Here is a 115,343-nt window from a genome sequence, read left to right on the forward strand (position 1 = left end):
AAAATCTAAAGAACGTCAGATGCTATCAACGATAATTTCATTTATGAAGCGAAAAAACATTGAATTTATTGATAAACAAAATATTGCTGAAATGGTAAAAGATAGAAGTATTAGTTTGACCAAAGAACTTTATGAATTACGAGATAAATAGGTATTATGTTGCAATTTTAAAAAGTGAATGGGTTTTCCTTAATGTGAACGTTGGGGAGTGAACAGATGTCATTGGCAAATAATATTGTTAAATACAGAAAAATAAATGAATTATCTCAGTCACAATTGGCTGAAGCGTTGAGTATTTCACGACAATCGATTTCAAAATGGGAGACGGGAGAGAATTTACCTAGTATCGATAATTTGATTTCGTTGAGTGGCTTGCTGGATATTTCATTGGATGAATTGATTACTGGTGAACCGTATCTACACTTCCCATTCAATTATGGAAAGCCAAAAAATCGATGGCTAATATTTCTTCTGTTGATTCCATTTATATTGGGGATATTGTTTTACACATCTTTTAATAATTTCTATATGCCTGTTTTGGGGTTTGCAGCAGCTTATTTCATGCTTGTGTTCTTGACTCCTTTTGATTTCAAACGTTATTACACGTACTGGTCTTTGGGAAAAAAAGGCATTACATATACGGATAACCAAAAGAACACATATGATAGTTTAGATGAAATAAAGATTCCCATTAAAGCGTTATTGTATATGAGAAAGACTCAATATGTTCCATATAACCAGATTAAAAATATAGAAGTAAAATTAGATTTATGGGACGTCAATCCCGAATCTACAATCTTAATATTTGGATTCTATACGCCTAATTTCGGTCAATATATACGGGAAAATTTTTATTTTGTTCTAACAACAAAAGATGATCAGAAGATTCATCTAGATTTACGTCAGTATTATTGGCCTAAATCTAAAGAACGTCAGATGCTATCAACGATAATTTCATTTATGAAGCGAAAAAACATTGAATTTATTGATAAACAAAATATTGCTGAAATGGTAAAAGATAGAAGTATCAGTTTGACCAAAAAACTTTATGAATTACGAGATAAATAAGCAGGGGCATCATGAGAAAGTTGAAATTTGGACGCAAAATTAGTTATGTGCCTTTGTTAATTAGTGTAAGTGTCGGGTTGGTAGTAGGAGGATTTTTTTTTAGTTTGTCAAAACAAACTGGAATCAGTATTATGTTCGGACTACTCTGTCTGATAGTAGCACTAGCCTTGTATGTGATTAACCTGTCAGATGCGTATGGATATTGGCAAATTGATCAAGCACAGATTGAATACTACGATTACAGCACTGCTATTAAAAGATTCAAGGCGATTTTGATTCCTTTCGGAAGAAATCAAATAACAATAAATTTGAACGAGATTACAAGTGCAAGTTTAGTTGTCGGAAAAAAGATTCAGGTTCCCTCAAATATTAAGGCAGCCGCAGCTAGTGCATATTTAGTGTATTTATATCCGAGTTCTTATTATCTAGGTTTAAAATTAAAGGATGATCGAGAAGTTGATTTGGATTTATCTTTTGATGAGGTTGATAAATCGAAGATTGAACAAATGTTACAATTGCTTGATTCAAAAACAGAGTCAGCGGTTAATTTAATTGAGAAATAATCATGGATTGAGGTTCTTTCTCAAGCTTGATTATAGAAGTATTTCAATAATTAAAGTTTTAAGGTTTAGTTAAGTATGCCGTTTCCAGAGCTGAGAGTATTCATTTGCTGCGCGGAACGGCCCGAGCCTGGGAAGCGGTCTCGAACCTCGGTTGAAGACTCGCAAAACCCGCGAGTCTTCAACCCGCCCGGTGGTGTAAGAGCTAAAGCTCTAACGCCACTTTCGCTGCAAATGAATACTCTCAGCTCTTCCAACTAATTTATTCTTTTAATGGCATGAACAACAAAATTAAGACTTCAGAGTATTTAAATCGGGCTTTAAATAAATTAGTTCTAGGTCGGTAACTACAACGGTTATATTAATTTTCACATTTCAACGATTAGTTAATAATTATTTTTAAAGCATTTGTGTCAGTCATTAAATATAAAAACTAACAAAATGAGTTGTACCACACTTAATTATTTGATTCCTTAAGTGTAATACAACTCATTTTTATGTAATGTATCTATAATTATTTATCAGAATTATTCTCAGTCCTGGAGACGACTAACTTTTAACCATCCTTAGGAAAGGACCGGATTTCCGACCTCTTGAGTTTTAAATATTTTTATTCAGATTATCCATATCTTTAATCAAATCATTAACTTCATCCATGCTGCCAACGTAAACACCACTGGCTAAGGGATGACCACCACCGCCAAATTTTTCGGCAATCCCATTAATAGCAACATTTTTGGAACGTAAGTTGACGCGGAAATGGTGGGGTTCTTTTTCACTAACGACAATCCAGTTGTTAACGGTATTGATGCGTCCAATTAAAGGCACAGCGTGATCCAATTCACCGTCAGCCAAATTGAATTTATCGAAGGCTGCTTTTCTAATGATGATGTAGCCAAATCCAGAAGTGGTAACTTGAAAATTATTGAGAATATAAGCTTCTAAACGAGCTACTTGTAATGACATCTCATCTTCATGCAAAGCAACCTGAGAAATATCGATTCCAGTTTTAGCTAATTTAGCTGAAATTTTTAGAGTTCGATAATCAGTTTCGCCATACAAGAAGCGGTTAGTGTCACCGACGATTCCAGAATAGAGGCTAAAGGCAGTTTCTTGTGAAACATGTAGTGGCTCTAGTTTATCGGCCAAAGTATAAATCATTTCAGCACAGCTAGAAAAAGACTCATCGACCCAATTAATTTCTCCAAACGAATCAACATTGGGGTGATGATCGATTTTGATAATCTTACTAGCTTTGAGGTAGTCACCATTATTATCAATTCTAGGAGCATTAGCAGTATCCACGGCAATTACGAGGGAATCTTGATAGGTATCCGCTGAAATTTGGTCCATTTGACCAATCCAATCAAGGACAGCTAGATCTATTCCCGTCGCATAAATCTGTTTAGTTGGGTAGGCTTCTTGAAGCATTGTTTTCAATCCAATCTGCGACCCAACAGCATCAGGATCAGGATTTTGATGTCTGAGAATAATAATTTTTTGGTACTGTTCAATGTCTTTTTGAATTTCATCAATCATATGAAGACCCCTCAGCTTTTATTTATTAAAGAACAACTAGTCGGGATAGCTAAAGAATATTTCTCGCGCTGAAGCCGGCATAATTAACCATTACTACGTGTTATATTCTTATATTTTACCATCAAATTATCTTATCGCGGATTATTATGGTTGATTCCCGGCTTATTCGTAGTTAATAGATAAAGACTGTTTGATCTATTTGGATTTCTCCTTAAGTTTGATTATAGAGGTATTTCAATAAATATTTAATTCCACAACGTAAGAGTAACTTACAGAAATGTAAGAAAATGTAAGGAGAATCGCACGACCCCAAACACCCCACCAGTTATGATAGATATATCAAATGGAGGGAAGTACAAATGCAAAAAATCGTCGATGTACAAAATATTGAAAAAATTTATGGTAAGGCCGGTGAGAAACAATTTAAGGCTTTATCAGACGTTAATTTTGAAGTTAAACCTGGCGAATTCGTTGGAATTATGGGTGCTTCAGGTTCAGGTAAGACAACGTTGCTAAATATCCTTTCAACATTAGATACACCAACTAGTGGTCGTGTTGAAATTGCTGGTCAAGATATTACTAAACTAAAGAATAATGAAATGGCCGATTTTCGTTCTAATAAGATTGGATTCATTTTTCAAGATTTCAACTTATTAGAAAACCTCACTGCCTATGAAAATATTGCTTTGCCATTAGCTCTACAAAACAAACCTGCTAAAGCAATCAAACCAGCCGTTATGAATATCTCCGAAAAACTAGGATTAACCGAGATTCTGAATCACTATCCAACTGAGTTATCTGGCGGTCAAAAACAACGTGTTGCCGCTGCTCGTGCTTTGGTACACGAACCATCAATCGTTTTTGGAGATGAACCAACTGGTGCACTTGATTCTAAGAGCGCTCGTGCTTTGATGGATACACTAACAAAAATTAATCGTGAAGATAACGTTTCGATTTTACTTGTGACCCATGATCCATTCTCAGCTAGTTTCTGTGATCGCATCCTCTTCATTAAAGATGGTGAAATCGGTCAAGAATTGAAGAAAGAAGATCATAGTCGGGCTGAATATTATCAAGAAATCTTAGACTCATTGGGAACATTCGCAGAATAGGGGGGAGACAAATATGCTAAACAAATTAGCCTTGAGTGGCATTAAACATCGAATACGAGATTATAGTGTGTTATTTTCCGGCTTGATGATTGCATCAGCTATTTTCTACATGTTCATGTCACTGGCAACTAATAAATCGTTTTTGAACTCTAACTCCCCAGCGTCCGCAACTAGCTTCATCTTTGGCTTTGGAATCGTGCTATTAGCTATTATCACGATTGTTTATATCAATTATGCCAACACATTTCTGTTGAGTATGCGCCAAAAGGAATATGGAATGTTCATGATGCTTGGTGCCAAGAGTAGTAAAATTTCTCGAATGATTTTTATCGAAACGTTTGCTATCGGTGCTATTTCAACATTAATTGGAACGGCCTTAGGAATTTTGGCAACAGGCTTTGTCAGCAAGTGGATTATCAGTGCTTTGGATATGCAAGTTAAGCATTTCAATAGTTTTTATTTACCAGCTTTATTATCGACATTTGTATTTTTCGTTGTTATCTTCATGTTTTCCGCTATCAAAAATTCAATGTCATTACGTCGCAGCAAGGTTTTAACATTGCTTAATCGTGACAGTCAACCAGTTAAAATTAAACGTAACGGCGTTTTAAAGGCTGTTCAAGCAGTGCTTGGTTTAGTACTTTTAGCTCTAGGCTACCTATCAATGTGGTATATCGGTCAAAATCCTGGCTTTATCATGATTGGCATTCCGATTGCTCTAGTAACGATCGTTGGTGGAACGTATTTTACTATCAATTCCTTTGTTACCGCATTTATCGTGATGTTAAAGCACAACACTAAGTATTCTCAAAAAGGATTGAACAATTTTACACTTTCTCAATTGAGTTTTAGAATCAATGACTACACTAAAATTCTCTCCATGGTTTCCATCATGTTTGCTTTAGCATTAGGTGCAATCACAGTGGGACTAGGTTTCAATAACCAAATTGACAATGTCGTCAACGGTCAAAATTACTATGATGTGCAATTGACTAATCCTGATGCAGCACAACAAAAGAGACTCAAGGGTTTGAATATCGAAAAGAAGAATATTTATAACTTCAAAGTTGATAAGACAAATGTCTATTATAAAACCAGTGAGTTCAAAAAGCAGCCGTTAGGATATGCTCAAATTGATACGAAGACAATGATTTCTAAGCAACAAATTACCGCTGATCCTAGTAAAAATGACAATGCTAAATTCGAGCTGATGAATACACGGATGCCAGATCAACGAGGAAAAGTAGTTAAATTCGTTAATACGCAAGAATTTAATGCCATCAATGCACCTACAACTACAACAGTGCTAGTTAAGACTAATTCCTTCAAGAATAATTTGGCCGAAATTAAGTCCATTTCAAAGGCTGAAGTTAAACGATATCCAGTTTTGAAAAATGCGGGAGCCGATAAATACAGTGCCTACACAATGATCAATGGTTTCTTCTCTGGACTAGAATTCATGGGCTTCTTCCTAGGAATTGCTTTCTTAGCAATGTTAGCAAGTTGTCTGATGTTCAAAATTCTATCAGGTGCGAATGGTGATGTTAAGCGTTATAACATGCTTTATAAAATTGGTACACAACAAAAAGTATTGCGTGCCACGATCAATAAAGAAATCGGTGTACTCTTCTCAGTTCCAGCTATTTTAGGAATTGTACATGTGTTGTTAGGTTTACAAATGTTTAATAAGATTCTATATAAACCATATGCAAACATTGAAATACCTTTTGCAATCTTCATCGTATTGTATCTCGGTTATTATTTCGTAACGAGATATCTTTACAAAAAAATTGTACTCAAATAAGATACAGCAGTTCCGTTCCAAGGAACTGCGCACACCGGGTATGGACCTGTTGTGCGCAGCTTCTTGGAAACAAGAAGCTCCCCCCTTAATAATTAATCTATTTTTAGATTTCGAAATCCTCAACAACTTTCGAAAATACTTTAAAAGAGTCAAGATTATCAAAAGTCTTGGTTCTTTTTTTGGGATTTAAGTATTCTCAACTAAAGGTTGAAGGTTTAGTTAAGTATGTCGTTTCCAGAACTGAGAGTATTCAATTGCTGCGCGGAACGGCCCGAGCCAAAATGTGGTCTCGTACCTCGGTTGAAGCCTCACCACAAAGCGGTAAGTCTCCAACACGCCCTGTGGTGTAAGAGCTAAAGCTCTAACGCCACTTTCGCTGCAAATGAATACTCTCAGCTCTTCCAACTGGTTTATTTTTTAACAGCGGGAATAAAATGAAAATTTCTGATTATTTAAATAAATTGACTATGAAATAACCTTGTAATTTGAATGTCCAGCTCTGTAGACGGCATATTTAACTAGCACCACAGGTATGAGAAATGTTTGTGGGTAGTGGAAGCGCTTGAAGTGTCCAATCAATGAATATTTTTCGAATCTGGAGATAGCATATTTTACATTCACAGACAGTATTAAAAAAATCCACGTTATTCTAATAACATGGATTTTTTGGTTTGTTCGTAAAAATATTTTTAATCTAATAAGTGCAAGGATTATAATCGCCTTAACATTGGTGTTATAGTTTTTTTGTGACCATGTTCAATTGGCAAAAATACGAACAATTTTTTCACAAAACGTTTTTTTGTTGCCAAATCTTAAATTAAACATTAGAATTTTCTTAATATAATTGTTTTAAGATTATTATGTATGAGGTATGAAGGGAGTATTTAACTATGTCATCAATGATTGAATTCCGCAATGTGCAAAAGTATTACGGCGATTTCCACGCTTTAAAGGATATTAATTTGGAAATCGATAAGGGTGAAACGGTTGTTTTGATTGGACCATCTGGATCAGGTAAGAGTACCTTGTCTAGAACTGTCAATGGATTGGAAACAATTCAAGAGGGGCAACTTATCGTTAATGGACGTGATATTGCTGAACGTTCAACTGATATTAACCGAATTAGACGTGATGTTGGTATGGTTTTCCAACATTTTAACTTGTATGCCAACAAAGATGTCCTAGAAAATATCATGTTAGCACCCCGTATCGTTTTAAAAATGAATGAAGATGAAAATAAAAAACAAGCTATGGCTCTGCTAGATCAAGTCGGCTTGGCTGATAAAGCTCATAATATGCCTTCACAAATTTCTGGTGGTCAAAAACAACGTGTCGCCATTGCCAGATCTTTAGCTATGAAGCCTCGTTGTATGTTATTTGACGAACCTACAAGTGCGCTGGATCCAGAAATGATCGACGATGTTTTGAAGGTTATCAAATATGTTACTAGCCAAAGTGATATGACTTCTTTGATCGTAACGCATGAAATGGGTTTTGCTCAAGAAGTTGCTAACCGAGTTATCTTCATGGCTGATGGCGAAATTTTGGAGGATGATAACAAGGATACTTTCTTCAATCATCCAACTAATGAACGTGCTACACAGTTCTTGAGTAAGATCATTAAACACTAGAGGGGGTAAGAATATGAAACGCTGGAAATATTTTGCAGTAATTATCACTTCTTTACTTCTAGTCTTTACATTGGCCGGCTGTGGTTCACAATCACTGTCGTCACAAAATCTTTATGAAAATGACAAGAAAACTAAAACAGTAACTTGGGGTGTTAAAGCCGATACTAAGTTGCTTGGTTTGGTGGATGTTAAAGACGGACAAGAAAAGGGATTTGAAATTGATTTAGCTAAGGCAATTACTAAAAAAATGTATGGTAAAGACGCTAAAGCTAAGTTTGTTACCGTTACATCACAGTCACGGATTCCCTTATTGAAGAATGGTAATATTGATGCCATCATCGCTACAATGACCATAACGCCTGAACGTCAAAAGACAATTGACTTCTCTAACTCATATTTTGATGCTGGACAATCAATTTTAGTTAAAGATGGTTCTCCAATTAAGAAAGTTCAGGATCTTAATAACAAGACGATTATCGGTGTTGTTGGTTCAAACTCAGTTCAAAATGTTAAAAAATTTGCGCCAAAGGCTCGAGTTTTACAATTGCCAGATTATGCGCAAGCCTTAACAGCTTTGAAGTCAGGTCAGGGTGATGCTTTGACAACTGATAATGTTATTTTAGCTGGTATGGCCGTTAACAATCCGGGCTACAAGCTACAAGGTAAGGCCTTTACAACTGAACCTTACGGTATTGGTATCAACAAAGGTCAAACTGACCTCAAATCAGCTATTAACAAGGCTTTGAGTGAAGTAGAAGCCGATGGTACATACAATAAATTGATTATGAAATGGTTTGGTAATGTACCTGGATTTAACTACAAGGAGGTGCTACGCAAATGATTCATCTACTAACAAGTAACTGGAGTGAATTTATCAGTGGTTTTGGTTGGACGTTGCTATCAAGTGTTTTGGCACTGTTCTTTAGTTTAATTATCGGATCACTGTTCGCAATTCTCGAAGTAGTTCCAAATAAGTTTTTACGTATTATCGGTAATATTTACGTTGAAATTTTCCGTAATATTCCACTATTAGTTATTACCATGTTCTTTTATTTGGTAATCCCACTATATATCGTTAAAATCAATGGATTTACAGCCGGAACAATCGGCTTGACGATTTATACATCAGCTTTTATTGCTGAAACAGTTCGTGCCGGTATCAATTCAGTTGACCCCGGACAAATGGAAGCTGCGCGTGGACAAGGGATGACATTCTGGCAAGCGATGCGTTATATCGTTTTGCCACAGGCTTTCAAGTATGTAATTCCACCATTGGGTAATCAATTCGTTAACTTGGTCAAAAATTCATCAGTTCTAGCCTTTGTAGCTGGATTTGATTTGATGTATCAAGGTAACGCGATTGCTTCACAAACGTTTGATACTGTTAATACTTACGTTATCGTCGGTATTTTCTACTTGATCATAACGTTGCCAATCAGTTATTACATGCAACATCTAGAAAAGAAATTGGCTTAGGAGGGGTAGATTATGCAAAATTGGATTGACGCTTATTCATGGATCAATATCAGATTTCTTCTCCAAGGCTTATGGATCACGATTTTGATCTCAGTTATCTCAGTAATTTTAAGTTTCATCATAGGATCAGTTTTAGGAATTATCCGTTATGCTAAAATTCCTTATTTATCAAGAATAGTTGGGTTCATCATCGATGTTATTCGTAATTTACCATTGCTGTTGATTATCTTCTTCGTTTATTTTGGATTGCCAGCGTTTGGGTTCAAACCAGATACGATTCCAGCAGCCATTTTAGCGATGACGGTTTTCGAATCAATGATGATTGCCGAAATTATCCGTTCAGGTATTCTCGCGGTTGATCCCGGACAAATGGAAGCCTCACGTGCGATGGGAATGAAAATGTCGCAAGCAATGTGGCACATTGTTTTACCACAAGCTTATAAGAAAATGATTCCGGCTTTAGTAAGTCAGTTTATTTCGTTGATCAAGGATACATCTTTGGCCACAATTATCGTTGTGCCAGAGTTGATGCAACATGGTCAAGTTGTTTATGGACAAGACCCTAATTACATTATTCCTGTTTTCGTTGCCATGGCCGTAATGTACTTCGTTGTCTGTTATGCCTTATCATTGTTGTCAAAATTCATCGACCGCCGAATGGCATAAAAAAATATTTAAAGTTGACAGATAGTATTTTGCCTGTTATTGTTTAAGGCAATCAAATAAACACATATAAGTGTCTGAATTAATTAGTAATGTATCTGGGCGTAAGAAAGCCGGTGGTTGATGCGAACCGGTCAGGGTGCAGTTATGAAATACCAGACATGACTTGGTTTTCCAAGCGGAATAAGAGAACCGTTATTCTCAAGAGTGGAGCAATAGTTTTTTTGAACTATTCTCAAGCTGGGTGGTACCACGGTAAATCGTCCCTGTTGCATATATTTGCAGCGGGGACTTTTTTTATACAAAGGGGTACGAAAGATGATCAATACATGTGGTGGTAATCCTCGATATTAGTTTTTTCTAGCATTAGATAAAAAAAACAATTTGGAGGATTCAAAATGGATAAGAGTAAGAAAAATGTTAGTTTTAGAGAAGCAATCGCAATTTTAGTAGTGATGCTGATTGTTTTAGGATTTGGAGTTATCAAGTTTGGCTTGTCGCCTCAGACACCAGTTTTAGTCGTTATCGGATTATTGATTTTATGGGCTAAAGTTCGAGGTTCTGATTGGGATGAAATTTTTGAAGGTATCACCGATGGCGTTAAAAATGGTATTATTCCAATCTTCATTTTTATTTTAATCGGAGCTTTGATTGGTACATGGATCGCGGCCGGAATTATTCCATCAATGATGGTGGCTGGTTTCCATTTGATCTCAGCACAGTGGTTCGTACCATCAGTTTTCTTAGTTTGTGCCTTGATTGGTACATCGATCGGTAGTGCATTTACTATTATTTCAACTATCGGAATCGCACTATTCGGAATGGGCCAGACTTTAGGGATGAATCCAGCCTTAGTTGCTGGTGCGATTATCTCAGGTGCCATTTTCGGTGACAAGACTTCACCACTTTCAGATTCAACTAACTTAGCTTCAGCAATTGCCGAAGATGACTTGTTCGACCACATTAAAAATTTGATGTGGACGACGATTCCAGCATTTATCATTTCCCTAATTCTTTACGCTATTCTAGGAAATGCTGGATCAGGCGCAAGTTTAACTAAAATCGATACAACTTTAAATGTTTTGAATAGTAACTTCATCATTACATGGTGGTCAATTTTACCAATTGCTTTATTATTCGCCTGTTCAATTATGAAAGTTCCAGCAATTGCTACCTTGATTTTGAACATCACCGTAACTGTTGGAATGATCTTCATTGAAAAACCAGGAACACCGATTAAAGATATTGCCGGATTTATCGAAAATGGCTTTGTTTCCAAAACTGGAAATGCCAGTGTTGACGCCTTGCTTACTCGTGGAGGGATTTCTTCTATGATGGGTACTGTCTCATTGATTTTTCTAACACTCTCATTAGGTGGCTTGTTAATGAAGTTTGACGTCATTCAAACAGCTATGACACCACTAGCTAAGAAGCTCAAGACACCAGGAGCTGTCGTTACCGCAACAATTCTTTCAGGTATCGGAGTTAATATCTTTGTTGGTGAACAATACTTGTCAGTTATCTTGCCAGGTAAAGCATTCAAACAAACATTCAATGAACATGGTTTGGATAATTTAGCTTTAAGTCGTGTACTTGAAGATGGTGGTACAGTTATCAACTACTTGATTCCTTGGGGAGTTGCCGGAGCTTTCGCTGCTAATACCTTAGGAGTACCAACATTAGCCTTCTTACCATTCTGTTTCTTCAGTCTCTTGTCACCACTTCTTTCTATTATTAGTGGGTTCACAGGAATTGGATTGAAACGTCAGGATAAGACTTCAAAAATTGTTACTGCATAGTTAATTGTTCAGATTCGCCGGTGGGTGTCAATAATGTAGTTCCGCTATGGGGACCGGTGTGAGCCAAAGTACGGTCTCGCACCTCGGGTTGAAGCCTTACCACAGTTCGGTAAGTCTCCAACTCGTCCCGTGGTGTAACGGCTAAAGCCGTAACGCCACCTGCATTGCGGACTACATTATTGACACCCACCGGCTTTTGGATTCGGTGCTTCATGGATATATGATATTTTTGTATAAATGTATACTGAATAATTTTTAAATAAGAGAACTAAAGGTTGAAAGGCGAAAAATTAATATCACCGCTGTTGTTACAGTCCTAGAGTTAATTTATTTAAATAATCAGAAATATTCGTTTTATTGTTCCTGTTATCAAAGAAAAAAATTAGTTGGAAGAGCTGAGAGTATTCATTTGCAGCGAAAGTGGCGTTATTGCTTCAACCGAGGCTCGAGACCGCTCTTTGGCTCGGGCCGTCCCGCGAGCAATTGAATACTCTCAGCTCTGGAAACGGCATACTTAACTAAACTTTAAGCCTTTAGATAAGAGAATTAATTAAAGTAAAAAAAGTGAAATTTTGTAAACGCCAACAATATTGATACTATTAAATTCTATTAAAAAATAGGGCAGAAATGCTCTATTTTTTTGTTTTCAAACATTGACAGTACGCCAATTTTTGTCTAGTTTAAGACTGTTATGCTATTTAAGATAAGCAAATTAGGGAGAGTATTTATGAAGAAAATTAAGATAGCTATTTGGGGTATTAATGTTGTCCTGATTGCCGTTATTCTTTTTTTAGTTTTAGGAAACGGCTTTAAGAATGATACTAATAAAATAGATTACAAAACTTATACTGTGCAGCGTGACAATACTAATTATTTCAACGGTATTGTTCAAGAGACAGATAAGCAGGCGATTAGTGACCAACCAAAGAGTGAGGATGAAACTTTAACTTCAACTCGTGTCATCAATGGTCAAAAAGTTACAAAGGGACAAGTATTATTCAGCTTTTATCGTGATATGAGCAGTGATTTGGCAAGTGCCAATGCCGAAATTCAACAGGCTCAACTTGCTATTCAAGCATATAATTCAACCGATAAGACGACTGCTGACAAAATTGAATTGAGTAAAAATCAGGAAATGTTAGCCGAAACTCAAGCTAAGATCAATAAAATCAACAAGGTTCAAAATAGAACTGTTTTAGCACCGATCAGCGGTACATATTACAAGGATGATGCTGGTAGAAGTTATATTTATGGGGCTCCAGTTATCCAAGGGAATGTTAATGAGTACAGTCTTGATAAAATCAAGCTTGGTGCGGACGTCACAATCATCAAGAATGATGGTACCAAAATTTCTGGTAATTACGAGCAAAAAGATGCCATTCCTTACAGCACTAACAATGTTTCTTACTATCACTTCCGTGTTGCGACTGAGGACAATCTTCCATACGGTATGCACGTTCAAATTAAGACTGAATCAGATGGTTATAAGATTCCTGCCAAAGCAGTTTGGAATAAGAATACAGTCTATCTTCTAAAGAATGACAAGAAGCATAAGAAACACGTAACAATGAATAAAAAAGATCAAGATTATTACGTAATCGATGGGCTTAAGGCTGGCGACAAGCTAGTTTTAAAATAAGGCGGTGAAATGATGCTTAAAGTTACTGATATAGGTAAAACTTATGGCAAATTCACTGTGTTACAGAATATTGATTTAGAGGTCGCTGATGGGGAATTTTTGGCAATTATGGGACCTTCTGGATCAGGTAAATCGACTTTGATCAACATCTTAGGATTGTTGGACCAAAGTTATACTGGTGAATACTTGCTTGAAAGTAAAAGCTACAAAGATGTTAACGATAATGAATTATCACAAATTCGTGGGGATCAACTAGGATTTGTTTTCCAAAACTTTAAATTATTGACGACATATAACGTTTATGAAAATATTGAAATTCCTCTTATTTATAGTAAGAAAAAGCAAAGTAAGAAACACGAAATGGTTGAAGATGTCATTGAAAAGGTTGGTTTGACTGGAAAAGAAAAGAATCGTCCAGCTGAATTATCTGGAGGTCAACAACAACGGGTTGCGATTGCTCGGGCCATTGTTAACCGCCCCAAGTTGATCATCGCTGACGAACCAACTGGTGCCTTGGATTCCAAGACTAGTAAAGAAATCATGGAAATTTTTACGAAGTTGAATCAAGCCGGAACAACTATTATTATGGTTACTCATGATAGCGAAGTAGCTAATTATGCAATGCGCACAGTCTATATTCGTGATGGCCGTCTGTATAATGATGAAAAGAGTGTGAAAAATCATGACTGATAAAATTATGATTGCTCTCAAATCAATTGGTAAGAATAAAAATCGTAACTTTTTAACGATGCTGGGAATTATTATTGGTATCGCCAGTGTTATTTGTATCTTAGCAATCGGGGATGGCTTTACACATACTGTTACTAAAGGCATGGGTAGTCACGATACGCGTAATAAAGTTACTTTACAGTGGGAATCAACATCTGATTACAATACTGACGGTGGTTTCACGGCAAATGACGCCTCAGTTTTGAGCAAGGTTCCAGGTGTTGATCGTGTAAAATTAGCTAGTAGCATAGTTGAGGCTGGTGCTAAAGTTCAATATAAAACTAAGAACATTTCGATTGGATTAAATAAGCAGCCCAAACATTTGAAATTGGTCAAGGGAACTTATTTCAATATGACTGGCTCTTCGAATGGAGTTTATATTTCTGAAGATTTGGCACACAAATTATTCAAAGAAAATGCCATCAATCGTTTGATTTCAATTGATGGAACAGTTTTCGTTGTGCAAGGAATTTATCATATCGGTGATATGAATTATCGTCCCGATGCATACGTTTCTAAACAAGTATTCAAAGATTTATTTGCTAATCAGATTTCTAAAGATCAGGCCAAATTGTATGTTCAACCAAATGCGAATAAGAAACAAATTGGCCGAACAGCTGTTAAACGGATGAAGAAGATGGGCGAGCAGAAAAATATTGGTAAATACTCGGTTTCTAATCCGGATGCTATCAGTAAACAATTCACTCGTGTCTTAAATGATATTACGTACTTTATTGCCTTTATCGCGGGAATTTCATTATTAATTGCTGGTATCGGCGTTATGAACGTTATGTACATCACAGTTTCTGAACGTCGCAAGGAAATTGGAATCCGTCGTGCCTTTGGTGCTACTTCGGGAGATATTAGAAATCAATTTCTGATTGAAAGTGTTGTTCTTTGTGTCATCGGTGGAATCATTGGAATTATATTAGGCTACATTCTAGTCGCAATTATCAATGCATTCCTACCATTCAAGGCCGTTATAACGGCGTATGCATTAATCCTATCGCTATCCGTTTCAACTGCGGTTGGTTTGATATTCGGATTTATTCCATCAAATAAAGCGGCTAAATCAGAATTAGTTGGATTGTTGAAAGAAGAGTAGGGGAAAATATGAAAAATTTATATAAATTAGATAGACTTTCTGTTTTGGGGGCAGTCTTGATCAGTATTTTGGTACAAGTTATCCAAGTGATTTTAGCTGATCCTAATGTTTCAGATATGCCACAAATGGGTAAGTGGTTGAAGCTGTTGATCTATATAATTGGTGCGGCAATTACCTTTGCAATTGGTTATTGGTTATTTACCTTATTGCTAAAAAATAACGATAATTACCAAGTTAAGCTAGCTATTAATATGGCAATTGGTTTAACAATTGAATCTGCTTTGTTGATTATTGCCTTCCTGATTGCTGGTAAAACTAATATTTGGATCAAAGGAGTTTCAGGTGTGATTGGTTTTGGAACTTTGGCCGGATTAAACTGGAAATTTTTGGAAGTACCACAGTCAGATAAGATTAAAATCAGCGTGTTAACTGCAATTTGGTTTGTTTTGACATTGTTCTAAGGTGGCCCGCTTCCAGCTAGTTCTCTACTCATATTTCATTTTTGATAAAATCACTAAATGATGGGCATTTCTCTGATAGAATGAAGCTAAAAGGTTCAGGGGGGAAATGTTATGAGTCCATTCGAGCAGGTTAAGGCTGAATTATCTAAATTGAATATTTCTTATGATATTGTTGAACATCCGGCGGTTTTCACTACTGAAACTGCGGATGAATATATTAAAGGAAAAGTTGGCATTAGAACTAAGTCGTTATTCCTAACTAATAAGAAGAAAAAAGCTTTTTATTTAGTTTTTATGGATGATGATAAGCGTCTGGATATGAATCGTTTTGCGGAAATCGTTGGTGAAAAACACATCAAGTTTGCTTCTGAAGCTAGTTTGATGGAAAAATTGGGTTTGAAACCTGGTGTCGTTTCTATTTTTGGTTTGTTAAACAATCAAGAAAAGGATGTTCAAGTATACTTTGAAAAAGACATTGTTGGTGATATCCCACTGACTTTCCACCCTAATGACAATACGAAAACTATTTTCGTTAAAATGGATGATTTAGTTAAATTTTTAAATGATTTAGGATTTGAATATAATGTGATTGAATTATAGGTAAATTGGACAAAAAAATTAGTTGTATCACACTTAAGCCGCAAACAATTAGGTGTGATACAGCTCTTTTTGTTTTGTCAGTTTTAATATTTAATGCCTGACAAAAATGCTTTAAAATACCTCTATAACCAAACTTAGAGAATCCGAGAAGCCCAGGAAAGGGTTCCCCCTAGTTCTGTTACTTAACTAAATTACAATTTTCACGGTTAGATTTAATTCTTGTCCAAATTTAGATATCAAGCTTGGTGCTTGTTGGCAATTGAATATTTCCCAACTCTGTAGATGGGATATTTAACTAGCACCACGCATAGTGTAGTGATTCTAAAACTATTATTGGCCAGCATCCATTTATAGCAACTGAAAGCGGCAAAATGTTATGATGTGATAAAGAAAAAAAGGGGGATTAAAGCGAATGGCTAATAAGAAGATTGTAATTGTTGGTGGTGTTGGCGGAGGAGCTTCAGCAGCTGCTAGAGCTCGACGTTTAGATGAATCGGCTGATATTACGATGTATGAAAAAGGTCCTAACGTTTCGTTTTCTAATTGTTCTTTGCCATATCATTTGAGCGGTCTGATTCCTGATGCTGACAGTATTGTTATGAAGACTCCAGAACAATTTCAAAAACAATATAATATCAAAGCTGAAGTTAACTCGGAAGTGATTGATATTGATTCTCATACGAAGACGGTTCAAGTAAAAAATATCAATACTGGTGAAATTAGAACTGCAGTTTATGACGAATTGGTATTATCGCCTGGAGCTAATCCTATCATGCCAAAGTCTATAAAAGGTATTGATAAATCAAATGTTTTCTCGGTCCGAAATGTTGTCGATATAAAAAAATTACAATCATATTTAACTGATAATCGTGTTACTGATGTTGCAGTTATTGGTGGTGGTTTTATCGGTTTGGAGGTTGTTGAAAATATTGCCCAAACTGGCAAGAAAATTACATTGGTTGAAGCGTCTGATCATGTTTTAGGAACAATCGATGATGATTTTGCTCAGTTAGTTCACAAAAATTTATATGATAATGGTGTTCAAGTTGTATTGAATGACGGTTTGGCTGAAATAAGTGATCAACATATTACTTTGGCCTCCGGCAAAAAGTTTAATGCTCAAGCAGTAATTGTAGCGATTGGTGTCAGTCCTGATGTAGCTTTGGCAAAGAAGACTGGCTGCAAGATTGGCGTAACTGGAGGGATTGAGGTTAATCAACAGTTTGAAACTTCGGTACCAAATATCTACGCGGTTGGTGATGCAATTGAAGTTACCAATATGATTACTCGTCAGAAAACTCGTTTAGCACTAGCTTTTCCCGCACAAATGGAAGCGCGCGATGCAGTCGATCATATGTATGGACGTCCAGTTCAGAATCAAGGGGTAATTGGTTCACAAGTGATTCATTTATTCGATTTGAATGTTGCATCGACTGGTTTAACTGAAGCGGCCTGCAAACAAAATAAATTTGATTACCGTGCTGTCACCGTTATACCTCAGAACCGTGTCGGCGTTATGCCTGATACATCACCTATCTTTTTGAAGTTGGTCTTTAGCTATCCAGGTGGTGAAATCCTTGGTGCTCAAGCAGTTGGAAAATCTGGGATCGACAAGCAAATTGATATTATCGCAACAATGATTTCGATGCATGGGAATATTTCGAATCTAACTCATTTGGAATTGAGCTACTCGCCTTGGTTCAGTACGGCAAAAAATGCGGTCAATATAGCAGCTTTAGTGGCAGAAAATATTCTCAATGGTGAATACCGTCAAATTTCAATTAGTAAGGTTCGTACATTGGTTGAGAGTGGTGCATTCATTATTGACGCGCGCGAGCCTAATGAGTACGCAGCTGGACACATTACAACATCAGTTAATATTCCTTTAAGTCAGTTCCGTCAGCGCCTAGATGAAATTCCAACGGATAAACCAGTTTATATTCACTGTCAATCAAGTCAACGGAGCTACAATATGGTACGTGCATTGAATAATCTGGGGTATACGAATATTACAAATATTTCAGGATCATATTTAGAATTAATGCAGTATGAGTATTTTAAGGACCACACGACCGATAGAAAGTCGATTTTGACCAATTATTAATTGATAAAAATAAGACAAAAATTTTAGTGTTTTATATAAAATAATCGCGGTACAACAGTATTCCACTACGTGCGATAATGACGGTGGGGAGAATTGCGATGAAAAAAACACTAATGATTATTGTGGCCTTATTATTATTTGTTTTACCATTGTCAGCGTATAGTGTTAATGCGTTGAATAATTCGAATGCTCGACAAGTTAAACATGAACAATCCTCTAAATTGATCATTCGAAATCAAAAAATTTGGCAGAAGCATACAGCTAAGGCCGATGTGATTCACAGTGACGAATTTAACAATAGAACAGCAGTTGTTAGTACATCATTCGAACAGTTGCAGAATCATAGTCAGACAGTGATCGAGGGGACAGTTTATAATCTACAAAAGATGAGTAGTCCTGAAGAGATGTCGTATACTAAGGCAACTATTTTTGTCAATCGAGTTATCAGTGGTGATAAGTCATTGAAAAATAAACAAATTTATTTAGCCTTTGATGGTGGGTTAGTATCGTTTGATCGTTGGTACTCGCATAGTACCAGACCAAAGGATTCAGACCGTGAGATGCTAGTCAAAAATGATGAGTTTCCATTACCGAAAATTGGCTCGAAGATTATTGTCGGTCTGATTCCAAACCATTTGGATGAACCGACTGAGTATAACGCCGCTCTGAAACAGAGTGGATTTACTATCAATAACTCTTATGCAATCGAAAATCCGCGCTATAACGTTTGGGTCAAAGCTCCAAATGCAGCAAAATATCAGCTGAATAATCCGAAGATGCGAAAAAAAACAAATATTCAACAAACACAAGATTTACAAAAATTAACTCAATTAATTAATCGGCAATACAACAAAAAATAAGCCCCCAACTAAAAAATGGGAGGCTTATTTTTTTGAAGTTTAGTTATTCATCTGAAGGTTGAAAGGTGATATAAACATTGCTGTTACAGTCCTAAATTCAATTTATTTACCAATTTAGTTAAATGGCAAGAGCTCACAGATGAACATTCTTATTATAAAAAAACTAGTTGGAAGAGCTGAAAGTATTCATTTGTCGCGAAAGTGGCGTTAGAGCTTTACTCTTACACCACCGGGCGTGTTGAAGACTTACCGGTTTTTGGTAAGGCTTCAACCGAGATCCGAGACCGCTTTTTGGCTCGGATCGTACCGCGCAGCATATGAATACTTTCAGCTCTGGAAACGGCATAATGCATCAAACTTTAGTTATTCATCAATTCTGATAATAATTCTTTAGCTGATTCTTGAAGACTATCTTTTGATTTGTCATAACCCAAGTGAGTATAGATTTCACCAACGTAGATTTTATCTTGGTAGAGTTTATTGAAGACTTTATCGATAATAGGACGAGTCTTTTCTTCCTCTTGCACGGGGCCAAATGGGTTGGCAAAGAAGGTTGTACTCATACCAACTTCATCAGTTGTACCAAGAGCTTTACGTTTACCAGAAATGAATGTTGCCTTAGCATGATCTTCGTCAGGGAATTGATGTAAACCAATTTCTGAATCGTAGTTATTTGCATAGACCCACATGTCGATTGAATGATGTTCGATCACATGCTTATAAGTGTTGGCAGGTAAGATAACTCGAGCATTTTTGAGCTCAGGATTCAAGTAAATACCACGATCCATATTATTAAAGGCGACTGAACTACTCAAGTCATCCAAACGAACGAATGCACCTGTTTCAGTACCTTGGGCGTAAACATTACCTTCATCGTCGAAAGCAAAACTGCCCATGTCGTCAAAAATAGTTTCAATATTGATAATTTTATCATCAGCGACTTCTTGTAATGCTTCAATTGATTCAGACTTTCCGGCACCAGAATCACCGAAGAAAACAACTGACTTAGTTTTACCATTTGAAAAACTGATGTTAACCATTGAACCATGGATTGGCAAGCGGTCTTCGTAAATCATGTGCAAGTTATGGACGGTGAGACACATTTTCTTCATGTAACCGAAGTAAGTTGTCTTGTCGTTATAAGGAACTTCACCGACCCAAATATCATTTTCTTCATCATGATAATAGTGGCTGACATCACCTTCAGTCTTTTTGAGACCGAAGAGAATAATTTCGTCAGGCTTTTGGCCAGCAATACTGTCAGCGTCTGCGACTTCGAATAAATTGGCCAAAGCAATGCCACTGACAAAATAATCGCGATGGAAATAAATGAAGGCTAAGCTTTCACCTATTTTAGCAGGGAAACAATACCAGTCTTTTTGATTACCATCGAATTTATCAATCGGATTGTCTTTGACGGCACTGAAAACACCTTCACGTTTATTACTCTTAGTGTGCATCATCATTGGTGGACGTAACATGATCGTGTCCAAGAAACGAATGCTTTCGAGAGCTTGGTATTTTGTTGGAGTTGCCCATTTGATGGATTGTGTTAGGACGCAGGCATTAGTACCAGCGTTGATTTGACGGTAAGTACGGTTAGGAAATCCTTGAATTTTTTCTTCAATAGCACGATAAAGGTGAATAACGACTTCATTGAAACGGTTGTCAATATTCATAAAGTTACCTTTAACAATGGCACTGCTGTGCTTATTGATAAGAGAAACTCTAAAGTATGAACGGTAGTATGAGTAGAAATCTTCAATACTCTTCAAAATCTGTTCATTACCGTATTTTTCATATGAAGGCTTGTCATCAATTAAGATAGCTTTCAGGATACTGATGTAAGTATCGGTTTGTAAACCTTCTACCCTATTGGTTACAGCCAGTTGACTCTCTTCTAGATATAGGTCAACTAAATTGTGAAAACCTTTGCTGTTGATTAACTGAAAAATATCTTGAACATATTCTTCGTTGTAATTAATTACAGCAACTGACCGATTAGGATTGATATAAAAGGCATTTGATTCGATAGCTTGTAATGAATTAGACATATGTTAAAGTTCCCCTTTCAAATATGAGATTAATGATAGTTTATAGCATTTCCCGGTAAATTGGTAGCGAAAATTAGAATAAATCTAATCTTACAAAAATTTGAAACACCTGTAATACTGAAAATGCCGACTTATTGAATTCATATTTGAAAAACTTTAAATAAAAAAATTATTTTATTAAATTTATTGTAATTTTAAAATATCTTATCCAGTTGTATGTTCTGTGTTTGAGGTAGTCTGGCTTTTATAATAAGAATAACTTTAGTTAAGTATGCCGTTTCCAGAGTTGAGAGTATTCAATTGCTGCGCGGAACGGCCCGAGCCAAAGTACGGTCTCGAACCTCGGTTGAAGACTCGCAAAACCCGCGAGTCTTCAACACGCCCGGTGGTGTAATTGCTGAAGCAATAACGCCACTTTCGCTACAAATGAATACTCTCAGCTCTTCCAACTAGTTGTTTTTTTAATGGCAGGAATAATAAGACGAAAGCTTCTGAGTAATTAAATAAATTAGCTCTAGACCTGTAATAGCAATCGTTAGATTAATTTTCCACCTTTCCACCTTCAGAAAAATAAACTAAATAAACAATTTATCCTAATAATAGGAGATAATAAAACTATAATTATTACCGATTTATATGATTTGTGAATGTAATTTTATAAAATCCATTGAATATAGAATGGCTGGTCAGCGATACTGATAAATATAGCCTTTGGGCAGCCCATTTTAGAGCCGAATCAGGCTGGCTTTATATTCAAGAATCACAATGTTTTATTAAGATAATATGATAAAAATAAAAAAATTAATACAGAAAGCGTTTACAAAACAGAAATAGGTGCTTATAATAAATTTTGTAAGTTAAATAAAACGTTGGATTGTTACTATTAAATTAGGCATGACCATAGACTTTGCTAACAGGCAGAGTGTATGGTCATTTTTTTTTGAGAAAGGGGGGAATGCTTTGTTAGTAGTTAATCGTGTTTACAACAATAACACTGTCCTTGTTGATATCGGTAATAGAGATCAAGCAATTATTCAAGGTAAGGGTGTTGGTTTTCAGAAGCGACATGGGGATGATGTATCACCCAAACAAGTGGAAAGAATTTTTTACTTAAACACTGATGAAGCAAAAGAAAGATTTAGCACGTTATTGAAAGATGTCCCAATTGATATCACAATGACGAGTTTCGCTATTATTGAAATGGCAAAAAAAACTTTCAATTATCCAGTTCTCGATTATATATACGTAACTTTAACAGACCACATATCACAAACTTACAAACACATAATGACAGGCAAGTATCAAAAAAGCTCAGCACCTGACATTCGAGATAAGTACCCTGTTGAATATGAAATTGCTGACAAAGCGGTTGAAATGCTGAATCAGGATTTAAATATTCGTTTTCCTAAAGATGCTGCTCAACCAATTGCTTTGCACTTTATCAATGCTCACGGTAGCGAGGCATCCGTAGATACAAATAAGATGGATCAGGCTGATTTTGGAAACAATGTAAATAAAATTGTTCAATCGGTTTTCGGAGAATATGGCATAACCAGAAATATAACGAATCAGAATTACTTTGATCGTTTAATGATTCATTTACAATATCTAGTTGCTCGAATACAAACTGATGAGCAGGATAAACGAATATTAAATCAAAATATCGAATCAGATTTTCAGAAGCTTTACCCTAAATCATACAAAATATCTAACGAAATATGTCGTAAGATTGAGAATGATTTGAACATTACATTAAATGATAATGAATTGGTTTACTTTGTGATTCATGTTCAACGCTTAATACAAGAAAAATAAAAACGTAACGATTTTCAGGAGGTTTTATTTATGGCAACAAAAGAAGAAATTTCAATGACAGGATTTTCCATCGTAGCATACTCTGGTGATGCTAAAGCAAGTTTGATTGAAGCACTACGACATGCACAAAAAGGTGAGTTTGATAAAGCAGATAGTTGTGTTGAGGAGGCAAATCAGTCAATCGTTGATGCACATAATGAACAAACGAAGCTTTTGAGTAAAGAAGCCGGTGGTGAAGATATGGATGTGACTTTCATCATGGTCCATGGTCAAGATACGTTGATGACTACGATGATGTTGATGGATGAGGTCAAGTTCTTTATTGATGAGTACAAACGAATTGATAAAATCGAAAAACATTTAGGTATTGAATAAGAGGAGGTAATGCCGTGAATATTGAATTGAATCGAGTTAAAAAGTTACCTAAGGATTTCGTTTGGGGTGGTGCTACAGCCGCCTATCAAGTCGAGGGTGCTACTAAGGTTGATGGTAAAGGTAAAACGATGTGGGATGACTATTTGAAAGCTCAAGGTCGTTTTTCGCCAGATCCGGCTAGTGATTTTTATCATCTATATCCAAAAGACGTTGCTTTATCGAAGAAATATGGTTTGAACGCTATTAGATTATCGATTTCTTGGACAAGAATTTTTCCTAAGGGTTACGGTGAACCAGTTCAAGCAGGAGTCGATTATTATCACCGCTTATTCAAAGAATGTTTAGACAATGGAATTGAACCTTACGTATCGTTGCATCATTTTGATTCTCCAAAGACGTTATTCGATGATGGGGACTGGTTGAACCGTAAAAATATTGATTACTTTGTTGATTATGCAAGATTCTGTTTCGATGAATTTACGGAAATTAAGCACTGGTTCACAATCAATGAATTGATTTCCTTAGCATATTCTCAATATATACAAGGTAATTTCCCACCTAGTCATAAATTTGATGTAACGAGTGCTATTCAAGCTGAACATAATGAATTATTAGCTCATGCACGTGTTGTTAACTTATTTAAAGATAATCATTATGATGGCAAGATTGGTTTGATTCACGTTTTACAACCAGTTTATCCATATCCTGAAACACCGGAGAATCAACATGCGGCTGATTTAAGTGATGCATTTATGAATGCTTTCTTGTTAGATGGGACTTTCAAAGGTGAATATACTGACAAGACGATGAATCTTATCAATGAAATTCTCGATGCCAATGACGCCAAGCTAGATATTGAACCAGGCGATATGGAAATTTTGAAGAAGGCTTCAACTAGAAATGATTATTTTGGTTTGAATTATTATCAACCTTCATACTTTGCCGCTTATGATGGCGATAGTACAAATCATTTCAACGGAACCGGCGAGAAAGGTACATCGTCATTTAAATTTAAGGGGGTCGGTCAAGCGGTTAAAAATCCTAATATTCCTACAACGGATTGGGATTGGAACATTTATCCTGAAGGTCTTTATGATATTTTGAAACGTGTTAGTTCTGAATATCCTAATAGTAAAGAAATGTTTGTTACTGAAAATGGTTTAGGATTGAAAGAAGAACTACCAGAAGGTGCAACACAAGATACGATTATTAATGATGACAAACGAATTGATTTCGTGGATCAACATATGGAGGCCATTTTAAAGGCACGCAGTGAAGGTGTTAATGTAAACGGTTACTTTATCTGGTCGCTGCAGGATCAATTCTCCTGGGCCAATGGATACAATAAGCGTTATGGTTTATTCTTCATAGATTTTGCGACACAAAAGCGTTACATCAAGAAGAGTGCTCTGTGGTATAAAGCACTTGCTAATACAATGAAATAGATTTTAGTTGTGGATTGTTACTATTAAATTAGGCATGACCGCAGTTAAAACATGGTGATTAATTTGCTGTGTTTTATACTGCGGTCATTTTTTTATGAAATTTTTCAACATAACAAATAAAAAGGGGTGTAAAGCATGCAAGTTATTATTGATAAACTGGAAAAACATCAAAAGTTCTTTGATAAAATTTCCAAAAATATTTATCTAATGGCTATCAAAGACGGATTCTTAGCAGCAATGCCAATTATCTTGTTCTCAAGTATTTTTATTCTATTAACATCTGTTTTGCCACTAATCGGAATTAACTTACCGGGTGGATTGAACGATTGGTTTAATAAAATTTATAACTACACTATGGGGTTTGTTGGTTTATATGTTTCGGGGACAACTGCTAAAGCCTTAACTGGTTCAATGAATCAACGGATCAAGGGTGGCCGCTTTATTAACGGAACATCAACAATGATGGCTGCGATGTGTGGATTCATGTTGCTAGCTATCGGAACTACAAAAGGTGGAGCCTATATCGGTGACTACTTTGGTACAAAAGGTATTTTGTCATCATTCGTATCTGCTTTTATCACTGTTCACATGTACAAGTTCTGTGTTGAAAGAGATATTACTATTAAGATGCCTAAGGAAGTTCCAGGTGCCATTTCACAAAACTTCCGTGATATCTTCCCATTCTCATTTTCAGTTCTTGTTATGGGCGTTATTGATGTAGCTGTTCGTTCATGGCTACACGTTCCATTCAGTGCAATGCTTGCTACTTTGATTGCTCCTATCTTTAAAGGTGCTGAAACATATTGGGGTATGGCATTTATCTGGTTCCTTATTCCATTGTTCTGGTTCATGGGTATCCACGGACCTTCAGTTGTAAAACCTGCTATTACCGCTGCTCTATACGGAAATACAACTGCTAACTTGGCCTTGTTCAAGGCTGGTAATTTCCCATACCACTCACTAACAGAAAATTTTGGTAACTTCATTGGTGAACTTGGTGGTACTGGTGCTACATTCGTTGTTCCATTTATCTTTATGTTCTTAATGAAATCCAAACAATTGAAGGCCATTGGTAAGGCTTCGTTTATTCCAGTAATGTTTGCCGTCAACGAACCACTATTGTTCGGTGCTCCAATTATTTTGAATCCTTACTTCTTCATTCCATTCGTCTTATCACCAGTTGTTAACGTTGTAATTGGTAAGATGTTCATTGATTTACTTCATATGAGAGGGTTTATGTATATCTTGTCATGGGCATTGCCAGGGCCTATTGGTGCCTTCTTAGATACACAAATGCAACCTATTTCATTACTATTAGTCGCAGTTTTATTAGCTCTTGATACATTGATCTACTTACCATTCTGTAGAGCATACGATGCTTCACTTGTTAAACAAGAGGCAGAAGTTGATGCCGCTGAAGGTGCTACTGATGATGCTGTTGAAACAGTTGGTGCCGACGTTGCTATGCCTGTTACTGCTTCAGAAGAAACACCAGCTACAGCTACAACTGAAGAAATAAATGATTCTGATCCATCACTTGCTAAAAAATTAACCCATCAAGTTAAAGTTCTTGTTCTTTGTGCCGGAGGTGGAACAAGTGAACAACTTGCTAATGCCTTGATGGAAGGTGCTGAAAAGTATGATGTTCCGATTGTTGCTAGTGCTGGAGCATATGGATCACATCACGATATTCTTCCAAATTATGATTTAGTTGTATTAGCCCCTCAAGTTAGAACATATTATGATGATTTGAAAGCTGATACTGATCGTTTAGGTATTCAGTTAGTAGCTACAAAAGGTCAACAATATATTGCATTAACACGTGACTCTAAAAAAGCGTTGGATTTTGTAATGGAAAATTTGAATAAAAAAACGGATGATTAGCCATGCTAAAGACAATCTTTACAGCCCAACATATTTTTTCAATTATCTTTATTATTGCCGCATATTTTCAATTTCGTTTTTCTAGAAACTATAAGAAAACGATGATGAAACGTGGGACCTCAGGTCCAGCAACGTTTGGTGCCTCAATGATGGTTGGTAATTATGCGGTAGTTGTAACGCTATTGATTGTAGCAATCTCCTTATTGATTGGACCGCTAAGTCATTAAAAAATTCCGATAGAAATTTTCTATCGGAATTTTTTTATATCTTATCGAAAGCTTGTTTCAAATCATCAAGCAAATCTTCTTCGTCTTCAATACCAACAGATAATCGTATTAATTCGTCCGTGATACCGTTCTTTAACCGAATTTCTCTAGGTATGGCAGCATGCGTCATAACGGCAGGGACTTCAATTAAACTTTCAATACCACCTAAACTTTCGGCCAAATCAATCAGTTGAAGACTCTCAACGAATTTCTTGGCATCAAGTCCCGGTTGTAACTCGAAGGAAATCATGGCACCAAAACCACGCATTTGTTTTTTGGCAATGTTATAGTCATCTGATTCTGGATTTCCGGGGTAATAAATATTGGCTACTTTGTCGTTACTAGTTAAATAATCGTAAACCAAATTAGCATTTTCGTGATGTACGCGCATTCTGACACCTAGAGTTTTGATTCCACGCATCAATAGCCAACTATCATCAGGTCCTAAGACACTACCGATTGAATTTTGGAGAAATGCCAGGTCTTCAGCAATTTGCTTGCTGTTAGTGACTGCAAGTCCTGCTACGACATCACTGTGGCCACCGAGGTATTTAGTTGCACTGTGAACGACGATATCAACGCCAAGTGTCAGAGGGTTTTGATTGTATGGTGTCGCAAAAGTATTGTCGACGATCGTCTTGAGATCATGCTTTTTGGCAATATCTGCTACAGCTTGAATATCAGTTATTTTTAGTAACGGATTAGTTGGGGTCTCAAAATAAATTGCCTTAGTATTTACTTGAACAGCAGCTTCAATTGCTGCTAAATCTCGAGTATCGACCACACTGAATTCCAGTCCAAAGCGTTTTAAAACTTTGTTAACTAAGCGGAAAGTCCCACCATAAACGTCATTGCCGATAATGATGTGATCACCAGCTGAGAAGAGTGAAAAGACAGCGTGAATAGCTGCTGATCCTGAGGCAAAAGCAAATCCATCGGTTCCATTTTCAATTTCAGCGATGAGTTTTTCTAGTGCTTGACGTGTAGGATTACCAGTTCTGGCGTATTCCCATTTTGGTTCGGCTCCGAGTTGGTGTTGATGGAAAGTTGATGAACGGTATACAGGGATGGAAACGGCCCCAGTTGCTGGATCTTCACTGATACCACCGTGGATAAGTTTAGTATTGAATTTCATAATAAAATATTCTCCTTTGATTTTTGAGCGTAAAAAAAGGGCGCAAATCGAATTGATTTGCACCCTACGCGTGAATTGCCAGTGATCTAGTCTGATTTTAAATACTCAAACTGACGGCACGCATAGAATGCGTTCCGCAACAACAAAATGATGTTTGAGTATTGATTAAAATCATTGTCCTGACCTCCAAGTAATTGATGAATTGAGAATATATTAATTTATTTATTTTGTCAAATAATTTTTTCTAATCGAGTAGTTGATTGTAACTAGTAACTTTATTTTCACCGTTATCACGTGTCATCATTGTTAAACTAGAGTTTCTAGGACTTACCGTTACATCAAAATTTCCATCGTTATAACGGTCAGTGATTGAGCGAATCGTTGTTCCGTGTGAAACTAAGAGAATTTTATCACCATCGTTTGCAATTTCATCGATTTTGTCGAATCCTGTGTTGACACGACTCCAATATTCCTCAGCGTTTTCGGCATCGTGGAAGGGATCAGCCTCTTTCATGAAATCTTTGGTGGCATCCATACCATATTTAGCAATAATTTCAGCAAAAGTCTTAGCACCGTGAGGTTCACCAACCATAAACCATGCTTCTGGAGAATTCATACCCTCATAATAACCGTAGAATTCTTCACGAAATTCCATCAATTTTTGAGGCGTGATTTTAGCGTGGTTGATATTTTTATCTACAATTAATTTGCAAGTATCGATTGCTCGTCTAGCATCAGAAGAAAAGGCTGCTGCAAAGTCGACATCTTTCAAGGAATTTGCAGCTTTCTTAGCAACTTCGACTCCTTCAGGGGCAAGGGGAGTATCGGACCAACCTTGCATCTTATTGTATTTGTTAAACCAAGTACGTCCATGACGAACTAAGTAAATTTGGTATTTTGCCATTATTAAAAACTCCTCATCAATATGTGTAATTCAAGTGTAACTCACTCATCCGCAAGTCGAAATGTTGTTTTGACGATTCCTCAAATTAATCATTAATCAAAGATTGATTATATTTAGTTACCTTATTAATGCCATTGTCGCGCTCCATGATGGTCAAACTGGCATTGGCAGGAATATCATCAACTTTTAAATTAGCGGTCTTATAACGAATGGCAAAGCCCAAAATAGTGATACTGTGGGTTACCAAGAGAATTTTGTCGCCATCATGAGCGATTCGGTCAATTTTTTTGAATCCTCTTTCGATTCGACTCCAATACTCTTCGGCACTTTCGGCATCATGCAATGGGTCAGCCTCTTTAGCGAAATCCATTGTGGCATCGAAACCATATTTCTTAACGATATCAGTAAATGTTCGAGCTTGATGAGGTTTGCCGATTGCGAACCATGATTCATCAATACTGCGACCTTCAAAATAGCCATAGAATTGTTCTCTAAATTCCGATAATTCTTGGGGAACCAAATCGTTTTTATTTCTTCTAGTAATGATACGAGTTGTATCGACTGCACGCTTCATATCTGAAGTCATAGCGGCCGCAAAATCAACGCTTTTTAACGATTCCGCGGCTTTTTGAGCAACAGCGACACCATCAGTGGTCAAGGGAGTATCGGACCAACCTTGCATTTTTTCATATTCGTTGTACCAAGTTTTACCGTGTCTTACTAAATAAATTTGATATGCCATAATTAGCGCCTCCCAGCACGATAAGTTTACTATATTAGGAGCTTATCTTTGGTTATTTTGCTTATGATTATGTAAAGTGAAGATGTCGATATAATTTGGAGGTATTAATTTATGAAAGTAGCAGTTATTGGAGCAAATGGTAAAGAAGGTTCTTTGATCGTCAAAGAAGCTTTAGGTAGAAATTTGGATGTGACCTCAATCGTTCGTGATGCTAAGAAATCACCAACTGATAAGTATCTAGTGAGAGATATTTACAGTTTACAAACCGAGGATATCAAGGATTTTGACATCTTAGTTGACGCATTAGGATTCTTTGGACCTGCTGTTAAAGAATACGTTCCTGCAACAGAACACTTGATTAAAATTATCGGTGATTCGAAAGTTAGATTATTGGTTGTTGGTGGTGCAGGCTCACTATATGTTGATAAGGCCCATACAGCAAAACTTTACCAACAGGCTGATTTTCCTGACGCTGTTAAACCCTTGAGTGAAGAAATGGGCAAGTCGTTGGATATTTTGCGTGAAAGTAAGATTGATTGGACGTTTATCAGTCCCGCGGCCGATTTCCAAGCCTCAGGAGATCGAACTGGTAAATATGTTTTAGCTGGTGAAGAGTTAACTTTTGACGATAATGGAAAAAGTGAAATTAGTTACGCTGATTTTGCGATTGCTATGGTTGATGAAATTGTTGCTGACAAGCACTCCAAAGAGCGTATTAGTGTAAGGTGGTAATTAAATGAAAATTCTTTTAACGTATACAAGTATGACTGGCCGCAATGAAAAAATTGCTAAATATTTGGCCGATTATTTGAAAGAAAAGGGTGCCGATGTCGATTTGCAAGAAATTATCGATACCGATGCCTTTGGATTGTCCGATTATGACGCCGTGATTGTAGAAACTTATACATATCACGACGGCGAAGTTCCCGATGAAGCACAGGATTTCTATGAAGATTTAGCCGATGTCGATTTGGAAAGAACTAAGTTTGCGGTACTAGGTTCTAGTTCCAAGAAACACATTCATTTTGGACGTGCAGTTGATTATTTCACGATGCAACTGAATTCCAGCAATGGTGAGCAGGTTAGCGATTCTGTGAAGATTGATCAAGATACAGATGAAGATGATTTCAAACGGGTTAAAGATTTAGGTGATCGGGTTTTGAAGAGTTTGGAATAAAAATAAGCTATCGCATGAACATCCGTTGATGGATTGTTCTGTGATAGCTTATTTTTTGATTATAAGTAACTGAGATGACATACTACTAAAACTACTCCTTCACCGTACACTGATCTAATTTGCATAGATCAAAATACTTGTGTTAAAGATATATTTACCATGATAACATGGAAAACCATTGATGTATTGGAAAGAGGGATAACCTTAATTCTAAAAGATATAAAATATTTATTCAGTTTCATTAGTTAGCGTGTGGGTAACTAGGATGGCTTACTTCTAAAACTTAATATAAGCCAGCAACTTGAGCAGTAGGTTCTTAAGTAACTGAGATGACATACTTCTAAAACGCCTCATCAACTTATTTCTACGAGAAGGTGGGTTCTTAAGTAACTGAGATGACATACTTCTAAAACTAGATGGTTTAGATAAATATATTACTGATAGGTTCTTAAGTAACTGAGATGACATACTTCTAAAACTCAAGACTTGAAGCAATCAGATTGTAATCAGGTTCTTAAGTAACTGAGATGACATACTTCTAAAACGTACTTATAGCGGTGTCGTGCAGAATTGTGGGTTCTTAAGTAACTGAGATGACATACTTCTAAAACTTGACTTCGGGCACATCTACTGTAACGGTAGGTTCTTAAGTAACTGAGATGACATACTTCTAAAACTGTAAGTCAAAGCTTTAACACACAAAAATCGGTTCTTAAGTAACTGAGATGACATACTTCTAAAACATCTATCTAATGGATCAGACTCATTAGCCAGGTTCTTAAGTAACTGAGATGACATACTTCTAAAACAAACGAAAGGATCAAAAGTGTTGTATCTTTGGTTCTTAAGTAACTGAGATGACATACTTCTAAAACTTCTCAATAAAATATCGAACATAGTCTTTAGGTTCTTAAGTAACTGAGATGACATACTTCTAAAACCCAGCATGTTTACGTGTGATACGAATATTTGGTTCTTAAGTAACTGAGATGACATACTTCTAAAACTGAAACTCACCGTTGATACATGCCAAAATAGGTTCTTAAGTAACTGAGATGACATACTTCTAAAACATGTAAACATCTCTACCATTTATATCAAAAGGTTCTTAAGTAACTGAGATGACATACTTCTAAAACATTAGTGGAGGGGGGTCGCTACATTTTTACGGTTCTTAAGTAACTGAGATGACATACTTCTAAAACCGTTGTTTTTTAATCATCCTCTAATAATCAAATCTAACGTGGTCGTTATCAATGGAATAAACCTTGATATTAAGGCCATCTTCTTTTAACAACATTGGATACGATTCTAAAGAAACCATTGTTAAGTCAACAGATTTTAGATAACTATCAATCTCATTTAATTGATTTAAGTTAAGCAGACGTTCCAAATCATAAAAAACTAGTAACTTTTTGTTAGAAAATTCTGAATAGAAGCCGGTTACGTCCATAAGCTTATCACAGTAATTCTGCCATTTGCTAGTATCTACAAAAACTCCTTTAGCCTTTAAAATCTTTTCGAAATTGGCATAGAAATCCAAACTCAAAGGGATCGAATACTGAGTAATTGCTTCGAAAACTAGATTATTTAATTCAGAATTTGCTCCTTCAATTTCATCTTTAATAATAGTTGAATTGGCTACCACCTTCTTTAAAATAATTTTTAATTGTGTAGCTGAATTAATGTCAAAACTATTAAGATCACCAATCAATTCCACATCCTTGATATTTTCATCGAATGGATTTTTCGAATCGGTATAAAAATGTAAGATGCGATTAGTGTCATCAGTTAATGTTGCGTGTTTTTTAAGGTCATGAAGTCTGAAAATAAGTTGGGAGAATTCATTTTTGTTTTGAAAATTGAATAATGTTAAGCCTGATTCTATATCGAATGGTTGGTAAGGGAAAATGGTAATTGAATTTGTCATATCACTGTTAACCTCTCAAAGGTATTCTCTTCTGAAGTATCCTTTTCTCCAGTTAAAAAATTCATTGAGGCAAATTGTTTTTCAGTGACAATGAGCGACTGCACTAATCCCTTTTTAGGAGCATATAAAGATATTTTATTGTTCAATAAATTAGCAGCTTGCCGGTCAATCAAAATGCATGTATAAATGGACTCCTGCATCATAACAAATCCATCTTGGAGTAATTTTTTTCGAAACTGTCGATAATTTCTTCTATCCATTGCAGTTAAAGTAGGTAAATCAAACATTATCATTAATCTCAAAGCCCTACACCTCATTTTTAAACTCTACCTTACCGATTGCGTCTCGTTGAGAATTCAAAAATGAGAAACAGTCATGAATATATTGAGATAGAGCATTTTTTAAAATAAAAGTCTTATTATTGTAAGTTACTTCATGGTTGAGGACGTCGACTAATTCTAGTTTGACGTATTCATCAAAATCATAGTCAATTCGTTCCAAGACTTTAGAATCAACAAATTGTCGAAATGGTTCCATCAAATCGCTAGATAGATTGAAACAGTTTCTTACGCTGTGATGATGAACGCCTAATTGCGTTAAATATCCTTTTGCCGCAACTTCTTGATTGGTCGCTGATAAAAGGATCGTATACCCGTAATTCAACATAGCATTTACTTTGGAATCAGAACCCTGGTGAAATCCTCATTAAATAGAGCAGGAAAGTATTTTTTGGCAATCACAGCTTCGCGATTAGTCGAATCATTTGGTTGCATGGATGAATATTCTGTAACAATATCGGAAGTATCCAGGTTTCCTCTTTCCATGAGTGCAATTTGATTCTCAATTTTATTTTTAACAATGTATGTCCATAATTCTTGTTTTGAGGTGATACTCCAAGAAATTTGATCTTCAATATTTTGATTACGTTGAATATTATTGTAATAACCATTTAATTCAGCACAGGGATTACGATTCTGAGAACAGAAAATAACTTTAATATTATTTTCGATTAGCTGAGAAATCAAATAGCCAGTAATTACTGATTGCGTGGTGGCAATAACGATACAATTTATTTGGTGAAATGGTATCTGTTTCAAGTCCATATCTGTTTGAATTAATAAATGATTGGTCTTGTACGAAAGCTTGGCCTTTTGCGTTATATAAATAGTTCTCCAACCCATAATCAATCTCCTAATTGTTGAAATTAATATAGAAGTACGATAGTATGTAAGTGGTTCATAAGTAAATGAGATGACTTACTGAATTAAAATAACATTAATGTTAAATAGCCTCAGGGCCACTCCCGCGTGGGAGTATTTTTTTTGCCCTTTTTTATTCGATATGGAATTTAGTTTGATATAACCCGGTTACTGATTGATATATTAGGTCGGTATTGTTCATCTGAAGTCCAGAACTTTTTCGCCCTAATCTTATTTTTTTGACTTTACCAAATTTAAGACTAGCATTGCTAGAATTAGCATGGAGCATGATTAATAGTTGTTTAATAATATTTACCTTTTCAATTGTAGTAGCAGAAGTGAAGTCATCCGTAATAGAAACTAAATATTTTCTTTCAGTTTTGTAATATGGATAAAAATGATCCATTTTATCGATAATTGTATTGAACATTTGTAATAGAATATTGTCATTGTAGAAGGATAATATTTGATCATACTCCGTCTCTGGTGAATGTAACAATGTCAGTAGAGCAACATCTTTGTATGGTAAAACTAACTGTTGTGCATTGGCAATTTCGCTATCAGATTGCAGCGTTAAATAACCAGTTTGAGAACTGTGAGTTAACTGACCAATAGGAATTCGTGTCTTGAGAATTTCTATTGTTTTTTTGTGTTTAATATTCTCTTCTAAAAAGTTGTTTAATGATAATTTTCCTTCATCAATCATTTCAGCTAGTCTAATTGGAATAGAAACCATCTTTGTTTTTTTATCATCAATCCTAATGGCAACTAGATAGGATGGTTTCTCGCCGCTATATCCCCCGTAGATATTAGGATCTAGGTTATTCTTTTGAGGAATCAGTTTTTTTACTTTGGTGTCATGTGGAGAATAGAGTGTTTGGTTATAGAACTCCCCGGTTTTTATTTCAGTTTTCTTGGTAATGTTGTATTGCTTGTAATTAAAAATCTTAATTATTTGTTTTTTGAAATCCAAATTCCAAATTATTTCTTTGGTTTTATTGTTAATTAATGTTTCCCCATTGACCATTGGCGCCAGAATAAAGCCGTTTTTTTGACTATCAGGAGTTTTACCATGTTTCTTTAATCCCTTTTGAGCTTGAGCAAAGAACTTTCGATATTCCTTATTTATCAATAGTGCTTCGTCACTTGGAAATCTTTGGAGACGATATAACCCTAGAAGACAAGCAAGATAGGCATCTTGAGCATGGTGAAAATCGTTAATGTCACGATTTTTTACAAATTCTGGATGTTTAAAATGATAATTATCATCCTGTTCACTAAATGCAGCTCTGAAACTAGTTGATAGGTTGGCTCTGGTTTGAACACAAGTTGTTCCTTGATCTTTATACATATTATCAAGTATGCTGGCGACATTTTTAATGATTTGAGATGTCTGAACTAATTGACGATTGATAAAGTTAAGCCTGTCATCATCAGTAATCGTTTGTCTGGTTAAGTTTTTGAATTTCTTGGGTCCCATTAGGCCATTGTCTTTCATGTATCTCCATCGTTCGATATTATTCTTAATAATTTCAGGCTGGAGTAATAAATCGTCAGATTTTCTTTGATTTTCTTTGGCTAATACCAAGGCCTTGTTCTCCATAGAATCGTCCTTAATATAAGTTCTAGGTAGAATATGATCCACTTGATACTCGGACAATTTATCAATTTCTAGACTTTGACCTGAATATAGAGATTTACCATTTTGAAGGAAGTAGAGCATCAATCGCTCACTTGAAAGGTCCTTATTATGGTTCTTCAATTCTTCCTTTATGTTTTTATCAGGAATTAAGTATGAACGTAATCCGGATTGGAAACTTTGAGTTTTATTGGCTAGAGTTTTGTACAATTTGTTTAATCGTTTTTTCCTAGAATCCGTTAACTCTGATGATCTATCCTCACGAGTGAATTCCAAAAAAATATGCTTTGGAGCATGGCCCATAAACTTAACTAACTCATTTACCACATTGACAGATTGGATGATTCCTCGTTTTAAGGCAGGAGAAGTATGAATATCGTCAACAAGATCAGTAATATCTGTTTTTTCGTTTTTGTCAAAATTATAATTATCAATTATTGTTTCAAAATTGTATTTGTCATCATGTAAAATGCTGTTAAAGTTACGTTTAGTTTCCCACAATAAATCAATAATGGAATATTGGGATAATTCATGTGATTGATAGGTTGTTGTTTCAACCTTTAGATTGCAAAGCAATTTTTTAGATAATTGTCCCCAACCACGATAGCGCATATTTGATAATTGCTTAATCTGTTTGTCGGTGTATGTATAATTTGAATGTTTTAGCTTCTCAGATAAGATTTGTTTATCCTCAAAAACAGTCAACCATTCTACTAATTCTTCCAATTGTGGGAGATTTTTTTCATCATCAACGAATTGCTGATTAAAGATACGAGTCATGTCAATAAAGGTTGATAGGTTTGAATTAAATTCAGTAGGGTTAGCAAGTCCAATGACTGTTGGATTTATAAAATAGCTGTTTCTGATAAGCCACTTCTTTAGTTGATCACGTTTGACAGTTTTATATTTTTTGAAGAGATCATTAAAGATTTGTTGTTTAGCAACTAAAGGTAGTTTAGAACCATTTGGGTCGGATACTATATTTTCACTGATTCTTATATTATTCAGTTCGTTGAGAACCTCGGATTTTTGATAAATCAGACTATTTTTTGATAAAACTGGCTCGCCAATTAAATAAGTATCAGTCGATGTCATACGTTTGATAAAATTATTAGAAGATTTTTCGCGGTCAATAACCTCATCAAAATTCCATGGCCTAGCTTTCGCTTGTATTTTCTTTACCATCCAAGAAAAGTTTTTATCAGAAGGTTTTTGAATTGGTCCTACATAGTAAGGAATTCTGAAACTTAAAATTGAAATGATTTTTTCACGGTTATTTTTTAAGAATGGATAATACTTACTCTGATTATCAATTATTTTTTCTAATTCGATGAGATTTAATTGAAAGGGAATTACACCATTATCACTAGTACGTTGTTTTGGTAGGTATGTATTGCCGCCAATCTTTTTTAAAGCCTTTTTAGCATATTCTTCAGGTATAGCAATTTTTAAGAATGGAGAAATCGCTTTGTAAAAGTCTTCAGAATTGTATGATCCATGAATATATTCCTTATAGGCTTGTCGAGCCTGCTTTATTAAAGACGGATTCGTAGTTTGATACCACATCTCTTTCAATTCTTTAAGATCTGAACAATGATCATCATATTGTTTGATTTTAGCTAAACTCAAATATGTTTTATTGTTCAAAATATCATTCAAAGTAATAGAACTGTAAAGTTCATTTGCAGAAGAAATGAAATGAATTTGTTGATCAGACAAAAGACTATCAAGATTGTTAAGCTTTAATTCGATATCTTTAGCAGAAAATGAAAGCTTTTCGTCGTCTTTGTCTAAGGATGTATGAAAAATTATGTTAAGATTTGCTGAATTACCTAAAATTAATCTCAACACTTCTTTCAGATATTTTTTGGTATCTTTATCTAATTCTAATTTGGAGATAATTTCATCAATTTTAGTTGATACGTTATTTGATGTTAGTAATAATTTGGAAATTGTTGAATAATCAGTATTTTCAGGAAATGCATCCTCAAAATCCAGAAGCTCTTGATTGAAATTTTCCAGTGCTTTTGTAAGATTGCTATTCATTTCTGAAATGTTGAACTTGCGATGTTCATAGGTGAAATTGCCACGGTATTTTATGATATTATGAAGAGCTAAATAAACTAATCTGATATCGAATTGTTTGTCATCAAACATTAAATCACGTCTTAAATGATAGATAGTATGATATTCATCATGATAATTCTTATCAGTATAGTCATCATCCATGAATAAATTGTATTTATCACGTGTTCGTGAAGAATCTTTTTTTGAGATCCATGATGAATTTAATCTGGTTAAAAATGAAGGATCAACTTTTGATAGTTCGTCAGCAAAAATTTCGTTTAACCAGTTGATTCGATTACGTCTACGGCGATAACGACGTCTCGTTGAACGACTAATGCGACGATCAGCAGCCGATTCGGCAGATTCAAAAAGACGAACGCCCCACAAATTTTTCTTTTTAATGTTTAACAAGTTATATTTACTATCGGTTACGGCCCAGCCCACTGAGTTGGTACCAATGTCTAAACCGATGTAATATTCTGACTCTTTTTTATTCATACCCTACTCCTTCTAAAGTACACTAACTATAATTTGATTATCTTCACTTACTATATTAGCATTAATTAAGTATTTCACAATGACTATTTTCTAGTTGTAGGATTTATTTTTTGATTTAAAATATATAGTAGGAAAGTTAAAAGGGGGAACATGGGGATGACGAAACTAGTAGGTGTAGTAGCATTTGGATTTATCATCTATTTTACTGTAAAAATGTTCAAGTTTCGCAAGTTAAAACTGGACGATCGAGCCAGCAAAGCTTTAAAAAAGCGTTATCGCAGTGGTTTATTACTTAGTATTTTAATCATGATAATCACCTTAGGATTTGGCGGTGGCGGCAATACCGAGCAAACCACGTCCAAACAAACGGGGAGTGCCGATACTACTAAGGTTGTTAAGAAACAGAAGTATATCGGTAAGGACAAGTATCAAATTGCCAAAAAAGAGAATGTAGCGTTACTTGCTAAGCAGAAAAAACTTCAAGATCAAGCCGACAGTATACAATCTCAAAAGGATCAGATTGCTAGCGATGAGGCTGCTGCTAAACAAAAGGAACAAGATCAGAAGGCAGCCGCCCAAAAACAGCAAGAAGAGCAAGCTAAAGAGGCACAAAAACAACAGGAGCAAGCTGCGGCAACTCAGAAGCAACAACAAGCTTCCTCACAAACGCAAACTAGGGGAGACATGAATACTTCGAGCGCCGGATCGATTGTTGGAAATACTAATTCCCACATTTATCACGTGCCTGGTCAAGCCGGTTACAATATGAATTCTTCCAATGCTGTATATTTTAATAGTGAACAGGAAGCTATTGCGGCGGGATATAGGAGGTCGAAGCGCTAATGAAAAAGTTAGTTAGATTCTTAGTTTTATTGTCCTTAATACCAGCTACAGCAACCGTCACAACACAAAGTCAGGCTGCATCTAAGAGCAATGTTAAAACTGAATACGTTAAGAATTACTCTTATCAAAAGAAGACCAAAAAGTTAGTTTCCAAGAATAAACAACTCAAGAAATCCATAACCAAGTTACAACAAGAAATCGCTGACAATCAAAAATACCTTGATGATCACAACAACAAACCCACACAAACGGCTGCCAACACTGATTTAGCTAATATGGATTACAACGGCACCCAAGAAATTGTCGTCAATAATAATAATCCTAGTTTTAACCAAGATGATTTGAGTACGGCTAAAGGCGCTTGGCAACAATATGGAGATCTCGATAATTTAAATCGAGTAACGGCTGCTAATGCAATGTTGAATATTTCACTGATGCCATCGGCTAAACGTGAACCTTTACACTGGAATCCAACTGGTTGGCACAATAAGAAAATCAGTGGTGGCTGGCTTTATAACCGTAGTCATTTGATTGGTTACCAATTGACCGGTCAAAATAATAATCCGAAGAATTTGATGACCGGAACACGTTCATTGAATAGTCCAGAAATGTTAGCTCATGAAATGGATATTGCTTATTACTTGAAGCAGAGCAGTTCACATTACATTAGATATCGTGTTACACCAGTTTTTCGTGGCGATGAGTTATTACCTCGTGGCGTCCAAATGGAAGCACAATCGATTGGTGATAATTCAGTACACTTTAATGTTTATATCTTCAACGTTCAGTCAGGTGTCACATTAAATTACGTAGACGGAACGAGTCAAATTGGATAAAAATAAAAAGACGGTCATAATGATCGTCTTTTTTTACTGGCTAAATCTTCGAGCAGCACTAAGACTGTCTTTCTTAGTACCTTTGATGATGGCATCTTCCAATTTGATTTTCTCATCCAAACAATTTAAGCGTTCAGTTGCCGAATTCAAGTCAGATTGAGCTTTTTCACGTTGATTCAATAACAATGCATGCCGTTTTTTCAAAGCCGCAGAACCCGTTTTCTGGCTTAATTGGAGATACTTTTGAATTTCAGAAAGGGATGAACCCAAATCACGTTGAAACTTAATGCCATTCAACCAAGTAACAGATTCATCATCGAAAATTCTTTCGCCATCAAAATCACGCTGAACAGAAGGGACTAAACCAAGATCACAGTAATAGCGAATTGTCGGAATGGATAAATCAACAATTTTGCTTATTTCAGAAATTTTCAAGAATAATCATATCCTTTGAATGAAATTTTCAAGGATTAGAATAGCATCTTTACAGGTGAGTGCTGAGTACATTGTGTCAATGAAGGGGTCGGTTTATGGCTTTTGTACTTTATAAAGATTCGGTTGAAAAATACATCTGAAAATAAAGTGAAATAATAATCAGAAAAAATAGCCGGAGGGTTCGAGGAGGGGAGGTAACCAGCAGTAGTAGTGGTGTTAGGGCGTTTCGCCCTTACAGCACAGGACGTGTTTTGAGATTCGCGCACTTAGCGAAGCTCAAAACCGAGGTGAGAGACCTTGGCTCGAACCGGTCCTACAGCAGGTTACCTCTCCTCCTCGAACCCGGAAGCGGAAAAAATCCCCATAATCCATAACGGACTAAGGGGATCCTCATTATTTTTGCTTAGACTTGTTAGTAGCTTTTTTAAAAATAGAGCTAATAATAAATATAACAACAACCGCCATAAAGACAAAAGTGACAATCGTATTGATATAGTCAAGATTAGCAGGCAATTTAACAAAGTTCATCAATGTGATATAAACGCAGTAAATAGCGATGAATGTCAAAAGAATCGTATCGCCAGTCCAAACCTTTTCTTTATCACGATGTGAGTATTTTGAAATCATGTAGATAATGTAAATGACGATCAATAGGACAGCAACCATTGATGTAATAGCGTTTCTAGCAAGTTCAAAGTTAGCAGGTACCATAATTTTACCCCCAGATAAAATTTCTAAATAATATGTTGTGTTAATTACCAATGTTTTTAAGCATTGATTTTAATTATATCTGTATATTCGAATGATTAATATATTTATCTGAAAATTGAAAGTTTGATGCATTATGCCGCTTTCAGCTCTTCCAACTATTTTTTTAATAATAAGAATGTCCAATTGTAATCTTTTGCCATTTGAATAAATTGGTAAATAAATTGAATTTAGACCTATAATAACAATGATTATATTAAGCTTTCGCTTTTCAATCTTCAGATATTTATACTAAGTTAAAGCAGATCAACTAGTCGGAAGGGAAGAGAATATTCACCAGCTGTGGGTGTGGCGTTATGGCTTTAGCCATTACACAACCGGGCGAGTTTGGAGACTTACCGTTTTGTGGTAAGGCTTCAAACCGAGGTGTGAGACCTTGGCTCACGCCGGTCCGCATAGCAGGTGAATATTTCTCCTCCTTGGAGACGGCCTAAAAGAAAAAACTGAACTTTCCCGAACAAAAAGATTGTCCAAGAAAACCCAGTTTATTCAAAGTACATAAATTTTAAAGTTTTAAATTAGTCTTTTGAAACTTTGTCTTTCCATGAAGTTGCAGTTTCAGCAAGAACTTCGTTCAATTCTTCAATGTTCTTCTTACCTTCAGTGTTCATCCACTTCTTACCAGCTTCTTCACCATCTTTGGCGAATGGTTCGATAGCGCCTCTCCATGTGGCACGTCCACATAGAACACCATTGAACTTAGCATCAGCATCTTTAGCTAGGTGTAGTTCATCTCTGAAGGCCTTAGCTGAAACGCCGGCACTCAAGAAGATATATGGCAAGTTTGTAGCATCACTTTGTTCCTTGAAGTACTTGATAGCTTCATCCTTTGTGTAAACAACAGGGTTGTCGCCATTAAATCCTTCAACGTAGTCAAGGTTAATAGGAACTTCAACCTTCAAAACATCGATGTTGTACTTAGCTTTTGAGAATTCTTTCATAGCTTCGATAACTTTGTGAGGCTTTACCTTAGCATATTCGGCACTCTTAACGTCACCGATTGAGTCATCGTATGTAACTAATTCAACGAAGAAAGGAATATCTTCAGCAACACATTCGTCACCAATTCTTTCTACAAAGGCTTCCTTTTGGTCGATGATTGATTTATCTTCATCTGGATCGATGTAAAGCAAGAACTTGATTGAGTCTGCTCCGGCTTCCTTCAAACGACGTACTGACCATACTGAAATCAAATCAGGTAATCTACCTGCTTCAGTTGCATCGTAACCAGTTTTTTCGTATGAAACTAATAAGCCTGAACCTGCTGCTCTAACTTTTGATGCTGGAAGACCATATTCTGGATCCAAAAGAATAGCTGAAGCATAAGGTGTCAATTCAGAAGCAATAGCTTTCTTGAATTCAACGATATCTTCTTCGTTAGCTGGCTTGTTTGCGGCTGCGGCTAACATTTTCTTTAGTGAACCACGTTGGTCAATAGCAAGAGCTGCAATAACTCCGTTCTTGTCAGACATTTTTTCTAGTGCTGCGTACTTTTTTGGTGTTGTCATATACATTCATTCCTCCGAATAATAAATTAAACATTAGTACTTAACTATGTCTACCTGTTCAAAATAATCCTCATACTGACTAATGTCAATATTTCCAGTCTTTTCCTGTAAAGTATTTAGGATACCGACTGTCATAGCTCTTTTCATAATATCTTCTGGTTTTTCATCTTTAACCAAACCTGCAGCTAAACCAGCTACAGTGGAATCGCCTGATCCAACAGGGTTAACGGCGTGAATTTTTGGAATATTTACTTTGAAGAAGTCATTTTGGTATTTAACGAATGCACCCTGTGAACCTAGTGAAACCACAACCCAAGGAATTCCTTTAAAAATTTCTTCGGTTGCTAATTTGTCTTTCAAATCGTTCAAATCACTGATTTCTTTACCAATTAATTGAGCAATTTCATCTTGATTTGGTTTGATCATGAACGGTTTAACGTCGCTTTCTAGAGCTAAACGCAATGCCTCGTTAGAACTATCTAGTACAACGGGAACGTCATGTTTAGCAGCTACGTTGACCATCTTAGAATAAAGGGCCGTAGATAATCCTTGTGGTAAGCTACCAGAGATTGTTACTAATTTGAAACTACTTACTTGATCGTCGAAATGTTCTAGAAAACTATTTTCGTCGTCTTTTGAAAGGATAGGACCTGCTTCAAGAATTTCGGTTTGATCACCATTGTCGTGTAAAATGGCAATACAATTACGAGATTCTTGGCTGATCTTCATGAAAGCGTGATCGATGTCATTTTCATCAAGTTGCTTAGTAATGTATTGGCCGATTGTTCCACCAATAATACCTGATGCCGTGACATCAACGCCGAGTTGCTTAAGGACCCTTGTAACGTTTAATCCCTTACCACCAGCTGTCTTGGAAACATCCTTAACACGATTGACGGTGTCAATATTCAGATGTTCTAGTGGATAGGAGATGTCAACTGAAGGATTCATTGTGATTGTTAAAACTGAATTACTCATTGTGCGGACCCCTTTATAATATTTAAAATAGTCTGTTTCAGGCCATTAAAAATGGGTTCTATGAAAAAACCTCTCAGAGTTAGTCCGGCTTCATGCATTGGACATTAGTTCAGTGCATGAAGCTGGGCTAACTCTATTTATTTCATATAGCCCTTGATGAGTTACACAATGGCAGCTCACGTTTTTGATTTTTAATTGGATATGGGTTGGAGATAGATAGAGGGTGTTTATATTTGAGGTTTTAAGCCCTTTATATAGGCAGTGGCTCTAAAACGAGTTCCGATAGGGCAACTCCTTCCGCTTTTCATAGATATGTCAATCACACGCAAAACCGGCGTGTAATTAACATATCTACGAAAATGCTCGGGAGCTGGGCGCCCTGTCTCCACTCTCTCTAATCTTTAATCGTGATAAAATCCTTCGTCCCATAGCTTCATTTCGTGATCGTAGAAGTGTGGATTGTCGTGTTGGTCTGGATTGTCTTTTGCTTCAACGGCATCAATCTTCTTAACTAGATCATCATCTTCACCTAAATAGTCAGCAGCAAGGAATGTCTTTACGATTTCTTCACATAGATGTTCACCGACAACGGCACCACCGAAACTGATAACATTGGCATTTAAGTGTTCTTTGGCATATTTTGCTGTTGTTGTGTCAGCAACTAATGCGGCACGAACGCCTTGGTTCTTGTCAGCGGCTGTTGAAATACCAACACCGGTACCACAAAGTACAACACCATAATCAGCTTTGCCATCACGAACAAGGTTGGCTACACGTAATCCATAGATAGGGTAGTGTGTTCTTGAATGGTCATATGTACCAACATCAATAACCTTGTGGCCCATAGCTTTTAACATTTCTGAAATCTTAATTTTAGTATCTGTAACAATATGGTCGTTTCCTAATGCAATAATCATAAATTGATTTCCTCCTATTAATATAGTTTTTCTAGCATGTCCAAACGGATTTGGTGACGTCCACCAGCATATTCAACGCCTAAGTATTCATCAACGATTGATTCAGCACGTTTCTTACCAACGATTCCTGCACCAATAGCGATTGCTTTAGCACCGTTATGTTGTGTTGTCATGTGAGCTGTGTTTTCTTCAGTAACGTTAGCTGTTACCATACCGTGAATCTTGTTACTTGCCATGGCTGAACCTGTACCGTATTCATCAAACATAATTCCACGGTCTGTTTTACCATCAAGTACGGCGTGTGAAACGGCAACTGATGAATCAACGAAGTCAGCAGCTGGTTCTTCTGAAAGGTCTACAATTTCGTAGCCTTTACCTTCATTTTCAAGATAACTCTTGATGTAATTTTTTAATTCGAATCCTGCTTTATCTGAAGCTAATGCGATTTTCATAAAATGAATCCCTCCAATTATTTGGTAATTAATCTTACATATTGTTGATAATAATCGATAGTCTCTTTTGAAGTGCTCTTGTTAGTAACCAAGTAATCTACATCGTCCAAACTATAGAAGGTATAGAAATCATTACGATTTAACTTATATCTATCAGCAACGATGTATTTCACTTGTGAGTTATTTAAAGCGACGCTCTGAATTCGACCCTCTTCGGTATTGGCAGTCATAATTTGCGAATTTTGAATACCATTGACACCGACGAATGCTTTGTCGAATTTCAATCCACTCACAGCGTTGCTTGCCAAAGCACCAATTAATGTTCCTGAACGGCTACGATAAATGCCACCTGCTAAAATTAATTCACAATTAAGATCTGAATTTTTAAAGCTTTCAAAGACAGGAATACTAATTGTTACGACTCTCAAAGAATTAATATCTTTAGTAATGTTTTGAGCAATCAATTCAAGTGTTGTTCCTGGACCGATAAAGACAGTATCGAAATTTTCGATTTGATCAGCTGCAAGTTTAGCTAGTTCTTGTTTTTCTTTGATATGAACTTGGCGTTTTTCAACATGAGAAGCTTCTTCTAATGGAGAAACACTAATTTTTTGTGCGCCACCGTGGATCCGAATCAACTTGCCAGACTCTGACAACTCTTCAAGATCACGGCGGATAGTCATATCGGAGCAACTCAATAATGTAGTTAAATCATTGACAGTTACAATATCATTTTTTTCTAATTCCGATAGTATCTTTAGAAAGCGTTCTTTCTTTAACAAAAGATCACCTCTTTTTGTTTACTATTGTTCGTTACAAACATAATTTAGCATTGGAATGTTCACTTGTCAATCATTTTTGATAACTTAATGGTTATTTCTTTGTAAGCATTTACTTCGTTAAGAGACTTGAAAAAACGTTGGTTCAGTACTATATATAGGAAAGACTATTTATGGTCTTATAAATTAATATTTTGTATTGACATATTTTGTGCAAGCGTTTACTATTGTTCTTGTAAACAAAAACAAACAAACAGGTAGGTGATGGTGTTAATGGGCGAATTAGCTGCTGATCAACTATTTAGCGAAAACGAAGTTTATATTTCAAAGGCTTCAACACAAGAGGAAGTGTTTCGCGAAATAGCAGATTCTTTATTAAAGAAAGATCTTGTAACTGAAGACTTCATTAATAACTTATTAGAACGTGAACAAAACTATCCTACTGGAATTGATATGTCAGTTGTATCTCCCAAGATACCCAATATAGCTATTCCACACACGGAGAGCGAATTCGTCAAAGCACGAATGATTGTTCCTATTAAGTTAGATAAAGAAATTTCTTTCCGTAATATGATTGATCCATCGAAAGAATTTCCAGTGAAGTTTCTGTTCATGATTCTAAACAATGATCCAGAAGGCCAATCAAATATCTTGGCACAGATCATGGACTTTATGGCTCGTACTTCTGAAAACGAGCTTGTACCATTCTTTAAGAGTGACGATCCTAAAGAAATCTATTCATTCTTGAATAGAAAATTCATTAAATATGCGAAGAGCAATGAATAAAAGGAGAGTGTAATTATGTTTAAGATTTTAGCTGCTTGTGGTGCTGGAGTTAACTCAAGTCACCAAATTAAGGATGCTTTGGAAACAGAAATGAGCAACCGTGGATATGAAGTTCAAGCCGACGCCGTTATGGTTAAGGATATTACTGAAGATATGATGAAGGACTACGATTTGTTCACACCAATCGCTGCTACAGATCTTGGATTCACACCAAGCTGTCCAGTTGTTGATGCTGGTCCTATCCTATATAGAATGCCTGCTATGGCCGCACCAGTTTATGACCAAGTAGAACAAGCTATTAAGGACAGTGGCAAGGTATAAAAATGTTCATCTAGGGGGAAACGGAAATGTCAGGAATTATTAGTTTTGCCAACGCGATATTCAAACCGTTAATTGATCTTGGTGCCGCACCAATGATGTTAATTGTTTTGACTATTATCGCCTTGATTTTTAGAGTTAAATTCTCTAAAGCTTTGGAGGGTGGTATTAAATTAGCCATCGCTCTTACCGCCATTAGTGCCGTTATTGGATTGTTGACAACAGCCTTCCAAGACGCATTGAACGCGTTTGTTAAGTCAACTGGTATTCAATTATCAGTAACTGACTTAGGTTGGGCTCCACTTGCTACTATCACTTGGGGTTCACCTTATACATTGTTCTTCTTGCTTGTTATGGTTATCGTTAATATCGTTATGATCGTTATGAACAAGACAAACACACTTGATGTTGATATTTTTGATATTTGGCATCTAGCTTTCGTTGGTTTGCTAGCAATGTTCTTTGGTGCTAACTTACTAATCACAACATGTCTAGTTATTTTCATTGGTGTTTTGAAGATTATCAACTCAGATTTGATGAAACCTACTTTTAATGATCTATTACATGCACCAGCTTCAAACCCAATGACTACAACACATATGAACTACATGATGAACCCAATTATCATGGTCTTTGATAAATTATTCGATGTTATCTTCCCATGGTTAGACAAATTTGACTTCGATGCTGCCGCATTGAACAAGAAAATTGGATTCTGGGGAAGCAAGTTCGCTATTGGTATTTATTTAGGTATCTTTATTGGTTTACTTTCACACCAAGGTGTTAAAGAAATCTTCACATTATCATTTACAGCTGCTTTCTGTTTGGAACTATTCTCATTGATCGGTTCATGGTTTATCGCTGCTGTTGAACCATTGTCACAAGGTATTACAGACTTCGCTAACAAGAAACTTAAAGGTCGTACAATGAACGTTGGACTTGACTGGCCATTTATCGCCGGACGTGCTGAAATCTGGGCTGCCGCTAACGTTTTGGCACCTATCATGCTTCTTGAAGCACTTGTATTACCTGGAAACAAGATCTTACCTTTAGGTGGTATCATCGCCATGGGTGTTACACCAGCATTGCTTGTTGTTACACGTGGTAAGATTATCCGTATGATCGTTATTGGTGCTATTGAATTGCCTCTATTCCTATGGGCAGGTACATTATCAGCACCTATGGTTACAGCTACAGCTAAGAAGCTTGGCGCATTCCCTAAGGGTCTTGCATCAGGTACAATGATTTCCCACTCAACTATGGAAGGTCCTATTGAAAAATTCTTGGCTTACTTAGTAGGTAACGCATCAACTGGTCAAATCAAGTTTATTCTTTACGCTGCATTAGCACTTGTTGCATACCTATTGATCTTTATCTGGTACGCACAACAAATGAAGAAGAGAAACAAGATTTATGCTGACGAAGCTGCTGCTAAAGCTGCTAAATAGTATATAAATTTAAAAACTCCTGAATAATTATATTCAGGAGTTTTTTTGCGATAATTCTGAAGTTTCAATGCTGGAAATTGAATTGGAGTCTGTTAATATCAGTCATGACAGTTTCAAACGATAAATCAACATTATTTCGACAAAATATGGGGGAGTATATTGATGAAAAGAAATGACATTTATGTCCAAGAATTGTTTTGACTCGTAATTAATATTTAGTTATAAATAGTCTCTAATTTAGTCATACTTAAAAAATATATTTTAGTATAGCAAACTTTAATGCAAAAAAAGGTGAAAGCTGACTGTTATCTTTGCTAGCTATTGTATAATAATACTGAGGAGATGACCGTGAATGAGCAGAACACCATATACTTATCAGGATACTGATGCTTTTAAAAGTACGGAACAATTAATTATCAGAGGCCGTTTTTTTGCGACAACTGTTTCTGATAAATTTGATCAATATGAACCAGAAAAAAGAAATATCCATAAAATTCTGAATATCAAAAATAAACTGTTAGTTCCAGAACTTTTAGCGGTTAAACGTGAAAGAATGTCGAAGTCACTCTTTGCATTCTTCCGTGGAACTGTAGATGTGATGCACTATGACATGTCTCGTAACGAGAACAGTGGCATCAAGGTTTTAGTTGGTGGTGACGCCCATCTCGGTAATTTCGGGTTTTACGGTTCTTCAGAAGGACAATTGCTCTTTGATATGAACGACTTTGATGAAGCTCATTTAGGTCATTGGGAATATGATTTGAAACGCCTATTGGTCAGTGCTTTGATTGTGGCTCGAGCACATGGCTTCGTCGAAACTGACGTTCAGGAATTTTTGTTAACGGTGGTCGATACTTATTTTGATACCCTCAAACATATGACAAAAATTTCTGAAATGAAACGATTTATTTTACCAAATACGCTCCAAAATATTACAGAGATATTTGGGATGTTAAAGGACAATGAAGAGTATTTCCAGGAATCATTTAATAATATGATTGCTAAAAGTATCAAAAAAGCTCAGAAGAGCAATTCACGACTGGTGATTGAAAAATATACTGAAGTCAGTGCCAGTGGTGAGCGTCGTTTTGTTGAAAATAAGCCAGTGACGCAACATATTAGTGAAAAAGATTATAAGAGTGTCGTTGATGGCTATAAGAAGTATAAGAAAAATCAACGTAGCGATGTCAGACTATTTTTGGAAGATTTCGATATTGTTGATGTAGTTCGTCATAGCGTAGGCGTAGGGAGTGTGGGAACTCTTTGTTATTTGATTTTGTTACAAGATTTGGATAGCAATTACCTAGTGCTTCAAGCTAAACAAGCATTACCAATTTATAATGACGACAAACTTTACTCTGATGGTGCAATTAGTCAGGGTCAAAATATTGTTAACAGTCAATTGATTTTACAAAGTGCATCTGATCCATTTTTAGGGGCCTTCGATACTAAAAAATATAGTTTTTATATGCGTCAGTTCAAGGATATGAAATCATCCATCAATTTAGATAAATTGGATTTTGAATCGTTCGAGGATTATACAAAGGTTTGTGTCATTCTACTTGCCAGAGCGCACTCACATTCACCAAACTACCCATTGATTATTGGCTTCGGTGAAGAGTACGCAGACATTGCCAATTCGTTGATGAACTTTACTAATCAGTATGTCAAACAAGTTGAATACGATTACGAATCATTTAAAAAAGAACAGAGGGATGAAGGATAAATATAGGAATGAAGGTTAATTAGCTATATGAAGGATAAATATTATAATAGGGATTTAAGTTGGATATTATTTGATAATCGTGTTATTGATCAAGCATATGATAAGAAAGTTCCATATTTGGAAAAACTTAGATTTTTGGCCATTGCCTCAAACAACTTGGATGAGTTTTTCCGTGTGAGAATGCACAACATTCATACGATGGTTAAACAGGACCGATCAGAGAAACGAACTGGATTTTCCGGTGAAGAGATTCTCAGTTTGGCCTATGAGTTTAATGCTCGTAATATCGAAAAGCAGTATACGGCCTACAATTCATTGATGAAAGAGGCTAAAGATACCGATCTTTTTAAATTAATGAAGTTTGCGGACCTAAATGATTCAGAGAAGAAACATGTCAAAAAGTTTTATAATAAGAAAATTGTGCCCAGATTAGATATGCAGCGCTTCATGAAGGGATTCAAGTACCGCCGTAATTTGAATTTGTTGATGGAAACGCCTAAATATATTTATACTTGTCCAATTCCAGAAGATCTTGGCCGTCTTGTTGAAACTGGAGTTGACGATCACTACATTTTAATAGAAGACGTGATTCGTCATTGTTCTTCTGAAATGATCAGAAAGTATAAGATTTCGAAATTCTATGTTTTCCGAGTTACGTATGATCAGAATAAGCCATATGACTTTTTGGACGAGAATCTGACAGATGAAGAATATCTGAATAAAATGATTAATTATGTTGATACGCGTGACTTGAGAAAGATTACTAGGGTGGAATTTTCTTGTAATGGTGATAAAAAAGGTCGCGACTATTTTGCTAAATTACTCGATATTAGTAAGAAGAGTGTTTACAAAATTCCTGGACCTGTCGATTTAAAGTTTTTGGGTAATATTTTTAAGCTTTATAAAGATCATCCAAGTTTAGTATTTCCACCGTTTGATGCTTTACAGTGGAATGATACTAATAATATGTTGCAATACTTAGATAAATCACCAATATTCGTGCAATATCCATATGATTCATTTAATGTCTTTATTGATTATTTGGAAACAGCAGTAAACGACCCTAAGACGACTAAAATCTACATGACAATTTATCGGACTGAAAATAATTCTGATTTATTGAGGTTGCTTAAAGAGGCTGCTGTTAAGGGAATCGATGTCACAGCAGTAGTTGAATTGCGGGCTCGATTTGATGAAGTTCATAATATTGAAGTAGCTAAAACGTTGCAAGAATCTGGTGTAAAGGTTTTATTCGGAGATAAAATCAACAAAGTTCACTCGAAAATTTGCTTGATTTTACACGCTGATAATACAGGTTATGTGCAAATTGGTACCGGAAATTACAATGCTATCACGGCTAACGTATTTTCAGATGTCAGTTATTTCACAAGCAATCAAGATTATATCGACGATGCTACTAAATTCTTCAATTATTTGGTCACTGGCCAGAAGGAACCTTACAAATATTTAACGGCTTCACCAAATGGAATCAACGATATGGTGATTGCCAATATTAAGCGTGCTACTGAGGCCTATAAACGTGATGGCCAAGGCGAAGTCTTTATGAAAGTTAATGGTTTGACTGATGTTGATATTATCGATGCTATTTATGATGCCGCTAAAGAAGGTCTACCATTCAGACTAATAGTCAGAGGCCCTTGTTCGTTGAAACTGGGCGTTTGTGGTCCTAAAGAAGATATTCGAATTAAGAGTATTGTCGGTGAACTATTGGAACACAGCCGAATTTTCAAGTTCCAATATGGTAGTGATCATACCGATGTTTGGATTTCATCAGCCGATATGATGACGAGAAATCTTGAACGTCGTGTGGAAATTGCAGTGCCTATCATTGAAGAAAAACCTAAACGTCAATTGTTGAAGATCATCAAGATGTTTTGGAAAGATACTGAAAACTCCTATCATCTTACGGATGATGGAAACTATGTTAAACAAGATGTTCATCATGGAATTTCGGCTCAACAGACTTGGTTAGGTCGATTACAATATCGTAAATATATCCATACAAAATAAAGTACGTAAAAAAATCCTTCAATTTTTTAAAATTGAAGGATTTTTTTAGTGGATTGGAAATATTGTCTTTAGTATTTATATGGGCAGTGGCTCTAAAACGAGTTCCGACAGGGCAACTCCTTCCGTTTTTCATAACTAAGTAAATCCCCCGCTAAGTTCGGCGTGCAATTCACTTAGTTACGAAAATACTCGGGAGCTAACCGCCGTGTCTCCACTCTCTAATCGTTAAAGTTACCAGATTCAACGTCTTTGATAAATGTTTCCAAGTGATCAAAGTAAACAGGCGCGTTATCAATCATGTGATGATGACCACCATTTGGAGTTGTTACTAGACGTGCATGAGGTATTTCCTTTTGCATGATCTTTGCAGTTGGGATTGGCATCGTTTCATGTTCACCAAAGGTCAATAATGTTGGAACGGTGATTTCCTTAAGGTGTTTTCTGAAGTGCCAGTCTTTTAATTTACCTGTGATGACGAATTCATTGTCGCCTTGGAATGTGTTGTAAACGGCTGTACCAGTTGTATCAACTAGGTGTCTGATAGATTTTGGCTGTTTACGGTCAATATATTCTGCGTTCAAAATATCAACGTAACTTTGATATGTAGGGTCTGAAAGATTGTTGTCAGCTTCGATTTTTTCCATGTACTTAACTTTGTCAGGGCCTAATGTGTCCAGACGGCATTTGTTAATATTTACAACATAGTCATCAATCTCGTCGACCATACTTGAGATGATAGCGCCCTTAAGGTGTTGTCCATATTTAGAGGCGTACATTTGAACCAAAGCGCCACCCCATGATTGGCCAATGAGGTAGAAGTTTTCTAGTCCAAGTTTTTGTCTAACTTCTTCAACTTCTTCCAAGAAATAGTCATAAGTTAAATATTTTTTAGCGATTTCGGGGTCGCTGTAATCAGGTTGATCTGAGTACCATGATCCAAGTTGGTCGTAGAAAGTTACTTGAACGCCGAGGTCGGCTAATTTGTCACCAAAGTTTTCCCAATATTCATGGTTTCCGCCGGGTCCGCCATGTAAGCAGAGTAATTTGATGTCACCGTGACCTTGAGTGTGTGTCCATAAGTGGTATCCGTTATCTAAAGTAAGGATTGTTGTTCCTTGTTTCATAAAAATTCACCTTCCTGCAAATGATAATTATAAGTATATATCTATCTCTTAGTTTATTTCAAATAATCCATAATATTATTTTAATAATTCTAATTTAAAAATCATTTTATGACGTTAAATGATACCGCTATCAGTTCTCGCACTTGAAGACAGAAATAATTATACTTATTAGATTTATTCATGGGAATATTAATAATCGTAATTGATTCATTGAAATGCCCTATATTTTAAAATACGAAAAAAAGAACCGTTCTTTTGAACGATTCTTAAATTACTTACTGAACTTTTAGTTTTTGTCTAAAGGTTGAAAGTTTAGTTAAGTATGCCGTTTCCAGAGCTGAGAGTATTCATTTGCTGCGCGGAACGGCCCGAGCCAAAGAGCGGTCTCGGACCTCGGTTGAAGCCTCGCAAAACCCGCGAGTCTTCAACACGCCCGGTGGTGTAATTGCTAAAGCAATAACGCCACTTTCGCTGCAAATGAATACTCTCAGCTCTTCCAACTAGTTTGTTTTTAATGGGCGGAACAATAAAATGAAGATTTATGAGTATTTAAAAAAATTAGCTCTAGGCTTGTAATAGTAATCGTTAGATTAATTTTTCACCTTTCAACCTTCAGTTTTTGTTTTAATCCTTCTAAAAGTGTTTCAGAAAAATTTATATTTTTTTCCTCAGCTTCCTTGGCTATATCAGCTGGTAGTGTCGTATTCTTTTTAACATAAGGAATTTTTACTTGAGATTTAATTTTTTCTAAATCAACACTTACAAGGTTTACAATCGCTTGGGGATTATCTTTTCTTAACTCGTTTAAATTTGATGAAGTAGGTAATTCGGAGTCTTTTTTTTCATAAAGGGATAATCCCAGCACTTCGGGAGCCCTATCTAGAGCTTCAGCAAGATTATTACCATATGTTAAGGCATCAGGAACGTCAGGAAAATTAACGCTGTAAACTCCAGGATCATTTTCACTATCGTCAAAAATCGCGGGGTATACTATTAATCTTTTTTTCATTTTATGTCCTCCTAAAATAGAGATTACTTTAATCCAGCTTGTTTCAAAATATAGTTATATGTTTTTGGTGGGATGTTATCTTTTAACCTTGAGTATGACACGGTTACGAATTTTCCGTGATCATTGGTTAGTCTATGATGATCACCAATGATACGGATTTCGTAAAATTCGTGTTGGTTTAGTAAATCTAGAACATCTTTTACTTTGTGCTGCATGGTGATTTCCTCACTATTATAATACGTATTCAGGGCGTACTAATAAATCTTTTTGATTGACCGATTATTTGCCACCAAATACAAATTACGATGAGTGAAGATTATTAAAGGACAAACAAAGTGTGATTTTTAAAATATTTATGAAAACCTACAATAAACAAATAGATTATTTTATATTTCGAACAACATGTCGTAATATTTAAATGTATGAAATAATTATGATAAAATTGGTATATGTTAAAAGGGGCGATATGATGAAGAAATTGCTAATTAGTCTATTGTCTGTGGGGATGCTCTTAGGAATATTTGGTGTAGTAGGAAATAACACGAATGCACCTAATGTAATAGAAGAAACAGTTCAAGCAGATTCGACCAGCAATAGTAAAACAATTAATTATGAAGTTTATAAAGAAAATTCAAATACACTGTCACCAATGAATACGTTGTTTACCAAGAGTGCAACGATTACTCCTAATGATGACGGGACGTATAAAGTGACGCTTACTGGCAGAAATTCCAATCTAAGTGATTTTGACGTAACAACGATTGATGGTCAAACGCCAAAAGTTATTACCGGTAGCAATAATCACAAGGATATTAGTTTTAATATTGCTAGTTTAGAAGATTTGGATAAAGACATTCCAGCGACAGTTCAGACTAAAGTTTTGAATATAAATGTTGATCAACAAAATGTTACTTTTAAATTTGATTCCAGTTCAATGTATACACAAGGAGCCAATAGTTCCTTTGCGGACAGTTTGAATAAACTTACGCATGCCGAGAATGATATTACTAATGGTGTCAATAATGCTAAAAGTATTGTCAGCGGGTTACAAGCTAACGATGCCAACGATAATATTATTTCCACACCTAGTAATGATTCATCAACTAGTTCAACTACAGACAGTAAAACTACTGCTACAAAAGTTGATCCAAAAACAATTTTGAAAGAATTAACTTATAGTATTGCTAAAAATAATGGTGATGGTTCTCTGATTTCACCTTACTTCACTAATACAGCCAAATTGATGCAAAATCCTGATGGCAGTTATTACGTTGAAGCAACTATTAAGTATCCGAAGAAATTTGGAACGAATGCCTTTGAAATTAATTCAATCAATAATCAAAAGCCATTCAATATTAGTTTCCGTAGTGAAGGTGACAGTAATTATATAACATTCGACTTTCCAATTAAGAAAATAACTGACCTGAGTGATTTGATTCCAGGTAATATTACTATGAATATTCCTGATTTTGGTTTGAATAAAGATTTAGGATTCAACTTAAACTTTGATAGTTTAAATCCTTCAGATTTATCGAGCTTAATGAGTGGAACCGACACGTCAGGCATGTCAGATTTGATTTCAAGTTTAGGTAACATTAGTAATTTAGGTGATGTAAAGCCAACAACCGATACAAAATCAAACACTGCAGCTAAACAAAGTACCAGCACATTGCCACAGACGGGTAATGAAGCAAACGGTATTGTAGCAGCAATTGGCGTACTGGTTTTGATTTTGACATTGGTTTTATTAAAAGGTACATATTTAAAGAAGAGTTAAGTTTATAAAACATGGTCAACTTTTGATTGTTAAAATAAACAGACACTGTAATCCAAAATCGGATTACAGTGTCTGTTTGCTTTAAGCAAAATTCAATTTATTTACCAATTTAGTTAAATAGTAAAGGATTACAATTGGACATTCTTATTATTAAAAAGCTAGTTGGAAGAGCTGAGAGTATTTATTTGCAGCGAAAGTGGCGTTATTGCTTTAGCAATTACACCACCGGGCGCGTTGAAGACTCGCGGGTTTTGCGAGGCTTCAACCGAGGTGCGAGACCGCTTTTTGGCTCGGGCCGTTCCGCGCAGCAATTGAATACTCTCAGCTCTGGAAACGGCAGAACCCATCAAAATTTCAACCTTTAGTCACGCAGTAAATGAAGTCCCTTAACTCTAGAATCGACAAGTTTTTACTTTCTACTCTATTTGTGTTAATAATATTCTAATAATGAAAATTATCTACCATTTGGAGGGAACCATTATGGGGGCTATCAGCGAAAGAGATATTGTCACTCTTTGTGGTCAAGTGGGAACGATTCTACTAGAGAATGGTGCCGAAACGGCTCGAGTTGAAAATACAGTTGAATACGTAGGAAGAGCTGCTGATTTACCGGTTGTTTGTCATGCGACAATGACTGGTATTTTTGTTAGCTCAGAAAAAAGTGCTACCACTAGAATTTTCAAAGTCCGTGTTGGTGATTTCAACTTACAAAAAGTAGATGACATCAATACTTTATCAAGAGAATTTACCAGTCATAAGATTACCTACGAGCAGTTACAAAATGAAGTTGACCGAGTTGAGAATGAAAATCGAGACTTCTCATGGCTAACAAAATGTTTCGGCGCGGGACTGGTATCCATGCCACCAATGTTGTTGTTCAAAGCCACTTGGGGAGATTTAGGGATAGCTTTTTTCGTCGGAATTATTGGTTATGTTGCATCACAGTATGTCGGTCATCACACGAAAATCCCTTATATACCAGTAGCTGTCGGTAGTCTGGCAATCAGTATGTTGGCGCATGTTTTAGGAATTTATGGGATAGCTCACGATGCGAATTACATCATTATAAGTGCCTTGATGCCTTTAGTACCGGGGGTTCCAATGACCAATTCGTTACGAGAAATCATTGAACGAAACACTATTTCTGGGTTAGTCCGAGCCACTGATGCCATTATGTCGGGAATTTCCATTGGCAGTGGCGTTATAATCGGACAAATCATTATCAGAACGGTGATGGGAGGCTAATTATGTCAGAAATTATTTATGGATTTATCTTTGGTTTCCTATCAAGTGTTGGTTTTGGAATTATCACCAATAATCCCAGAAGAACTTTGATTCCAGCGGGATTAGTCGGTGCCATTGCCTGGATCGTTTATATAGTGGTCGGCTGGTATAATCATGGTTTGATCATGCCAAATCTCATGGGAGCCGTGGTCATTGGAATATTAGGAAATCTTTTTGCTATTTTAGTAAAAGCACCAGTCAATATTTTTTACGTCCCTTGTCTAGTTTCGCTAGTTCCCGGAGCAATTTTGTATGATAGTATGCGTAATTTTACTTTAGGAAATGATAGCCAGGCTGCGTATGGGTTTGTTAAAGCTTTGACGGTTGGAATGTCATTAGCAATTGGATTTATAATCGCTGAAGTAATTGCTAATAAATTATATCCGCCCGTTAAACGATATTTAGCTAAACGAGAAAAAAGATAGTTGTTGTGTGTGGTACTAGTTTTATATCCAGTTTATTTAAAATTTTAAACTAAAGGTTGAAAGTTTAATTATGTATGCCGTTTCCAGAGCTGAAAGTATTCATATGCTGCGCGGTACGATTCGAGCCAAAAGGCGGTCTCGAATCTCGGTTGAAGCCTTACCAAGAACCGGTAAGTCTCCAACACGCCCGGTGGTGTAAGGACTAAAGTCCTAACGCCACTTTCGCGGCAAATGAATACTTTCAGCTCTTCCAACTAGTTTATTTTTTTAATGATGGGAATAATAAAATGGAGACTTCTGATTATTTAAAATCGGGCTTTAAATAATTTGGCTCTAGGCCTGTAACAATAATGGTTATATTTATTTTTCACCTTTCAGATGAAATTTGCTAAAAATAAAATCCCTTCATTCTTAATTAGGAGAATTTTCTGTTTCCTCTAATTAAGAATGAAGGGATTTTTGCGTCTAATGTAAAGATCTATAGAGTATCGCTTATAGTCCAGTCTAACGTTGTTGAATATTGACCGGCCGGAATGGACTTATTGCCATCGTTTATGTGAAGTAATAATCCTTTATTGTCCGCCCAAGAAATAGATGATAATGTTTCTCCATTTGCAGAAACGTAAATAGGAACAAGATTGCCTGTTAATAGCGAGGTGAATTCACCAGTAGAACTATTTGGATTGTAGAATCTTAAATCGCCTGGGAATTCTGTATCACCGTTACTTAGTTGACCTTTTTGTTGAACAGATATTGTTTGACTACTTTTATCAGTATCACTTCTGTCATCTTGGATAGACAATATCGGTGAATTATCATTTTTAACTCGATGTTTAAGAGTGTCTTTATTAACAAATGAATTAAGAAAACCAAAATCTATATGCGATGGAGATAATGTAACTCCGCCACCGGGTTCAACTGCATTGTCGAAATTGATAAGTTGCTCATTACCAGTTGCGTCAACAAACATCGGCTTACTATTATCACCATTTTCATATCCACCAACACCCTTAAAAGTTGGAGTAAAGGTGAAATCATCCTGATGATCATCCGTTATCGTGCCATTAAATACGAGATTAAATTGACTATCAGCCATTCCTTCTGGATCTAGGGTTAAATCATTGACAGTTAGAATTTTTTTTGTGTTGTCGTCTGGATCAGTAGTGACGTTAATGCGGCTTGAATCTACGGTATTAACGACATTACTATTATTTGTGAATTTGAAACTATTAGTATCAACGTCCATTTCCTTGGGAATAGGTACAGTATAGATACCTTTTGAAATAGTTCCCGTATTTGTTCCAGTGTTGTCATAGGTTGAATTAAGATTGGCAGTATATTGGATTAAATCATCTTTTTTTACATTTTTGACAACTAAGTTTTTCTCATTTGGATCTTGTGAATCACTTTCATGATTAGTCAAGTTATGAAGTTCGTTGTCTAGTTTAATATCTGGTAAATTATCGGGTATTGTTGGTGTTACTGCTGGAATCACAGTAAATCCACCAAAATTAGTGATAAGTTGTTCAGATTTTGTCGTAGGGAAAACGAAACCTGATTTATAAGTATAATCCAATACTAATTGTGCATAGACACCATTTGTAAATGGATATTCCACAGAATCATTGATTGGATCAACTTGTTTGTAGAATAAATACTCAAACTTCAAATTTGATGGATCATAACCGTTCGACATATCTATTACATCATCTGATATGTCAATCGGTTTTTTCTCATTAAAATCCTTTTTACGGTAATCTCTTCTCCAATGAAGGGTTAAACCAGTAATTTGGAAATTTTTCAATTCTGGACGAGAATAATTTTTCATTGCTGTATACACTTGATCAAAAATATCTTCTCGTATGTTGAAATGCATCAAAGTATTAATGTCGATATACATAGCATAATCGCTAGAGTCCATGACGCTACCAAGCCGCAAATCCAAAAGTGCAGGCATATTATTAGTTACTTGGGCGGTAATCATAATGTAACCATTTGATGGAATATATTTATAAAGATTATTTGTTTGTGTTGAAGATCCTACCAAAGTGGCTGTTTTATCGGAAGTCATAGTTATAGTATCTCCATATCCTGAAAGTTTAGCAGTTTTACCAACTTTGGAGGAAGATACTGGTTTGTCCTTATTTCTTTGAATAGACCAAGAACTGGCTATTCCAAGTGGTTTGGGATTAATACTTTTTAAAGATAAGGTTATAGTATTACCAACATTTATATCGTTTTGAACCGTACTAAACAAAAACCCTATGTCTGCCTGTAGATAGTATCCATTAACGTTGACTTCTCCAGTTGTGACCCTATTGTAGACAGTCAATGGAGAAATTAATGAATTCAATAGGGTAGTTTTATTAGTACTAGTTGTGTCCTGCATTGGAGAATCAAATTGAGTAACAACATCAGATGTTACCTGTTTATCAGCAGTCTTGGTTGCAGCCAAAATTTTAAATGAGTCTGAATTCAGATTTGAAGTTACAGTATCTGCTTTGATTATTTTGGGAGCGATGGAACCAAAGACCATGAGTGTAATCATTAATAATATTCCAATTTTATTCTTCGTCCTACCAAAGAATAATTTATTAAATTTCATCATAATTTCCCTCCTTTAATTATTGATTCACAAAGAAAGGAAAGGCATTACAAAATAAGTGATTGGTCGTTAAGAATATTTTTGGTTCGCATATATAATGCTATATCTGCAATTATTGTTCTAATTTGTAAAAGAATTATTTCGGATTTGGTTCCTTTCATCTAGTTCATAATTTATCCCCTAAATATGATATTCTTTTCACAAATTAGTATACATATTGTTATTCAAATTTATGAATCAAATTCTATAATAATATTTCACGATATATGATAACAAATATACCGTTATTTTTATATTTAATATTTTTTTTGTTATTGAATAAATCTGAAACTTTTGAACTTATTTGGTAATGCATAGTGTTAGTTAAATATGCTGTTTCTAGTACTTATAAATATCCACTGGATTTTTAGTAAACGGATTGTAGAATCCATCCCCAATGGTATTTAATTGTAGATTTTTCTTAATATCTAGAAATTTATTAAAGGCAAATTTATTAAATGAAAATAATTTTCCAGAAACTTGATTAGCATCAATTTTTTAAATCACCGAACCCTTTAGAATATGTCTTGTAAGTAAGAGAGAGGTAAGAGAAATGACAAAATTAAACGTATGGATTACGAAACATCAAAATAAAATTACTGCCGCAATCGCAATTTTGATTGCACTGAGTTTGCTTTCGAATTATGTATTTAAAATTGGGACTGCCGCAACGATTTTCATGATTGTTGCCAGTATCCTCGGAGCTATTCCGGTGGCGTTGCATGCATTTTCAGCCTTGCAAAATAAGGTTATCAGTATTGAACTTTTGGTAACTATCGCCGTTATCGGGGCCTTTATTATTGGAGAATATGAAGAGTCGGCTGTTGTTACATTCTTATTTCTCTTTGGTAACTATTTGGAACAGAAGACTTTGGAAAAGACACGTTCATCAGTTGAGAGTTTGACCAAGATGGCTCCAACCACTGCTGAATTAGTCGATGAAGATGGCAAAACAGAAACTGTCGATGTTGACGATTTGGATGAAGGGGACCACGTTCTAGTTAAACCAGGTGGTCAAATTCCCGTCGATGGCAAAATTATTGACGGAACTGGTTATATGAATGAAGCTTCGATCACAGGTGAATCAACGCCTGTTAAAAAAGGTATCGGTGATAAGGTTTTCGCGGGATCTTTGACAGATAACGGAACCATCACGGTTGAAACAACGTCTGTCGGTGAAGATACAACTTTTGGCAAGATTATCGAACTTGTTGAAGAAGCTCAAGATAGTCAATCACCAGCCGCTCGTTTCATTGATAAATTTGCAACATATTACACACCGGCTGTATTGATTATTGGAATTCTCGTTTGGGCGATCACCCAGGATTTTCCATTAGCTATTACTGTATTAGTTCTAGGATGCCCAGGTGCTTTGGTTATCGGTGCTCCAGTATCAAACGTTGCCGGAATTGGTAATGGTGCCAAGAATGGTATCTTGATGAAAGGTGGTAATGCCGTCAATAGTTTTTCACATGTGGATACTTTAGTGCTTGATAAAACCGGTACCTTAACTACTGGTCAAATGAGTGTTACAGATGTGGATAACTTTGGAGACAAAAAAGAGAACCTCGCTTTACTGGCTGCTGTGGAAAAAACTTCGGACCATCCATTGGGTCAAGCTATTGTTAAATATGCAACCGACCAATCAATTACAGAAACACCAGAATTACCTGAATTAGACACTGTTAAAGGCCAAGGTTTAGTTGGTCAAAAAGATGATTTCAAAATCTTAGTTGGTAATGAACGCTTGATGAAAGCTAACGATGTTAAAATTTCTGCTGAACAAAAACAAGCAATCAATAAGCGAATGAATGATGGTGATTCCGTTGTCTTAATGGCAGTGGGTCAAGAATTGAAATTAGTCGTCGGTGTTAATGATCAACTCAGATCAGATGCTCGCGAAGGGCTTCAAGCTTTGAAAGACGCTGGGTTGAAACGAATCGTTATGTTAACTGGTGATAATAAAGTGGCCGCTCAACGTGTCGCTGATAGATTGCCGATTGATGAAGTTCACGCTGAATTACTTCCTGAAGATAAAGTGACTTTTGTTAAAAAATTCCAAGAACAAGGTAGCACTGTTGCATTCGTTGGTGATGGTATCAACGATAGTCCCTCACTTGCCACAGCTGATATCGGAATTGGTATGGGTACTGGAACTGATGTCGCCATTGAAACAGCTGACATTATTTTAGTTAAATCAAGTTTTGACGCCTTGGCACATGCCTATGTTTTGGCTAAGAAGACCGTTGCTAATACGAAAGAAAATATTTTTATCGCCGTTGGAACCGTTGCTTTACTACTTTTAGGCTTAATCGTTGGTGTTATCCACATGGGTAGCGGAATGTTTGTCCACGAAATCAGTATTTTAGTCGTAATCTTTAATGCAATGAGATTAATTAAAAATAAACCTGCAAAACTTGATTCAAATCAAGTTCTCAAAGCAGCAAACTAGTTAAGATAGTATTTGTAAGTTAGTTGAGCAAGTGATTTTCGGATTACTTGCGAGCTGTAAGTGCTTCAATTTGGAACATTTACAGCTCGTGGGTAGTTGAAATTTCACCGCGAAGAATTAAGAAATATGGAGGAATCAATTATGGCAAAAGCAATTTTACAATTAGGTGAATTAACATGCCCATCATGTATGACAAAAATTCAAAAGGCCGTTGAAAATCAAGCTGGCGTTTCAAACGTCAAGGTTCTCTTCAATGCCGGTAAAGTTAGAGCAGATTTTGATGAAAGTAAGACTTCAGCTGACAAATTGGCTCAAGTAATCACAGATTTGGGATATGAAGTATTAAAAGTTAAAGTTAAGGAGCTTGCATAATGACTGAATTAACAATTGATGAAAAATTTGAGGCTGAACAAAAACAAGCTGATGCCGATCACCACAAACCAACAGCTGGAGCAATGACGGGACATATCGTTTCCAATCATTTCCTATTAAATATTAAATTGCACCAATTAAAATGGTTCATTAAAGGCGCTAACGCCGAAAATTACAAGGCAATTCTGAATCAAACAATTGTCGAAAATAACGATTGGTATGATAAGATAGCCGATGAATTACTTGATGAGGGAGAACTTCCTCCTTCCACGATGAAAGAATATTCTGACTATGCAATGATTGACGAAGATGGTAAGAATAAGTACATGAGTGCTGAAGAAATGATTCAAACAGTTGTCAATGATTTCAATACTGACAATATGTTTGTGACACGTGCTATCAAGTTAGCTGAAAATGAAGATCGTCCATTTATGGCACAAGTTTTAGTTCAACTATTAGGATTTAATAATCACCAAATCAGAATCTATCAAGCTTTATTAGGTAAGAGTGCTCGTGAAGGGTTTGACGAAGATGATGATGATGAGGATTTCGATTAAGGAGCGATAATTGATGGCAAAATTGGTGCATGACCATACCGCAGAAGATTGTGTGGAATTAGTTTCAATTTTTCAAAATTTATCTAAATCTGATAAAAAAACCATAGCAACGTTAGTGACTCATCATCACTACAAAAACGGAGAATATCTATTTTCCGCGGGCGATGAAGCTGATTCATTGATCATTGTGGCTCATGGTCAGGCAAAAGTTTTCCAAATGTCGACTAATGGCAAAGAGCAAATGCTTCGAATTTTGCAGACAGGAGACTTCGATGGCGAAGCAGCCTTGTTCTCGAATTCAGATCACAATAGTTTTGCTCAGGCTTTAATGGATACCGCCGTATGTCAAATAACGCGCAGCGACTTCCAAAAGTTGATGCAACAGACACCGGAATTGGCAGTCAATATGGTCAATGCCTTAGGACGTCGAGTCGGACAACTTGAACAACAGACAACTGAAGTAACGACCGCCAGCGTTGAAAGTCGGTTAGCCAATTATCTTTTAGAAACAAGTGCCGGATTAGACGAAGCAGTATTCACCCTGCCACTTAAGAAGAAAGATATCGCAACATATCTTGGCACGACGCCCGAAACAATCAGTCGGAAATTAACTGCCTTGGTAAAACAGGGTATGATTGAAAAAATCACTAATAATAAATTCAAAATCTTAGACGAAGATCGATTGATGATGATTGATTAGAGAGAGGGCGGAACAAGGGCGTTCAGCTCCCGAGCATTTTCGTAACAATATGGATTACACGCATGAACTTGGCGTGTGATCCATATTGTTATGAAAAGCGGAAGGAGTTGCCCTTGTGTAGCCCGTTTTAGAGCCACTGCCCGTATGAGAAGTTATGAAGCGGAAGGAGTTGCCCTTGTGCAGCCCATTTAAGAGCCACCGCCCATGTACAAGCTATTTAGTTACATGGTTTTTTGATACTAATCATACTTTCTTAGATTCAAATTATAAATTTCAAAATATGGTTAAACCAGTAAAAAAAGAATAAATATGAACTTAAATAACGCTGATTATAATTAATCGGCGTTATTTTTATGTATACGTGTTATCCGAATGATTTTGCTGAATATTATTGATTTGTTCGGTAATTGATGATATTTTTATTACACTAAATGGTGTATAGGGAGATTAAAATATGTTTACTCCAGAAGAGATTCTGCAAAAGAGTATTGGGGCCGGAGTCAATAAACTGAAAAAGACGCTTGTGGCTAAAATGATTTTGGGATTCATCGGTGGGGCGATGATCTCAATCGGATTCTTGGCTTATGTTCGTGTGACAGCATCCATTCCAAGTAATTTGGCAAGTGTAAAATCCTTAGTTGGAGGAGCAGTTTTCCCAATTGGTTTGATCGTTATTTTGTTGGCTGGTGGCGAATTAGCAACGGGAAACATGATGGCCGTGGGAACGTCGCTTTTTTCAAAGAAGAACAATTGGTTCGACTATTTTAAGAACTTAGCAGTAATTACATTATTCAATTTTATCGGTGCCGTTTTTGTGGCTTATTTCTTTGGACATGTGGTTGGGTTAACGCATGCTGAACCTTTCAGACAAGCAGTTATCGGCATTGCAGCGGGTAAAACAGGTGCAAGCTTCTGGTCAGCTTTTGTTTCCGGAATCGGTTGTAACTGGCTGGTTGGTTTAGCAGTTTGGTTGTCATTTGGAGCTAAAGATGCGGCAGGAAAAATTCTTGGAGTTTGGTTCCCAATCATGATTTTCGTTGCAGTTGGATTTCAACATAGTATCGCCAATTGTTTCATCATTCCGGCAGCTATTTTTGAAGGTGGCAGCACTTGGTGGCTGTTTATTCAAAACTTTGTACCGGTATTTCTGGGTAATATTGTTGGTGGATTAGTATTTGTCGCTGGATTCTATTACTTAAGTTATAAAACTAAAGGTTGAAAGTATAGTTAAGTATGCCGTTTCCAGAACTGAGAGTATTCAATTGCTGCGCGGAACGGCCCAAGTCAACTAGTTTATTTTTTCATGGTAGGAACAAATAAAATGAAAACTTCTGCTTATTTAAATATGTTTGTACTTTCAGAGTGCAAATAAAAAGGCTCTCATCATCGATTGTAATTAATCAATAATGAGAGCTATTTTTGTAATTATTATGTTACTGAACTAAAGACTATCATTATAATCCATAATAGTCCAAGTCAAAGTGCCACTATATTTTTTCGAACTAGATAGACCATAATTTTTCAAAAGTAGTCCGCTGTTAGTAGTCCAATTATTCAATTTAGAAATCGAGGTTGTTGTTTCTGTATCGTGTGAAATGTTGTCGCTGGCAATTAGAACATTGTTATTTGTCAAAACTGTTGCGCCTTGAGCCGTCTTATTAACCAGATTACCGTTAAATTTGGAATCACCATTGGTTAACTCACTGGCGGAAACCTCCAACTGCCATGGGTTTTGATAGCTAGTAACTGAAACGTCAAAGTCATTGGCTCGTGGAATGTAATCGTTCAAAGATAAATAGTTGATTGATTTGAATTGAAGAGCCTTATCAGGAGTCATTTCCAAAAGATGATTTGGTTCGACTTGAATGTTATAGGTAGCCGTATTTGAAGTTACACCATCATTGTCAATTGCACTGACAGTTACTTTTTGAGTCTCATTACTTGGAAAAAGACTCCAGAAGTCCAAACCGGCGTTTTCAATCACTGTCCGTAAAGGAATTACATCACTCAAAGTATCTGAATCAGCTGAAACAGTCGTATTGTAAGTTAAATCGTGACCGCCAACACTGATTTGATATTGAATCGGATCATTGGCAGCAAACTCGGGACTAGTTTTGCCAGTGTAATTAAGATTAGCATTTAAATTCAGAGTGGCATTATCTTGTTGATAGATTAGAGTTATTGGATCACTCATTGGATTGGTTAGATTCATGGTCCAATCCTTTTTGTAAAGAACTGTGAATTTGGGAGTACTTGTGGATTCAATATTATTTGAACCGGTAAATATTGCAGGTTGAGCTTTTACCGTAATATCAGCAGTAGTTTCATTTACTGCAACACCATTAATGATGATATCAGCAATTTTTGAACTGGCTGCAATATCACCAAGGTTTTTCAAAAATGTGTAGTTGATTGTTTGTGTTCCATCACTGGCTGTTGTTAGTGCTGAGAGAGGGATGGATTCAGAATCGCCATTTTCATATTTAATGGTACCAATAGTATCATCGGTAGTATCATAGTTGATATTTTTAGGCAAAGTTATTTTTGAAGCGATGGACTTCCAATCTTCACGACCATCTTCGTAAGTCAACTTATAATCTAGTTCCATTTTATCTCCACTGGCAACTTTACGGTCCGTCGTGTCACCTGCTCCACCATCAGGGTCATCATACATAACTTTATTCTTTGTTTTATCAGTGATAGTTGTGTCTACTGAAGCATTAACTAAATCGGGAATTGATTCTACAGAAACTAGTTTACTGGCAACTCTCGAATCGGTATTGTTATTAGCCCCAGTAAAACCCCAGTAAATTTTACTATCAGGTGTGATACTACTGCTAGTACTACTCAATTGGTTCATATCAACCGTGATAGTATCATCAATACGATTTGTTCGATTATTTATAGACCCGTCAATCTCCCTGTCATTATATGAATAGGAAATTGTGGCTGTTTTTAAATCAGCTGAAGGCATCCATCTGAAAGTGAGATGGTGCCAAGCAACATCATTACCGTTAGAGTCAGTACCATCAGCAAGGTCAGCATCTTGTTGACGATGGATATGAAACATCGTATATCCTTGTGTAAATGGACTATAAAAGGAAGTATTTCCTACTGAGAGTGGATAGTAGGTTCCAGAATATGCTGGATAGGTTAGTGCAATATGACCGTATCTTCCTCCAGAACCTAATTCTGTATTATCGGGAAATTCAGATGGAGCAACGACAGAGGCTCTTTTTGTGTCAAAATTATTGGTAGAGTAATAGGAATATAGAGCATCTATAGAGTACATAATTGGTGGATAGACGGCTGAACCGGAGTCTTGTTTTTGCGTATCGAATTCAAGTGCAATACTATTTTGAATGGCAGTTTTAGCTACAGCATCGGGGGTAGCCAGAGAACCAGTAATGCCTTTATTAGTAGATTTATCATAACCATAGACGCCAAGACCCTCTTGACCAGCACCCATTTCTGTTGAGCCATCGGTATTGTTTTGTAGAACCAAAGCCATACCTTGTCCGTTGACTGTTTCGTCAGAATTGCCGGAGCCAAAACTCATCCAAGCAGAGAGTGTTTGTGGTTTGCCTGCTGAAAAATAAGCCGTATTCATATTTGACCAAGCCGCACCATATGAACCTGTTTTATCCTTGATGGCAGGATACACTGGGACTGGCCATCCTGGACCGGCGGCAGTATTATCGGCACTGTTAGTGCTGGTACCATGTGCTAATACTAAAACTTTATTATTATTGGAAATAAAAGCTGAATTAGACTTAAATCTAAATGAAGTATCTGCAGCATTATTGGTTGGGTTATTTATGGTAAAATAATTACTCATTAATAGACCAGTGGGAGCTTTACTGATGGTATCTTGATCAGCAGTACTCAAATCAGCATCTGTTGCTGCTGAAACTATTGTAAAGTTAAATAACATTGCTAAAGAAGAAATCAGCAAAGCAAATACTACAGGTAATTTAAAATTGTTTAGATGTTTCATTGTTTTTCCCCCTCACAAAAAAAGCAAATGAAATAGTATACATAATGTACATCATTTCTGATGACTATTTTATTCATAATATGATATAAATTTATATAAAATATGGGTCTAGAAATGAACAAAAAAATTGACAAATATATCTGGTAAATATAATTAATAATGTATTTAATTTATTAATATCATAGAATAAATCATTGACCATCTATTAATTGATATTACTGTGAAGGGGCGGTCTTTGTATTCGTTAAAATTTAGTGGTAACATTATATAACTGAAAATTAAGAGGTTATTATGATGACAAGCAAACCTAAAGTTAATGAAGTAGACGAAAAACAAAAAGAGCAAGCCCATTTAAACGATGTGGTTGCCCAAATTAAGCAGTCTGAAAATCGTCTTCAGGAACACATGGAAGTTGCTGAAGAAGATTTAAAAGTTATCAATAATGCTTTTGATGACATTCATATAGGTATGTCAGGCGATGCCATTTCGATGGATGCGGCACTGTCCATTCACCAACAACAACAAATGCTTGATGAAAGAAATAATAGTTGGCAACAATCGAGACAACGTTTGGGAATCCTCAAGAAACTTGAAAAGACGCCGTTCTTTGCTCGTTTGGATTTTCAAGAAAAAGGTGAGCCTAAGAAGGAAACTGTTTATATCGGTCTGAGTTCCTTTACTGATAAAGCCGATCACTTCTTAGTCTACGATTGGCGTGCGCCAATTTCTTCTATTTACTATGATGGAAAATTGGGCGATGTAACATACCAAACACCAGATGGCGAACAAGGTGTCGATTTGTTTTTGAAACGGCAATTTCTTGTTGAAGATGGAAAGATCAAAGCATATTTTGATACTCAAGAAACTATCGGAGATCAAATGCTTTTGGAAGTCTTGGATGGTAAATCTTCAACACACATGAAGGGTATTGTTAAGACAATCCAGAGTGAGCAAAATAAGATTATTCGTGATACTAAGTCGAAATTGCTATTTGTTCAAGGCGCTGCCGGTTCCGGTAAAACGTCAGCTATTTTGCAAAGAATCGCATTCCTACTATATAGATATCGTGGAACGTTGACATCTAGCCAGGTCGTTATGTTCTCACCAAACTCGCTGTTTAATGACTATATCAAGAATGTTTTGCCTGAAATGGGTGAACAAAACATGGTCCAAATGACATACAAGCAATTCTTGGCACGTCGTTTACCAAATCTAGATGTCGAAAGTCTCTCAGATCAATTTGAAACAGTTGTCGACACTGACAGTAAAAATATTGGTAAATTTGTTTCTGATATCGAATTTTTCAAGGTTTTGACGAATTACAGTAAGTTACTTGGACAAAGTGGGATTGCCTTCAAAGATATTAAATTCCAAGGCAAAGTCTTTATTCCTAAGGAAAAAATCCAAGAGTTTTACTACAGTTATGGACCTCAGTATAATTTGGGAAATCGACTTGATGCGACAGTTGACCGTTTGATCAAACTATTGCATCGTAAGATTGGCGCTGAAATGCGTTCAAATTGGGTTTCCGAACAAATTGAGAATTTAAGCAAAGAACAATTACAAGCTTTGTACACAACAGCTGATCAAGAATTCAAAAATGGTGATGAAGAGAAAAAATTCTTGGCTCGTAAAATTGTTACAACTATGATGCAAGGTGTTTATAAGAACATTAAACATTTGCGCTTCTTGAATATTGCCGCCAATTACTTGAATTTCTTAAAGGCTATTCCCAAGATTGTTGATTTAGGTGAACACGGTATTACTGACGAACGATGGAATCAATTCGTTGATAAATTTGTTCAAGGATTCCAAAATAAACAAATTTCGATGAATAATTTGAGCCCATATCTCTATCTGTATGATTTGGTTACGGGTAAACATGGTGAATTGGATATGAAGTTTGTCTTTATTGATGAAATTCAGGATTACACGCCATTCCAGTTGGCTTATATGAAGTACAAGTTCCCAAGAGCTCGTTATACAATGTTGGGTGACTTGAATCAATCAATTTTCACGAAGAAGAACAGTCAGACATTACTTTCCGAAGCACAGAGTCTGTTCAATGCAGATGAGACCAATGTCGTACAACTAGTTCATTCATATCGTTCAACAAAGCAGATTACTGACTTTACCAAAGCTATTTTGACTAATGGTCAACGAATCGAACCATTTAATCGTGACGGAGATTTGCCAAATCTGTTGATGTCACAAACTGTTGATGAATCTATCCAACAAGTTATGAGACAACTTAAAGATAATGATAAACGCAAATTTACCACGGCCATTATTGCAAAAACTTTGGGAGACGCAACCGAGCTGCATGAATTATTGGGAGCTCAAGGCGTTGAGTCAACTTTGATCCGCTCCGAAAATCAGCGTTTGGCAACAGGGACAATCGTTTTACCATCATTCTTAGCTAAAGGTTTGGAATTCGATGCAATCATTATGTGGGATGCTTCGAAGGACAAGTTTAGCGAAGATGAACAACAATTGGTTTACACGATTGCTTCGCGTGCAATGCATAGATTGACAATTACTTCGATTGGAGAGTTGTCACAATTATTGCAACGGGTACCCGAGAAGTATTATCAAGTCGCTGAACCTAAGGCGTAAACAAAAAGCATCTTTCACAATGTGAAAGGTGTTTTTTTGGTTATCTAGTTTTTAATATGCTCTTATAAAGGTTTAACTCATTTTCAAATTCATCATCAGTAAGCAAGGTGTCGGGGTCAACATGAAACAAAATATCAGTTTCAATTCCTAGCTTGTTAAGCGCCTGTTCTAAATCCAACATTGTTTTTGACGTATGATTTTTCTTATTTGTTTCTTTTTCTTCCCTAAGTGCAATATAAAGCATTGGGGAACCTAATCCTCTGCCAATATTAAAGATATATTCGTTATGCTCCTGATTCAGGTATGCGATGGCCTTGTCAATTACTGTCTTTTCAAAGTTATTACCTAGGTTATTCTGACTAAAAATTGAAATCATTTCCTCAAGTTGGTCGCCAACTTTCAAGTTATACATGGCATTCTGAATGTCATTTAAAGAAAGTAAATGATTTGCTAATTCTTTGATTTCACGGTTATTCATAATTGTTCTCCCATCAATAAATATTTCTTAAAGATAGTATACATCATTATACGAACATATGTTTGCATAATTAGAACCTTTTCATTATTTTTTTTGAAATGTGATAAAAATTGAGAATAATCGAATTTATTGCCACCTTTTCCGGAATGCATTATGTTGGATATATATAGAAAAAACTTTGGAGGGCAGCTGAATGGTTAAATATGATTACGACGTACTTTATATTGGAGCAGGGCATGCCACATTTGATGGCGCAGCACCATTGGCTAAGACAGGTGTCAAAGTTGGTGTTATTGAAAGTGGCTTGATTGGAGGAACGTGTCCGAATCGGGGATGCAATGCCAAAATCACTTTGGATGAACCGGTCAAAATAGTCCGCGAGGCCGAACGAATGGGTGATGTTTTTGAAGGTGATCTCAAGATTAACTGGACCCAAAATATTGTGCATAAACAGGAAATAATTGAGAATTTACCTCAAGAGTTAACGAAACGTCTGGAAAATAGTGGCGCGACGATAATCAAGGGTCATGCTACGTTTAAAAATAATCACACTGTTGTAGTCGATAATATGCGTGAAATTACTGCGGAGAAAATTGTAATTACGACGGGATTACGTCCACATCGCTTAAATATTTTGGGGACGGAATTGGCACATGATAGTGAAGAATTCATGAATCTCAAGAAATTACCAGAAAAGATCGTAATTGTTGGATCCGGTTATATCGGAATGGAGTTTGCCACGATGGCAAATGCAGCTGGGGCACAAGTAACGGTCATGTTGCATTCTGACAAAGTTTTACGTAATTTCTATCAACCATATGTCAAAATGGTTGTCGATGATTTAGGGCGGCGTGGTGTTAAGTTTATTGAAAATTCACGGGTTCAGTCGTTTGAAAAAATTGGCACCAATTATCAAGTTAATTACGGTGATAATCAAAAATTGACAACGGATTGGATTTTAGATGCGACGGGTCGAATTCCTAATCTTGATAAATTGGACTTGGATAATATTGGTATTAAATATGATAAAACCGGTGTATTCGTAAATAATTATCTCCAAACAAATATTGATAATATTTACGCTGCCGGGGATATTGTTGCCAATAATTTACCCAAAGTCACACCAGCAGCCTATTTTGAATCAAAATATTTGATGCAACTATTCTCAGGCCAGACAACGGAACCGATTGATATGCCAATTGTTCCGTCAGTTGTTTTTACGTCGCCAAGAATTGCCAAAGCAGGTATTTCAGTGGAAGAAGCCGAGAAAAAGGGATATCAAGTTTCCGAAAACGACTTGGAGAACTATTGGTATTATAAGGTTGATAAAGAGACGATTGCCCAAAGTAAACAGATTCATGATGAAGCGGGGCATTTAGTTGGCGTGACAGAAATCAGTGATCAGGCCCAAGATGCAGTCAATGCCTTGTTGCCAGCAATTGAATTCAAGTTGGACCCACAACAAATCGGACGTTTAACTAGTTTATTTCCAACAATCGGTTATGCGGCTTGGCATCGAGCATAAGAATAATCAAAAAGGCGTCAGTAATCAATTTTCAGATTACTGACGCCTTTAAAAAATAAATTTATAATTACTTTCTTAAATAGCCATGTTCTTGATCAACAGCTACTTGTGCTACTAAATTCAAATAATTAAATGGTTCATCAAAATTAGGTGAGAACAACATATCGAGAAATGATAATTCATCAATAGTGTTGCCATTTTGAATGACAACCGAAATGGTATTAGCTGATTGTGAAATTTCGTGATCAGACATCATTTGAGCACCTAAAACTTTGCGAGTATTTTTGTCATAAACTAATTCAATCGTGATTTCAGCAGTTGTAGGCATGAAATCTGGACGATAATTTCCTTGATAGAAAGCTGCAGCGGCATCAAAATGAGCTTCTTGAGCTTTTTTCAATGTCAAACCGGTACAGGCAATTGTCTTATCAAACAAAAGCATCCCAGTCGTAGCTTGTGTACCAATTGACTTGAGTCGTTTGTCTAAAACATTGATTCCAGCTAATGTTCCTTGACGAACCGCATGTGAAGCAAGAGGCATGTAAGTTTGACTTAAAGTAGGATTGTAACGAACTTCGGTAGCATCACCGGCTGCAAAAATATCAGGATTTGAGGTTCCCATATAAGGGTCGGTGACAATAGCACCGTTATCAGAAATTTCTACTTGGCCCTTTAAAAGATCCGACTGAGGGACGACTCCAGGAGCGATAGCTACCATATCAACGGTACATTTGCTTCTAGTTGTTTCCACTTCAATTTCTTCATTCTCAAGATCCTTAAATTGCGTCACCATTGTATCGGTCAAAATTTTAACGCCGTGTTCAACTAGCATAGCTTGAACCTTTTTGGCCATAATAGGATCCATATATTCCTTAAGGACGTGTGGACCACGTTCAATTAAGGAGACTTTGTGACCAGATTTAACGAAGCCCTCAGCCAATTCAACACCAGCATATCCACCACCAACGATGGCAACACTGTGATACATTTTGGCAGCAGCGTATAATTCGTGTGCTTCATCGCAAGTTTTACATAATAATACTTTGGGATTTTCAATACCACTAATTGCCGGAATTGCGGTAATAGATCCAGTGGCCATAATTAACTTGTCATAAGTGTCATGGACTAATTCTTTTGTTTTTAAATTCTGTGCTAAAATTGTGTGTTCTTCAGCGTTAATACTGATGACATCGTGAATCATACGCATTTTGACGCCTTGTTTTGTGAAAACATCAGGATCAGCGTAAAAGACGTCGTCTAAATTTTTAACGGTCCCACCTAAATGGAGATATGTCCCACAAGATAAGTAAGATATATCGGCATGACGTTCGTAAACAGTTATGTCTGCATCGGGATAATATTTAATGATTTGTTTGATGGCCGCAATCCCTGCATGTGTGCAGCCAATGATGACTACTTTTTTGTTCGTGATATTGCTCTATCCTTTCTGGTTGTCGTATACTACGAGTATACAATGAATGGACTAAATGTAAACAAATGTAAACTCATCAGAGGGTGATGAAATATATGAAACCGATTTATCGTTATTTTGTTCAACCACAGCTTAATGGTCAGACACAAACTATCTTCGGATATGAATTATTGATTAAACAATTGACGCCAGAGGGATGGCGTTTACCGGAGTCTTTTACTGAAATTGATTCGCAAACTGTTTCTGATCTGCTGTTGGAAACAACTAAAATTTTAGGCCTAAAAGTTCAATATTGTTCGGTGAATATTAACCGTGAGCAACTGATGGATACGACTATTTCCAAAGCAATTATTAAGAGTCAAAAACAACTTTATCCAGCCAAATTGGTTGTTGAATTGACTGAAGAAAAGGGACCTAAGAGTTATCCGGATACCAGATTAATTCCACGATTACGTAATTTTGTTGAATGCGGAATGCAGATTTCATTGGATGATGTTGGAACGGGAATCAATGATTTTAAGAGTGTTCAAGAATTTCTACCTTTGGCATCAGAAATTAAGTTTGCTTTGCAAAACTTTAAAACTGGTATTAAAGATCCAAAAATTCAACAAAAGTTACATTTTTGGCATGCTATTAGTAATGAGTATGGCTTGCGCTTGATTCTTGAGGGAATTGAGGATTCAGATGATGCGCAGTTGAGTAAGGACTTTGATATTCCATTACGTCAGGGCTATTACTATGGAAAGCCAAAACTTTTGAGATTGCCTGGTGATCCGGTTGATTTTGGATTTTAACGCGTTGGGATTTGGGGACAGAGTGTTAGACTAAATAAATTAAGATGTTATTACTATTTTGATAATAATAAAAAAGTCATTTTTTACTTAGAAGGAAATATTTCCAAGTGAAAAATGACTTTTCTTGTTCTTGATTAAAATTGCTTGTACTGCCGTTAGTTATATATGCAGTGGCTCTGAAACGAGCTACACAAGCCAGATTCCAATTCATTTCTACGCTTCCCAAACTATCCGCAAAATACGCGGATAATTCGTGAAGCTAGGAAATGAATCGGAATCTAAGCGGGCTTGTTCCGCTCTCTGATTAAAACGAGCTACACAAGGGCAACTCCTTCCGCTTTTCATAGATATGTAAATCACACGCAAAAGCGGCGTGCAATTCACATATCTACGAAAATGCTCGGGAGCTGACCGCCTTGTTTCGCTCTCTCTAACTTAGCAATGTCAATATAACTCTATTCAACTTCTTAGAAAGTTCAAACAATTTCTCATAAGTTGGGTCATTTTGATACAACTCAATTTTATCTTTCAATTGTTTCTGCTCGAATTGGGAGAAGTAAAATTTCAAATCGTGGTTTCCATAAAGTGTCGCTAATAGTGCGAATGCTTCTGGTGAAATTTTATTTGATGTCAAAATTTCCTTGCGTAAATCAGTTACTAATTCACGTTTAACGTTACGATTTGGTAGGTAATTGTTAGTTTTGAATACTAGTCCGGTCACGGCTTTGGTAACGTCAACTTTATTAACTAGCGAATCACCGATTTCATTATAAATAATGCGGGTGATTTTTTCGTTGGTTGCCATTGCTCGTAAGACATGGTTGACGCTACGACCTTGGTTCTTGTTGATGATTTGGAAAAATTCATTCAAATACGTTTTGTCGTCGGGTAAAACCTTATTAATGATGACACTGTTGTCTGTCAAATCGATAATATCATTTAGTGCTAAGTCGAAAAATGAACTTTCAGCTAAATAAGCACGACGTCTGGTATTCTTAAAAATACGAACGCTACCTTTTTCGTTACACGATAAAATAAAATATTTTTGAGGAATATTTAAATCCATAAAGTGCTCCTTAATTTGACACTAGTTCTGATTTTTTGGCTAGCGTGGCTTTAATTTCTGGTATTAACTCGTCTTCTAAGAGATTATAACCTTGTTTGGTAAAGTGCAAACCGTCTGTCTGTAATAAATCCTTTAGATTAGTGCAATTATTCATATCATGCAATAAATCGATATACGATATGTCTAGTTGCTTGCCGATATGTTCCGTCACCAACTCAAATTGAAGCTGGCGAGTCCATGGTCTGGTGGGGTCCTTGATCCAATCAATGTACGGCGGTGAAAGTAAAATCACACGTTCACTACCGATAGTTGTAATTATATTAGTCAGATTTGCTGCAAATTTACCGGGTTTGATTTCATCATCTGTTGAAATATCGTTGGCACCGAAACCTAGAATAACAATTTCGGGATTTAGTCGTACCACACGATCAACACGTGTCATAGCATTATTGGTTTTGTAGTCCGAAATCGACATATTAATGACTTCATAACCAGGAAAGTCTTTCCGAATGCGTTTAGCTAGCGTGTCACTGGCTTTTCCATCCCGAAATCCCATCATGGTCGAGTCCCCAAATAATACTATTCTCTTCATATATGTTTCCTTTTTTAAAAATGTTCTATACTATACTAGAATACCAGAAAACTAATAAAAGTTAATTATTATATTAAGCAGGGTCTAATAATATGCAAAGTTTAACTAACTACGATGAATTTACTCGCAAACAATGGGAAAGTTTCCATGGCGAATACACCAAGCAAGCAATTACTGATGGAGAGTTGAGGAAAATCAAATCACTTGATGATGAGATTTCCATTGATGACGTGCGCTCAATTTACGCCCCAATTCGTCATTTACTTCATATATATTTGAAGAATTATCGCAAACTGACGAAGTTGAAAAATGAATTGGTCAATCGATCAACTCGCAAGATTCCTTTCATTATCGGCGTTTCCGGTTCAGTGGCAGTGGGCAAGAGTACGACTGCACGTTTGTTGAAAATAATGTTAGAGCGGGCTTATCCTCAATATAAGGTCTCACAAATGACGACTGACGGATTCTTGTATCCTAGCAAGATTTTAAAGGAACGTAATTTGATGGATAAAAAGGGTTTTCCTGAAACATACGATATGGAAAAACTTTTGAACTTTCTTGGTGATGTCAAAACTAAAGGTGGAAAAATTAAGTATCCACTGTATTCACACAATATTTATGACATCATTCCTGACCGATATGAAGAAACAGATAATCCTGATATTTTAATCGTTGAAGGTATAAATGTATTACAATTGCCTCATAACGAACAGATTTATGTCAGTGACTTTTTTGATTTTTCAATTTATATTGACGCTGAAGTCGAAGATATTGAGGAATGGTTCCTGAATCGCTTCGAAAAGCTGCTAGATTTAGCTAAGAACGATCCTAATAGTTACTATTACCAATTCACCCAGATTCCTGAAAAGAGTGCTATGGATATGGCAAAACACGTTTGGGAGACAATAAACTATCCTAACTTGCATGATTATATCAAGCCAACTATGAATCGAGCTAACTTGATTTTACACAAGTCTGGTGATCACCAAATTGATAAAATTTATCTTCGTAAATATTAAGCGCTAACAGTATATGACATGGAACTGAATTTCGTATACAATAGAATAAATAAAAAAAATGGGGGAACTTGATTTGAGCAAGCAATGGCCTGATGCTGATAGCATCATCGTTCTAGACTACGGTAGTCAATATAACCAATTGATTACTCGTCGAATCAGAGATATTGGTATCTACTCTGAATTATTACCAAACACTATTACTGCTGCAGAAATTAAAGAAATCAATCCTAAGGGTATTATCCTTTCTGGTGGACCAATGAGTGTCTACGACAAGGATGCCTTTACACTTGACCAAGACATTTACAAGCTAGGAATTCCTATCCTTGGTATTTGTTACGGTATGCAATTGATGTCTTATAATCTCGGTGGAAAAGTTGAATCAGCTGACAACCGTGAATACGGACGTGCTGACATTACTGTTAAAGATACAGATTCTGTATTGTTTAAAGGCTTACCTGAAAAGCAATATGTATGGATGAGTCACGGTGACCTTGTAAGAGAAGCACCTACTGGCTTTGACGTTGTTGCTACAAGTAAGAATGCACCTATTTCTTCAATCGCTAATGACGAAAAGAAGATGTATGGTGTTCAATTCCATGCTGAAGTTAGAAATACTGAATTCGGCTTGGACATCTTAAAACACTTTGCCTTTGATGTTTGTGAAGCTGAAGCTAACTGGTCAATGGATGATTTCATTGATCAACAAATTGAAAAAATTCGTGATACCGTCGGTGACAAGAAGGTTCTTCTTGGACTATCAGGTGGTGTCGATTCTTCAGTTGTTGGTGTTTTGCTACACAAAGCCATTGGTACTCAATTGACAAGTATCTTCGTTGATCATGGTTTGTTACGTAAGAACGAAGCAGATCAAGTTATGGAAAGCTTGAAAGGTAAGTTTGGCTTGAACATCATTAAAGTTGATGCTCAAAAACGCTTCCTAGATAAACTTGCTGGCGTAACTGATCCCGAAAAGAAACGTAAGATTATTGGTAACGAATTTATCCAAGTGTTTAACGATGAAGCTACAAAGTTGGATGGAATCGACTTTTTGGCTCAAGGAACACTTTATACAGATGTTATCGAAAGTGGTACAAGTACTGCTCAAACAATTAAATCTCACCATAATGTTGGTGGACTTCCAGAAGATATGCAATTTAAGCTGATCGAACCATTGAGAACATTGTTCAAAGATGAAGTTCGTGAACTTGGTGAAAAATTAGGTATGCCACATGACCTAGTTTGGCGTCAACCATTCCCAGGGCCAGGCCTTGGAATTCGTGTTATTGGTGAAGTTACCGAAGATAAGTTACAAATCGTTCGTGATAGTGATTGGGTTCTTCGTGACGAAATTGCTAAGAACGGATTGGACGAAAAAATCTGGCAATACTTTACAGTCTTACCTGGAATTCGTTCAGTTGGAGTTATGGGTGATGGCAGAACTTACGATTATACAATCGGAATCCGTGCCGTTACTTCAATTGATGGTATGACAGCTGACTTTGCTCAGATTCCTTGGGATGTGTTGCAAAAGATCTCGGTTAGAATCGTAAACGAAGTTGATCACGTTAACCGTGTAGTTTATGATATTACGAGCAAGCCACCTGCTACTATTGAGTGGGAATAAAGTTAGTTTAATAATAAGTCATGTAAATTAGTTTTAATTTATGTGGCTTATTTTTATTACTAGGATAATGAGGAAAAATGAATATAATCGAATGTGTTTTATTTGTAATAGCGATATTGGCAGCCATATGGGGTTGGTTCGAATCTTTTTCCAGTCCATTCTTTTGGGAACTGTGTATTTGTCTGGCAGTATTTTCATTAATATTTTTTGTTTTTAAAAATGATTTTCCTAAAATGAGGAATGTAACTACAATAATATCTTTAATAGCCTTGGCAATATCCTTTTGGACTGTTGCAACTAGTATTTCCAGTCTTATTGAAAATGATGAAAAAAATAAAATACAAAAAAGAATTAATAAACCTAAATTTCAAACTACATTGACAGATCCCTGGAAAGTAGAAAACAATAATATAAACTACCCAATCTGGAAACTTACTAACTATGGTGAGAGTAGAGTTTCAATAGAGAGTATTAGTAATAAATTTTTTTTAACGAGTGTTATGAGAATCAATTATTTGATGGCTAAGTCGTATATCATACATTCTGAGACATATGCTCCCATAGTCATTCCATTACCATCAATGAGTGAAAGTATTTCAACTTTATCAGGAAATACAACTGGGACTCTTGCGATTGTTAATAGAGTTAATATGGTCTCTAATCTTTCCAAAGGAGATTGGGATAATTTCCAGAAAGAGTTCGAGGACGTGGGGAAAGACTCTAAAGGACTATCAGACTCACCTTCAATTAATGTCAATGGTCAGATATATAAACCTACACCTGCAAAAGTAATAAGAATTAAACAAAGTAATGGCGAACCTGGGAATGTAACATCAATAGATGTACCACAGGATTGGGGGATTTTATGTAAAACAAATATAAAATACAGAGTTGATGGAGGCGAGATTAAATCAAAGAGTTTACTTTCCTCCACTGACAATGGCCTGTGGGATTATGAAGTTAATAGGGATTTTTCAATAAGTGCATTAGATCAACTATATAATGATGCGAAAAAAGTTCCCAGCCTCAGATATTATTCTAAGGATTCTTATTTTAATATAGCCATTGATCAAATTAGACAGGCCGCTGCACAAAATCAATTATCTAGATTTTCATGGTATTTTGAGAAGAATTTTGGAAATAATTCTGAAAATATTAGGAATGCTAGATCAGTGTTCTCAAGCGACAAATCAAAAGTGATTGGAATACAAGAATCAGGAGTATCAGGTACTGTATCGTCAATTGATGACAAATATCCGCATTCTGTTCCGTATATTACTACTAAAAAAGACAAATAACGTGTAGTGCTAGTTGTTTAATTCAAATATTTTATATGAAATAACTAAAGGCTGAAAATTGTATAAAAATAGACATGAGCTTACTCATATCCTTATAATTAAGTCGCTAAAACTAATCTATAAGGAGTATTCATGTCCATGACTATTTTGCGTTCCGCAAATATCAGTAAAACAAAAGGTATTAGGGTAACGGGCTTGTTAGAATGGCTTATAACGTCCGTTTTTAAATGCTATTCCATTTTCAGGGCCGATAAAAGTATTAACAACAAGGACTGTTAGAAATTGTTTAAATGATTCTCATACTAATTGGCAAAAACTTGTTCAATTATTGACAATTAATCTAATATCCTACGTTGAACATTTTACAGATTCTAGAAGACGGCAAGCCTTAATAATAGATGATTCACTATTCAAACGTGAGTTTTCCAAAAATACTGAGTTACTAGCACGTGTTTTTGATCATGACAAACAGAAACTCTTTAATGGATTCCGCACTCTAACCATAGGTTGGAGTGACGGAAATACTTTTTTGAAAATTAACTTTGCATTAATGTCATCGTCAAAAAAAGAATCAGTTAGGCGTTTTTAAATGCTTTGATAAACGTTCCTTGGCATATAAAAGACGTGATCAAGCACAACGTAAGATGAGTGATGTAGCTCTTGAGCTAATAGATTCTGCTTTAAAAAGCGGAATAAAGGCTAAGTACGTTCTTTTTGATAGCCGGTATAGTTCACCACGTATGTTCTCTGAACTACTTCAACGTGGCCTTTTTGCAGTGGGAATGCTCAAAAAAGCTAAAAAAGTATACTTCCGCTATCGCGGTCGTACCATGGATGTAAAATCACTTTATGAAATCCTTTGTCGGACCAAGTGGTCCACAAAGGGGAAGTACCTATATAGTTCGATATTTACTTTTAACGTTGATGGTCAGGAATTGCCCGTTAAATTAGTATTTGTCACTAAACGTGGAGATAAGAATAACTATTTGGTTCTAGAAACAACGAAAACAAGTTTGGAATCTACTGATATAATTCAAATGTACGATCGCCGTTGGCAAATTGAAGGCTACTTCAAAGTAGCCAAACAATATCTCCAATTCGATAAAACACAAATCCAAAAGTATGATGGATTATGTGGTCACTTGGCTGTCGTTGCACTTGCTTACGATATTCTCGCCCTAAACCAGCGAGAATATATCGATGATAGAACGATAGGCGATATATTTTATGATTATGGACGAAGTTTACCTGATATTGCATTCGTTGATGCACTAGATTGGTTGATAAAATCGATAAATGGTCTAGTTGATAATTTTGAAATGGATTCCTCAGTATTGAATCAAATTTTTGACGAATTTATAAAAAGGATTACCTAGTGGCCTTATCGGGCCTACTAGATAATCCTTCACATTGAAAAAAAGTATTTTTCCACCACATCTCAAGTGTCTCAAGAGGTGTAATCTATTTTTGTACTTTCAACCTTTAGTAATATATTTATAACTAAGTTCAAAAATATGACCCTACCTGAAATAATACAATTTCTGATTACAAATAATTGCGTCAAAGTGAGAATGAATTTTTAATTAATATTGCAAATTGTTTATCTGAGTATCTGTAATTGTCATAAATAACATTGGGACACTTATAGAAAATAACTTCCGATAATATGATACAGTGAAAAGGCAGTTAACTGTAAGTTCAAATTCTTCGGTTCGTGATCTTGCAAGTAGCGATTTTGGAAGAAAAAAATAATGTAATAAGTTAAATGTAGAGCATGTAGGCAGTAGATTTATAAAATCTATGACTATTGGCTCCATTTTTTTATTCTTCGTCAAATCGTATTGATGAATGACACTGCTACTAAAGTAGGTGTTGGAGCATATGTAAACTCTTCAACTGGATTGATTTCAATCTCAGAAGATTTTGCTAAATAATAAGCATCACGGCACCATCGCTCAAACCACAATTGGTTTGGGCGTTTCTATAAATTTCACTTTTATTGGCTCTATTTTGTATACAAATATAGTGCATGGAAAGGAATAAATTAAAATGTATCACGTAATTACAAAATTAATTGATAGGTAGTCGTTAAAAATGACATATTAATAATTAAATACCTTACATTACATTTTTGATTATTCAATGTACAATGAATTTGTATTTAATTCGATTAAAATTGTGTAATTTATAAATTGGAGAGGTTATTATGAAATGGAATGAAATACGAATAAAAACACCATATTTGGTTTCTGATGATATTGATCTTAAATTTTTTCTTGCAAAGGTACAGAATGGTAATAAAAAAAGTGGTTCAACTATAAAAGATGAAAGAATTATTTCAATTTTTGGAAGAAATGGTTCAGGAAAAACAACAATTTCTAATGCTCTTCTCTTTTCACAATTACATGATAATCAAGTAGATGATGAAGGAATGGAGTTTATTCTTAATTACCATGATTCTGACAAAATCCAATCAAAATCCATTGAATTAGATGAGGAGGATAAGCAACGGATATATGTATACAATGAAAAGTTTGTTGATAGATATGTACGTGTTGAGCAAGATGAAAATCTGCAGGCAATAGTTATGTTATCAAATGATCCTGATTTAAGAGATAGATTATCTGATTTAGAGAAGTTTCAATCATCTATTTTGAAAGAAATTGAAGATGCAGATAATGAACTTGATTTATTTAAAAAAAATTTTCATGTTCAAAATGATTTAATGATTAAATCTAAAATTGAAAATCAACTTAAAGAACAAGGAAATTGGGCATCAATAGGTAAACATATACGTGGTACGGCATATAAGCAGAAGTTAGATAATACTACGTTCGAAAGCATAAGAAATACCGATGTGACGTGTGGAAATTCAGATATTGAAGGGAAACTATCTCAACTGTTACAAAAAGATTTAGATGATTTAGATCAGATTAGGGAAAAGAAACCTTTAAACAGGTTCGTATTGCCTGAAAATAATTCTAACGAATTAAAATGTGTATTTAACTTATTATCTACGGTAGTTACTAAGCCAAGTTTAAGTGGTGTTGAGAAACGTATAATACAGGTTCTGTCCAACAAGGGAATCAGTGAACTTAAAAATGATGAGAACGTATTTTTGAGTCCAGATACGGACTATTGTCCCACATGTTTTAGAAGTATAAGTAATCAGGAAAAGAAAAACGTGGTTCTTGCAGTGACGCATGTACTGGATATATCTCAGAAAGATCAAGAAAACAATCTTGTAAACCAACTCAAATCAATCAAAATTGATAAAATAGCTACGATTGATAAGAGTACCGAGATTAATAGCTTGTTTCCTAATGAAGTCGAACAGTACAATAAATCTGTTCAAACTTATAACTTAATGATTGATGATTATTCAAATGCAAAGAATATTAAAATTGATAATCCATTTTCAGTTCCCGAATTACCAAATTATGATGAAGATGGTTTATATAATGATATTTCTTTAGCTACAGATGTGTTAAGGTCCAGAATCGATGTTTATAATAGTACTTTTAATAATAATCAAATTATAAAAAAAGAGGCAGATTTTCTAAATTTAAACTTAGCTAAATTTCGTACCCGTGATTTATTCAATCAGTACGAACAGGCGATATCCGAACGGAAAAGGCTAACTCAAAAACTTGAAACGGCTAAGCAGCCATTGGATGGAAATAAACGAGAAATAGCTAGCATTAAACTACGACTTTCTGAACAAAAGATTGCGCTTGATCAAATAAATGATAGATTGGCTCATGTTTTCATGGATCATGAACGACTAAAGCTTGTTGAAGGTGAAAATTGTTATCTAGTTAAATCTCGAGGTGAATTTATTGGTTTGAATCAATTGTCTGTTGGTGAACGAAATGCGATTAGTTTGTGTTATTTCTTTTCTAGAATTAATTCAAACCGTAGTGTGGAGTCAGCTTTTAAACAGCCATGTTTAATTGTGTTGGACGATCCCATTTCAAGCTTCGACTTCGAAAACAAAATTGGTATTTTATCATTATTGAGAGAAGAACTTGAACATGTATTACTTGGTAATAATGATAGTAAGGTTCTTGTAATGACACACGATGCAGAAATGTTTCGACATATTTCAAAAGTATATGATGATATAGATGAGAAACGTAGCACGCTTTTTAAATTAGGGAAAACCAAAATAAACAAAATTGTTAGCCACAATTATCAATTGTCTTCAGGAATATTATCTGACGTCGGTGTTAGATCTTTTAATGATTATAGTCAGCAACTTCAAACGGTATATGATTACGCATGTGCATCAGATATCCCTTCAAATCTTACTGAGGAGCAATCCATTCGGAAGGATGATTTATATATTGGAAATGTTATGAGACGTGTGATTGAGGCGTTTTCCACTTTCTGTTACCAAAAAGGTATTAGTGCTATTTTTAATGATCCGGACATTATGGAACAAATTCCGAAAAACCATCGTGCATTTTTGGGAATATTTATGTATAGACTGGTATTTAATTCAGAAAGCCATAGTGAGGAGAATATAAAATCTCGTCCGGACAGTAACTCTGTGGATTTTATATCACATGATGAACTCAAAAAAACAGCAAAACTATTGCTAGTTTTTATGAATGATTTGAATTCTTTGCATTTACAAAAGAATATACAAGAATTCGATAAAAATGAAGTAGCTGATTGGGGGAAATTGGCAGAGTAATAGATTTTTATCAATTTTACTAAAACGTGATAAGCAAAGTGTTTTAACAAAAGGTACCTCTTAAATGAGATACCTTTTTGTTTTACTTATTTTTTATCCTAGATTCGTTCAAATATCTAATTTTTAAAAGGAACCATACCTAATATTCCCTATCTTACAAAGGCATTCACCCATCCCCAACTTTTAAATTCAAAAAAATCATAATTCAGCTCAACCCATTTCCAAATCAATTGGAAATAGCTTACCATTACAAATTCTTGCCAATACATATAATTGTAATTGTAAGCGGTTACGAGAAAAGCTGAGAGGAGGTAACACAGTGGAATTAAGTGAGAAGGATATTTTATTGCATGTCAAAGTAGCAGACCGTGATGAGCTATTGAGATTAATTTCTAAAAGAGCTGAAGAACTTGGAAACACGAATTCAGCTGAAAATTTATTTAAGGCATTTATAGAACGTGAAAAAGATTACTCAACTGGTTTACAAGAAGGTTTTGCAATACCACATGCAAAAACAAATTTCGTAAAAAACGTTGGCATCATTTATGCGAGGTTGGACATTCCAATTGATTGGGAAACATATGATGACCAACCAGTAACAGATGTTTTTGCTCTTATGGTTCCGGAAGCAAATGCCGGAACTACACATTTACAAATGTTGTCTAATCTAGCAACTGAGTTGTTAGAGGATTCATTCAAACAGCATTTACGAGAATTAGATAATCAAAAGGATATTTCAGAATATATTTCAAAAAAGATGGGAGTGGATGTTTTATGAATATCGTAGGAATTTCAGCATGTCCAGCAGGTTTAGCACATACACCAATGGCAGCAAAGGCATTGGAAAAAGCAGGTAAAGAATTAGATTATAATGTCAAAATTGAACAACAAGGTTCAATGGGACCTGTTAATGTAATTACTCAAGAAGAAGCCGATGATGCAGCATTTGTCTTAATTGCTTCTGATCAAAAGATTACTGGTATGAATCGTTTTAAAGGCAAGAAAGTTATCCGTGTCGATATTAACGTTTGTATTAAAGCTCCAAAAGCCGTTTTGAAGAAATGCGTTACCGCAGTCGGGGAGGCATAAGTCATGAAAAAGCTATTAGCCGAATGGAAAGGTTTCTTAATGAGTGGTATCTCATATATGATTCCTACAGTTATTGGTGGTGCCATGATTGTTGGTATTCCTCAACTGATAGGTATGATGTTTGGGGTTAATGATTTAAGCAAATATAAGAGTGCCGGAAATGTATTTTTCCACATGCTTTATCAAATCAATCAAGTTGGTTGGATTGGTATCGGATTAGTTAACTTGGTTATTGCTGGTTATGTTGCATATGCTATCGGTGATAAACCAGCTTTAGGCGCCGGCTTTATCGGTGGTCAATTAGCTACAACACTTCAAGCTGGATTCTTAGGTGCTTTAGTCGCCGGATTCGTTGCTGGATATGTAGCAAGATGGTGTAGAAAGATTAAAGTTGGCGATGCTTGGAAGTCAGCAATTCCTTTGTTGGTCGTTCCACTTTTAACAACTGGTGCCGTTGCATTAGTACTGGGTGTCGTGTTGGCAACGCCATTATCAGCCTTAAATCTAGGTTTGGTTGCCTGGGTAAAGGGTATGATTGCAAATCATACTAACGGTGCTATCGTCGCAATTGTTTTAGGAGCAATGATTGGTACTGACTTAGGAGGTCCTATTAATAAAGCCGCATGGATGGTTGGTAACATCTTATTCATTGAAGGTATTTATGGACCAGCTCTAATGACAAACGTTGCTATCTGCTGTATTCCATTGGGCTATGCTTTGGCAACATTTATTTATCCAAGAAAACGCTTCTCAGATGAAATGTTCATGGCAGGTCGTAACAACTTAATTATGGGTTCGTTTGGTATTACCGAAGGTGCTATTCCATTTACCTTAGTTAGTCCACTTAAATTGTTATTTGTAAACGTAATTGGTGGTGCTCTTGGATCACTAACTGGTGAAGTATTAGGTATGACATCACATATTCCTCCATTGGGTGGCCTTCCTGGGATTATCACAGCCGATAATAAGTTAGCATATATTGCTGGAATTTTGGTCGGTGCCTTGTTCATTGCTGTTGTTGCACCATTGGTTGTCGATTTTAGTGTAACCTCAGACGATGAAGAAGAGGACGTCGATACTGACGATATTAAATTGGATATTTCAGGTATTTAGGAAGGAGTTTTACTTTGGATTCTAAAACAGTACACGTATTTCCACATACACATTGGGATAGAGAATGGTATTTTACAACCTCTCGTTCAAAAGTTTATTTATTAAAAGATCTTCATGACGTAATTAATAATTTGGAAAGTAATAACGGATATGACCGCTTTATTTTAGATGGTCAGGCATCACTAGTAGAGGACTACTTAAATTGGCGACCTCAGGATCGTCTAAGAATTAAACAATTAGTTATAGATAATAAATTAATTATCGGACCATGGTTCACACAAACAGATCAATTCGTTATTTCAGGTGAAAGCATTGTGAGAAATCTCCAATGTGGGATGGATGTTTGCAAAGAACTTGGTAAATATATGAATGTTGGTTATGTTCCGGATTCATTTGGTCAAGAATCAAGCATGCCCCAAATTTACAAGGGATTTGGGATTGATGATGCCATGTTCTGGCGTGGTGTCTCTGATGAAGATGTAAAGCATAACGAATATGTCTGGAAAGGTGAAGATGGAAGTAAAGTCAATGTCTATCAAATACCTTGTGGTTATTATGTTGGAGGCATTATTGATGAGACAAAGCTCGGAGATATTATGCATGAAGAACCTTTCAAATCAATCGTAAATAGATCAACGACTAATCAAGTAGCATTTCCTAATGGATTTGACCAAGCTCCAGCACGTAAAGATTTACCAGAAGTTATTAAAAAGTTAAACGAAGAAAATAGTGAATTTAACTTTAAAGTAAGTTCTATCGAAGAATATATTGCGGCTGTTAAAAATGAACATCCAGAACTGGATCAAATTGAAGGTGAATTGACTAACGGAAAGAATATGAGAATTCACAAGTCAATTTATTCATCAAGATCTGATATTAAAAAGCTCAATACCAATTTGCAATATTATTTGGTAAATATATTGGAACCAGTACTCACGATGGGTGAACAATTTGGAGTTGATTATCCCAATGATGCTGTAAAAGATATTTGGAAATTAATGTTTGAAAATGCTGCACATGATTCTATTGGTTCATGTGTATCGGATACAACAAACCAAGATATTTCTATGAGATATAAACAAGTTCGTGATATTAGTACCAGCTTGGTTGAAGTAACACTGCGTCAAATTTCTACACAAATTAAGAATAAAAGAACTGAGCCAATTACACTTACAGCATTTAATACATTGCCAATCAATCGAACAAGTCTAGTTGAAAAGACATTCTATGTTCCTGAGAAGAACTTCAGTATTGTTGACGACGATGGTAATAATGTTCCGTTTACGATTGAATCAATCAAAGATACTTCAGAGTATATTTTGAATCAAACTATTCAATTGAACCCTGGTAAGAAGATTTATAAACCGGATCATATTTATACAGTTAAGGCTTATATTTTTGTGAAGGATGTTCCTGCAATGGGATACAAGCAGCTGTATCTCAATGAAGAGAAAAAGAATTTTGCTTTATCAAATGGCGACAATACTATGGAAAATAAATTTTATAGTATTTCGATTGAAGATAATGGTAGTTTGACGATTACCAATAAAGCTGATGGTAAAGTTTACAGCAATCAGGGAATTTTGGAAGAAAACGGTGATGATGGCGACTCATTCAACTATTCACCTGCTAAAAAAGATATGGTTATCTATTCAACTGATCAGTCTAACAAAATCAATGTGAAAAATTCTGATTTGATGAGTATTGCAAGTATTCATTATGACTTTAAACTTCCCAAGGATTTGAACGAACGTGCTGACGGTACCATTAGTTCTGACATGCCGGTCGATGTAAGAATCCAACTGGATAATGACTCAAGTTTGATTAAATTTAGTGTCAAAATTGATAATAAACACGTTTTGGATCACAGGTTGTGTGCTGATTTCAGTACCGGAATTGCATCTAAATTCTCTATTGCTGATCAACAATTTGGTACATTAAAACGTCCTGTATATCGTGAAGAAGCAATGAAATTATGGAGTGCCAATAAAGATAAGTGGAATGAAAAACCGATCAGTATTGAAACTTGTCAATCATTTGTATCATTAGCAAATAATGCAAACACATTCTCAGTATTACCTCAAGGCGTAAGAGAATATGAAATTATTGATAATGAGTATTCAACTATTCGGTTAACGTTATTTAGAACATATGGAATGATGGGTAAAGTTGATTTACTTTATCGTCCGGGTAGAGCATCCGGTGAAAAGGTTATTGCAACTCCAGATGCGGAATTATTGAAAGATATGACCTTTGACTTTGGTATTGCTATAACGGACAAAGATTTTGAGCATTCCAATGTTGCTAATATGGCAAAAGACTTTGATACAAGTATTCAAATGTATGAGTATGCCGATTTTCTAAATGGCAGATTGATTTTCGAATTAGATGACGTAGATAGAACTCAGAATTCAAATTATAGTATGTTACACACAAATGGTAATTTGATTCTAAGCACGTTGAAAAAAGCCAATCGTAGAAGTGGTTATATTGCCAGATTCTATAATGGGAATCTTTCAAACAATATTGATGATTCAATTACCTTTGCTAACAAACCTACTCGTGTAGAAAGAGTTGATTTGAAAGAAGATAAAATTGAAGAGTTAGACGTTGATAATTCTAACAGTGTAAGTCTTGATGGAATTAGCCATGCTAAAATTGTTACACTTTACTTTGAATATTAATAAAATCAAATTAATAAAAATATTTTAAAAATGGCGAACTCCTATTTAGTTAGAATAGGGGCTCGCTATCTTTATCTAAAAATATTTTATATTGATTTACTTTATTGAGAAAGGAGCATGTATAATTTGGAATTTGAATACCCACGGTTAAGACAATTGATTTTTATAATAATTACAGCTAATAAAGAAATAAATGGCAGTACATTAGCGAGTGAATTAAAGGTTAGTGAAAGAACACTCAGAAGTGATATAAAAGTTTTAAATAAAGAACTTCAAAAATATAAATTGGAAATTGTAAACGTCAGAGCCAAAGGATATAAAGTGATTGTTAACGATAATGATTTGTTTGATGAATTTAAAAGAAATGTTGTTGAACATGATCAATCATTTCCGGTAAATACTTATGAAGAACGAATTAAATATTTACTTTTGATTTTGATCAATGCTCGAGAACCCGTTTCAATCGATTATATTTTGGATAGTATTTTTATCAGTTACAACACGTTAAATAATTATCTTGCAGAATTAAAAAACACGTTAGAAAAATATCATCTTGGTCTCCACAAAAAAGGCGAAACAATTGAATTGGTTGGAACTGAAATTGATAAAAGGGCATGTATTATAGATAAGTTGGAGGATAAGAATTATAAAGAATATATAATGCAGTTCTCAAAAAGTGAAAAGAACTTATTTACCAACGTTGATTTGGATTTATTGTTGCGGCTTGTCAGTTCCTTCTTTGAAAATCATTTTACAGAAATTTCCGATTATACTCGTAAAAATATTGCTGTTCATCTTGCATTATCGATATCTAGATCTAAGTCTGGTCACATTATGGAATCTTTCTCAAAAAACGTTTTACTTAAACCAGAGACGGAACCAATATTCTCCGAGTTTTTTAAGACTATTAATAGTGAATTCAATATTGATATATCCGAGCCTGAAAGAAAATATGTTATATATCACATCGCCCTCAATGACCCCAACATTATTTTGAACAAATCACAAGAATTAAATCAGGAAATAAAATGTAGTATCGAATTATTTCTAGATAAAATTATGAATATATATGAATTTGATTTTCATAATGATGATGTTCTTAAAAAGAATTTATACCAGCATTTAAAATCGGTAGTAAAAATTAACTCGTTAGAACAGACAAGAAAGAACCCATTACTTGATGTTATTTTGTCAACTTTCCCACTTGCATATGAGGTTACTGCAACATCGGTTGATGTAATAGAAGATAAATTAAAGTTAAAGCTTTCTCGAGATGAGATTTCATTTATTACTCTACATGTCGGAGCTTCTTTAGAAAGAAACAGTGGGACAAGTTACAGTAAAAAGAATGCAGCAATCATTTGTGGATCAGGTACAGCGACGGCATCCCTATTGCGTGCTAAATTAAGCAGTTTTGATGATTATCTTAATATCACAGGTATCTATTCATATGCTGAGTATCAAACTAAAGATTTATCAAAGAATGATTTTTTGATTTCGACGGTTCCTTTGCTTGGTAGTAAATTGCCAATCGTACAAATTGATTTGGCAAATTATGCTAGCGATAGTATGGAATTGTACGAATTTTTAACTACTACTTTGAATGATGAGAAGAATTTGAATAATCTATTTCAAAGCGATTCAATTTTTATTAATAAAAAGCCTATTTCGCGTAAGGAAGCATTAAACTTTTTATGTGATGAGATGGAAAAATTGGATATAGTTAATCCTGATTTCAAGGATAAGATGTTTGAACGTGAAAACATGTATTCCACAGCTATTGGTGGACAAATTGCAATTCCACATCCTATAAAGGCTTCATCAAAACAATCTCGTGTTGGATTACTTATCTCTAATGATCCTATTAGTTGGGATGAAAATGGTAATAAAGTTAAATATGTATTTTTACTTGCAATTAGACCAGAAGATTATCCTAAGATTCAATCATTATTCAGTTTCTTAGTTAATTTACAAAATGACGAAAAATTCAAGAATATGATTTCAAAATGTAAGTCTTCCGATGAAGTTATGGTAGTTATTAAATATTCTATAAAGAATAGTCAGTTGAATTAGTTTTATTTTGTTATTTTTAACTTTTTGAATTTCAAACTTCAGATCTTTAAATATAGAACTAGATGGCGTTTATAGGGAAGGTCTCTATAAACGCTATTATTTTGGCTTAATTATTGTCAGGTTTTACAAATGTACTAATAGCAATAAAGATAATACGTACCACTATTAATATTCACAAATTCAAAACAATGAAGTGTACACTAATATTAATAGCAAAAAAATTATTATATTGGAGGGGAAAAATATGAATTTCAAATGGTGGACCAAATATAATAGTTTGGAACTATTAATGATTACCCTAGGATGTGCTATCTATGCCTTTAGTTTGGATATGATTTCGATTCCCAATGGCCTGGCCGATGGTGGGTTGAGTGGTATTACATTGATTATCCGATATTTCTTTCACATCAACCTTGGTGTGAGTACTTTAGTTCTTAATATCCCGTTGATATTAATTGGTATCCGATTCTTGGGCAAGCGGGTTATGTTCTATACGATGTATGGAACACTTTGTTTGTCACTATTTTTAATATTATGGTCTCATCAAACTATCATTAAACCGTTACCATTGAGACATGATTTACTGTTATCATCCCTTGCTGCGGGGGTATTATCTGGACTCGGCATTGGATTGGTTTTTCGTTATAACGGAACCACCGGTGGTAGTGATATCATCGCGCGTGTCGGTCAGATGAAGTACGGCGTTTCGTCTGGTAAAGGAATTTTAATCATGGATTACGTGGTATTATTTTTATCGTTATCATATTTGGACTTTTATCATATTATGTATTCACTAATTGTTAGTTTCATTTTGGCAAGAATGATTGATTTCGTGCAGGAAGGTCCCAATCGTGCCAAGACATTGCTTATTATTTCTGATAAATATGAAAAGATTACGCAGTTAATTGACATTACACTTGATCGTGGCTGGACATATCTGAACGCTGAAGGTGGCTATCAAAACGATGAAAAGAAGATTATTTATCTGGTGATTCAACCGCGTGAAGTACCACAATTAAAACAATTAATTAAATCTGTTGATTCCAAAGCCTTTGTTACTGTGCTTGATGCGCATGAAGTAATCGGTGAAGGATTTAGCTATGAGCGCAAGAGATATCACATTAGTTTGCATAAATAATTAAATTAGAAAACCTCTAAACCGTAATGGCTTAGAGGTTTTTTTAGATAATCACTAAAGGTTGAAAGTTTAGGTAAGTATGCCGTTTCCAGAGCTGAGAGTATTCAATTGCTGCGCGGAACGGCCCGAGCCTGGGAAGCGGTCTCGAACCTCGGTTGAAGCCTGCAAAACCCGCGAGTCTTCAACACGCCCGGTGGTGTAATTGCTGAAGCAATAACGCCACTTTCGCTGCAAATGAATACCCTCAGCTCTTCCAACTAATTTATTTTTTTAATAGCAGAATCAACAAAATGAAACTCTTGATTATTTAAATATATTAGCTCTAAGCCTGAAATAACAAGGGTTATAATAATTTTTTACCTTTCAACCTTCAGATAATCAGCTAAAGGTTGAAAGTTTGATGCAATATGCCGTTTCCAGAGCTGAAAGTATTCATATGCTGCGCGGCACAATCCGAGCCAAAAAGCGGTCTCGAATCTCGGTTGAAGCCGAACCCCGAACCGGTAAGTCTCCAACGCGCCCGGTGGTGTAAGAGTAAAATTCTAACGCCACTTTCGCGGCAAATGAATACTTTCAGCTCTTCCAACTAGTTTTTTAATAATAAGAATGTCAAATTTTGAACTTTTGCTTAACTAAATTGGTAAATAAATTGAATTTAGGACTGTCACAGCAATATTTATAGCACTTTTTCACTGTTCAACATTCAGATAATCAGTTTTAAGAAAATAGCTACGATTTTATTCAATATCTAGATAATATATTTCTAAATATTAAAGCACCTGTTTAGGAAGCCACGATAACATTTGTTAAACTATAATAAGATACTTATCAAATATGCCAAATTGAAGGAGGCGTGGATATGTTTTACAATCAAGATAAAAACGATGTACTAGCTGAATTAAAAACCAGTCGTCACAAAGGATTAACAAAAAAAGAATCTCAATTACGACTCGAGAATTACGGAAGAAATGAGATGCAACAAGATCCACCCACGCCGATTTGGAAAATTTTTATTCATAGTTTCAAAGAACCACTCGTCATAATTTTATTATTAGCAATTTTATTATCAGTTATTAGTGGAGTTTATGATTTAGCGAGTAATGGCAATCTGAAACATGCTATGTCTTCATTTTATGAAGCAACTGCTATTCTGATTTTGATACTGATCAATAGTGGTTTGTCTGTCTGGCAAACAATCAGCGCTCGGAAATCTTTGGATAGTCTCAAACAAATGAATGATCATCAAGTTTCTGTTTTACGTGATGATGACTGGGAAAAAATTTCAGCCAATTTGCTGGTTCCTGGGGACATAATTAGCGTAAAAATGGGGGACTTCATTGAAGCAGATGTCCGTTGGGTTAAGGTTTCGGAACTACAAGTTCTTGAGTCACACTTGACTGGAGAATCTGACCCTATCAATAAGACTGTCGAAATTCTATCTGAAGACACTGACTTGGGTGACCGCACAAATATGGGCTATTCGGGTTCAACGGTGACCAATGGTAATGGTTATGCTGTCGTGGTTGCGACTGGAATGAATACGGAATTGGGTAAGATTGCTGGATTATTGAATGATACGCCTGATTCCAAAACTCCTATCGAAAAAACAGTTAACGAATTAACTCGAAAATTAATGTATGTTGCTGGTGGAGTGGTGCTGTTCACGTTAGTTGCTGGTTCATTTAAAATTTGGCTGACAACGGGAACTTTTTCTTTTACTAGCTTTACGGCAATCTTATCAACGGCAATCGCCCTGGCAGTGGCTGCTATTCCCGATGCGTTACCAGCTGTCTTGTCGATTGTTTTAACGATTGGGGCCACTGTTCTGACAAAGAGCAAGGGCTTGATAAAGTCGCTGAATAGTGTGGAAACACTGGGATCAACAACGTTTATTGCTTCAGATAAAACTGGAACTCTGACCAAAAACGAAATGACCGTGACTAGATTTTTCGCCAATGGCAGTGACTTTGAAGTTGAAGGTCGTGGTTATGATCCGTTAGGCGAGATAACTCCCAAAACCGAAGTTGCATCGGCGAGGCAATTTATCATTGCGAGTATTTTAAATAACGAAGCCAATGTTTCTAAGAATGAGAATGGGAATTATGTACCATTCGGGAATCCAACTGATGTTGCATTGGTAGTTTTAGGATTGAAATTCGGTTTAGATCGGCACCAATTGTTAAATCAAAAGGCGGAACTAGATTACGATATTCTGAAAGTTTTTCCCTTTGATAGCACGAGAAAAATGATGAGTGTCGTTATTAAAAGTGGCGATGAATTCAAAATCTTGACCAAGGGTGCACCTGACGTTTTGCTTAACAAGTCTGTTTCAGGTACTGACCGTGATATATATGAAGAAAAAATTTCAGCATTTGCTAAGGATGCCTTGAGAACCTTAATGGTTGGTGAACGGATTATTACGGAAGAGCAGGCACTGAATGCACCGATGGAAGCATTGGAACAAGATATTACGCTACTAGGTCTTGCTGGGATCATTGATCCGCCGCGTGAAGAAGTTAAGCAATCAGTTGAAACACTTCATAATGCGGATATAAATGTCGTGATGATAACGGGTGACCATGCCAAAACAGCGGCAGCAATCGCTATCAAGTTAGGAATTATCGCTGATGAAAATGCTCAGGTCGTGGAAGGAAAGCAGATTGATAGATTAACTGATGACGAGTTGTTTGAAAAAGTTGAGGATATTCGAGTATACGCTCGAGTTTCTCCAGAACACAAGCAACGAATCGTTAATCAGTTGCAACGCCATGGTGAAGTAGTGGCCATGACTGGTGATGGTGTCAATGATGCGCCGGCTTTACGTGCTGCTGATATTGGTGTCGCAATGGGAATCAATGGAACAGATGTAACAAAGGATTCGGCTGATCTGATTTTGTTGGATGATAAATTTACAACAATTGAACATTCAGTTGAAGCTGGTCGAACGATATTTACTAATATTAAAAATTTTATGCGTCATGAATTAACGACTAATGTGGCTGAGGTTTTGTCATTGATGTTAGGACTACTCTTAATAACACATGACATTGGCAACGTCAGTAGTAATACGCCGACACTTACGGCCTTAATGGTGCTGTGGGTAAATATGATCAGTGACGCATTGCCATCATTTGCTTTGGGATACGATGTTCCAGAGTCAGATATTATGAATGAACCACCTCGGGACACTCATAAATCGATTTTAGCCGATGGGATGTTAAATAGAATTATTGTTCGTGGAGTTACGATGGGAGCTGTAGTTTTCATCGCCTTTATCCTTGCAGCTAGAAGTGGGATGCAAGTTGAGGAGGCTCAAACGGTAGCTTTCTTAACGTTAGTTTTCGGTCAATTGTGGAATGTTTTCGATGCGAGAAGTTCTAAAACTATATTCCACCGTAATCCCTTCAGTAATCCCAAGTTGATTATGGCTGTAACATTTTCAGCACTAAGTTCAATTTTAGTGACCATAGCACCATTTTTTAATGAAGTAATGGGAACTGCCAGACTAAGTGGTGGCGTGTATTTAGCAGTGATATTTTTACCAGCGGTACCACTGTTCTTAATCTCCGGTATTAAAGCGTTGATGTTAAAAAATAAATAATGTGATGCAGGTTAATAATGGCATCAAGATTTCAAATATAACTAAAGCTTAGTTAAGTATGCCGTTTCCAGAGCTGAGAGTATTCAATTGCTGCGCGGAACGGCCCGAGCCTGGAAAGCGGTCTCGAACCTCGGTTGAAGCCTCGCAAAACCCGCGAGTCTTCAACGCGCCCGGTGGTGTAATTGCTGAAGCAATAACGCCACTTTCGCTGCAAATGAATACTCTCAGCTCTTCCAACTAGTTTATTTTTAATAGCGGAACAGTAAAATGAAGACTTCCGCTTATTTAAATAAATTAGCTTTAGGCTTGTAACAACAACGGTTATATCACTTTTTCAACTTTCAATCTTCAGTTATTTAAATAAATTAGTTTTAGGTCTGTAATGAACAACGATGGCTATATTAATTTTTCACCAGAATATAACAAACAAGCTCGCCAACACTTTTCAATTAAGTGGTGGCGAGCTTGTTTGTGTATTGTCATAAATTTTACTTTTCGCTCAAATCCAATAAATTATTCTTAGGATCGTGATACAAGATAGCAGCAGATCCAATATTTCTAAGTTCACGCCACCAGTTCTCTTGATCATCCGAAAAAGTCAATCCTTCAGTATTTCGAATATAATTCACAGCACTGGACGCATGCGCAGCCAAATCACTAATGTCAGTTCCTGCTTCAAGACGTTTGTAGGCTTTCAATAATGGAGCTTGCAAACGTGAATCAGTCGTAGAGTTATAAAATTGTTTGATTAAAGTCTTAGCTTGGATAAGTTGATCATTTGTTTCAGTCATGTCAGTGAACCTTTCCAAAAATATCATTATTATTAAAGAATCACCAGTCGGAAGAGATGAGAAATATTTATCAGCTCAGGAGACGGCCAATTAATAACTATTAATAAATAATTATATCACCAAGCCATATCAATTCTAAAAATTTGGCGGATTGTCAAATACTGATTTAAGTGTTTTTAATAATAAATGACAGTACTGATTTTTAATAAAATAATTCAATTGGTATATGTCAAAAAAGAACAAAATATAGTCCTTATTGTGAACTAATGAACTTTTACTAAGTCTAACGAGTCAAAAAAGTCATAAAACTGACAATTAACAAATGACATCTTGTATAGAAGAAAACGAAAAATCGCTTAAATGCCACTATATCAGCGTATAATTAACATAAATTTATTCGATATAATTTAAACAAAAAAATGAATACAATTGCTAATAACTAACTTATAATGAAGTTGGAATCGGATGTTTAAATATATATAGTTCAGTATTTCACGTTTCTTTGAAGGGAAGTGATCGGGTTGGTATTGAAAGATACATTAGCTGATAAAAGCTACTTATTCAATACGGGGAAATCTTTTAAAAGCTATGGATTCCTAGGTTGTCACTTGCACGATGAAGGTCAGGCAGAATTTAATGTTTGGGCTCCAAATGCTAAATCCGTCGCAGTTGTTGGTGATTTCAACGATTGGCAAGATAGTGCAATGGAACAGATTGAAAATACAGGTGTCTGGCATATTTCTGTAAATAATGTCGAATTGGGTAATCTGTACAAATTTGCAATCGTTGGACCTGATGGTGAACGTAGCTTGAAAATTGATCCGTACGCAACGCAGTTTGAACGAAAACCTGGAGATGCAGCAGTTATAACTCCTCAAATTGAGCACAAATGGCATGATGGTTTGTGGCTCGGACGAAGAAAGCGGAGTAAACCTGAACAACGACCGTTGAATATTTATGAGGTCCATCTTGGTTCTTGGAAGCGACATGATAACAACAGCTATTATACGTATTCTGAATTTGCCGATGAATTGATTCCTTATGTTAAAAATCTTGGTTACACGCATATTGAATTGATGCCTATCATGGAACATCTACTCGATGCTTCTTGGGGTTATCAGCAATTAGGATATTTTGCCACTACGAGTCGTTTCGGAAGTCGAGAGGATTTCTTAGAATTTATTGATAAGTGTCATTTGGCAAATATCGGTGTCATCGTTGATTGGGTTCCGGGTCATTTTATTAGAAATTACGATGCACTTTATCAATATGATGGTACACCGACGTTTGAATATCAGGATAAAAATCGTGCTAACAATAAACGCTGGGGTGCTTGGAATTTTGATTTGGGTAAGTCACAAGTTCAGAGTTTTCTGATTTCGAGTGCCATGTATTGGATTGATGAATGTCACTTGGACGGATTGCGAGTTGACGCGGTTTCGAACATGCTTTATTTAGATTATGATGATGGCAAAGAAAATTTGACCAATAAGTACGGAGATAATCGTAATTTAGAGGGTATCGAATTTTTGCAAAAACTGAATCAGGTCGTTCATCAGGAACATCCCGACGCATTGATGATTGCCGAAGAATCCTCAGCATATAAAGGCGTGACAGATGTTGTTTCTAATGGTGGCTTGGGATTTGACTACAAGTGGAATCTCGGTTGGATGCACGATACGTTGAAATTTTTCGAAATGGATCCGTTGTATCGTCACGATCACTACAATTTATTAACCTTTGCTTTTGTTTACATGTACAATGAAAAATTTATTTTGCCATTTTCTCACGATGAGGTTGTTCACGGCAAGAAATCTTTGATGCATAAGATGCCGGGGGACCGTTACAACCAATTCGCCAACCTTAGGACGATGATTACTTATTTATTAGCCTTTCCAGGTAAAAAATTAACCTTTATGGGATCGGAATGGGGTCAATTTTTGGAATGGCGGGATTGGAGTCAGCTGGAATGGGTTGATTTGAAAGATCCTTTGAATCAAAAAATGCATGAATTTACACAGGCTATAAATCATGTTTACCACGATGAACGACCACTTTGGGAACAGGATCATGTACCTGAAGGAATGATTTATTCCAATACTGATGATAACGAAAGCTCAACGATGGGCTTTATTCGTCAGGGTAAGAAGAAACGTCAATTTGTTGTGGCAGCATTTAATTTTGTGCCGGTTGAGAAACAGGATTATCGTATCGGGGTTCCATATTCAGGTGATTATGAATTACTTATTAATACGGAAGATGAGCGCTTTGGTGGTACTTGGACTAAGTTGGAAACGCAATTCACAGCAGATAAAACGCCTTTTAACGGGCAACCTGCTAGTTTTACGGTGACACTTCCAGCTATGGGAGCGCTATTGATTCGACCAACCAAACTTAATAGAGGGTGAGTCAAATGAATGAAAATAATGAAATGCTAGCAATTATTCTTGCCGGTGGTCAAGGTAGTCGGTTAGGAAAATTAACAAAATCTACAGCTAAACCAGCGATTCCTTTCGGGGGACGCTATCGTATTATTGATTTCACATTGAGCAATTGTGCTAATTCAGGTATCAATACCGTCGGAGTTATTACGCAATATCAACCTTTGGAACTGAATGCACACATTGGCAATGGTTCCAGTTGGGGTCTGGATGATCAAATGGGCGGCGTCACTGTTTTACAACCATTCTCATCAACAGAAGGAGAAAAATTCTTCGAAGGAACTGCCCACGCTATCTATCAAAATATTGAATACATCGATCAACAGAATCCGAAGTACTTATTAGTTTTATCAGGGGATCACATTTATAAAATGGATTATGAAGCAATGCTGGATTATCACAAGGCTAAGAAGGCTTCATTGACCGTTGGTGTTATTCCAGTTTCACCTGAAGAAGCAAAACGTTTCGGAATGATGAATACTGATGAAACTGATCGTATCATTGAATTTGAAGAAAAACCCGAGCATCCTAAGAGCAACAAGGCATCTATGGGTATTTATATTTTCAACTGGGCTACTTTGAGAAACTATTTAGTAAACAGTTTTAGTACCAATAACGAACTAGAAGATTTTGGTAAAAATGTCATTCCAATGTATCTAGCTAACAATGAGTCTGCTTATGCCTATTCATTTGATGGCTATTGGCGGGATGTTGGTACGATTCAAAGTCTCTGGCAAGCTAATATGGAATTTCTTTCACCATACAATAGCTTAAATATTGGCGATCACAATTGGAGAATCAACTCTAAAGCGCAAGTTTTGCCACCAATGTATTTGACGTCAACAAGTAATATCAATAATTCGATGATTGTTGATAGCTGCTATGTTGCTGGTGAAGTTGATCATTCAATCTTATCTCAACGTGTGTCAATTGGTGCCGGCAGCAAAGTCGTTGACAGCATGATTATGCCCGGAGCTACGATTGGCAAGAATGCCGTGGTGGACCATGCTCTAGTTGGTGAAGAAGCGGTTATTGGCGACGATGCCGTTGTTAAAGGAACTGAAGATGATATCGCCGTTGTAGGTTACGGTGAAGTGTTGGGGGTTAAAAAATCATGAAACATAATAGTGTGAGTGCCATCATAAATTTAGTTGAACCATGGGAACAACTTGAGCCATTAACAACGAATCGTCCAGTAGGAACACTGCCTTTTGGCGGACGCTATCGTTTGATTGATTTTCCACTTTCTAGTGTTACTAATGCCGGAATTCAAAACGCTATGATTATTTCGCCACGATCAGGACGTTCAGTTGCGGACCATTTACGTAGTGGTAATGATTGGAATTTGGATACGATTCGTGGCGGATTATTCAACTTTCCATATAATGATTTGTCGTTGATTGCTCCACAAAAGAAGGAAACACTGGTTCACCATTATTACGATAATACGATTTTATTTTTAAAACGCAGCAACAGTGAATACACCGTTATTATGGGAACAAGAAATATTTGTAACATTGATCTACGGGCCTTGTTACGTTATCACCAAGAACGCGATAATCCAGTTACGACGGTCTATAAGAGTATTGATGCCAAAGATTCTGATCCTGACACAACTGTTTTGCAACTGACAGATAACGGCATGGCAACAGCAATTTTACCAGCAGCTAGCAAGAATGTAGTTCCTAATGATAATGGTAAATTTGCCAAAAGTCTGAATATTTATATGATGAGTACCGTTGATTTAATCGATATCTTGAAGGAAGCTAATGAACGTGGGGACTTGATCAGTCTAGAGAATTTAATGCTACAAGCGGTTATGCAGCACAGTGCCAATGCTTTTGAATATACTGGCTACTACGCTAATATTCATGATATTGAAAGCTACTATGATTCCAGTATGTCGATTTTGGAAGAAGATAACTTCAGATCATTGTTCTATAGTCAGCGCCGAATTTACACGAAGGTCAAGAATGAGATTCCAACGTTCTTTGCTAAGAGCTCGCATGTTAAAGGCAGTCTTTGTGGTACTGGTGGATACATTGAAGGAAAAATTGACCATTCAGTTATTTTTAGAAATGTGTTTATTAATCGCAAATCACAAATTAAGGATTCCGTCATTATGCAAGGTACGAGAATTGGTGCCGGTACGAAGGTTGAAAATGCCATTATCGACAAGAATGTTGTCATCGGACCTAACTTGCAGTTGAAGGGAACACCTGAAAATCCTCTAGTAATTGGTAAAGGCAAACGAATATTTCAGCAAACGGAGGTATCTAATGAATAAGGTTTTATTTGCGGCAGCAGAAGCAGCACCTTTTTATAAAACGGGTGGCTTAGGAGATGTAAGTTTTGCGTTACCTAAGGCATTACAAACAGACAATCAAATTCGAGTCGTAATTCCATATTATGGAAAGCTATTTCCCGAGAAATATCGTAATTTAGTCAAAGACTTGATGCACTTCACAGTCCGTGTTGGTGAAAATGTTAAATACTGTGGTATCAAAACATTGAAGCTAAATGGGGTTCAGTACTACCTTATCGACAATGAAGAATACTTCGGCCGCGATGGTCTGTATGGATATTGGGATGACGGCGAACGGTTTGCTTTCTTCCAACTGGCTATCTGTGAGATGTTAGAGAAGGTCAACTATATTCCGGATGTATTGCATTTGAATGACTGGCACACAGCGTTTATTCCCGTATTGCTGAAGGATAAATACAATTGGATCGACGCATATCGTCATATTAAGACAGTTTTGACAATTCACAATATTCAATTTCAAGGTGTCTATGATCCAATTATTTTGGGTAGTTTATTTGGAATCGGTCGTCGGACGTTCAATGAAGGTAGCGTTGAATACTATGGAAATGTGAACTTTATGAAAGGCGGAATCACTTTTGCTGATGCCGTCACCACTGTATCTCCCAGCTATGCTAAAGAAATTCAGACTCCAGGATTTGGCGAGAATTTAGACGGAATATTGCGTGACAATTCTTATAAATTGCATGGAATTATCAATGGCATTGATATGAAAATTTACGATCCCGAAACTGATCCTGATATTCCAGAACACTTTAATGTCAGTGATATGTCTGGTAAGGCACTCGACAAAAAGGCTCTGCAAAAGGCTGTTGGCTTGCCTCAAAAGGATGTGCCAGTCTTTGCTGTTGTCTCTCGTTTGACGCGTCAAAAGGGTATGGATCTGTTGTTAAATGCTTTAAATGAATTTTTACAAAATCATGATGTACAGGTTGTCATTTTAGGAACCGGTGACCCTGATTTGGAAAAGGGCTTTGAAGGCTATCAAAATGCTTATCCTGACAAGCTAGCTGCCAAAATCGAATTTGATGTCAAATTAGCACAGTTGATCTATGCTGGCAGTGATGGATTCATTATGCCATCGGCCTTTGAACCTTGTGGTTTATCACAAATGATGGCAATGCGCTATGGCAGTGTTCCCATCGTTCATTCTGTAGGCGGATTACGTGATACAGTGATTCCGTTCAATAAGTTCACCAAAAAAGGAACTGGTTTCGGATTTGACGATTATCGCTTTGAAGTCTTGGGCAAGATGTTAGATTCCGCCTTTGATTTATACGCTAAAGCTCCCAAAACTTGGCAAGAACTCAGAAAACAAGGGATGGAACAAGACTTTGGCTGGGAAAAATCGGCCGCTAAATATAGTGATTTGTATCAAGAATTGACCGACTAAGTCAGTTTGCATCTCTTAGAATAACAGAGGTATAAATATGGAATTAAAAGAAGCCGAGTTTGTCAGAGATTATATTAATGAAATTAAAGCTACTTATGCAGTTGACTTGAAAGATACTTCACCAATGGAACAATACATGGCATTGGGACATTTGATTAAGCGTTATAACGGTGAAAATTGGACTGATACGTCAAAGAGTTATCGCAAAAATGATGTTAAACAAGTTTATTATTTTTCAATTGAATTTTTACCAGGTCGACTCTTACAATCCAATTTACTTAATTTGGGAATAACTGATGTCGTTAAGAAAGGTCTTAAAAATTTAGGCTTGAATTTCGACAAAATTGTTCGATCCGAACCCGATCCCGGCCTTGGTAATGGTGGCTTGGGAAGATTAGCTGCCTGTTATATGGATTCAATGGCAAGTATCGGAATGGCTGGTAATGGTAACGGAATTCGTTATCGCTATGGTCTATTTAAGCAAGTCTTCATGAATGGCTATCAAGTTGAATTACCTGATGATTGGTTACGTAATGGTAATGCTTGGGAAGTCAGACGTGAAAACCGAGCTTGTTTAGTGAAATTTGGTGGTCATGTTTGGATGCAAGAGCAACCAGATGGCAGTTTGAAACCAGTTTATGACCATACTGATGATGTCTTAGCAGTCCCATATGATACCGGAATCATTGGCTATCACAACGTTGTTACGAATACCTTGCGGCTTTGGTCAGCCGAATTACCACCAAATGCGGAAGAAAGATATTATTCTCAAAAAGAACGTGACAATATCGATGACATTACAAAAGTTTTGTATCCGGATGATAGTAATGAACAAGGTCGTTCGTTACGTTTGCGTCAAGAATATTTCTTCTCATCAGCTGGTGTACAAAGTATCGTGCGTCATTATTTATCTGATCACACTAGTCTGAAACGCTTTGTCCAAAAAGTTGCGATTCACATTAATGATACCCATCCAACATTGGTAATCCCTGAATTGATGCGTATCTTGATGGATGAGCATGACTGTCCTTGGGATTTGGCATGGCAAATAACAACCTCAACTATGAGTTATACCAACCATACCATTATGCAAGAGGCGCTTGAGAAGTGGCCAATTGAAATGTTCCAAGGCCTACTTCCTAGAATTTATCAAATCGTCGAAGAAATTAATCGTCGTTATCGTGCTGATAAGATTCCGGTTTTTGGTGAAGATATCGTCGATCGCACAGCACCTTTGGGTGATGGTCAAGTCCGGATGGCTTATTTAGCGGTAATTGGTAGTCACAGTGTCAACGGAGTTGCACCATTACATACTGAGCTGTTGGAAAAAGATGTCTTAGCAGATCTTTATCGAATTTATCCTGAGAAATTCAACAATAAGACTAATGGTATTGCTGAACGTCGTTGGTTGGAGATTGCTAACCAGCCACTTTCCAAGTTGATTGACAGTAAAATTGGTAAAGATTGGCATTTCAATCCCAAATTGTTGCAGGAGTTATCAACATTTGAAAATGATAAAAAATTCTTGAATCAGTTAGTTGATGTTAAGAAGGAAAATAAGCAACGCTTGGCTGATTATGTGCAGTCGGAAATGGGTATTACAATTCGAACTGATGCCATTTATGACGTACAAATCAAAAGGCTTCACGCATACAAACGTCAAGTTTTGCATATGCTAGAAATTATTCGTGAGTACTTAGAAATTAAGGAAAATCCCCAAGCGGATATTACACCACGAGTTCATATTTTCGGTGCTAAAGCAGCGCCAAGTTATCATTATGCAAAATCAGTTATCAAGGTTATCAATGCTTTAGCCGATTTAGTCAATAATGATCCCGATATTGGCGATAAGTTGAAAGTTGTCTTTATTCCTAATTATGGTGTTTCATTGGGCGAGTTGATTATCCCCGCAGCCGATATTAGTGAACAAATTTCAACTGCCTCGAAGGAAGCATCTGGTACAAGTAATATGAAATTGATGACTAATGGTGCTTTATCGTTAGCCACAATGGATGGTGCCAATATTGATATTATCCGAGCAGCCGGCAGTGAAAATGAGTATACCTTTGGTCTCACGGCAGCCGATGTCTATGGCTATTATCACCGCAATGACTACCGTTCAAAGGCAATTTATGATGGTAATCCAGAGTTACAAAAAGTTGTTGATTCATTGATTACTAACATGATTCCGGGAATTTCCACTGAAGGCCGTGAGATCTACGATTCATTACTACAATATAATGATGAATATTTCGTCTTGGCTGATTATGCCGATTACGTCAAACAGCAGAAACAAATTTCAATAGATTTCAAAGATGTTGAGACTTGGCAGAAGAAGTCATTGGCAAATATTGCGGCATCTGGAACATTCTCAGCTGATTATTCAGTAGCACGTTATGCTGAAGATATTTGGCAAGTTCCATACAAGCTGATTCTTAAATAAGGTGGCTGTGCAATGAGTATTGTGATTGAATATGATTCATTTGAAACGTCAAAAAAAGCTCCATTCGGCGCAGTGGTCGAAGGAACCGAGATTGATTTTAATATTAGAGTTCACTCCGGCAACGATATTCAACAAGTTATCTTACATGTCGCTCAAGATGGACATTGGGATACGGAACATCAGTTACAGATGAGTCAAGGTTCTCATGCTTATCGGACAAAGTTTACGCCGAAGTCTTCCGGACTGTTTTTCTACTATTTTGAAGTCATCACGAATCAGGAAAGCTGTTTCTATGGCTGTTTAGATGGTGGATTTGGTGGTGAAGGCGTTATTTACTTAAATCGTGCTGATGTCCAGATGTACCAACTGACAGTTATGAGTCACGTGGAAACGATTCCTGATTGGTATCAACATGGCCTGGCTTATCACATCTTCGTCGATCGATTTAACAACGGCAATCCGGATGGTCACATCAATAATCCCAAACCGAATAGTTTTATTTATGGTCAAAAGAGCGACTTACCAATGTATATTCGCAACAATAAGCAAGAAGTTGTTCGTTGGGATTTTTACGGTGGAAATTTACTTGGGATTGAGAAAAAAATTCCATATTTAAAACAACTTGGCGTGACAGTTATTTATTTGAGTCCGATTTTTGAGGCTATGAGTAACCACCGTTATGATACGAGTGATTATCTCAAAATTGACCCAATGTTAGGAACGCTAGCTGATTTTGACCGTTTGGTTAAGAAAATTCATGAGGTAGGGATGCATGTTATTTTGGACGGCGTCTTTAATCATGTTGGGGTTAATTCTCGTTACTTCAATCAAGCCGAAACGTATGACACTCTCGGCGCTACGCAGTCAAAGGACAGTCGTTATTATCCTTGGTTCAATTTTACGAAGTATCCCCAAGAATATGACAGTTGGTGGGGCGTGACTGACTTGCCAACTGTTAATAAGGAAAATGTCGACTATCAAAACTTCATTTACGGCAATGATGATTCAGTAATTGATTACTGGACTAGCCGTGGCATTGATGGCTGGCGTCTGGATGTTGCCGATGAATTGCCAGATGAATTTATTCTGGGTATTCGACAAGCCTTGGACAAGTACCCTGACAAGGTTTTGATAGGTGAAGTTTGGGAAGATGCCTCGCATAAATTGGCTTATGGTAAACGTCGTCACTATTTAGAGGGTGGAATGTTGCAGGCCGTCATGAATTACCCGTTGCGTAAGTTGATTATTCGGGTATTGACCGGTGATTTGAAGCCATCTGAATGGTGGTTAGAGTTGATGACGTTGAAGGAAAATTATCCACAAACTGTTTTCAAATATAATTTTAATAATATTGGCAGTCATGATACTAAAAGAATTTTAACCGCCTTACATGGTGATCATGATAGGCTTGAACAAGCCTTTGGGTTGCTGTTCACGATGCCCGGTGTCCCTTGTGTTTATTATGGGGATGAGACTGGTTTGACTGGTGGAAAAGACCCTGAAAATCGAGCTTTCTTCCCATGGGATAATCAAAATGTCAATTTACAGCAATTAGTTGAGCAGTGGTACCATTGGCGTTCACAACATAAATGGATCGACGATGCTGAGTTTGCACCGTTTTATTTGAACAATTTTGGAATTGGATTTGTTTATTGGCAAGATAATAAGAAATTATTAGTTATCTTAAATACTTCATGCAATCAGCATCAGATAAATTCCAATGATTTGATGCTGGATGTGGTGCCATCTGATTTAGCGGGTGAGATTAAGAAATGTTTGACTAACAAGAGTTTGGAACATGGTGAATTTAAGATTATTGAAGATTTTTAGCCGTTTCCAGAGCTGAGAGTATTCAATTGCTGCGCGGAACGGCCCGAGCCTGGGAAGCGGTCTCGAACCTCGGTTGAAGCCTCGCAAAACCCGCGAGTCTTCAACACGCCCGGTGGCGTAAGGACTAAAGTCCTAACGCCACTTTCGCTGCAAATGAATACTCTCAGCTCTTCCAACTAATCTATTTTTTAACCTGTAGTTTATAAATAAAAAAGACTGATGTTTATTCAGTCTTTTTTGTATTTATTCAATGAAATTTCAATATCCTTGAATAGTATTATTCGAATAGTTTTATGGATTCTTTCAAATTAGGTAGAACGGCTACCGCTTGTTTTGCTAATTCTGGTTTTGGCTGAACTAGATCCGGTACGATTATCACATCAATTTTGGCTGATAATCCGGATTCTATACCGCTGTTGGAGTCCTCAAAGACTACAGCCTCTTCGGTTTTGGCGTGAGTAACATCTAATGCATGTAAATAAATATCAGGTGCTGGTTTGTTATTTTTCACATCATCACCACTGATTAGATTAGTAAAATAGTCTGTTATACCAGCGTTTTTAGCATTGAGTGTTAGGATTTCTTTGGTTGCAGATGAAGTGATGTAGCGAGCTATATTATGATTTTGTAAATATGTTAGTAATTCGATTACACCAGATTTGAGGGTCACTTCACCCGCTAAAACCTTTTCGTGGTAGCGTTCCATTGATTCTTCGAAGATTTTTGACCCTAGTTTTGGATCTCCGGTTAATTCTTGTAGACGGCGTTTAGTATCAGGAAACCCTTTGGCAATGTAGTGTTGATTGTCTTCTTTGGAGAAGGGAAAGCCATACTTTGCAAGAATTTCTTTGCGGGCTGAATAGTATAAGCCTTCAGTGTCAATTAGTATTCCGTCCATATCGAAGAAGACAAATTTTTTATCGTGTAGATTAATCATAAGATTCCTTTCTTCATACAATGTGTTGGTGGATAATTCATTATGATTTGATTGTACACCCAAATTTTTTTGAATTATTTTGAAATTAGCCTTTGAAATTTTCTGTAAATATGTGGTAAGCTAAACTCAACAATAAATTAAAAGTGCGTATAATTGATCAGCACATCTGTGGACTTTCTGCAGGTGTGCTGATCTTTTTGCGTTCAAAGGAGAATATATTTGGAATTTCAACAACGTTTACCACAGAATTTGAAACAAACTATCTTATTTATGGCGGTTATTTCTATCATCTCAGTTAATCTGATTGCGCCAATTATTACAGGATTGGAGATTGGATTTTCTGTAAATAACTACTTAGCAATTTTGCCACGGTTACCATTTATTTGGTTGGTCGTGATTGCTTTAGTAGTGTTGACACAGAAACCAGCCGAAGCACTTGCTAGCCATTTTCTTGGGGATCAACCTAACTTTCGCGGTGCTATGTTGATTACAGCAATGTGTAACGTCTTTTTGATGTCATTGATTCTCACAATTGTGGGAGCATGGATTGGTACCGGACATGTTTCAATGGATGTAATTATGAACTTCCCACGTGCTTGGCCTAGAAATTATACGATTGCCTTGATTGTGGAAGCTTTCATTGCCCAACCGATTGCACGGTCTGTTATGTCTGCTGTTCATGGTAGTGTGGCAGTTCAGGATTAGAAAAAAGTTTTTAAAATAAAGCCCTGACCATTAAATTTGGTCAGGGCTTTTTATGTACGATGAATTTTTATCTGAAGGTTGAAAAGTGAAAAAGAGCTATAAATATTGCTGTGACAGTCCTAAATTCAATTTATTTACCAATTTAGTTAAATAGTAAAAGATCACAATTGGACATTCTTATTATTAAAAAACTAGTTGGAAGAGCTGAGAGTATTAACCAGCTGTGGGTGTGGCGTTACGGCTTTAGCCGTTACACCACCGGGCGAGTTTTGAGATTCGCGTACTTTGCGGAGCTCAAAAATCGAGGGCCGAGACCACATTGTGGCTCGGACCGGTCCGCATAGCAGGTTAATACTCTCAGCTCTGGAGACGGCAAAGCATATGAATACTTTCAGCTCTGGAGACGGCAAAGCATATGAATACTTTCAGCTCTGGAGACGGCAAAGCATATGAATACTTTCAGCTCTGGAAACGGAATAATGCATCAAACTTTCAACCTTTAATTTTTATTTATTAGTTTTTTGACTCAATTTAATAACTTCCAACAATCGTTTGCTAAGTTGCTCTCCTTGTTCCGGTTCTAGGTCGTTCAGAAACCTAGTTAGTTGTCTAAGGTTTGGTCCAAACTTTTCAGAAGATTTAATATCTTCACCGTCCATTAATGAATCCATGGTCACACCTAATGCTTTGGAAATCTTACTAAGTGTATTGGCACTAATTTTTTTAGTGAAACTACGTTCAATTTTAGATAAATAATTGATGGTCAGATCACTAAGTTCTGCAAGTTGCTCTTGCGTCATATTTTGATTATGACGCTCTCTGGCGATGTTGCCACCCACATTATTCTTCATTTTGTGACCTCTTTACTTTTAGTCTTAGTTTAAAGAGTAATGAAGAAAAGATGACGTTATAAGTTCCTACAAGGAATTGTATGTAAAGTTACTACAAGAACATAATTCTATTGTATATATAATTTTATGGTTCTAAAGGATTGCAAAAAGTTGTATAATCAAACTGATATTTAATTTAGAGGAAAAATTATTGTTTAGAGGATTAAGTAAACTAATATAATTCAACAAACGTAGGGGAATGTTATGAATAAAAAAAGTATTACTGCGCTGGCAGTTTTATTAATTAGTGGTGGAGTTTTCATGATGGGGTGTTCAGTTGGAAATGTCACAGTTAACGACAATTCACGTAAAGCTGAGACTCCAAAGGAAAAGAAAGCTGATAAGGCACAAGCGCAGAAAGATACTGCAAAGAAAAAGGTCGAGGAAGCAAAACAAAAGCAAAAGGAACGTGGTAAAGAGTATAAATATGGATTACCAAAAGGCCCTTCATGGATGTATATCTACGATAATGGCGAGAAGACTTCTGTCAATATTGATCCAAATGAAATTCGTGTAGCTAAGCTGCATGAATTTGACAAGGTTAAATTTGGCGGTTCATTACCAGTAGTTGGAGAATTGATGACTAAAGAATATTCAGTAGGAACATCTTCAGGCCAATCAACTATGGATGAATCTGATAGTTACGACAAAAAATTGGGCTTCAGTAAAACCAATACTAATAATGAAATGGATATGTCGTTCTACAACTTAAAGAATGCTAATGACAAAGAAATTAGTCAAATGGCATTCAATGATTTGCCAAAATACTTGGATGCAGCAAGTACTAATGATTCATCCAAATTACCTAATCAATCAAAATTATTAGTTAGTTCATTGGATGGAACTAATTATCGTGGTGATTCAGCAGCTAGTTTTCAAGTAATGGGTCAATACTATGATAAAAATTCATCAAAACACGCAAGTGGTGGGTTCTTTGATGGCGACCATGCAACTTACGTTCAGGTGGGTACTCGACCAACTTTGGAGTTAAAGAATGCCACGATATTGTTTGTACAAACATATGCCAAAGTCAAAAAGACAGATACTAATCAACATGCTTTTAGAACAGATGATGATGCGGATTATGGTAGTTCCAGTACACAGATGGAAGAATATCAAATGGGTTATCAACTGACTGATGATAATAAATGGCAATTGATTTCAGTTGTTAGTGAAGGTGAATCACCATATTCCATGGATACTTCAAAATCTAACTGGATTGTGCAAAAGAATTAGGGGGCAAACAAAATGCATTGTAGTAATTGTGGAGCTGAGATACCGGAAGGTGCAGAATTTTGTCCGGAGTGTGGTCACAAGGTTGGAGAAATTGTTGGTCATGCAAAATCAAAGCCAGAAATGAATTTAACTCCAGAAATGAAAGAGTCAATTAAGTCGCTTGTTAATAAAAAAAATATTTTTAGACTAATTCTTGTATTAGCAGTGTTAATTATAGGATTTGTAGGGTACCGATTACTATATTTACCTGGTGTTGTTAAAAGCGAAGTAGCGAAAACTGAATTTGCAACTGCTAATTATTCAGTTAAGGCAAATGTTTTAACTAAAAAAATCGTGATAACGACTGAAAATGGGGAAATCTATAATTTAGTGGCAGCTTCAACTGAGAATGGATTCTTAACTAATCCGATTGGTGCCGAAGAACAAATGATGAAAATGGGTAAGGATTTGCCCGGTAATTGGACGATTCAAATTATTCAGACATCTCGTTCGGATGCCCCAAGAGTTATGTGGCAGTATTCAGATGGACACGAGAGTATTCGTTATCAAAATTCAAATGAATATCGACGTGCTAAACAAGCATACGTAGAAGCTTCTGAAAGAAAAGATGCAAAAGATAGTGAAATCAATTCAGCTGTATCTGGAGCAGTAGTTGGCGGATTGATTGGTGCCGCGTTAGGTAGATAAAAATAGGGGGATTTTTAAAATGTTTTGTCCAAAATGCGGTTATAAAGTCGAAAAAGGTGTGAAGTTTTGTCCGAAGTGTGGTCAAAATTTAATGGTTAAAAAATCAAGCAGTGAAAGTAAATTTATTGAAGATAAATCTACTGAAAGTACATCACTGATTAAAAAGTATCGTCACAATAAAAAAGTTCTAGCTACTTTGGCAGCTATTGTCGTCGTTTTTTTCGGTTATATGGCAATTTATGCTCCAATGACTGTTAAATCGGTTCTCCAAAGAGAAGAATTCACTGCTAAAAATGGTTATAAAGTTTCAGTCAATCCACTAACTAAGACGATTCGAATTAATGCCGGTGAAGCTGGCATGTACAACATCGAAAGGGGGTTAAATAGTACCCATTTTGATACGAGTGCAATAGCTCTTGAATATCATATGGCCAGTGCTGCTAAATCAATTTCTAAAAAGACGATTGGTTCTTGGAAAATTAATTTAACGCAGACTGAATATAAAGATACTGATACGTTAATGTGGCAATTCACAGGTAATAATGAAACACATCGTTACCAAAATACGGCCGCTTGTCGTAAGAATCACCAAGATTATCTACAAGCTGAATCCGATAGCGCAGATCAGGATGAAAAAAATAGTGATGCAGCAGGTGTTGCTGGTGAACTACTCGGTGGGGCATTAGGCTATATGTTCTAGTAAATATTAGGGGGATTTTATTTTGACCGATGAAAAGGAGACAGTATTTTGTACTAATTGTGGTACTGAAAATATTGCCAAGTCAAAGTTTTGTATTAAGTGTGGAAAACCACTTGAAGCTATAAGTGATGATGGTATTGAAGAAGAGGCGGAGCAGCCAAAACCAAAAAGTTCGATTATTGATTCGGCAACATCGCATTTGAATAGCTGGACTGGTGGAGAAGGAGCTATCAAAGTTAGCTGGAAGGAATTCTTTAGCGAAGTTTTTAAATCTCATACCGAAGATGAAGCAGAGGATATTTTTATTGCTGGTACTAAGAAAACTACGCCGTCGTTATCTGAAATATCAAATGAGAAGGTTCAACCTTGGTTATTTTCAAGGATATTAATATTTATTATAGCGGCTGGAGTTTTGCTCTCGGTACTCGCCAACTTGAATCCGAATGCAATTGGTAATCGTGTTGCTGTTGATGTAATGACGTGTGTCGCCGTTCCAATGGCAGCGCTAGTATTATTCTTTGAAATTAATGTTTATAAAAATATTAGTTTTTACAAAGTTGGAAAAATAATGTTACTCGGTGGCATTTTAGCCATCATTTTGACTCTTTTGATGGATACCTTTCTTGGGGATAGCGGAGAGTTAAACTTCTCAGGTTCTTTATTGACAGGAGTAGTTGAGGAATCATCTAAGTTATTAATCGCTGCTTACTTTGTACAAAGGTTGAAAATCAAAAGAATTTTTAATGGACTTTTAATTGGTGCAGAAGTAGGAACTGGTTTTGCAGCTTTCGAGAATATTCAATATATGTTTATGGGTGGTCAGTTAGCCTCAATGAGTGATGCGTTAATTAGAACATTTTATTCCATTGCTACGCATACAGAGTGGTGTGCAATTTCTACCGCTGCACTAGTTATTGTGAAGGGTTCCCAAAAATTATCTACAAGTACCTTTATCAATGCAAAATTTCTCAGATTCTTTGCTTTAGTTATTCTTATCCATATGCTCTGGGATTGGAATCAGCTTTATAACTTTAGAAAGATTTTAATTCCGGCATTAGTTTTAATAACTTGGTTGACTATTTTTGTATTAATTCATGCTGGTTTACGAGAAGTTAAAGAATTACAGTCAGCAGTTAACAATGACTCTATATCAAATAAAGGGGGTGAGGATTATTCAAATTAGGAAATGGAACTTAGCTGCATTATTAACTGTGGTTACACTTATTTTAAATGGTTGCGGTAGTCAGAATCAGAGTAAAAAGGATACTGATTCACCGAAGATTAAAGTGACAACAGCTATCAAGAAGAAGCATAAATCTCAAGTGAATACAAAGAAATCGATTGTACTTTGGGACACTACTAAAGATAATCAGCTAGAAAGTTTTATTGATCAATGGGCACCAACTATGAAGCAATCGTATGTTAAGTATGATGGGACTAATTCTTTAAAGACATCTACTGGAACATCTTATCCAGACGATTTGTCGAAGGTAACTGTTGAGGGCACTACTACATCAATTGGTTTGAGTAAAGATGGTAGTGGTAGTAATTCATATAATGTTGTAGCCATGTATAACTACAATGGTACCGTGCCACCATTGCCAAATCATATTACATATTTCTTTGCTTTCCATAATGGGCAACCAATTGTTTTAGTTGATCAAAGTCGTGATGGAACAC

Annotated in this window: 94 protein-coding genes, 1 pseudogene and 1 CRISPR repeat array (1 of these 96 cut by a window edge); of the genes and pseudogenes, 65 read left to right on the forward strand and 30 right to left on the reverse strand. The window is 36.0% G+C overall.

What is annotated here, in order from left to right:
- The first annotated feature begins 216 nt into the window (after nucleotides 1–216).
- Both FFM71_RS00260 and FFM71_RS00265 read left to right on the forward strand, forming a co-directional pair.
- Nucleotides 217–1,068, forward strand: coding sequence for a helix-turn-helix domain-containing protein (locus tag FFM71_RS00260; RefSeq protein WP_137610173.1), 852 nt, complete (start codon nucleotides 217–219; stop codon nucleotides 1,066–1,068).
- Between the two features lie 104 nt (nucleotides 1,069–1,172).
- The gene (locus tag FFM71_RS00265) at nucleotides 1,173–1,631 is read left to right on the forward strand and encodes a hypothetical protein (RefSeq protein WP_137610174.1); all 459 of its coding nucleotides are present in this window, start codon (nucleotides 1,173–1,175) and stop codon (nucleotides 1,629–1,631) included.
- Between the two features lie 597 nt (nucleotides 1,632–2,228).
- Here the strand turns inward: FFM71_RS00265 and FFM71_RS00270 are convergent.
- A complete protein-coding gene (locus FFM71_RS00270; protein WP_137610175.1) occupies nucleotides 2,229–3,167 on the reverse strand; it encodes a DHH family phosphoesterase in 939 nt (312 codons plus the stop codon).
- Between the two features lie 359 nt (nucleotides 3,168–3,526).
- Between FFM71_RS00270 and FFM71_RS00275 the strand changes: the two genes are divergently transcribed.
- The 14 genes from FFM71_RS00275 (at nucleotide 3,527) to FFM71_RS00340 (ending at nucleotide 19,150) form a co-directional block, all read left to right on the forward strand.
- Nucleotides 3,527–4,279: an ABC transporter ATP-binding protein gene (locus FFM71_RS00275; protein WP_137610176.1), complete on the forward strand. Its 753-nt coding sequence runs from the start codon at nucleotides 3,527–3,529 to the stop codon at nucleotides 4,277–4,279.
- Nucleotides 4,280–4,292: 13 nt separating this feature from the next.
- Nucleotides 4,293–6,083, forward strand: a complete 1,791-nt coding sequence (locus FFM71_RS00280; protein WP_137610177.1) for an FtsX-like permease family protein — start codon at nucleotides 4,293–4,295, stop codon at nucleotides 6,081–6,083.
- Nucleotides 6,084–6,982: 899 nt separating this feature from the next.
- A complete protein-coding gene (locus tag FFM71_RS00285; RefSeq protein ID WP_171000429.1) occupies nucleotides 6,983–7,714 on the forward strand; it encodes an amino acid ABC transporter ATP-binding protein in 732 nt (243 codons plus the stop codon).
- A 13-nt stretch (nucleotides 7,715–7,727) separates the two neighbouring features.
- On the forward strand, nucleotides 7,728–8,555 hold the full coding sequence (locus tag FFM71_RS00290; RefSeq protein WP_137610179.1) for a glutamate ABC transporter substrate-binding protein: 828 nt from the start codon (nucleotides 7,728–7,730) through the stop codon (nucleotides 8,553–8,555).
- Nucleotides 8,552–9,190, forward strand: a complete 639-nt coding sequence (locus FFM71_RS00295; RefSeq protein WP_137610180.1) for an amino acid ABC transporter permease — start codon at nucleotides 8,552–8,554, stop codon at nucleotides 9,188–9,190. The genes FFM71_RS00290 and FFM71_RS00295 overlap by 4 nt, the downstream gene beginning before the upstream one ends.
- 12 nt (nucleotides 9,191–9,202) lie before the next feature.
- A complete protein-coding gene (locus tag FFM71_RS00300; protein ID WP_137610181.1) occupies nucleotides 9,203–9,856 on the forward strand; it encodes an amino acid ABC transporter permease in 654 nt (217 codons plus the stop codon).
- A 395-nt stretch (nucleotides 9,857–10,251) separates the two neighbouring features.
- Nucleotides 10,252–11,652, forward strand: a complete 1,401-nt coding sequence (gene nhaC / locus FFM71_RS00305) for a Na+/H+ antiporter NhaC (RefSeq protein WP_137610182.1) — start codon at nucleotides 10,252–10,254, stop codon at nucleotides 11,650–11,652.
- 727 nt (nucleotides 11,653–12,379) lie between these two features.
- The gene (locus tag FFM71_RS00310; protein ID WP_137610183.1) at nucleotides 12,380–13,291 is read left to right on the forward strand and encodes an efflux RND transporter periplasmic adaptor subunit; all 912 of its coding nucleotides are present in this window, start codon (nucleotides 12,380–12,382) and stop codon (nucleotides 13,289–13,291) included.
- Nucleotides 13,292–13,303: 12 nt separating this feature from the next.
- Nucleotides 13,304–13,981: an ABC transporter ATP-binding protein gene (locus FFM71_RS00315; RefSeq protein ID WP_137610351.1), complete on the forward strand. Its 678-nt coding sequence runs from the start codon at nucleotides 13,304–13,306 to the stop codon at nucleotides 13,979–13,981.
- The gene (locus FFM71_RS00320) at nucleotides 13,974–15,125 is read left to right on the forward strand and encodes an ABC transporter permease (protein ID WP_137610184.1); all 1,152 of its coding nucleotides are present in this window, start codon (nucleotides 13,974–13,976) and stop codon (nucleotides 15,123–15,125) included. The genes FFM71_RS00315 and FFM71_RS00320 overlap by 8 nt, the downstream gene beginning before the upstream one ends.
- Before the next feature lie 8 nt (nucleotides 15,126–15,133).
- Complete coding sequence (locus FFM71_RS00325; RefSeq protein WP_137610185.1) at nucleotides 15,134–15,586, forward strand: hypothetical protein; 453 nt, start codon at nucleotides 15,134–15,136, stop codon at nucleotides 15,584–15,586.
- A 111-nt stretch (nucleotides 15,587–15,697) separates the two neighbouring features.
- Nucleotides 15,698–16,186 carry a prolyl-tRNA synthetase associated domain-containing protein gene (locus FFM71_RS00330; RefSeq protein ID WP_137610186.1) on the forward strand — a complete coding sequence of 163 codons (489 nt, stop codon included), beginning with the start codon at nucleotides 15,698–15,700 and terminating at the stop codon, nucleotides 16,184–16,186.
- Nucleotides 16,187–16,598: 412 nt separating this feature from the next.
- A complete protein-coding gene (locus FFM71_RS00335; protein WP_137610187.1) occupies nucleotides 16,599–18,290 on the forward strand; it encodes an FAD-dependent oxidoreductase in 1,692 nt (563 codons plus the stop codon).
- Nucleotides 18,291–18,388: 98 nt separating this feature from the next.
- Complete coding sequence (locus FFM71_RS00340) at nucleotides 18,389–19,150, forward strand: hypothetical protein (protein WP_137610188.1); 762 nt, start codon at nucleotides 18,389–18,391, stop codon at nucleotides 19,148–19,150.
- Between the two features lie 359 nt (nucleotides 19,151–19,509).
- On the opposite strand, the gene FFM71_RS00345 is transcribed toward FFM71_RS00340, so the two are convergent.
- Nucleotides 19,510–21,204 (reverse strand): radical SAM protein, encoded by a 1,695-nt coding sequence (locus tag FFM71_RS00345; protein WP_137610189.1) that lies wholly within the window; start codon nucleotides 21,202–21,204, stop codon nucleotides 19,510–19,512.
- Nucleotides 21,205–22,164: 960 nt separating this feature from the next.
- Here FFM71_RS00345 and FFM71_RS00350 point away from each other — a divergent pair.
- The 5 genes from FFM71_RS00350 (at nucleotide 22,165) to FFM71_RS00370 (ending at nucleotide 26,950) form a co-directional block, all read left to right on the forward strand.
- A complete protein-coding gene (locus FFM71_RS00350) occupies nucleotides 22,165–23,019 on the forward strand; it encodes a PRD domain-containing protein (protein WP_223876441.1) in 855 nt (284 codons plus the stop codon).
- A gap of 30 nt (nucleotides 23,020–23,049) precedes the next feature.
- Nucleotides 23,050–23,394, forward strand: coding sequence for a PTS lactose/cellobiose transporter subunit IIA (locus tag FFM71_RS00355; protein WP_137610191.1), 345 nt, complete (start codon nucleotides 23,050–23,052; stop codon nucleotides 23,392–23,394).
- 14 nt (nucleotides 23,395–23,408) lie between these two features.
- Entirely contained in the window at nucleotides 23,409–24,839 is a 1,431-nt protein-coding gene (gene lacG / locus FFM71_RS00360) for a 6-phospho-beta-galactosidase (protein ID WP_137610192.1), read from the forward strand.
- A gap of 135 nt (nucleotides 24,840–24,974) precedes the next feature.
- Nucleotides 24,975–26,723, forward strand: coding sequence for a PTS lactose transporter subunit IIBC (locus FFM71_RS00365; protein WP_137610193.1), 1,749 nt, complete (start codon nucleotides 24,975–24,977; stop codon nucleotides 26,721–26,723).
- Between the two features lie 2 nt (nucleotides 26,724–26,725).
- Complete coding sequence (locus tag FFM71_RS00370) at nucleotides 26,726–26,950, forward strand: hypothetical protein (RefSeq protein ID WP_137610194.1); 225 nt, start codon at nucleotides 26,726–26,728, stop codon at nucleotides 26,948–26,950.
- Between the two features lie 34 nt (nucleotides 26,951–26,984).
- Here FFM71_RS00370 and FFM71_RS00375 read toward each other — a convergent pair whose 3' ends face one another.
- From FFM71_RS00375 to FFM71_RS00385, 3 genes are all read right to left on the reverse strand, one after another.
- Nucleotides 26,985–28,124, reverse strand: a complete 1,140-nt coding sequence (locus tag FFM71_RS00375; protein WP_137610195.1) for a trans-sulfuration enzyme family protein — start codon at nucleotides 28,122–28,124, stop codon at nucleotides 26,985–26,987.
- 244 nt (nucleotides 28,125–28,368) lie between these two features.
- Nucleotides 28,369–29,028 (reverse strand): histidine phosphatase family protein, encoded by a 660-nt coding sequence (locus FFM71_RS00380; RefSeq protein WP_137610196.1) that lies wholly within the window; start codon nucleotides 29,026–29,028, stop codon nucleotides 28,369–28,371.
- 85 nt (nucleotides 29,029–29,113) lie between these two features.
- Nucleotides 29,114–29,770 (reverse strand): histidine phosphatase family protein, encoded by a 657-nt coding sequence (locus tag FFM71_RS00385; RefSeq protein ID WP_137610197.1) that lies wholly within the window; start codon nucleotides 29,768–29,770, stop codon nucleotides 29,114–29,116.
- A 111-nt stretch (nucleotides 29,771–29,881) separates the two neighbouring features.
- On the opposite strand from FFM71_RS00385, the gene FFM71_RS00390 reads away from it, so the two are divergent.
- Together FFM71_RS00390 and FFM71_RS00395 are read left to right on the forward strand one after the other, a co-directional pair.
- The gene (locus FFM71_RS00390) at nucleotides 29,882–30,502 is read left to right on the forward strand and encodes an NAD(P)-dependent oxidoreductase (RefSeq protein ID WP_137610198.1); all 621 of its coding nucleotides are present in this window, start codon (nucleotides 29,882–29,884) and stop codon (nucleotides 30,500–30,502) included.
- 4 nt (nucleotides 30,503–30,506) lie between these two features.
- A complete protein-coding gene (locus tag FFM71_RS00395) occupies nucleotides 30,507–30,947 on the forward strand; it encodes a flavodoxin domain-containing protein (RefSeq protein ID WP_137610199.1) in 441 nt (146 codons plus the stop codon).
- A 311-nt stretch (nucleotides 30,948–31,258) separates the two neighbouring features.
- Nucleotides 31,259–32,152: direct repeats of the CRISPR family, unit length 36 nt; unit sequence GGTTCTTAAGTAACTGAGATGACATACTTCTAAAAC.
- Between the two features lie 20 nt (nucleotides 32,153–32,172).
- Here the strand turns inward: FFM71_RS00395 and csn2 are convergent.
- The 5 genes from csn2 to cas9 all read right to left on the reverse strand — a co-directional run bounded on the left by csn2 (nucleotide 32,173) and on the right by cas9 (nucleotide 38,280).
- Nucleotides 32,173–32,877 (reverse strand): type II-A CRISPR-associated protein Csn2, encoded by a 705-nt coding sequence (csn2, locus tag FFM71_RS00400; RefSeq protein ID WP_137610200.1) that lies wholly within the window; start codon nucleotides 32,875–32,877, stop codon nucleotides 32,173–32,175.
- A complete protein-coding gene (cas2, locus tag FFM71_RS00405) occupies nucleotides 32,874–33,170 on the reverse strand; it encodes a CRISPR-associated endonuclease Cas2 (protein ID WP_373278777.1) in 297 nt (98 codons plus the stop codon). Before cas2 ends, csn2 begins: the two co-directional genes overlap by 4 nt.
- A 13-nt stretch (nucleotides 33,171–33,183) precedes the next feature.
- Nucleotides 33,184–33,543 carry a CRISPR-associated endonuclease Cas1 gene (locus FFM71_RS13540; RefSeq protein WP_223876443.1) on the reverse strand — a complete coding sequence of 120 codons (360 nt, stop codon included), beginning with the start codon at nucleotides 33,541–33,543 and terminating at the stop codon, nucleotides 33,184–33,186.
- Nucleotides 33,544–33,548: 5 nt separating this feature from the next.
- Entirely contained in the window at nucleotides 33,549–34,058 is a 510-nt protein-coding gene (gene cas1, locus FFM71_RS13545) for a type II CRISPR-associated endonuclease Cas1 (RefSeq protein ID WP_223876444.1), read from the reverse strand.
- 151 nt (nucleotides 34,059–34,209) lie between these two features.
- Entirely contained in the window at nucleotides 34,210–38,280 is a 4,071-nt protein-coding gene (gene cas9, locus FFM71_RS00415; RefSeq protein ID WP_137610201.1) for a type II CRISPR RNA-guided endonuclease Cas9, read from the reverse strand.
- A 156-nt stretch (nucleotides 38,281–38,436) separates the two neighbouring features.
- Here cas9 and FFM71_RS00420 point away from each other — a divergent pair, with 156 nt between their 5' ends.
- Nucleotides 38,437–39,123, forward strand: coding sequence for a sunset domain-containing protein (locus FFM71_RS00420; protein ID WP_137610202.1), 687 nt, complete (start codon nucleotides 38,437–38,439; stop codon nucleotides 39,121–39,123).
- A complete protein-coding gene (locus FFM71_RS00425; protein WP_137610203.1) occupies nucleotides 39,123–39,959 on the forward strand; it encodes a DNA/RNA non-specific endonuclease in 837 nt (278 codons plus the stop codon). Before FFM71_RS00420 ends, FFM71_RS00425 begins: the two co-directional genes overlap by 1 nt.
- Nucleotides 39,960–39,992: 33 nt before the next feature.
- Here the strand turns inward: FFM71_RS00425 and FFM71_RS00430 are convergent, their stop codons facing one another.
- From FFM71_RS00430 to FFM71_RS00460, 7 genes are all read right to left on the reverse strand, one after another.
- Nucleotides 39,993–40,394 (reverse strand): MerR family transcriptional regulator, encoded by a 402-nt coding sequence (locus tag FFM71_RS00430; protein WP_137610204.1) that lies wholly within the window; start codon nucleotides 40,392–40,394, stop codon nucleotides 39,993–39,995.
- Nucleotides 40,395–40,787: 393 nt separating this feature from the next.
- On the reverse strand, nucleotides 40,788–41,105 hold the full coding sequence (locus FFM71_RS00435) for a hypothetical protein (protein ID WP_137610205.1): 318 nt from the start codon (nucleotides 41,103–41,105) through the stop codon (nucleotides 40,788–40,790).
- Nucleotides 41,106–41,680: 575 nt separating this feature from the next.
- Nucleotides 41,681–42,676 (reverse strand): tagatose-bisphosphate aldolase, encoded by a 996-nt coding sequence (gene lacD / locus FFM71_RS00440; protein ID WP_137610206.1) that lies wholly within the window; start codon nucleotides 42,674–42,676, stop codon nucleotides 41,681–41,683.
- 27 nt (nucleotides 42,677–42,703) lie between these two features.
- Nucleotides 42,704–43,648, reverse strand: a complete 945-nt coding sequence (lacC, locus tag FFM71_RS00445) for a tagatose-6-phosphate kinase (RefSeq protein ID WP_137610207.1) — start codon at nucleotides 43,646–43,648, stop codon at nucleotides 42,704–42,706.
- 401 nt (nucleotides 43,649–44,049) lie between these two features.
- Nucleotides 44,050–44,565: a galactose-6-phosphate isomerase subunit LacB gene (gene lacB, locus FFM71_RS00450; protein WP_137610208.1), complete on the reverse strand. Its 516-nt coding sequence runs from the start codon at nucleotides 44,563–44,565 to the stop codon at nucleotides 44,050–44,052.
- Between the two features lie 17 nt (nucleotides 44,566–44,582).
- Entirely contained in the window at nucleotides 44,583–45,017 is a 435-nt protein-coding gene (lacA, locus tag FFM71_RS00455) for a galactose-6-phosphate isomerase subunit LacA (RefSeq protein WP_137610209.1), read from the reverse strand.
- A 17-nt stretch (nucleotides 45,018–45,034) separates the two neighbouring features.
- Entirely contained in the window at nucleotides 45,035–45,799 is a 765-nt protein-coding gene (locus FFM71_RS00460) for a DeoR/GlpR family DNA-binding transcription regulator (protein ID WP_137610210.1), read from the reverse strand.
- A 270-nt stretch (nucleotides 45,800–46,069) separates the two neighbouring features.
- On the opposite strand from FFM71_RS00460, the gene FFM71_RS00465 reads away from it, so the two are divergent.
- The 5 genes from FFM71_RS00465 (at nucleotide 46,070) to ppk1 (ending at nucleotide 52,105) form a co-directional block, all read left to right on the forward strand.
- Entirely contained in the window at nucleotides 46,070–46,582 is a 513-nt protein-coding gene (locus FFM71_RS00465) for a PTS sugar transporter subunit IIA (RefSeq protein WP_137610211.1), read from the forward strand.
- Between the two features lie 15 nt (nucleotides 46,583–46,597).
- Nucleotides 46,598–46,903 carry a PTS sugar transporter subunit IIB gene (locus FFM71_RS00470; RefSeq protein WP_137610212.1) on the forward strand — a complete coding sequence of 102 codons (306 nt, stop codon included), beginning with the start codon at nucleotides 46,598–46,600 and terminating at the stop codon, nucleotides 46,901–46,903.
- A 26-nt stretch (nucleotides 46,904–46,929) separates the two neighbouring features.
- Nucleotides 46,930–48,348, forward strand: a complete 1,419-nt coding sequence (locus FFM71_RS00475; RefSeq protein ID WP_137610213.1) for a PTS galactitol transporter subunit IIC — start codon at nucleotides 46,930–46,932, stop codon at nucleotides 48,346–48,348.
- A gap of 352 nt (nucleotides 48,349–48,700) precedes the next feature.
- Nucleotides 48,701–50,074: a DUF2252 domain-containing protein gene (locus FFM71_RS00480; protein WP_137610214.1), complete on the forward strand. Its 1,374-nt coding sequence runs from the start codon at nucleotides 48,701–48,703 to the stop codon at nucleotides 50,072–50,074.
- Between the two features lie 27 nt (nucleotides 50,075–50,101).
- Nucleotides 50,102–52,105 (forward strand): polyphosphate kinase 1, encoded by a 2,004-nt coding sequence (ppk1, locus tag FFM71_RS00485; protein WP_137610215.1) that lies wholly within the window; start codon nucleotides 50,102–50,104, stop codon nucleotides 52,103–52,105.
- A gap of 218 nt (nucleotides 52,106–52,323) precedes the next feature.
- Here ppk1 and FFM71_RS00490 read toward each other — a convergent pair whose 3' ends face one another.
- The 3 genes from FFM71_RS00490 to FFM71_RS00500 form a co-directional block, all read right to left on the reverse strand.
- Nucleotides 52,324–53,229 (reverse strand): proline-specific peptidase family protein, encoded by a 906-nt coding sequence (locus tag FFM71_RS00490; RefSeq protein ID WP_137610216.1) that lies wholly within the window; start codon nucleotides 53,227–53,229, stop codon nucleotides 52,324–52,326.
- 598 nt (nucleotides 53,230–53,827) lie between these two features.
- Complete coding sequence (locus tag FFM71_RS00495; protein WP_137610217.1) at nucleotides 53,828–54,238, reverse strand: type II toxin-antitoxin system HicB family antitoxin; 411 nt, start codon at nucleotides 54,236–54,238, stop codon at nucleotides 53,828–53,830.
- Nucleotides 54,239–54,261: 23 nt separating this feature from the next.
- The gene (locus FFM71_RS00500; protein WP_137610218.1) at nucleotides 54,262–54,453 is read right to left on the reverse strand and encodes a type II toxin-antitoxin system HicA family toxin; all 192 of its coding nucleotides are present in this window, start codon (nucleotides 54,451–54,453) and stop codon (nucleotides 54,262–54,264) included.
- Nucleotides 54,454–54,704: 251 nt separating this feature from the next.
- Here FFM71_RS00500 and FFM71_RS00505 point away from each other — a divergent pair, with 251 nt between their 5' ends.
- The 3 genes from FFM71_RS00505 to FFM71_RS00515 all read left to right on the forward strand — a co-directional run bounded on the left by FFM71_RS00505 (nucleotide 54,705) and on the right by FFM71_RS00515 (nucleotide 57,724).
- Entirely contained in the window at nucleotides 54,705–56,015 is a 1,311-nt protein-coding gene (locus tag FFM71_RS00505) for an NEAT domain-containing protein (protein ID WP_171000421.1), read from the forward strand.
- Between the two features lie 480 nt (nucleotides 56,016–56,495).
- Nucleotides 56,496–57,260: a threonine/serine exporter family protein gene (locus FFM71_RS00510; protein ID WP_171000422.1), complete on the forward strand. Its 765-nt coding sequence runs from the start codon at nucleotides 56,496–56,498 to the stop codon at nucleotides 57,258–57,260.
- Between the two features lie 2 nt (nucleotides 57,261–57,262).
- Complete coding sequence (locus FFM71_RS00515) at nucleotides 57,263–57,724, forward strand: threonine/serine exporter family protein (RefSeq protein WP_137610220.1); 462 nt, start codon at nucleotides 57,263–57,265, stop codon at nucleotides 57,722–57,724.
- Nucleotides 57,725–58,202: 478 nt separating this feature from the next.
- Here the strand turns inward: FFM71_RS00515 and FFM71_RS00520 are convergent, their stop codons facing one another.
- The gene (locus FFM71_RS00520; protein ID WP_137610221.1) at nucleotides 58,203–60,332 is read right to left on the reverse strand and encodes a hypothetical protein; all 2,130 of its coding nucleotides are present in this window, start codon (nucleotides 60,330–60,332) and stop codon (nucleotides 58,203–58,205) included.
- 589 nt (nucleotides 60,333–60,921) lie between these two features.
- Between FFM71_RS00520 and FFM71_RS00525 the strand changes: the two genes are divergently transcribed.
- The 5 genes from FFM71_RS00525 to FFM71_RS00545 all read left to right on the forward strand — a co-directional run bounded on the left by FFM71_RS00525 (nucleotide 60,922) and on the right by FFM71_RS00545 (nucleotide 65,668).
- Complete coding sequence (locus FFM71_RS00525; RefSeq protein ID WP_137610222.1) at nucleotides 60,922–62,820, forward strand: heavy metal translocating P-type ATPase; 1,899 nt, start codon at nucleotides 60,922–60,924, stop codon at nucleotides 62,818–62,820.
- A 141-nt stretch (nucleotides 62,821–62,961) separates the two neighbouring features.
- Nucleotides 62,962–63,192, forward strand: coding sequence for a heavy-metal-associated domain-containing protein (locus FFM71_RS00530; protein ID WP_137610223.1), 231 nt, complete (start codon nucleotides 62,962–62,964; stop codon nucleotides 63,190–63,192).
- A complete protein-coding gene (locus tag FFM71_RS00535; RefSeq protein WP_137610224.1) occupies nucleotides 63,192–63,749 on the forward strand; it encodes a ferritin-like domain-containing protein in 558 nt (185 codons plus the stop codon). The genes FFM71_RS00530 and FFM71_RS00535 overlap by 1 nt, the downstream gene beginning before the upstream one ends.
- Nucleotides 63,750–63,762: 13 nt before the next feature.
- Complete coding sequence (locus FFM71_RS00540; protein WP_137610225.1) at nucleotides 63,763–64,449, forward strand: Crp/Fnr family transcriptional regulator; 687 nt, start codon at nucleotides 63,763–63,765, stop codon at nucleotides 64,447–64,449.
- Between the two features lie 454 nt (nucleotides 64,450–64,903).
- The gene (locus FFM71_RS00545) at nucleotides 64,904–65,668 is read left to right on the forward strand and encodes a formate/nitrite transporter family protein (protein WP_137610226.1); all 765 of its coding nucleotides are present in this window, start codon (nucleotides 64,904–64,906) and stop codon (nucleotides 65,666–65,668) included.
- Between the two features lie 222 nt (nucleotides 65,669–65,890).
- Here the strand turns inward: FFM71_RS00545 and FFM71_RS00550 are convergent, their stop codons facing one another.
- Nucleotides 65,891–68,446, reverse strand: a complete 2,556-nt coding sequence (locus FFM71_RS00550; protein WP_137610227.1) for a hypothetical protein — start codon at nucleotides 68,444–68,446, stop codon at nucleotides 65,891–65,893.
- Nucleotides 68,447–68,740: 294 nt separating this feature from the next.
- On the opposite strand from FFM71_RS00550, the gene helD reads away from it, so the two are divergent.
- The gene (helD, locus tag FFM71_RS00555; protein ID WP_137610354.1) at nucleotides 68,741–71,062 is read left to right on the forward strand and encodes an RNA polymerase recycling motor HelD; all 2,322 of its coding nucleotides are present in this window, start codon (nucleotides 68,741–68,743) and stop codon (nucleotides 71,060–71,062) included.
- Between the two features lie 40 nt (nucleotides 71,063–71,102).
- On the opposite strand, the gene FFM71_RS00560 is transcribed toward helD, so the two are convergent.
- Entirely contained in the window at nucleotides 71,103–71,540 is a 438-nt protein-coding gene (locus FFM71_RS00560; protein WP_137610228.1) for a hypothetical protein, read from the reverse strand.
- A gap of 193 nt (nucleotides 71,541–71,733) precedes the next feature.
- On the opposite strand from FFM71_RS00560, the gene FFM71_RS00565 reads away from it, so the two are divergent.
- On the forward strand, nucleotides 71,734–73,065 hold the full coding sequence (locus FFM71_RS00565) for a dihydrolipoyl dehydrogenase family protein (RefSeq protein WP_137610229.1): 1,332 nt from the start codon (nucleotides 71,734–71,736) through the stop codon (nucleotides 73,063–73,065).
- Nucleotides 73,066–73,132: 67 nt separating this feature from the next.
- On the opposite strand, the gene FFM71_RS00570 is transcribed toward FFM71_RS00565, so the two are convergent.
- Entirely contained in the window at nucleotides 73,133–74,497 is a 1,365-nt protein-coding gene (locus FFM71_RS00570) for an FAD-dependent oxidoreductase (protein ID WP_137610230.1), read from the reverse strand.
- A 95-nt stretch (nucleotides 74,498–74,592) separates the two neighbouring features.
- Here FFM71_RS00570 and FFM71_RS00575 point away from each other — a divergent pair, with 95 nt between their 5' ends.
- Nucleotides 74,593–75,291, forward strand: a complete 699-nt coding sequence (locus FFM71_RS00575) for an EAL domain-containing protein (RefSeq protein WP_137610231.1) — start codon at nucleotides 74,593–74,595, stop codon at nucleotides 75,289–75,291.
- Nucleotides 75,292–75,367: 76 nt separating this feature from the next.
- Here the strand turns inward: FFM71_RS00575 and FFM71_RS13750 are convergent, their stop codons facing one another.
- From FFM71_RS13750 to FFM71_RS00585, 3 genes are all read right to left on the reverse strand, one after another.
- Nucleotides 75,368–75,502: a hypothetical protein gene (locus FFM71_RS13750; protein WP_263390680.1), complete on the reverse strand. Its 135-nt coding sequence runs from the start codon at nucleotides 75,500–75,502 to the stop codon at nucleotides 75,368–75,370.
- Between the two features lie 219 nt (nucleotides 75,503–75,721).
- Nucleotides 75,722–76,357 (reverse strand): GPP34 family phosphoprotein, encoded by a 636-nt coding sequence (locus FFM71_RS00580; protein ID WP_137610232.1) that lies wholly within the window; start codon nucleotides 76,355–76,357, stop codon nucleotides 75,722–75,724.
- A 10-nt stretch (nucleotides 76,358–76,367) separates the two neighbouring features.
- Entirely contained in the window at nucleotides 76,368–76,949 is a 582-nt protein-coding gene (locus FFM71_RS00585) for an SGNH/GDSL hydrolase family protein (protein WP_137610233.1), read from the reverse strand.
- 92 nt (nucleotides 76,950–77,041) lie between these two features.
- Here FFM71_RS00585 and coaA point away from each other — a divergent pair, with 92 nt between their 5' ends.
- The 12 genes and pseudogenes from coaA (at nucleotide 77,042) to FFM71_RS00650 (ending at nucleotide 97,287) form a co-directional block, all read left to right on the forward strand.
- Nucleotides 77,042–77,968, forward strand: a complete 927-nt coding sequence (coaA, locus tag FFM71_RS00590; protein ID WP_137610234.1) for a type I pantothenate kinase — start codon at nucleotides 77,042–77,044, stop codon at nucleotides 77,966–77,968.
- Between the two features lie 58 nt (nucleotides 77,969–78,026).
- Nucleotides 78,027–79,592 (forward strand): glutamine-hydrolyzing GMP synthase, encoded by a 1,566-nt coding sequence (gene guaA, locus FFM71_RS00595; protein WP_137610235.1) that lies wholly within the window; start codon nucleotides 78,027–78,029, stop codon nucleotides 79,590–79,592.
- Nucleotides 79,593–79,669: 77 nt separating this feature from the next.
- Nucleotides 79,670–80,890 (forward strand): hypothetical protein, encoded by a 1,221-nt coding sequence (locus FFM71_RS00600; protein ID WP_137610236.1) that lies wholly within the window; start codon nucleotides 79,670–79,672, stop codon nucleotides 80,888–80,890.
- Between the two features lie 144 nt (nucleotides 80,891–81,034).
- Nucleotides 81,035–82,266: pseudogene (locus FFM71_RS13550) on the forward strand (IS4 family transposase); the annotation flags it as partial.
- Between the two features lie 830 nt (nucleotides 82,267–83,096).
- Nucleotides 83,097–85,589, forward strand: coding sequence for an AAA family ATPase (locus FFM71_RS00615; RefSeq protein WP_137610238.1), 2,493 nt, complete (start codon nucleotides 83,097–83,099; stop codon nucleotides 85,587–85,589).
- A gap of 319 nt (nucleotides 85,590–85,908) precedes the next feature.
- Nucleotides 85,909–86,367, forward strand: coding sequence for a PTS sugar transporter subunit IIA (locus FFM71_RS00620; protein WP_137610239.1), 459 nt, complete (start codon nucleotides 85,909–85,911; stop codon nucleotides 86,365–86,367).
- Entirely contained in the window at nucleotides 86,364–86,678 is a 315-nt protein-coding gene (locus FFM71_RS00625) for a PTS fructose transporter subunit IIB (RefSeq protein ID WP_137610240.1), read from the forward strand. The genes FFM71_RS00620 and FFM71_RS00625 overlap by 4 nt, the downstream gene beginning before the upstream one ends.
- A 3-nt stretch (nucleotides 86,679–86,681) precedes the next feature.
- Nucleotides 86,682–87,791 (forward strand): PTS fructose transporter subunit IIC, encoded by a 1,110-nt coding sequence (locus tag FFM71_RS00630; protein ID WP_137610241.1) that lies wholly within the window; start codon nucleotides 86,682–86,684, stop codon nucleotides 87,789–87,791.
- A gap of 14 nt (nucleotides 87,792–87,805) precedes the next feature.
- A complete protein-coding gene (locus FFM71_RS00635) occupies nucleotides 87,806–90,475 on the forward strand; it encodes a glycoside hydrolase family 38 N-terminal domain-containing protein (protein ID WP_137610242.1) in 2,670 nt (889 codons plus the stop codon).
- Nucleotides 90,476–90,601: 126 nt separating this feature from the next.
- Nucleotides 90,602–92,548 carry a BglG family transcription antiterminator gene (locus tag FFM71_RS00640; protein ID WP_171000423.1) on the forward strand — a complete coding sequence of 649 codons (1,947 nt, stop codon included), beginning with the start codon at nucleotides 90,602–90,604 and terminating at the stop codon, nucleotides 92,546–92,548.
- A 244-nt stretch (nucleotides 92,549–92,792) separates the two neighbouring features.
- Complete coding sequence (locus FFM71_RS00645; protein WP_137610244.1) at nucleotides 92,793–93,686, forward strand: YitT family protein; 894 nt, start codon at nucleotides 92,793–92,795, stop codon at nucleotides 93,684–93,686.
- An 859-nt stretch (nucleotides 93,687–94,545) separates the two neighbouring features.
- On the forward strand, nucleotides 94,546–97,287 hold the full coding sequence (locus FFM71_RS00650; protein ID WP_137610245.1) for a cation-translocating P-type ATPase: 2,742 nt from the start codon (nucleotides 94,546–94,548) through the stop codon (nucleotides 97,285–97,287).
- 488 nt (nucleotides 97,288–97,775) lie between these two features.
- On the opposite strand, the gene FFM71_RS00655 is transcribed toward FFM71_RS00650, so the two are convergent.
- Nucleotides 97,776–98,078 carry a hypothetical protein gene (locus FFM71_RS00655; RefSeq protein WP_137610246.1) on the reverse strand — a complete coding sequence of 101 codons (303 nt, stop codon included), beginning with the start codon at nucleotides 98,076–98,078 and terminating at the stop codon, nucleotides 97,776–97,778.
- A 527-nt stretch (nucleotides 98,079–98,605) separates the two neighbouring features.
- Here FFM71_RS00655 and glgB point away from each other — a divergent pair.
- The 6 genes from glgB to FFM71_RS00685 are packed head-to-tail and all read left to right on the forward strand — an operon-like array spanning nucleotide 98,606 to nucleotide 108,508.
- Nucleotides 98,606–100,486: a 1,4-alpha-glucan branching protein GlgB gene (glgB, locus tag FFM71_RS00660; protein WP_373278778.1), complete on the forward strand. Its 1,881-nt coding sequence runs from the start codon at nucleotides 98,606–98,608 to the stop codon at nucleotides 100,484–100,486.
- A 5-nt stretch (nucleotides 100,487–100,491) separates the two neighbouring features.
- Entirely contained in the window at nucleotides 100,492–101,637 is a 1,146-nt protein-coding gene (locus FFM71_RS00665) for a glucose-1-phosphate adenylyltransferase (RefSeq protein ID WP_137610248.1), read from the forward strand.
- On the forward strand, nucleotides 101,634–102,806 hold the full coding sequence (glgD, locus tag FFM71_RS00670; RefSeq protein ID WP_137610249.1) for a glucose-1-phosphate adenylyltransferase subunit GlgD: 1,173 nt from the start codon (nucleotides 101,634–101,636) through the stop codon (nucleotides 102,804–102,806). The genes FFM71_RS00665 and glgD overlap by 4 nt, the downstream gene beginning before the upstream one ends.
- Entirely contained in the window at nucleotides 102,799–104,235 is a 1,437-nt protein-coding gene (gene glgA / locus FFM71_RS00675) for a glycogen synthase GlgA (protein WP_137610250.1), read from the forward strand. The genes glgD and glgA overlap by 8 nt, the downstream gene beginning before the upstream one ends.
- 37 nt (nucleotides 104,236–104,272) lie before the next feature.
- Entirely contained in the window at nucleotides 104,273–106,678 is a 2,406-nt protein-coding gene (locus tag FFM71_RS00680; RefSeq protein ID WP_137610251.1) for a glycogen/starch/alpha-glucan phosphorylase, read from the forward strand.
- An 18-nt stretch (nucleotides 106,679–106,696) separates the two neighbouring features.
- Complete coding sequence (locus FFM71_RS00685; RefSeq protein ID WP_137610356.1) at nucleotides 106,697–108,508, forward strand: glycoside hydrolase family 13 protein; 1,812 nt, start codon at nucleotides 106,697–106,699, stop codon at nucleotides 108,506–108,508.
- A gap of 277 nt (nucleotides 108,509–108,785) precedes the next feature.
- Here FFM71_RS00685 and FFM71_RS00690 read toward each other — a convergent pair whose 3' ends face one another.
- Nucleotides 108,786–109,445 (reverse strand): HAD family hydrolase, encoded by a 660-nt coding sequence (locus FFM71_RS00690; protein ID WP_137610252.1) that lies wholly within the window; start codon nucleotides 109,443–109,445, stop codon nucleotides 108,786–108,788.
- A gap of 219 nt (nucleotides 109,446–109,664) precedes the next feature.
- On the opposite strand from FFM71_RS00690, the gene FFM71_RS00695 reads away from it, so the two are divergent.
- Nucleotides 109,665–110,150: a DUF2798 domain-containing protein gene (locus FFM71_RS00695; RefSeq protein WP_137610253.1), complete on the forward strand. Its 486-nt coding sequence runs from the start codon at nucleotides 109,665–109,667 to the stop codon at nucleotides 110,148–110,150.
- A gap of 506 nt (nucleotides 110,151–110,656) precedes the next feature.
- Here FFM71_RS00695 and FFM71_RS00700 read toward each other — a convergent pair.
- Nucleotides 110,657–111,001, reverse strand: coding sequence for a helix-turn-helix domain-containing protein (locus FFM71_RS00700; protein ID WP_137610254.1), 345 nt, complete (start codon nucleotides 110,999–111,001; stop codon nucleotides 110,657–110,659).
- A 243-nt stretch (nucleotides 111,002–111,244) separates the two neighbouring features.
- Between FFM71_RS00700 and FFM71_RS00705 the strand changes: the two genes are divergently transcribed.
- The 5 genes in view from FFM71_RS00705 to FFM71_RS00725 are tightly spaced (at most 22 nt apart) and all read left to right on the forward strand, a layout consistent with a single transcriptional unit that may run on beyond the window.
- Nucleotides 111,245–112,276, forward strand: coding sequence for a hypothetical protein (locus tag FFM71_RS00705; protein WP_137610255.1), 1,032 nt, complete (start codon nucleotides 111,245–111,247; stop codon nucleotides 112,274–112,276).
- Between the two features lie 12 nt (nucleotides 112,277–112,288).
- On the forward strand, nucleotides 112,289–112,963 hold the full coding sequence (locus FFM71_RS00710) for a zinc-ribbon domain-containing protein (protein ID WP_137610256.1): 675 nt from the start codon (nucleotides 112,289–112,291) through the stop codon (nucleotides 112,961–112,963).
- Between the two features lie 19 nt (nucleotides 112,964–112,982).
- Nucleotides 112,983–113,663 carry a zinc-ribbon domain-containing protein gene (locus FFM71_RS00715; protein WP_137610257.1) on the forward strand — a complete coding sequence of 227 codons (681 nt, stop codon included), beginning with the start codon at nucleotides 112,983–112,985 and terminating at the stop codon, nucleotides 113,661–113,663.
- Between the two features lie 22 nt (nucleotides 113,664–113,685).
- The gene (locus FFM71_RS00720) at nucleotides 113,686–114,846 is read left to right on the forward strand and encodes a PrsW family glutamic-type intramembrane protease (protein ID WP_137610258.1); all 1,161 of its coding nucleotides are present in this window, start codon (nucleotides 113,686–113,688) and stop codon (nucleotides 114,844–114,846) included.
- On the forward strand, nucleotides 114,827–115,343 hold the 5' portion of the coding sequence (locus FFM71_RS00725; protein WP_223876446.1) for an Lreu_0056 family protein. It continues 458 nt past the right edge of the window; 517 of the gene's 975 nt are visible here — the first part of the coding sequence; its start codon is at nucleotides 114,827–114,829; its stop codon lies beyond the right edge, outside the window. The genes FFM71_RS00720 and FFM71_RS00725 overlap by 20 nt, the downstream gene beginning before the upstream one ends.

It is taken from the genome of Companilactobacillus huachuanensis, from assembly GCF_005404815.1.
Taxonomy (GTDB): domain Bacteria; phylum Bacillota; class Bacilli; order Lactobacillales; family Lactobacillaceae; genus Companilactobacillus; species Companilactobacillus huachuanensis.

What these genes read in the sequence shown, in the direction of transcription:
- FFM71_RS00505 (WP_171000421.1), top strand. Translation starts at nt 54,705, where the DNA reads ATGATGAAGAAATTGCTAATTAGTCTATTGTCTGTGGGGATGCTCTTA.
- FFM71_RS00370 (WP_137610194.1), top strand. Translation starts at nt 26,726, where the DNA reads ATGCTAAAGACAATCTTTACAGCCCAACATATTTTTTCAATTATCTTT.
- FFM71_RS00490 (WP_137610216.1), bottom strand. Translation starts at nt 53,229, where the DNA reads ATGAAACAAGGAACAACAATCCTTACTTTAGATAACGGATACCACTTA.
- FFM71_RS00330 (WP_137610186.1), top strand. Translation starts at nt 15,698, where the DNA reads ATGAGTCCATTCGAGCAGGTTAAGGCTGAATTATCTAAATTGAATATT.
- FFM71_RS00560 (WP_137610228.1), bottom strand. Translation starts at nt 71,540, where the DNA reads ATGAATAACCGTGAAATCAAAGAATTAGCAAATCATTTACTTTCTTTA.
- FFM71_RS00395 (WP_137610199.1), top strand. Translation starts at nt 30,507, where the DNA reads ATGAAAATTCTTTTAACGTATACAAGTATGACTGGCCGCAATGAAAAA.
- FFM71_RS00515 (WP_137610220.1), top strand. Translation starts at nt 57,263, where the DNA reads ATGTCAGAAATTATTTATGGATTTATCTTTGGTTTCCTATCAAGTGTT.
- FFM71_RS00585 (WP_137610233.1), bottom strand. Translation starts at nt 76,949, where the DNA reads ATGAAGAGAATAGTATTATTTGGGGACTCGACCATGATGGGATTTCGG.
- FFM71_RS00470 (WP_137610212.1), top strand. Translation starts at nt 46,598, where the DNA reads ATGTTTAAGATTTTAGCTGCTTGTGGTGCTGGAGTTAACTCAAGTCAC.
- lacB (WP_137610208.1), bottom strand. Translation starts at nt 44,565, where the DNA reads ATGATTATTGCATTAGGAAACGACCATATTGTTACAGATACTAAAATT.
- FFM71_RS00705 (WP_137610255.1), top strand. Translation starts at nt 111,245, where the DNA reads ATGAATAAAAAAAGTATTACTGCGCTGGCAGTTTTATTAATTAGTGGT.
- FFM71_RS00375 (WP_137610195.1), bottom strand. Translation starts at nt 28,124, where the DNA reads ATGAAATTCAATACTAAACTTATCCACGGTGGTATCAGTGAAGATCCA.
- FFM71_RS00710 (WP_137610256.1), top strand. Translation starts at nt 112,289, where the DNA reads ATGCATTGTAGTAATTGTGGAGCTGAGATACCGGAAGGTGCAGAATTT.
- FFM71_RS00530 (WP_137610223.1), top strand. Translation starts at nt 62,962, where the DNA reads ATGGCAAAAGCAATTTTACAATTAGGTGAATTAACATGCCCATCATGT.
- FFM71_RS00520 (WP_137610221.1), bottom strand. Translation starts at nt 60,332, where the DNA reads ATGATGAAATTTAATAAATTATTCTTTGGTAGGACGAAGAATAAAATT.
- FFM71_RS00275 (WP_137610176.1), top strand. Translation starts at nt 3,527, where the DNA reads ATGCAAAAAATCGTCGATGTACAAAATATTGAAAAAATTTATGGTAAG.
- FFM71_RS00315 (WP_137610351.1), top strand. Translation starts at nt 13,304, where the DNA reads ATGCTTAAAGTTACTGATATAGGTAAAACTTATGGCAAATTCACTGTG.
- FFM71_RS00580 (WP_137610232.1), bottom strand. Translation starts at nt 76,357, where the DNA reads ATGGATTTAAATATTCCTCAAAAATATTTTATTTTATCGTGTAACGAA.
- FFM71_RS00295 (WP_137610180.1), top strand. Translation starts at nt 8,552, where the DNA reads ATGATTCATCTACTAACAAGTAACTGGAGTGAATTTATCAGTGGTTTT.
- FFM71_RS00365 (WP_137610193.1), top strand. Translation starts at nt 24,975, where the DNA reads ATGCAAGTTATTATTGATAAACTGGAAAAACATCAAAAGTTCTTTGAT.
- FFM71_RS00480 (WP_137610214.1), top strand. Translation starts at nt 48,701, where the DNA reads ATGAGCAGAACACCATATACTTATCAGGATACTGATGCTTTTAAAAGT.
- FFM71_RS00500 (WP_137610218.1), bottom strand. Translation starts at nt 54,453, where the DNA reads ATGCAGCACAAAGTAAAAGATGTTCTAGATTTACTAAACCAACACGAA.
- FFM71_RS00345 (WP_137610189.1), bottom strand. Translation starts at nt 21,204, where the DNA reads ATGTCTAATTCATTACAAGCTATCGAATCAAATGCCTTTTATATCAAT.
- FFM71_RS00550 (WP_137610227.1), bottom strand. Translation starts at nt 68,446, where the DNA reads ATGAAACATCTAAACAATTTTAAATTACCTGTAGTATTTGCTTTGCTG.
- FFM71_RS00280 (WP_137610177.1), top strand. Translation starts at nt 4,293, where the DNA reads ATGCTAAACAAATTAGCCTTGAGTGGCATTAAACATCGAATACGAGAT.
- lacC (WP_137610207.1), bottom strand. Translation starts at nt 43,648, where the DNA reads ATGAGTAATTCAGTTTTAACAATCACAATGAATCCTTCAGTTGACATC.
- lacD (WP_137610206.1), bottom strand. Translation starts at nt 42,676, where the DNA reads ATGTATATGACAACACCAAAAAAGTACGCAGCACTAGAAAAAATGTCT.
- FFM71_RS00285 (WP_171000429.1), top strand. Translation starts at nt 6,983, where the DNA reads ATGATTGAATTCCGCAATGTGCAAAAGTATTACGGCGATTTCCACGCT.
- FFM71_RS00355 (WP_137610191.1), top strand. Translation starts at nt 23,050, where the DNA reads ATGGCAACAAAAGAAGAAATTTCAATGACAGGATTTTCCATCGTAGCA.
- FFM71_RS00300 (WP_137610181.1), top strand. Translation starts at nt 9,203, where the DNA reads ATGCAAAATTGGATTGACGCTTATTCATGGATCAATATCAGATTTCTT.
- FFM71_RS00270 (WP_137610175.1), bottom strand. Translation starts at nt 3,167, where the DNA reads ATGATTGATGAAATTCAAAAAGACATTGAACAGTACCAAAAAATTATT.
- FFM71_RS00545 (WP_137610226.1), top strand. Translation starts at nt 64,904, where the DNA reads ATGTTTACTCCAGAAGAGATTCTGCAAAAGAGTATTGGGGCCGGAGTC.
- FFM71_RS00535 (WP_137610224.1), top strand. Translation starts at nt 63,192, where the DNA reads ATGACTGAATTAACAATTGATGAAAAATTTGAGGCTGAACAAAAACAA.
- ppk1 (WP_137610215.1), top strand. Translation starts at nt 50,102, where the DNA reads ATGAAGGATAAATATTATAATAGGGATTTAAGTTGGATATTATTTGAT.
- FFM71_RS00260 (WP_137610173.1), top strand. Translation starts at nt 217, where the DNA reads ATGTCATTGGCAAATAATATTGTTAAATACAGAAAAATAAATGAATTA.
- cas2 (WP_373278777.1), bottom strand. Translation starts at nt 33,170, where the DNA reads ATGATAATGTTTGATTTACCTACTTTAACTGCAATGGATAGAAGAAAT.
- FFM71_RS00630 (WP_137610241.1), top strand. Translation starts at nt 86,682, where the DNA reads ATGAAAAAGCTATTAGCCGAATGGAAAGGTTTCTTAATGAGTGGTATC.
- FFM71_RS00335 (WP_137610187.1), top strand. Translation starts at nt 16,599, where the DNA reads ATGGCTAATAAGAAGATTGTAATTGTTGGTGGTGTTGGCGGAGGAGCT.
- FFM71_RS00325 (WP_137610185.1), top strand. Translation starts at nt 15,134, where the DNA reads ATGAAAAATTTATATAAATTAGATAGACTTTCTGTTTTGGGGGCAGTC.
- FFM71_RS13540 (WP_223876443.1), bottom strand. Translation starts at nt 33,543, where the DNA reads ATGTTGAATTACGGGTATACGATCCTTTTATCAGCGACCAATCAAGAA.
- cas1 (WP_223876444.1), bottom strand. Translation starts at nt 34,058, where the DNA reads ATGGGTTGGAGAACTATTTATATAACGCAAAAGGCCAAGCTTTCGTAC.
- FFM71_RS00655 (WP_137610246.1), bottom strand. Translation starts at nt 98,078, where the DNA reads ATGACTGAAACAAATGATCAACTTATCCAAGCTAAGACTTTAATCAAA.
- FFM71_RS00600 (WP_137610236.1), top strand. Translation starts at nt 79,670, where the DNA reads ATGAATATAATCGAATGTGTTTTATTTGTAATAGCGATATTGGCAGCC.
- nhaC (WP_137610182.1), top strand. Translation starts at nt 10,252, where the DNA reads ATGGATAAGAGTAAGAAAAATGTTAGTTTTAGAGAAGCAATCGCAATT.
- FFM71_RS00390 (WP_137610198.1), top strand. Translation starts at nt 29,882, where the DNA reads ATGAAAGTAGCAGTTATTGGAGCAAATGGTAAAGAAGGTTCTTTGATC.
- FFM71_RS00625 (WP_137610240.1), top strand. Translation starts at nt 86,364, where the DNA reads ATGAATATCGTAGGAATTTCAGCATGTCCAGCAGGTTTAGCACATACA.
- FFM71_RS00715 (WP_137610257.1), top strand. Translation starts at nt 112,983, where the DNA reads ATGTTTTGTCCAAAATGCGGTTATAAAGTCGAAAAAGGTGTGAAGTTT.
- coaA (WP_137610234.1), top strand. Translation starts at nt 77,042, where the DNA reads ATGCAAAGTTTAACTAACTACGATGAATTTACTCGCAAACAATGGGAA.
- FFM71_RS00320 (WP_137610184.1), top strand. Translation starts at nt 13,974, where the DNA reads ATGACTGATAAAATTATGATTGCTCTCAAATCAATTGGTAAGAATAAA.
- FFM71_RS00525 (WP_137610222.1), top strand. Translation starts at nt 60,922, where the DNA reads ATGACAAAATTAAACGTATGGATTACGAAACATCAAAATAAAATTACT.
- FFM71_RS00680 (WP_137610251.1), top strand. Translation starts at nt 104,273, where the DNA reads ATGGAATTAAAAGAAGCCGAGTTTGTCAGAGATTATATTAATGAAATT.
- FFM71_RS00420 (WP_137610202.1), top strand. Translation starts at nt 38,437, where the DNA reads ATGACGAAACTAGTAGGTGTAGTAGCATTTGGATTTATCATCTATTTT.
- FFM71_RS00665 (WP_137610248.1), top strand. Translation starts at nt 100,492, where the DNA reads ATGAATGAAAATAATGAAATGCTAGCAATTATTCTTGCCGGTGGTCAA.
- FFM71_RS00435 (WP_137610205.1), bottom strand. Translation starts at nt 41,105, where the DNA reads ATGGTACCTGCTAACTTTGAACTTGCTAGAAACGCTATTACATCAATG.
- FFM71_RS00645 (WP_137610244.1), top strand. Translation starts at nt 92,793, where the DNA reads ATGAATTTCAAATGGTGGACCAAATATAATAGTTTGGAACTATTAATG.
- FFM71_RS00380 (WP_137610196.1), bottom strand. Translation starts at nt 29,028, where the DNA reads ATGGCAAAATACCAAATTTACTTAGTTCGTCATGGACGTACTTGGTTT.
- FFM71_RS00540 (WP_137610225.1), top strand. Translation starts at nt 63,763, where the DNA reads ATGGCAAAATTGGTGCATGACCATACCGCAGAAGATTGTGTGGAATTA.
- FFM71_RS00700 (WP_137610254.1), bottom strand. Translation starts at nt 111,001, where the DNA reads ATGAAGAATAATGTGGGTGGCAACATCGCCAGAGAGCGTCATAATCAA.
- glgD (WP_137610249.1), top strand. Translation starts at nt 101,634, where the DNA reads ATGAAACATAATAGTGTGAGTGCCATCATAAATTTAGTTGAACCATGG.
- glgA (WP_137610250.1), top strand. Translation starts at nt 102,799, where the DNA reads ATGAATAAGGTTTTATTTGCGGCAGCAGAAGCAGCACCTTTTTATAAA.
- FFM71_RS00510 (WP_171000422.1), top strand. Translation starts at nt 56,496, where the DNA reads ATGGGGGCTATCAGCGAAAGAGATATTGTCACTCTTTGTGGTCAAGTG.
- FFM71_RS00425 (WP_137610203.1), top strand. Translation starts at nt 39,123, where the DNA reads ATGAAAAAGTTAGTTAGATTCTTAGTTTTATTGTCCTTAATACCAGCT.
- FFM71_RS00565 (WP_137610229.1), top strand. Translation starts at nt 71,734, where the DNA reads ATGGTTAAATATGATTACGACGTACTTTATATTGGAGCAGGGCATGCC.
- FFM71_RS13750 (WP_263390680.1), bottom strand. Translation starts at nt 75,502, where the DNA reads ATGAATTGGAATCTGGCTTGTGTAGCTCGTTTCAGAGCCACTGCATAT.
- FFM71_RS00495 (WP_137610217.1), bottom strand. Translation starts at nt 54,238, where the DNA reads ATGAAAAAAAGATTAATAGTATACCCCGCGATTTTTGACGATAGTGAA.
- helD (WP_137610354.1), top strand. Translation starts at nt 68,741, where the DNA reads ATGACAAGCAAACCTAAAGTTAATGAAGTAGACGAAAAACAAAAAGAG.
- FFM71_RS00385 (WP_137610197.1), bottom strand. Translation starts at nt 29,770, where the DNA reads ATGGCATATCAAATTTATTTAGTAAGACACGGTAAAACTTGGTACAAC.
- FFM71_RS00465 (WP_137610211.1), top strand. Translation starts at nt 46,070, where the DNA reads ATGGGCGAATTAGCTGCTGATCAACTATTTAGCGAAAACGAAGTTTAT.
- FFM71_RS00615 (WP_137610238.1), top strand. Translation starts at nt 83,097, where the DNA reads ATGAAATGGAATGAAATACGAATAAAAACACCATATTTGGTTTCTGAT.
- FFM71_RS00650 (WP_137610245.1), top strand. Translation starts at nt 94,546, where the DNA reads ATGTTTTACAATCAAGATAAAAACGATGTACTAGCTGAATTAAAAACC.
- FFM71_RS00340 (WP_137610188.1), top strand. Translation starts at nt 18,389, where the DNA reads ATGAAAAAAACACTAATGATTATTGTGGCCTTATTATTATTTGTTTTA.
- FFM71_RS00690 (WP_137610252.1), bottom strand. Translation starts at nt 109,445, where the DNA reads ATGATTAATCTACACGATAAAAAATTTGTCTTCTTCGATATGGACGGA.
- FFM71_RS00290 (WP_137610179.1), top strand. Translation starts at nt 7,728, where the DNA reads ATGAAACGCTGGAAATATTTTGCAGTAATTATCACTTCTTTACTTCTA.
- lacA (WP_137610209.1), bottom strand. Translation starts at nt 45,017, where the DNA reads ATGAAAATCGCATTAGCTTCAGATAAAGCAGGATTCGAATTAAAAAAT.
- FFM71_RS00475 (WP_137610213.1), top strand. Translation starts at nt 46,930, where the DNA reads ATGTCAGGAATTATTAGTTTTGCCAACGCGATATTCAAACCGTTAATT.
- FFM71_RS00575 (WP_137610231.1), top strand. Translation starts at nt 74,593, where the DNA reads ATGAAACCGATTTATCGTTATTTTGTTCAACCACAGCTTAATGGTCAG.
- cas9 (WP_137610201.1), bottom strand. Translation starts at nt 38,280, where the DNA reads ATGAATAAAAAAGAGTCAGAATATTACATCGGTTTAGACATTGGTACC.
- FFM71_RS00310 (WP_137610183.1), top strand. Translation starts at nt 12,380, where the DNA reads ATGAAGAAAATTAAGATAGCTATTTGGGGTATTAATGTTGTCCTGATT.
- guaA (WP_137610235.1), top strand. Translation starts at nt 78,027, where the DNA reads ATGGGGGAACTTGATTTGAGCAAGCAATGGCCTGATGCTGATAGCATC.
- csn2 (WP_137610200.1), bottom strand. Translation starts at nt 32,877, where the DNA reads ATGACAAATTCAATTACCATTTTCCCTTACCAACCATTCGATATAGAA.